The sequence below is a fragment of the Bacteroides sp. f07 genome, assembly GCF_042854785.1.
In the GTDB taxonomy this organism is placed as follows: domain Bacteria; phylum Bacteroidota; class Bacteroidia; order Bacteroidales; family Bacteroidaceae; genus Bacteroides.
Genome location: NZ_BAABXI010000003.1, coordinates 172531 through 287873, shown reverse-complemented (window position 1 = coordinate 287873; position 115343 = coordinate 172531). Strand labels below are relative to the sequence as shown.

Annotated in this window: 82 protein-coding genes, 3 tRNA genes, 3 rRNA genes, 2 pseudogenes and 1 riboswitch (1 of these 91 running past the window's edge); of the genes and pseudogenes, 59 read left to right on the top strand and 31 right to left on the bottom strand. The window is 43.7% G+C overall.

All coding sequences use genetic code 11. The annotated features are described in order from the left end of the window. The first annotated feature begins 42 nt into the window (after positions 1-42). From ACGHVY_RS21010 to ACGHVY_RS21000, 3 genes are read left to right on the top strand one after another with little or no spacing between them, the layout of a single operon-like run. Positions 43-720, top strand: coding sequence for a DUF4476 domain-containing protein (locus ACGHVY_RS21010; protein WP_390601348.1), 678 nt, complete (start codon positions 43-45; stop codon positions 718-720). A gap of 30 nt (positions 721-750) precedes the next feature. After that, positions 751-1437 carry a DUF4476 domain-containing protein gene (locus ACGHVY_RS21005; RefSeq protein ID WP_390601347.1) on the top strand — a complete coding sequence of 229 codons (687 nt, stop codon included), beginning with the start codon at positions 751-753 and terminating at the stop codon, positions 1435-1437. Positions 1438-1451: 14 nt separating this feature from the next. Then, positions 1452-2660, top strand: coding sequence for a hypothetical protein (locus tag ACGHVY_RS21000; RefSeq protein ID WP_390601345.1), 1209 nt, complete (start codon positions 1452-1454; stop codon positions 2658-2660). A 177-nt stretch (positions 2661-2837) separates the two neighbouring features. On the opposite strand, the gene msrB is transcribed toward ACGHVY_RS21000, so the two are convergent. The 7 genes from msrB to ACGHVY_RS20965 form a co-directional block, all read right to left on the bottom strand. Further along, complete coding sequence (msrB, locus tag ACGHVY_RS20995; RefSeq protein ID WP_390601342.1) at positions 2838-3809, bottom strand: peptide-methionine (R)-S-oxide reductase MsrB; 972 nt, start codon at positions 3807-3809, stop codon at positions 2838-2840. A 103-nt stretch (positions 3810-3912) separates the two neighbouring features. Further along, positions 3913-7050, bottom strand: a complete 3138-nt coding sequence (locus ACGHVY_RS20990; RefSeq protein ID WP_390601339.1) for an ATP-binding protein — start codon at positions 7048-7050, stop codon at positions 3913-3915. 226 nt (positions 7051-7276) lie between these two features. Further along, positions 7277-8617 carry a TolC family protein gene (locus tag ACGHVY_RS20985; protein ID WP_308745693.1) on the bottom strand — a complete coding sequence of 447 codons (1341 nt, stop codon included), beginning with the start codon at positions 8615-8617 and terminating at the stop codon, positions 7277-7279. Positions 8618-8626: 9 nt separating this feature from the next. Next, a complete protein-coding gene (locus ACGHVY_RS20980; protein WP_390601335.1) occupies positions 8627-9727 on the bottom strand; it encodes an efflux RND transporter periplasmic adaptor subunit in 1101 nt (366 codons plus the stop codon). Positions 9728-9784: 57 nt separating this feature from the next. Further along, on the bottom strand, positions 9785-11026 hold the full coding sequence (locus tag ACGHVY_RS20975) for an ABC transporter permease (RefSeq protein WP_390601332.1): 1242 nt from the start codon (positions 11024-11026) through the stop codon (positions 9785-9787). 4 nt (positions 11027-11030) lie between these two features. Beyond that, complete coding sequence (locus tag ACGHVY_RS20970) at positions 11031-12290, bottom strand: ABC transporter permease (protein WP_390601329.1); 1260 nt, start codon at positions 12288-12290, stop codon at positions 11031-11033. 34 nt (positions 12291-12324) lie between these two features. Beyond that, entirely contained in the window at positions 12325-13041 is a 717-nt protein-coding gene (locus ACGHVY_RS20965; RefSeq protein WP_308745689.1) for an ABC transporter ATP-binding protein, read from the bottom strand. A 179-nt stretch (positions 13042-13220) separates the two neighbouring features. Here ACGHVY_RS20965 and ACGHVY_RS20960 point away from each other — a divergent pair, with 179 nt between their 5' ends. Continuing rightward, a complete protein-coding gene (locus ACGHVY_RS20960; protein ID WP_308745688.1) occupies positions 13221-14201 on the top strand; it encodes an ROK family protein in 981 nt (326 codons plus the stop codon). A gap of 179 nt (positions 14202-14380) precedes the next feature. On the opposite strand, the gene rplS is transcribed toward ACGHVY_RS20960, so the two are convergent. Next, positions 14381-14734, bottom strand: coding sequence for a 50S ribosomal protein L19 (gene rplS, locus ACGHVY_RS20955; protein WP_167959626.1), 354 nt, complete (start codon positions 14732-14734; stop codon positions 14381-14383). A 181-nt stretch (positions 14735-14915) separates the two neighbouring features. Between rplS and ACGHVY_RS20950 the strand changes: the two genes are divergently transcribed. The 8 genes and pseudogenes from ACGHVY_RS20950 (at position 14916) to ACGHVY_RS20915 (ending at position 24567) form a co-directional block, all read left to right on the top strand. After that, positions 14916-15779 (top strand): PDDEXK nuclease domain-containing protein, encoded by an 864-nt coding sequence (locus tag ACGHVY_RS20950; protein WP_390601324.1) that lies wholly within the window; start codon positions 14916-14918, stop codon positions 15777-15779. A 195-nt stretch (positions 15780-15974) separates the two neighbouring features. Continuing rightward, a complete protein-coding gene (locus ACGHVY_RS20945) occupies positions 15975-17588 on the top strand; it encodes a tyrosine-type recombinase/integrase (RefSeq protein ID WP_390601321.1) in 1614 nt (537 codons plus the stop codon). After that, positions 17585-18532 (top strand): tyrosine-type recombinase/integrase, encoded by a 948-nt coding sequence (locus tag ACGHVY_RS20940; RefSeq protein ID WP_390599543.1) that lies wholly within the window; start codon positions 17585-17587, stop codon positions 18530-18532. Before ACGHVY_RS20945 ends, ACGHVY_RS20940 begins: the two co-directional genes overlap by 4 nt. After that, positions 18525-19538 (top strand): tyrosine-type recombinase/integrase, encoded by a 1014-nt coding sequence (locus ACGHVY_RS20935; protein WP_390599542.1) that lies wholly within the window; start codon positions 18525-18527, stop codon positions 19536-19538. Before ACGHVY_RS20940 ends, ACGHVY_RS20935 begins: the two co-directional genes overlap by 8 nt. A 38-nt stretch (positions 19539-19576) precedes the next feature. Then, a pseudogene (locus ACGHVY_RS20930) lies at positions 19577-19900 on the top strand (PDDEXK nuclease domain-containing protein); the annotation flags it as partial. Between the two features lie 14 nt (positions 19901-19914). Next, complete coding sequence (locus ACGHVY_RS20925; protein ID WP_390601318.1) at positions 19915-20700, top strand: 5'-nucleotidase C-terminal domain-containing protein; 786 nt, start codon at positions 19915-19917, stop codon at positions 20698-20700. 25 nt (positions 20701-20725) lie between these two features. After that, positions 20726-21556, top strand: coding sequence for a metallophosphatase (locus tag ACGHVY_RS20920; RefSeq protein WP_308745685.1), 831 nt, complete (start codon positions 20726-20728; stop codon positions 21554-21556). Beyond that, positions 21553-24567, top strand: a complete 3015-nt coding sequence (locus ACGHVY_RS20915) for a glycoside hydrolase family 3 N-terminal domain-containing protein (RefSeq protein ID WP_390601315.1) — start codon at positions 21553-21555, stop codon at positions 24565-24567. The genes ACGHVY_RS20920 and ACGHVY_RS20915 overlap by 4 nt, the downstream gene beginning before the upstream one ends. 100 nt (positions 24568-24667) lie before the next feature. Here the strand turns inward: ACGHVY_RS20915 and ACGHVY_RS20910 are convergent, their stop codons facing one another. The 4 genes from ACGHVY_RS20910 to ACGHVY_RS20895 form a co-directional block, all read right to left on the bottom strand. Then, positions 24668-25294: a porin family protein gene (locus ACGHVY_RS20910; RefSeq protein WP_308745683.1), complete on the bottom strand. Its 627-nt coding sequence runs from the start codon at positions 25292-25294 to the stop codon at positions 24668-24670. Between the two features lie 15 nt (positions 25295-25309). Next, entirely contained in the window at positions 25310-25945 is a 636-nt protein-coding gene (locus tag ACGHVY_RS20905; RefSeq protein WP_308745682.1) for a DUF4136 domain-containing protein, read from the bottom strand. A 224-nt stretch (positions 25946-26169) separates the two neighbouring features. Further along, positions 26170-26520, bottom strand: coding sequence for a winged helix DNA-binding protein (locus ACGHVY_RS20900; protein ID WP_390601312.1), 351 nt, complete (start codon positions 26518-26520; stop codon positions 26170-26172). A 33-nt stretch (positions 26521-26553) separates the two neighbouring features. Beyond that, positions 26554-29025 carry an FAD-dependent oxidoreductase gene (locus ACGHVY_RS20895; protein ID WP_390601309.1) on the bottom strand — a complete coding sequence of 824 codons (2472 nt, stop codon included), beginning with the start codon at positions 29023-29025 and terminating at the stop codon, positions 26554-26556. 131 nt (positions 29026-29156) lie between these two features. Here ACGHVY_RS20895 and ACGHVY_RS20890 point away from each other — a divergent pair, with 131 nt between their 5' ends. The 13 genes from ACGHVY_RS20890 (at position 29157) to ACGHVY_RS20830 (ending at position 46134) form a co-directional block, all read left to right on the top strand. Further along, a complete protein-coding gene (locus tag ACGHVY_RS20890; protein WP_390601306.1) occupies positions 29157-30497 on the top strand; it encodes a sigma-54-dependent transcriptional regulator in 1341 nt (446 codons plus the stop codon). A gap of 1843 nt (positions 30498-32340) precedes the next feature. Continuing rightward, positions 32341-32679 (top strand): hypothetical protein, encoded by a 339-nt coding sequence (locus ACGHVY_RS20885; protein ID WP_390601303.1) that lies wholly within the window; start codon positions 32341-32343, stop codon positions 32677-32679. Between the two features lie 913 nt (positions 32680-33592). After that, positions 33593-35122: ribosomal RNA gene (locus ACGHVY_RS20880) — 16S ribosomal RNA — on the top strand. Between the two features lie 163 nt (positions 35123-35285). Beyond that, positions 35286-35362, top strand: a tRNA-Ile gene (locus ACGHVY_RS20875). 54 nt (positions 35363-35416) lie between these two features. Continuing rightward, positions 35417-35490 (top strand) — tRNA-Ala (locus tag ACGHVY_RS20870). A 147-nt stretch (positions 35491-35637) separates the two neighbouring features. Continuing rightward, positions 35638-38517 (top strand): 23S ribosomal RNA (locus ACGHVY_RS20865). A gap of 72 nt (positions 38518-38589) precedes the next feature. Further along, positions 38590-38701 (top strand): 5S ribosomal RNA (gene rrf, locus ACGHVY_RS20860). Together the 16S, 23S and 5S rRNA genes with 2 tRNA genes alongside form the textbook arrangement of a ribosomal RNA operon. Before the next feature lie 373 nt (positions 38702-39074). Continuing rightward, positions 39075-39155, top strand: coding sequence for a potassium-transporting ATPase subunit F (locus tag ACGHVY_RS20855; protein WP_390602061.1), 81 nt, complete (start codon positions 39075-39077; stop codon positions 39153-39155). 25 nt (positions 39156-39180) lie between these two features. Then, on the top strand, positions 39181-40887 hold the full coding sequence (gene kdpA, locus ACGHVY_RS20850) for a potassium-transporting ATPase subunit KdpA (RefSeq protein ID WP_390601302.1): 1707 nt from the start codon (positions 39181-39183) through the stop codon (positions 40885-40887). Positions 40888-40905: 18 nt separating this feature from the next. Next, positions 40906-42939: a potassium-transporting ATPase subunit KdpB gene (gene kdpB / locus ACGHVY_RS20845; protein WP_390601300.1), complete on the top strand. Its 2034-nt coding sequence runs from the start codon at positions 40906-40908 to the stop codon at positions 42937-42939. Positions 42940-42955: 16 nt separating this feature from the next. Then, positions 42956-43528: a K(+)-transporting ATPase subunit C gene (locus ACGHVY_RS20840; RefSeq protein WP_390601298.1), complete on the top strand. Its 573-nt coding sequence runs from the start codon at positions 42956-42958 to the stop codon at positions 43526-43528. Between the two features lie 16 nt (positions 43529-43544). Then, positions 43545-44675, top strand: coding sequence for a sensor protein KdpD (locus ACGHVY_RS20835; protein ID WP_390601296.1), 1131 nt, complete (start codon positions 43545-43547; stop codon positions 44673-44675). A gap of 19 nt (positions 44676-44694) precedes the next feature. Next, on the top strand, positions 44695-46134 hold the full coding sequence (locus tag ACGHVY_RS20830; RefSeq protein WP_390601294.1) for a sensor histidine kinase: 1440 nt from the start codon (positions 44695-44697) through the stop codon (positions 46132-46134). Positions 46135-46157: 23 nt separating this feature from the next. Here ACGHVY_RS20830 and ACGHVY_RS20825 read toward each other — a convergent pair whose 3' ends face one another. Then, entirely contained in the window at positions 46158-46700 is a 543-nt protein-coding gene (locus tag ACGHVY_RS20825) for an RNA polymerase sigma factor (protein ID WP_390601292.1), read from the bottom strand. Positions 46701-46899: 199 nt separating this feature from the next. Here ACGHVY_RS20825 and ACGHVY_RS20820 point away from each other — a divergent pair, with 199 nt between their 5' ends. From ACGHVY_RS20820 to guaA, 9 genes are all read left to right on the top strand, one after another. After that, positions 46900-48081: a FecR family protein gene (locus ACGHVY_RS20820; protein ID WP_390601290.1), complete on the top strand. Its 1182-nt coding sequence runs from the start codon at positions 46900-46902 to the stop codon at positions 48079-48081. A gap of 201 nt (positions 48082-48282) precedes the next feature. Next, the gene (locus tag ACGHVY_RS20815; RefSeq protein ID WP_390601288.1) at positions 48283-51867 is read left to right on the top strand and encodes a SusC/RagA family TonB-linked outer membrane protein; all 3585 of its coding nucleotides are present in this window, start codon (positions 48283-48285) and stop codon (positions 51865-51867) included. A 12-nt stretch (positions 51868-51879) separates the two neighbouring features. Next, the gene (locus ACGHVY_RS20810; RefSeq protein ID WP_390601287.1) at positions 51880-53376 is read left to right on the top strand and encodes a RagB/SusD family nutrient uptake outer membrane protein; all 1497 of its coding nucleotides are present in this window, start codon (positions 51880-51882) and stop codon (positions 53374-53376) included. Positions 53377-53383: 7 nt separating this feature from the next. Beyond that, a complete protein-coding gene (locus ACGHVY_RS20805; protein WP_390601285.1) occupies positions 53384-54319 on the top strand; it encodes a substrate import-associated zinc metallohydrolase lipoprotein in 936 nt (311 codons plus the stop codon). A gap of 4 nt (positions 54320-54323) precedes the next feature. Then, complete coding sequence (locus ACGHVY_RS20800; protein WP_390601283.1) at positions 54324-55802, top strand: DUF4302 domain-containing protein; 1479 nt, start codon at positions 54324-54326, stop codon at positions 55800-55802. Between the two features lie 29 nt (positions 55803-55831). Continuing rightward, positions 55832-56713, top strand: a complete 882-nt coding sequence (locus tag ACGHVY_RS20795) for a Calx-beta domain-containing protein (protein ID WP_390601280.1) — start codon at positions 55832-55834, stop codon at positions 56711-56713. A gap of 13 nt (positions 56714-56726) precedes the next feature. Further along, positions 56727-58268 carry a BACON domain-containing protein gene (locus ACGHVY_RS20790; protein ID WP_390601278.1) on the top strand — a complete coding sequence of 514 codons (1542 nt, stop codon included), beginning with the start codon at positions 56727-56729 and terminating at the stop codon, positions 58266-58268. Positions 58269-58425: 157 nt separating this feature from the next. Continuing rightward, complete coding sequence (locus ACGHVY_RS20785; RefSeq protein ID WP_390601276.1) at positions 58426-59511, top strand: ankyrin repeat domain-containing protein; 1086 nt, start codon at positions 58426-58428, stop codon at positions 59509-59511. A gap of 108 nt (positions 59512-59619) precedes the next feature. Continuing rightward, positions 59620-60927, top strand: a complete 1308-nt coding sequence (gene guaA / locus ACGHVY_RS20780) for a glutamine-hydrolyzing GMP synthase (protein ID WP_308747217.1) — start codon at positions 59620-59622, stop codon at positions 60925-60927. A gap of 175 nt (positions 60928-61102) precedes the next feature. On the opposite strand, the gene ACGHVY_RS20775 is transcribed toward guaA, so the two are convergent. Beyond that, positions 61103-61176: transfer RNA gene (locus ACGHVY_RS20775), tRNA-Met, on the bottom strand. 224 nt (positions 61177-61400) lie between these two features. On the opposite strand from ACGHVY_RS20775, the gene ACGHVY_RS20770 reads away from it, so the two are divergent. The 4 genes from ACGHVY_RS20770 to ACGHVY_RS20755 all read left to right on the top strand — a co-directional run bounded on the left by ACGHVY_RS20770 (position 61401) and on the right by ACGHVY_RS20755 (position 66258). Next, positions 61401-61787: an START-like domain-containing protein gene (locus tag ACGHVY_RS20770; protein ID WP_308743942.1), complete on the top strand. Its 387-nt coding sequence runs from the start codon at positions 61401-61403 to the stop codon at positions 61785-61787. A 76-nt stretch (positions 61788-61863) separates the two neighbouring features. Further along, positions 61864-63762, top strand: a complete 1899-nt coding sequence (locus tag ACGHVY_RS20765; RefSeq protein WP_390602060.1) for an LptF/LptG family permease — start codon at positions 61864-61866, stop codon at positions 63760-63762. Between the two features lie 5 nt (positions 63763-63767). Further along, complete coding sequence (locus ACGHVY_RS20760) at positions 63768-64982, top strand: bifunctional 3,4-dihydroxy-2-butanone-4-phosphate synthase/GTP cyclohydrolase II (protein ID WP_308743943.1); 1215 nt, start codon at positions 63768-63770, stop codon at positions 64980-64982. A gap of 82 nt (positions 64983-65064) precedes the next feature. After that, positions 65065-66258, top strand: a complete 1194-nt coding sequence (locus ACGHVY_RS20755) for a pyridoxal phosphate-dependent aminotransferase (RefSeq protein WP_044653813.1) — start codon at positions 65065-65067, stop codon at positions 66256-66258. A gap of 137 nt (positions 66259-66395) precedes the next feature. On the opposite strand, the gene ACGHVY_RS20750 is transcribed toward ACGHVY_RS20755, so the two are convergent. Next, on the bottom strand, positions 66396-66566 hold the full coding sequence (locus tag ACGHVY_RS20750) for a DUF362 domain-containing protein (protein WP_002559159.1): 171 nt from the start codon (positions 66564-66566) through the stop codon (positions 66396-66398). Positions 66567-66746: 180 nt separating this feature from the next. Between ACGHVY_RS20750 and metA the strand changes: the two genes are divergently transcribed. Genes metA through ACGHVY_RS20730 form a run of 4 tightly spaced genes read left to right on the top strand, consistent with a single transcriptional unit; the run spans position 66747 to position 71097 of the window. Then, complete coding sequence (gene metA, locus ACGHVY_RS20745; protein WP_390601273.1) at positions 66747-67664, top strand: homoserine O-succinyltransferase; 918 nt, start codon at positions 66747-66749, stop codon at positions 67662-67664. Next, positions 67661-69490 (top strand): U32 family peptidase, encoded by a 1830-nt coding sequence (locus tag ACGHVY_RS20740; protein ID WP_390601271.1) that lies wholly within the window; start codon positions 67661-67663, stop codon positions 69488-69490. Before metA ends, ACGHVY_RS20740 begins: the two co-directional genes overlap by 4 nt. Then, on the top strand, positions 69487-70551 hold the full coding sequence (locus tag ACGHVY_RS20735) for a zinc ribbon domain-containing protein (protein ID WP_308743947.1): 1065 nt from the start codon (positions 69487-69489) through the stop codon (positions 70549-70551). The genes ACGHVY_RS20740 and ACGHVY_RS20735 overlap by 4 nt, the downstream gene beginning before the upstream one ends. A gap of 36 nt (positions 70552-70587) precedes the next feature. Beyond that, a complete protein-coding gene (locus ACGHVY_RS20730) occupies positions 70588-71097 on the top strand; it encodes a GNAT family N-acetyltransferase (RefSeq protein WP_308743948.1) in 510 nt (169 codons plus the stop codon). Between the two features lie 609 nt (positions 71098-71706). On the opposite strand, the gene ACGHVY_RS20725 is transcribed toward ACGHVY_RS20730, so the two are convergent. The 6 genes from ACGHVY_RS20725 to ACGHVY_RS20700 form a co-directional block, all read right to left on the bottom strand. Then, the gene (locus tag ACGHVY_RS20725; RefSeq protein WP_390601268.1) at positions 71707-74157 is read right to left on the bottom strand and encodes a TonB-dependent receptor; all 2451 of its coding nucleotides are present in this window, start codon (positions 74155-74157) and stop codon (positions 71707-71709) included. A gap of 90 nt (positions 74158-74247) precedes the next feature. Then, positions 74248-74850, bottom strand: a complete 603-nt coding sequence (locus ACGHVY_RS20720) for a LuxR C-terminal-related transcriptional regulator (RefSeq protein WP_308743950.1) — start codon at positions 74848-74850, stop codon at positions 74248-74250. Positions 74851-74868: 18 nt separating this feature from the next. Further along, positions 74869-76521, bottom strand: coding sequence for an NAD(P)/FAD-dependent oxidoreductase (locus ACGHVY_RS20715; RefSeq protein WP_390601266.1), 1653 nt, complete (start codon positions 76519-76521; stop codon positions 74869-74871). Between the two features lie 60 nt (positions 76522-76581). Beyond that, the gene (radA, locus tag ACGHVY_RS20710; protein ID WP_390601264.1) at positions 76582-77949 is read right to left on the bottom strand and encodes a DNA repair protein RadA; all 1368 of its coding nucleotides are present in this window, start codon (positions 77947-77949) and stop codon (positions 76582-76584) included. Positions 77950-77961: 12 nt separating this feature from the next. Then, a complete protein-coding gene (locus ACGHVY_RS20705; protein WP_308743953.1) occupies positions 77962-79161 on the bottom strand; it encodes an AAA family ATPase in 1200 nt (399 codons plus the stop codon). Between the two features lie 104 nt (positions 79162-79265). Continuing rightward, positions 79266-80303 carry an asparaginase gene (locus tag ACGHVY_RS20700; protein WP_308743954.1) on the bottom strand — a complete coding sequence of 346 codons (1038 nt, stop codon included), beginning with the start codon at positions 80301-80303 and terminating at the stop codon, positions 79266-79268. A gap of 396 nt (positions 80304-80699) precedes the next feature. Here ACGHVY_RS20700 and thrA point away from each other — a divergent pair, with 396 nt between their 5' ends. Genes thrA through thrC form a run of 3 tightly spaced genes read left to right on the top strand, consistent with a single transcriptional unit; the run spans position 80700 to position 85666 of the window. Beyond that, the gene (gene thrA, locus ACGHVY_RS20695; protein WP_390601262.1) at positions 80700-83135 is read left to right on the top strand and encodes a bifunctional aspartate kinase/homoserine dehydrogenase I; all 2436 of its coding nucleotides are present in this window, start codon (positions 80700-80702) and stop codon (positions 83133-83135) included. A gap of 6 nt (positions 83136-83141) precedes the next feature. After that, on the top strand, positions 83142-84353 hold the full coding sequence (locus tag ACGHVY_RS20690) for a cofactor-independent phosphoglycerate mutase (protein ID WP_390601261.1): 1212 nt from the start codon (positions 83142-83144) through the stop codon (positions 84351-84353). An 11-nt stretch (positions 84354-84364) separates the two neighbouring features. After that, complete coding sequence (gene thrC, locus ACGHVY_RS20685) at positions 84365-85666, top strand: threonine synthase (protein ID WP_390601258.1); 1302 nt, start codon at positions 84365-84367, stop codon at positions 85664-85666. A 151-nt stretch (positions 85667-85817) separates the two neighbouring features. Here the strand turns inward: thrC and ACGHVY_RS20680 are convergent, their stop codons facing one another. The 3 genes from ACGHVY_RS20680 to ACGHVY_RS20670 are packed head-to-tail and all read right to left on the bottom strand — an operon-like array spanning position 85818 to position 89351. Further along, on the bottom strand, positions 85818-86444 hold the full coding sequence (locus ACGHVY_RS20680; RefSeq protein WP_308743958.1) for a thiamine diphosphokinase: 627 nt from the start codon (positions 86442-86444) through the stop codon (positions 85818-85820). Next, positions 86441-87052 (bottom strand): nicotinamide riboside transporter PnuC, encoded by a 612-nt coding sequence (pnuC, locus tag ACGHVY_RS20675; protein ID WP_390602059.1) that lies wholly within the window; start codon positions 87050-87052, stop codon positions 86441-86443. The genes ACGHVY_RS20680 and pnuC overlap by 4 nt, the downstream gene beginning before the upstream one ends. Before the next feature lie 13 nt (positions 87053-87065). Continuing rightward, the gene (locus tag ACGHVY_RS20670) at positions 87066-89351 is read right to left on the bottom strand and encodes a TonB-dependent receptor (RefSeq protein WP_390601256.1); all 2286 of its coding nucleotides are present in this window, start codon (positions 89349-89351) and stop codon (positions 87066-87068) included. Next, positions 89352-89448: riboswitch (TPP riboswitch) on the bottom strand. It abuts the gene before it with no gap. Between the two features lie 128 nt (positions 89449-89576). Between ACGHVY_RS20670 and ACGHVY_RS20665 the strand changes: the two genes are divergently transcribed. After that, positions 89577-90488, top strand: a complete 912-nt coding sequence (locus ACGHVY_RS20665; RefSeq protein ID WP_390601253.1) for a mechanosensitive ion channel family protein — start codon at positions 89577-89579, stop codon at positions 90486-90488. 98 nt (positions 90489-90586) lie between these two features. Here ACGHVY_RS20665 and ACGHVY_RS20660 read toward each other — a convergent pair whose 3' ends face one another. Together ACGHVY_RS20660 and ACGHVY_RS20655 are read right to left on the bottom strand one after the other, a co-directional pair. Further along, positions 90587-90826: a hypothetical protein gene (locus ACGHVY_RS20660; protein ID WP_390601252.1), complete on the bottom strand. Its 240-nt coding sequence runs from the start codon at positions 90824-90826 to the stop codon at positions 90587-90589. Positions 90827-90901: 75 nt separating this feature from the next. Continuing rightward, a complete protein-coding gene (locus ACGHVY_RS20655; RefSeq protein WP_390601250.1) occupies positions 90902-92188 on the bottom strand; it encodes an O-acetylhomoserine aminocarboxypropyltransferase/cysteine synthase family protein in 1287 nt (428 codons plus the stop codon). Positions 92189-92365: 177 nt separating this feature from the next. On the opposite strand from ACGHVY_RS20655, the gene ACGHVY_RS20650 reads away from it, so the two are divergent. From ACGHVY_RS20650 to ACGHVY_RS20605, 10 genes and pseudogenes are all read left to right on the top strand, one after another. Further along, positions 92366-92836, top strand: coding sequence for an Lrp/AsnC family transcriptional regulator (locus ACGHVY_RS20650; protein WP_308743963.1), 471 nt, complete (start codon positions 92366-92368; stop codon positions 92834-92836). 108 nt (positions 92837-92944) lie between these two features. Beyond that, positions 92945-93766: an IclR family transcriptional regulator gene (locus ACGHVY_RS20645; protein ID WP_390601249.1), complete on the top strand. Its 822-nt coding sequence runs from the start codon at positions 92945-92947 to the stop codon at positions 93764-93766. A gap of 29 nt (positions 93767-93795) precedes the next feature. Then, positions 93796-95553, top strand: coding sequence for a YVTN family beta-propeller repeat-containing protein (locus ACGHVY_RS20640; protein WP_390601246.1), 1758 nt, complete (start codon positions 93796-93798; stop codon positions 95551-95553). Positions 95554-95564: 11 nt separating this feature from the next. Then, positions 95565-96659 carry an endoribonuclease L-PSP gene (locus ACGHVY_RS20635; RefSeq protein WP_390601244.1) on the top strand — a complete coding sequence of 365 codons (1095 nt, stop codon included), beginning with the start codon at positions 95565-95567 and terminating at the stop codon, positions 96657-96659. Between the two features lie 29 nt (positions 96660-96688). Beyond that, positions 96689-97264: pseudogene (locus ACGHVY_RS20630) on the top strand (hypothetical protein); the annotation flags it as partial. 45 nt (positions 97265-97309) lie between these two features. Continuing rightward, positions 97310-100792 (top strand): SUMF1/EgtB/PvdO family nonheme iron enzyme, encoded by a 3483-nt coding sequence (locus ACGHVY_RS20625; protein ID WP_390601241.1) that lies wholly within the window; start codon positions 97310-97312, stop codon positions 100790-100792. Between the two features lie 12 nt (positions 100793-100804). Then, positions 100805-103213, top strand: a complete 2409-nt coding sequence (ccsA, locus tag ACGHVY_RS20620) for a cytochrome c biogenesis protein CcsA (RefSeq protein ID WP_390601239.1) — start codon at positions 100805-100807, stop codon at positions 103211-103213. Between the two features lie 30 nt (positions 103214-103243). Next, positions 103244-104128: a hypothetical protein gene (locus ACGHVY_RS20615; RefSeq protein ID WP_390601237.1), complete on the top strand. Its 885-nt coding sequence runs from the start codon at positions 103244-103246 to the stop codon at positions 104126-104128. Between the two features lie 206 nt (positions 104129-104334). Further along, complete coding sequence (locus ACGHVY_RS20610; RefSeq protein ID WP_390601235.1) at positions 104335-104961, top strand: CatB-related O-acetyltransferase; 627 nt, start codon at positions 104335-104337, stop codon at positions 104959-104961. 82 nt (positions 104962-105043) lie between these two features. After that, a complete protein-coding gene (locus ACGHVY_RS20605; RefSeq protein WP_390601233.1) occupies positions 105044-106417 on the top strand; it encodes an MATE family efflux transporter in 1374 nt (457 codons plus the stop codon). A gap of 703 nt (positions 106418-107120) precedes the next feature. Here the strand turns inward: ACGHVY_RS20605 and ACGHVY_RS20600 are convergent. Then, on the bottom strand, positions 107121-107339 hold the full coding sequence (locus ACGHVY_RS20600) for a hypothetical protein (protein ID WP_390601231.1): 219 nt from the start codon (positions 107337-107339) through the stop codon (positions 107121-107123). A 177-nt stretch (positions 107340-107516) separates the two neighbouring features. Here ACGHVY_RS20600 and ACGHVY_RS20595 point away from each other — a divergent pair, with 177 nt between their 5' ends. The 3 genes from ACGHVY_RS20595 to ACGHVY_RS20585 are packed head-to-tail and all read left to right on the top strand — an operon-like array spanning position 107517 to position 111975. Next, positions 107517-109472, top strand: coding sequence for a DUF3857 domain-containing protein (locus ACGHVY_RS20595; protein WP_390601229.1), 1956 nt, complete (start codon positions 107517-107519; stop codon positions 109470-109472). Positions 109473-109478: 6 nt separating this feature from the next. Continuing rightward, the gene (locus ACGHVY_RS20590) at positions 109479-111044 is read left to right on the top strand and encodes a DUF3857 domain-containing protein (protein WP_390601228.1); all 1566 of its coding nucleotides are present in this window, start codon (positions 109479-109481) and stop codon (positions 111042-111044) included. A gap of 52 nt (positions 111045-111096) precedes the next feature. Then, positions 111097-111975 carry an MBL fold metallo-hydrolase gene (locus tag ACGHVY_RS20585; RefSeq protein WP_390601226.1) on the top strand — a complete coding sequence of 293 codons (879 nt, stop codon included), beginning with the start codon at positions 111097-111099 and terminating at the stop codon, positions 111973-111975. Positions 111976-112072: 97 nt separating this feature from the next. Here the strand turns inward: ACGHVY_RS20585 and ACGHVY_RS20580 are convergent, their stop codons facing one another. The 4 genes from ACGHVY_RS20580 to ACGHVY_RS20565 all read right to left on the bottom strand — a co-directional run. Beyond that, complete coding sequence (locus ACGHVY_RS20580) at positions 112073-112543, bottom strand: GyrI-like domain-containing protein (protein ID WP_279122534.1); 471 nt, start codon at positions 112541-112543, stop codon at positions 112073-112075. A gap of 32 nt (positions 112544-112575) precedes the next feature. After that, positions 112576-113709 carry a GyrI-like domain-containing protein gene (locus tag ACGHVY_RS20575; protein ID WP_308743976.1) on the bottom strand — a complete coding sequence of 378 codons (1134 nt, stop codon included), beginning with the start codon at positions 113707-113709 and terminating at the stop codon, positions 112576-112578. Continuing rightward, positions 113710-114126 (bottom strand): DUF3788 domain-containing protein, encoded by a 417-nt coding sequence (locus ACGHVY_RS20570; RefSeq protein WP_308743977.1) that lies wholly within the window; start codon positions 114124-114126, stop codon positions 113710-113712. 316 nt (positions 114127-114442) lie between these two features. Beyond that, positions 114443-115343: the 3' portion of an alpha-L-fucosidase gene (locus ACGHVY_RS20565; protein WP_390601222.1), read on the bottom strand. It continues 485 nt past the right edge of the window; 901 of the gene's 1386 nt are visible here — the last part of the coding sequence; its start codon lies beyond the right edge, outside the window; it ends in the stop codon at positions 114443-114445.

Below are 115343 nucleotides of genomic sequence, written 5' to 3'. Positions count from 1 at the left end.
GTATCAGATTAGAGATATTAATAATAAAAAACTAAATAAGCTATGCGTAGGATAATAATAACTTTCTGTATTCTGTTCGCTGCTCTTTCCTTAAAGGCACAATCCCTTAGCGGAATCCGCATTGACGGTGGAAATACCCCGATTCTTGTTTACTTTGGCGGTAATCAGATGTGTCTGCCGACCACTACTTGCTTCGTTGCCAACCTTAGATCAGGATATTATACCGTTGAAGTGTATGCTACCCGCTTTACCCGTCCGGGAGAACGAGTATGGAAAGGGGAGAGGTTGTATAATGAACGTATTTATTTTGATGGAAACGGTGTAAAAGAGATAATGGTGGATGACCGCAACGGGATTCGCCCGGACAACAGACCCGGACGTCCCGGACAGGGAGGACATCGCCCGGATTATGGTCATTATGACAGGGTGATGGACAACCGGCTTTTCCAGACGTTTCTCAATAATGTGAAGAAAGAGCCTTTCAAGGATGACCGCATAGCGTTGATAAATACAGCTTTGGCAAGTTCGGATTTCACTTCCGGACAATGTCTCCAACTGACGAAACTTTATACTTTTGATGATGACCGGATGGAGATAATGAAGATGATGTATCCCCGGATTGTTGATAAAGAGGCCTTCTTCACAGTAATTTCTACGCTGACATTCTCTTCGAATAAGGATAAGATGAATGAGTTTGTGCGGAACTACGGAAGACGCTGATATTTGCTAACTAGTTAAAACTATATCGTTATGAAAAAGATACACGCTGTTTTGTTTTTGTCGCTGATTCTTTTGTGCAGTGCTTGCTTCACGTCCAGTAATATGTCCGGTAAAATGTTGATGAGCATTCAGCAGGGAATGACACCGCTCGAGGTTCGTAATGTGTTTGGGGCAGAACCCGACTTTCGCCGTTTCGACGGAAATTCGGAAGAATGGGAGTATCGCCGTTATTCAACAAGTGCCAATGCCGGCTGGTCTATTGTGCTGATTCAGTTCACAGACGGACGGGTATCGGGAATGGATTCTTTTAAAGACAGAAGCATGGAGATGAATGCTACTACGGTAGTGACCCCTTCGCCAACGGCTGTTACTACTGTCGGAGCTTTTCCGAACCGTTATCCGGTGGAAGAGATTCGCGTAATGTCCGACTCGGAGTTTGAAAAGTTCCATGACAAGTTGAAGTTTACAATAATGGGTGATGAACAGAAAAAAATGATTGAGAGGATGTTGCAAAAGCATGATGTCACTTCTGCTCAATGTGTGGAAATGGTGAAGGAGATTTCTTATACTCCCGACCAGGTGGAGATGATGAAGAAGATGTATCCGTATGTAAGGGACAGACAGAATTTTAACAAGGTGATTAATATCTTATTCTCTGATACCTATAAAGATGAAGTGCGTAAGTTTATCAAGGAGTATCATCAGAATAATAAATGATAGGAGATTGAATTATGAAACGAATACTGTTTTTACTCTTTGCTGTCGGTCTGAGTGCCAGTATGACCGTGATGGCTGGAATGAGCACCGGCAAAGTGCGTAAGGAGACACGTTTCCTTACAGATAAGATGGCATATGAATTGAGTCTGAGTACTCAGCAATATAATGACGCGTATGAGATTAATTACGACTTTATTTATTCTGTCCGTAATATAATGGATTATGTGGCACGTGGCTATGAATGGGCGTTAGACGATTATTATGAAGCATTGGATATTCGTAATGATGACCTTCGCTGGGTATTGAGTGATGTGCAATACCGCCGGTTTATGGGAGCCGATTATTTCTATCGGCCGATATACGTAACCGGAGGAAGATGGAGTTTCCGCGTTTATGTCAATTATCCGAACCGTAACTTGTTCTACTTCGGTGTACCATCTCATTATCGTACATATTGTGGAGCGCATTACCGCCCGTATATTCATCATACGAGTTATTATAGGGGCAGGTATACTGATTTCCGCCATTATTCTACTCCGCATCGGGTGAGGGATCAAAGAGTATATCACTCTTATCGCCGTTCGGATTTTGGCTCGGTTCATTTCCGTCCGAATTCTTCTACCCGTCCGCATAATGCGCCGACTCGTCCGGGAGTGGCTGTACGTCCGGGAAATTCTACCAGACCGTCCAACCCGTCCGGAAATAGAAGACCGAACAAGGACGTTGTGCCTGATAGAAACAACAACAGAGGGGAAGGTAGTTCCAATCGTCGTCCGGAAACGAACTCCGGCTCATCAAATTCCGGTCGTAGACCGGCAAGTGGTAACTCGGCTACTTCCGGTTCTAATCGTGAAAGCGGACGTACAAACAGCAGTTCGACTGTCAGTTCAAGCAGGCGAAGTGAAAGTATCTCCTCTGGCAGAAATAACAGTTCCGAAAGAAACAACAGATCTTCCAGCCGGAGAAACAATAGCAGTTCAAGCCGTAGTAGCGGCAACTCCAGTTCAAACCGCAGCAGTTCCGGTTCTAGCCGGGACAGTAACGCAGGCTCTACCCGAAGCAGCAGTTCCAGCCGAAGCAACAGTTCTACTCGAAACAGCAGTTCCAGCTGGAGTAATGTTTCCAGCGGACAAACAGAAAGACGTTCTTCTTCAGGAAGTACGAGAAGTAATAGCAGTAGCTCTTCCCGTTCGTCCGAAAGAAGTAATGGTTCAAGAAGATAACCTATTCCTTTATTATTAATATCATTATCATTACTCCTCAGCGGTAGGAGAACTAGACTCCGGTTTCTCGCCGGCTAGACTATTCCGGGCGTTGCCCGTAACTTGGGTATCGGGGCGGATTGTATCCGCCCCGATTTCACGCTCTATTATTTATCCCGCTTTTATTTTAACGAGCTTTTATTTTACGAGTGATAAGTAGTCTCCATAACCCTCTTCTTTCATCTTCTCTTTCGGAATAAAACGAAGTGAGGCACTGTTGATGCAATAACGGAGTCCGCCCTTTTCTTTCGGCCCGTCAGTGAATACATGTCCCAAATGGGCATCACCGCTTTTGCTGCGAACTTCTGTACGAACCATTCCATACGTAGTATCTTTCTTCTCTGCAATCAGCTCTTTCTGAATAGGTTTGGAGAAACTAGGCCATCCACAGCCGGAATCGAATTTATCGGTAGAAACAAACAAGGGTTCTCCGGTAGTGACATCTACATAAATGCCGGGGCGATGTTCATCCCAATACTCATTCCGGAAAGCCGGCTCCGTTGCATTTTTCTGTGTCACTGCATACTGTTCTGCCGACAATTTTTTCCGTAGAGTCGCATCATCCGGTTTTTGATAACTTTTTGTTTGGGGAGCATTGGCTTTCCGTGCCATTTCAAATAAAGCAGGATTGATATGACAATACCCGTTCGGATTCTTATCCAGGTAATCCTGATGATAGTTTTCTGCCGGATAGAAATTGGCTAACGGCTTAACTTCTATTGCAATGGGAATTTTATATTGGTTTGCCAAAGTCTGAATAGCCTGATTGATAACAGGAACATCATCCTTATTTGTATAGTAAATCCCTGTCCTATATTGCGTACCACGATCATTCCCTTGTTGGTTAAGGCTGGTAGGATCTATCGTTTTAAAGTAGAGCTCAAGAAGTAAACTTAAATCTATAGTTTTAGGGTCATAGACCACTTTCACTGTTTCGGCTGCATTCGTTTCTCCCGAACATACCTGTTGGTATGTCGGATTAGTGATAATGCTATTGGCATATCCCACTTGAGTGCTTTCTACCCCTCTGATTTGTTTCAGGAAATGTTCTGTTCCCCAGAAGCATCCTCCTGCGAGATAAATTTCTGCTGCGATAATAAAATGTTTCATATCCGTTGGTTCTTTTTATAGTAACGGATGAACCGACGGATATGTTTTAAGAGTTGTGCAGGATTTAGAATGAATAGGTAGTAAACTTTCTATTTCTCTGTTCTTACATGAATAATAAGCGCTTTTTCAGCAGTTCAATGATTTGTGTCCGTAATTTCCCGGGTTGGATCGGTTTGGAAGTATATCCGTCAAAGCCACCATTCAGAATGCGTTGTTCATCTTCTGCGTAAGCGAAGGCGGTAATTGCTATAACAGGAGTTTCGGGAGACAACTCATGTATCTTTTTTGTTGCTTCGTATCCGTTCATTTTAGGCATATTGATATCCATCAGTACAATATGCGGATTATGCTCTTTAAACAGTTGTACGGCTTCCTCGCCATCCCATGCGTGGATTAATGTATATTCTTTTTTGAGTACGGATTCAAATAATTTATAATTACTGTCATTATCTTCTGCAATCAGTATACTGAGCTTTTCCTTACTGTCTACGTGACGATAAGCTTCGTGTTCCTTGATGTTTAGCGATACTTTTTCAGTAGGGATATAAGGCAATGTAAACCAGAAAGTCGTTCCTTCTCCCTCTTTGGAAGTTACTCCTATCTGTCCGCCCATGTTTTCAACGATAGTCTGGCAGATTGATAATCCTAGTCCTGTGCCTTGTACAAAATTGTTGAGTTTGACAAAACGTCCGAAAATATTTCCCAGTTGTTCTTCCGGAATTCCGCTACCTGTGTCTGTTACATAAAAATGCAGGAAATCATCGTTATCTTGCAGATGGTATCCGAATTGGATACTACCTTTCTCTGTGAACTTCATCGCATTGTTGATTAGGTTGCTGACTACTTGTGTCAGCCGGTTTTTGTCTGTACTGATACTGCATTCCGGCATTTCCCGGTTATATATAATCCGGACATTCTGATTTTTATTCCTCATTCCGGCCGAGTCTTCCAGATTGAAGAACAATTCGTTAACATCCACATTGCTATATACAAATTCCAATGTGCCGGCTTCAATCTTAGAAAGATCAAGAATGTCACTAATCAGTTGGAGAAGTAGATTATTGTTGTCCTCGATAATGTGTATATATTCCTGTTTCTCTTCTTCGTCTTCCTCTTCTGTCGAAGCCAGAATGCCTGAGAAACCGACTATGGCATTCAGCGGAGTACGAATCTCATGACTCATATTTGCCAGGAAGGCAGATTTCAGCTTATTGGATTCTTCCGCTTTCTCCTTGGCTCTAATCAAGGCTTCCTCCATCTCTTTTCTTTGAGTGATGACTAATGAAGAACCTACAAGCGTCTTAGGTTTGCCGTTCTCATCTCTGTCATCTACTGTAGCTTGTACTTCCACCCATTCATAATGCAATGAATTTCCTTTTTTAGGAACAATCCGGAATTCTTCCTTAAGTTTTGAAACCTCTCCATTGATGAGCCGCTGATAAGCTGCCATTATTCGTTCCTTGTCTTCTTTGCAGATATTGGAAAAATAGGAAGTGTCTGAAACTGACAAATGCTGTTCGCTGACTATTCCCTGTTCCTGGATGACTTCAACAGGGCGATTGACATCACATAAGATTGTGTTTTTTTCCAAGTCCCATTTCCATGGGGTGATATCGGCTACATCGAGTGCAGCGGATAATTTATGATTGGTGGAGTGGAGCATTTGCTGGGTTATTACCAACTCTGTGTTGTCCACGCAAAAGACGTCAATAAAGCCTTTCTGTTTGGAAGGGGTGATGATAACAGTTAGATAGGTTTGCTTTTCTTCAACATAATATTGGAAAGTAAGTTCTCTCTTGTTGTTAAGCGAATTGTACATATTGATAAGTTGTATACCATCGGACTTGCCGAGTTCGCTTTGCTTCTTCCCTATTATTTTGTTTTTAGATATGATGTACTTTTCGAAAATCGGATTTACTTCGCGATAGATGAAATCTATAATATGTCCTTCCGCATCATAAATAAGTTCTTCCTTGGCATATAAAATAGGCATGTTTTCTATTAAGCTGCTGTAATTCGTCATCGCATCCAGACGTTTACCGCGTTCGGCGGCGATTTTTCTTACCCACATCAGATATAAGATACCTGAAAGCATAATAAAACAAATAATGATAATATAGTGCCAGTTCTGCTCAAAGAACGTTGGCGGCTTCATGCTGAAAACTGTATCGGACGGACAGCGCCTTATCTGTAGTCCGGAATTTTGTAAATCGATATAATTGATGCATGGGCAGGGTGGTCTCATTTCTATAAATCGGGTTTTCCCGATTTGTGGCTTCGCCAGTACTTGTTGAACCGTTTTTATAATATAGTTTTTTATGACATCATTCGGCCAGAAACATCCTCCAATCAATCCGTTCGTTTCCAGAGCATTGTTGTGCAGTGTGAAGATGGGAGCTTTAGAGTAGTTACTTAATAGCCTGGATATATTGGAGGTAAGAATGGCATTACCTTGTTGCTGCTCTTTTTTAAACCAGGAAAGAAACAACACCCCGGTTTGGGAGTTAAACGTTTTTAAAGAATCAATCAAGGCATCATTCGTAATATCGCCTGCAATCAGGTGTTCAATCTTGACGGTGGGGTATTCGGTGTGTATAAGTTCATTGACTTCTTCCCGGTATTGCGCACTGATACAACGCCTGTCCGAAAGGAATACTAACTTCTTCATGTGTGGAATAAGCGTATCCATCAATTTCACCGTTTCTTTGATGTAGAAAGGGGTGTAAAGGACAGTCAGCGGTATGCTGCCCTGATAGTCTGCCAGTGATTTTCTATCCTCTTCGGGAATAACCCTCTTTTTTAAATATATGCTGTCGTCACCTATATATTTCCTTTCTGCACAAAGGATAACCGGTATATTTTTCCAATGCTTCTCGATGTCCTTGTTTAGTAATACCCATGACGAATTTCCTAATAAGACAATTAGTTTGGGAGGAGTATTGCCATATCTTTGAAATAGATTCTCCTTGTATTCTTGCAAGGCTTCTTCATCATTGATGATAAGCATATTCATATGTTCCGTATGGATATCTACATGGCTTTTCGCTGTGCTGTATTCTTTGTATATCGGATCTATGAAGTCGTTGCTCCATAATGACATCTCTGTATAAGAATTGATGATTAGAATACAATCGGATGATAAATTGTTCTGTTGGGTTTGGACGGCATAACAGAGGGAATGAAACATTCCCGTTATAAAAAGGAGTAATATTAATACTTTCTTGAAATATGATACCTTCATTTGTATGTTTGTTTTGATTGCTCTTTATTTTGTTCAAATTTGCCGAAAGATAAGGCTTATTCTTCAATAAACAGTAAATAAAAGAGAAATAATGTAGAGATTAAATATTATTTCCCAAAATGGATGTCTTGCTTTGCGTGGGGGATTAATAAAGAGACTGCACCATGTTGTGCCTGTTTTTTAAGACACGGATGGTACAGTCTCTCATTTATTGTGTAGAGATGATTTATTCTATAATCTGTCCTTTGTAAAAATCCAGGATTTTAGTGCAGAACAAATAATCATATTTAGCTTGTAGCCTGTCTGAAAGTGCTTTAGTCAGATTCAGTTTTGATTCATTGTATTCTACAAAAGTGGCCTTGCCGTTATTGAATTTTTCACTCATGAGACGGAAAGATTCTTCATTGGCTTTCACTGCAACTTCACTGGAATTATATTTGCTTTCTGCCGCTAAAGCATTGTACCAGGATTGTTGAATCTCCTTGTAGAGCGTTTTTTTAGCATTGTCCAATTGCAGTGTAAGATTGTTTTGCTGTAAACGGGCTGTCCGTACCTTATTACGTGTGGAAAAACGGTTGAAGAGTGGAACACTAAGATTGAATCCTACATATTTATTCAGGTTGTTTTTCATCTGACTGCCGAATCCCCCTTCTGATTTTCCGTTAACTGTATAGTAATTACTTCCCAACCCGGCGCTAAAAGATAACTGTGGGTAGAAGTTACTTTGCGCAAGACGGATGCTGTTGATACTACCTTGTAACTTGTATTCTGCCGATTTTATACTTGGCTTGTAGGCAAGTGCCTGCGTATAAATATCATCCGGCGGAGTTAGAGGAGTAAATTCCAGTTCTTCTTTGGGATTTTCAAGTACAAAACCTTCCGGTGTCGGTAATTCCAAGAGTTGACTGAGGTCAAGTAATGATAATTTGTATTTATTATCGGACTGTACAGCGGTCATTTCATCTTGTGCTACACGGGCTTGCGCTTCAGCCACTTCAGACGGAGATGCTTTGCCTACTCCGAAAAGTCCTTGAATACGCTTCAGTTGGTCTTTGCTCAAATTTACTTGATTATGGGCAACTTTGCTTAATTCAAAATTGAACAATACTTGCAAATAAGCAGAAGTGACATTTATGGCAATATCCTCTTTGGCTTTGTTGAGGTCTTCAATAGCCGCTTTCAGATCCAGTTTAGCAAGCGAGTATTGATTAGACAACTGCAAACCAGTAAATATAGGGACGTTTGTGCCTAAACTAAGGCTCGTATTAGCACTGTTAATATTGCTATATGAGTTATCTACCGGAGAAGCTGTACGTCCCCAGCTCCAGTTCTGACTGGCACTACCACTCAAATTAGGGAGACGTGCCCACTTGGTTGTATGCACATCTATCTTACTTATTTCAGTATTGTTGGCGGACTTGCGAATCTCTATATTATGCTCAATGGCATAGTCAATACATTGTCGCAGTGTCCATGCTTGCGACGAGTTGTTGTCCTGCGCCTGAATGGAAATTATTCCGATTCCTGAGAGCAGAAGTACTGATATGGTTTTACGGATTGTTTTCATTGAAGTCAATTATTTGTCTTTTTTCTCAGCACCACGTATTTTATCCTGTGCAGTTATCCCTTTTTTAATTTCTATCTTGATACCGTCGCTCATCCCTGCGGTCACTTGAGTACGTTGGAACTTCTGTTGAGGTACGGAATCCGTCATAAGATATACAAAAGTAGAATCCCCACTAAATTCGACAGTGCTTTCGGGCACTGCCAATACCTGATTGGCACGTTGCAACACGATTTCTGCATTGGCGGAGTATCCGGAACGGATTTGTACGGAATCGGGAACGGAAATGGCAGCCTTGATTTCGAACTGGTTGGCTCCGTTGGTTTCCACTCCTTTGGGAGATATATATTCCAGGATTGCGTTGAAAGTCAAATTCTGCAAAGCACCGATTGTCAGTTTCAACGACATGCCTTCATGGATGCGCCCCACTTCCGTTTCATCAATATTGCCACGGAAAATGAGATCGTTCATGTTGGCTACTGTGGCAATGGTTGTTCCATCGTTGAAGGTATTGCTCATGATAACGGAGTTACCGGCTTTTACCGGTACGTCCAAAATCAATCCGTCAATAGTGGAACGGATCATGGTGCTACTGAATGAAGCACTGTTTTTGGTAATGCCTTCTTTTACGATTTCGAGATTATCTTTTGCGGTCTGTCTCTCTTCACGCGCCTGTTTGACGGCAACTTCGCTTTTCTCATATTCTTCCCGGCTGATTAGCTGGTCTTCATATAACTTCTTGACGCGGGCAAAATCAGTTTCAGCCTGTGCCGCATTAATCTCTGCCAGGCGGACACGGCTTTCAGCCGAGTTCAGTTGCCCGAGTTCGGGGATAACCTTAACTTTGGCTATAACTTCACCTTTCTTTACGCTTTGTCCTGCTTCTTTGTACAATTCGTCTATGATACCGGAAATCTGCGGTTTGATTAAGATTTCATCTCTCGGTTCTACCTTTCCGGTAGCTACTGTAGTTTTTTGCAAGTCAGTTATTTCCGCCTTCACCGTTTCATAAACAATGACCTTGGGCTGGGATTTCTGATAAAGGAATACGAACGTTCCAATAAGGATTATGGCAATGATTACCAATAATGCGATTTTCAGATACTTTTTCATCTTGGATATATGTGTTTAATTTTTAATTCTTCGTTCTCAACTCTTCATTCTCAACTTCTACTCGTCGCGGATGGCTTCAATCGGTCTGATAGCCATAGCCCGGTAAGCGGGTGCCAGTCCTGCCAACATTCCTAATGCAATCAACAAGGCACAAGTACCGATTGCCAGTCCGAAGCTGACTTGGAAATGAGTATCTCCACCACCTGAATTTGCAGCCATTTCCACTAGTTGCAGTATCATGACGGCAAAGGAGATTCCGCACATCCCCGCAATGGTTGTCAATACCATACTTTCTGACAGGATTTGTTGCATGATGTCTTTCGGACGTGCCCCGATTGCCCGACGGATACCGATTTCGGTGGTGCGTTCTTTCACGGTTACCATCATGATATTAGACACACCGATGGCACCGGCCAGCAGAGTTCCCAAGCCGACCATCCAGACTAATATATTAATGCCGGTAAATAAATTATCAACCATTGAAAACATAGCTTCTGCATTCAGGTACATAAGCGCCTGTTTGTCATTGGGAGCAATATAATGTGCGGCTTTGATAATCTCTTCCATTTTCGGTTGCAGGTCAGACACTTTGACTCCATGCTTTGCGGTAAAACAGATAACATCAATTCTTCCGCCCAGGTTGTACGTTTGTTGCATGGTAGTGAAGGGCAGGGTGACAGCTTCCGAAGCCCGTCCCTGTATGTTCATGTCTCCTTCGGAAGAAGACATACCGATTATCTGATAATAAATACCGTCTACGCGTATGTATTTCCCGCACGGGTCTTCTCCTGCTTTGAAAAGACTTTCATAAACCCGTTTCCCGATAACACACACTTTGCGCCCTTCCTTTATATCTACATCATTGATAAATCTGCCATAAGCCATTTCCTGTGATTCGATGTGAAGATAGTCGGGATACAATCCTTTCACACTGCAATCATATTTCTTATCTTCGTACACAGCCTTCGACCCCCAGCGGGCGATGGAAGGAGTGATAACTTCCACGTCTTTGACTTGAGAACGGAGACGTTCGATGTCCGTAGCTTCCAAGTCCCACGATCTTCCTTTACGGAAACCTTTGTACGCTTCGCCCGTCCTTTGTGAAGCGAGAAAGCCGGAATTGGTGGCGAATCCTTCAAAGTTCTTTTTCATCATATCTTCCAGTCCCTGTCCGCCGCCGATAAGGGCGACGAGCATAAAGATTCCCCAAAACACACCGAAGGCAGTCAGCAGGCTTCTTGTTTTATTTCTTGTGATGGTTATGAGGATTTCCTCACAGGTATCCATGTCTATTCTCATATTCTTAATCTGCTCTAAGTGCTTCAATCGGTCGGATGCTGACCGCTTTGCGGGCAGGGAACAATCCGGCTAATGTTCCAGCTATTACTAATGTAAGTGTAGCCTGTATGGCAATTCTTATATCTACGGTAGGATTCAGGAAAACCGTTTCCGTCCACACTCCGGTATCCATTGTCTGATTCCCGAAGGCATTATTCATCCATTCGGTCACTCCGATGCCAGCCACCATGCCGATGTATCCGAATGTGGTGGTGATGATGATACTTTCTACAATAATAAGCCAAAGAATAGATCTCGGTTTAGCTCCTAACGCCTTGCGGATACCGAACTCGCGTGTACGTTCTTTAACGGTGATCAGCATGATATTGGACACCCCTACAATGCCGCTTAAAAGAGTGAAGATACCGATAACCCAGATTCCGGTGCGTAGAATGACCATGCCTTGCTGTTGTTGTAGATAGTTGGTGAATCGGTTCCATATCCAGATAGCGCTATGGTCGGTAGGGTCAAAACGATGGTTGGCACCTAGAGCTTTTCGGTATTCTTTCTCAAAATTCTCATTTGCTTCGATTGTTTCCAGATTCTTTGTAGCAATGGTCAGACAGTTCAGCTTGTCGCCTTTATTATAGATGGTTTGCAGAGTGGAAAAAGGGATGAAAGCGGGATTCTCCCCACTGTCTCCTTTGTCGTTGCAGAGTCCTACTACCCGATAGACAACATTTCCCATGTTGACAAATTGCCCGATAGGTTCGATATGTGTCTTATTAAAAAGTATTTCAGCCGTTTTCTTGTGAAGGACGATTACTTTCCGTCTTTCTTTTATATCCGTTTCATTAATGAAACGCCCTTTAAAAAGCTTTATGGTCTCCATTTCTATATGGTTAGGGAAGACTCCCGCCAGTCCGACACTGGCATACTCCGAACCGAAGCTGATGTTGACGGAACCTTGCCAGATCGATGCTCCTGTCGTAATGACATTATTGGAGAAATGGGTATCGGTGATCTGGAAATCCTTGTTGTCCAGTTGAATCTGTCGCCCCTCTTTTAGTCCGTCGTAAGACTTGGAAGTCCAGCCCGGATAGATTTTAATACTGTTCAGTGCACGTTCCGAAGCCGATTCTTCGAATGCGTGAATCAGCCCGTTGCCTGCACCCAGCAGGACGATAAGCATAAAGATACCCCATGCCACGGCAAATCCGGTGAGAAACGTCCTCAGTTTGTTGCGCTTGATGGTACTGTATATTTCTTGCCAAATATCAATCATGATAATGTTTGTATAGTAGGTGGTGGATTTGGATTTATTTCATGATGCCGTCCTTGCCGAAAGGAGAAGCGTCGTGGTCGATGTTATCCTCGATTCGTTCGATAATACCATCTTTGATATGTATAATCTTGTCTGTCTGGTTGGCAACGCCGCTTTCATGAGTGACGACTACAATCGTCATTCCCATTTTATGCAAATCTTTCAGAATCTGCATCACTTCTACGGAAGTCTTGCTGTCCAAGGCTCCGGTCGGTTCGTCCGCCAGGATAATTTGTGGCTGGGTGATGAGTGCACGTGCGATGGCTACACGTTGTTTCTGCCCGCCGCTCATTTCGTTGGGCATATGATGTGCCCAGTCTTTCAAACCCAGCCGGTCGAGATATTCCAGTGCAAGCGCATTTCTCTTTTTGCGACTTACCCCCTGATAGAATAAAGGAAGTGCTACATTTTCTACAGCATCTTTAAAGGAAATCAGGTTGAACGACTGGAAAATAAATCCTATCATACGGTTCCGGTATTCGGCGGCTTTGGTCTCGCTCAGGTTTTTGATAAGTACATTGTTCAGGTAGTACTCTCCGGTGTCGTAATTGTCCAGTATGCCTAATATGTTGAGTAAAGTAGATTTGCCGGATCCGGATGCTCCCATAATCGAAACAAATTCCCCTCGTTCGATATTGAGGTTGATACCTTTGAGTACATGGAGAGGCGCTCCGTTGTTGTAGGTCTTGTTGATGTCTGTTAGTTGTATCACAATTTTCTTTATTTAGTTTCTGTTTTCTAATAATTTTCTACTATTAGACGACTGCAAGATACAAAAAGTTGCAGAGAGAGTGAACTTTTTTTGAAAAACATTTTGTAGACTCAATCTTCTTTACGTAATTTGTGTGCAGTAAACTTAATGATTAACTAACCCTTTTAAATAAAAGTATCATGAATTCAAACATGGAGAAACCCTACGTAGTAGGTATTGACATCGGCGGAACGAACACCGTCTTTGGAATTGTAGACGCACGCGGAACTATTATTGCCAGCAGCTCAATCAAAACTGCCGGTTATCCTACTGCCGAAGAGTATGCTGACGAAGTTTGCAAGAACCTGCTTCCGTTGATTATCGCTAATGGCGGTGTTGACAAAATCAGAGGTATCGGTGTCGGTGCTCCGAATGGCAACTACTATACAGGAACGATTGAATTCGCACCGAACTTGCCTTGGAAAGGTATCCTTCCACTGGCTGCTATGTTTGAAGAAAGACTGGGTATTCCCACTGCTCTGACAAACGACGCTAATGCTGCCGCTATCGGTGAAATGACTTACGGTGCTGCCCGTGGTATGAAAGACTTTATCATGATTACGCTGGGTACCGGTGTAGGTAGTGGTATCGTTATCAACGGTCAGATGGTATATGGTCATGACGGTTTTGCAGGCGAATTGGGTCACGTGATTGCCCGTCGCGAAGGTCGTATTTGTGGTTGTGGCCGTAAAGGTTGTCTGGAGACTTACTGTTCGGCTACCGGTGTAGCACGTACAGCTCGTGAATTTCTTGCAGCTCGTACCGATTCCAGCTTGCTTCGCAACATTCCGGCAGAAAACATCACATCAAAAGATGTATATGATGCAGCCGTACAGGGCGATAAACTTGCACAGGAAATCTTCGAATTTACAGGTAATATTTTGGGTGAAGCATTGGCAGACGCTATTGCATTCTCTAGTCCTGAAGCTATTGTATTATTCGGTGGTTTGGCCAAATCGGGTGATTATATCATGAAACCGATTCAGAAATCAATCGACGAAAATGTCTTGAATATCTATAAAGGCAAGACAAAATTGCTCGTTTCCGAACTGAAAGACTCTGATGCTGCCGTATTGGGTGCCAGCGCTTTGGCTTGGGAACTGAAGGATATTAAAGAATAATATCAATTTTATAATAAAGGTAATGAAAGTCCCCGGGAACTATTGTTTCCGGGGATTTTCTTTTTTCATCTCTGTCGGAGAATGACCGGTGAGGAAAAAGCAGCGTTTGATGGTCAATAAAAAAGGGAACTTCATCTTGAATGAAGCTCCCTTTTTTATTTCGAATCTTAGAGTTAATCTTAGTTGTTAACTCTTTTTTCTTTGATTCTGGCTTTCTTACCGGTAAGAGCACGCAGGTAGTACAATTTAGCGCGACGAACTTTACCTACCTTGTTCACTTCGATGCTGTCGATAGCCGGTGATTCGATTGGGAAAATTCTTTCTACGCCTATAGTTCCTGACATTTTACGTACAGTAAAACGTTTTTTGTCTCCGTGACCGGCGATTTTGATAACAACACCACGGTACAACTGTACACGTTCTTTGTTACCTTCAATAATACGATATGCTACAGTTACAGTGTCTCCTGCTTTGAAGCTCGGGTGCTGTTTACCGGTAGCAAATGCTTCTTCTGCAATTTTAATTAAATCCATTGTTGTTATTATTAAATTGTTTCATCGTTACAACGCAACATACCAAGTATCTCGTCTCTTGACAGCGATTGCGCGAAAGCGGTGCAAAGTAACGAATTATTTGGCAGATAGCCAAATGTTTTTTGTATATTTGTAGCTGTGAACAAGAAAAGGCTTGTTGGGTTACCAATAATAAATAAAGATGGAAGTAAGCATACCAAATATACAATACCAAGCTCAATTTGACGAAATCAAATTAATAATTGATACACGTAAGAAGCGAGCTTATAAAGCTTTAAATAATGAGATAATTCTTAGTAATTGGGAGATTGGGCGGTATGTCTCCGATAAAATAAGGTCTGCCAAGTGGGGGAGCAAGGTCATAGATATGCTTGTTGTATATCTCAAAGAGAAAATCCCCGGTATCAAAGGGTATGAAAAACGTTCTATTGAAAGAATGGTCAGATTCTATAATGAATATTCTACTGTAGAATTTGCGTCAGCCATTCCGACGCAAATCAAAGAACAGGCAATTGCGTCAGACGTTCTGACGCAATTTGGTGACGATGCTGCTGTACTCTTTTTATTGGTACAAGTGGGCTGGTCTGCCCATCTTGAGATAATGTCCGGATGCACGTCTCCTGAAGAACGCATCTTCTACATATTATTAAGTAATAGAGAAAACCTTACTTATCAGGAACTTCGCAGGCAGATTGATGCTTGTGTTTATGAACGGAGTTTATTAGGGAATACGCATCAATCACTAGCATTGGAAAAAGCATATCCGGATGCCGGGCGGATTTTCAAAGACACATATATGGTTGATTTTCTTGGTTTGCCTGAAAATCATAGTGAGAGAAGTCTTCAGGCTGGCTTAGTGAAACAGATGAAGAATTTTATATTAGAATTGGGAAAAGATTTTTTGTTTGTGGATGAGGAGTATCGTGTGCAGGTCGGAATGAAAGACTTTCGGATTGATTTGCTTTTTTTTCATCGTGGACTGCGATGCTTGGTTGCGATGGAGATTTTATGTTGTGCACAACATAACAACTCATATGTTGCGTAGCCATTTATGTTGGCTTCTAACTCTAATCCTTTGTATATAAACAATCTCTTCATTTTCTACACAACATAAATTTAGCTGCAAAAGAAGCTAAAAGTCTCCATTTGACCAAACTTACTTGCTCTAAAAAGCATATAACTCGCCTTAATTCTTCATATTTAGGAAACAGCCTAAGTATTAACTTTAAAAAGAAGAATTATGCTTGAAACAATCATTCGACGCAAATGGTACTTGCAAAAGCACCTCGACGCTCCTTTATTGAAGGAACGTGAAAACTATCTTGCTTTCATGGCTGAAAAGCGCAACTACAGCCATAATTATCTGCTTTCTTTGGCAGATTATCTACTACTGATAGTCACAAGCCTCAAGCTTGAAGATGGCTTCTCTGAACAGGTCCCTATCAGTAGCATCAAGGACGCCGCCATCACATGGTCAAAGACAAAAAAGAACCATCCGATGAAGAGAAAGGACAACAGTCCCAGCAGTGTTCGAAAATATATGGATATTGCTTTTTCATGGCTTGCCTACATAGGCAAGTTAGATGGCATCTATACAAATAATGCTATTATTTTGAACCGCCTTTTTACCCGTAAACATCATAAGTTACGTTATCTCACCTATCCTTTGTTAAAAGAACGGGCTGAGTATCTTCAAATATGGGAAGACAAAGGTGCGGCTACACAAACACTACGGGATATAGCCGCATACCAACTTCATTTAATTGACTATCTGCATGTTGAGGACAGACGCATGGTCAGTATTGAGGATATCCGAGAATCCGCTGACAGTTGGATGACTGTACAGAAGCCCGGTGTAAGAGATGCATCCGGGATATACGCAAGAAGACGTTTTATATCATATACTACCAGTTGGTTATCTTATATGGGTCAGCTTATATGTGAAGATGATGCGTTTCCCTTTAAAGAACATGTGATGGAATATCTTGATTGGCTGAAACAAAACAAAGGCTATTCTTCAAGCACCACCGAAGGCAGATACAGTCAGCTCAAAACGATGATGCTGAACTTAAAAGTCGACGGATTGAAAGATATAACGTCTTCAGTTCTTGATGACTATATACGTAAGAGACATGATGAGGACGGTTGTAACAGAAGAACGATAGCCGATACCGTCACTGTCCTTCGTGGATTTTTCAGATACGCAGAAAAAAAAGGTCTGTGTAATCCCGGACTTGTGTATAGCTTAAAAGCCCCGAGAGTATATGCCCATGAAAACCTGCCTTCGTTTGTCCCTTGGGAGACAGTTCAAGATATCCTGCAATCCAAAAAGGATGCCGCCGGGACAGGTGTCAGGGATTATGCCATATTGCTTCTTTTGACTGTCTATGGCCTTCGTTGCAGTGAGGTGACAAACATGAAGTTGAAAGATATAGACTGGCGGAATGAAACGCTGTATTTAAGACGGGCCAAGAACTGCAGGCCACAAGTGCTACCTTTGCTTCCCATCGTTGGCGATGCCATTATCAGATACATCAAAGAGGCACGCTTTAATAAAAGCGGAAACGAATACCTCTTTTTATGCAGACGTGCCCCTCATGAACAGCTTTCCACTTCGACTATATACAAGCTGGTCAGGGACGAACTGAAAGGCAAAGGACTGGAGTTGCGCCATTACGGGCCGCACAGCCTGCGTCATACTTGTGCCACACGCCTTATCAACACCGGGCATTCCTTGAAAGAAATCGCAGATTTGCTGGGGCACATCGGGCTTGATACCACACGCATATATGCCAAAGTCGACATTAAGAACTTACGTAAGGTTGCTGACATGGATTGGGAGGGCTTGCTATGAAACTGAATGAAATGACAGAACTTTATATAAGTTACAGACGGGCTTTGGGAGAAAAGTTCAAGACAAACGCGCAAGCATTGCGTTCTTTTATGAAGCATATCGGTGGCGATACGAATCCGGCGGAACTGACAGTAGGACAGGTCGAACCCTATTTATATTATCCCACAGGAACGGTCACTGCCGGCTGGTTCATAAGGCACACAGCCTTAAAGGGCATGTTCCAATGGGCCATGTCACGGGGTATAATGAACAATGTACCCCTTCCCGCAGACTTGCCCAAGCGTTTGGAGCACATGACACCTTATATTTATAGCAAACCGGAACTGCAACGGTTGTTCCGCTCAGCCATGGAATATCAGAAAAACCGGAGTAAAATCCATCCTGAATGCATGAAGATGATACTGCAACTGACCTATTTTCTTGGATTGAGGCTCCACGAAACGATGTCTTTGAGAATAAGAGACCTGAACCAACCGGATTTGTATGTGCATATACGAGAATCGAAATTTTACAAGTCACGGATTGTCACATACAACCATAAGGTTGGAGAGTTGATTGATACTTTTTTGAAATGGAGAGAGAAACAAGGCATGTGCTGCGTACCCGAAAGCAAACTCTTTTTAGATAAGAAAGGCTTGGACATGCATATAGACACCGTGAGAGGTGCTTTTGAAAGAATCAGGGAACATGCCGGTATCTCCCGTTCGGATAAATCCCCCTTTCAGCCAAGATTACATGACCTGAGGCACACCTTCGCCGTCCATCGGCTTACTTCATGGTATAGGGAGAATCAGGACGTCCAACAGTTGCTCCCTGTGTTGAGCACATATCTTGGACATACACATTTATCCCATACGTCAGTCTACCTGACCATGACCGATGGACTGCTGGGAGAAGCAAACAACCGTTTTGAATCATACATAAAACAAGGAAAAGATGAATGAAGAAAATAAGTTTTATGCCGGATACTGGATACGAAGGTTTCTTTGTGAATATCTGACAAATATACGTAACCTGTCTGCCAATACGCTTAAATCGTACCGGGATGCGATCAGATTGCTGATGCCTTTTATTGCCAAGTGTGTGAAAAAAGAAGTGGACAAGATACTCCTTACTGATATTACAGATACCAGGGTTGCCAACTTCCTGGAAAGTCTTGAAAAAGACAGGTCATGTTCAATCAAGACCAGAAATATCAGACTGGCTGCTTTTTGTTCTCTTGCAAAGTATGTATCCGCCAACAGTCCGGAGCATATAGAATGGAGTCGAAATATAAGAAACATACCTGTCAAAAAGACCAGGAGGACTTTGATAACGTACCTTGAAAAAGAGGAAATGAATGCACTACTGGACGCACCAGATAAAAGTACAAGCCAAGGGTGGAGAGATTATGCCCTCTTACTTTTTTTGTATAATACGGGAGCGCGGGCAGAAGAAGCTGCTACTTTATTGATAAGGGATTTATCCCTACCCAAGAAAAAGGGCTTGGCTGTAGTGACTATAACGGGCAAGGGAAATAAAACAAGAAGATGTCCATTATGGCAACATACCCGTGAGGCACTATCTTCCATTATCAAAAACAGAACAGAGGATGACCATGTCTTTTTAAACCGAGTTGGACAACCAATAACCCGCTTTGGCATCTATGAGATGGTAACCCGTTATGCAGAAAAGATAGAAGATAAGATGCCTACAATTAAAAAGAAACGCGTCAGTCCGCATACAATCAGACATACAACCGCAACCCATCTACTCCAATCAGGTGTTGATATCAATACTATCAGAGCTTGGCTTGGGCATGTATCCATTAATACGACCAATATTTATGCTGAAGTTAATATGGAAATGAAGGCGAAAGCGTTGTCAAATTGTGAAATAGAGAAGAAGTATAAAGTGAAAAGCCATTGGAAGGACGATAAAAAACTAATGGATTTTTTGGATAGTCTGTGATATTATGCCAACTTTGCGTAGAAATTTATGTTGTGTAGAAAATGAAGAGATTGTTTATATACAAAGGATTAGAGTTGGAAGCCAACATAAATGGCTATGCAACATATGAGATTAAAACGAATGAGTTTAGACCGGAATATCTGGGGCAATTGGATTTTTATCTTGAAGCGTTAGACCGGGATGTAAAAAAAGAAAATGAGAATCCGAGTATAGGAATATTATTGTGTAAAAGTGCAGATAGTCAAGTTGTTGAATATGCATTAAGTCGTAGCTTAAGTCCCACAATGATTGCAGAGTACAAGCGGCAGTTAATCCCCAAGGAAATATTGCAAAAGCATTTAAAAGAGATTCTTGATAAATAATAAAAATAGCGAACATGAAACAGACTTATGTAAAGTATCTGATTGTAGCAGCATTGGCAGGTGGTATCCTGTTCACATCCTGCCGCACGACACGAGAGGCTACAGCTCACTATCAAGTGGCGAAAGTAGAAGGTAGTATGATTAAGATTGACTCTGCTTGGGACGCTAATCCGGACAAAAAAGCTGCCGAAGTATTAAAGCCCTATAAGGATAAGATTGACGGGATGATGTATGAAGTCATCGGTACCAGTGAAATGAAAATGGATAAAGGGGGACCTGAAAGCCTGCTTTCCAATCTCGTAGCAAGCGTCTTGCAGCAAGCTGCCGCTCCGATGTTGGGCAAACCTGCTGATATGGGACTGGTGAATATGGGCGGATTACGCAACATCCTGCCGAAAGGTGAAATCACAGTAAGTGAAATCTTTGAAATACTTCCTTTTGAGAATTCCCTTTGTATCCTGACAATGAAAGGCTCGGACATGAAACGCCTTTTTAAAGCGATTGCTTCCCTGCGCGGAGAAGGCGTAAGTGGTATTCGTCTGGAAATCACGAAGAATGGAGAATTATTAAATGCTACAATTGGCGGCAAACCCGTGGAAGACAACCAGCTCTATACGGTAGCTACCATCGACTATCTGGCAGACGGCAACGGACGGATGGACGCTTTCCTGCAAGCAGAGAAACGCGAATGTCCCGATGGCGCTACTTTACGCGGCCTATTTCTCGATTATGTCCGGAAGCAGACTGCCGAAGGCAAAATGATTACTTCCAAACTGGACGGACGCATTACCATAAAATAAGAAGGAGAATCTAAAAATATTGAATATGAAAAGAATTCAGATATCATTCCTGTTATGCCTTGCATTGAGCTTTGCTTTTTCCATATTTGCGCAGGATACCAAGGAACTTATACTTTTACAGACCAGCGACGTACATAGCCGTATTGAACCTATCAACCAGAAAGGCGACCGTAATTATGATGAAGGCGGCTTTGTCCGCCGGGCTACTTTTCTTGACCGGTTCCGCAAGGAACATAAGAATGTCCTGTTGTTCGATTGTGGAGACATTTCCCAAGGCACACCTTATTATAATATGTTTCAGGGAGAAGTGGAAGTCAAATTGATGAACGAAATGGGGTACGATGCCATGACTATCGGCAACCATGAGTTTGATTTCGGCCTGGATAATATGGCACGTCTTTTCAAAATGGCAAACTTTCCGGTAGTTTGCGCCAATTACAACCTCGATGCTACCCCCTTGAAAGGCATCGTAAAGCCTTATGTAATCCTCGAAAGATACGGCTTGAAGATTGGCGTATTCGGTTTGGGAGCTAAGCCCGAAGGTTTGATTCAGGCGAATAAATGTGAAGGAGTAGTTTATGAAAACCCTATCGAAGTATCGAATGAGATAGCAGCCTTGCTGAAAAAGAAAGGGTGTGACGTGATTGTATGCCTGTCCCATCTGGGCATTCAGATGGACGAACGCCTGGTTGCGAAAACACGCAATATCGACGTGATTTTGGGCGGACATTCGCATACCTTTATGAAAGGCCCGAAAACTTATTTGAATATGGACGGAAAAGAGGTGCCCCTCATGCACTCAGGAAAAAGTGGTGTGCGTGTAGGTCGTCTCAATTTGACTTTGAAACGTAAATGAAGATAATTCCCTCAATTTTAGCGATTTTAATTCTATTCTCGGTCGGACAAGCCACAAGCTCGGCTCAGAATGTTACCACCACTGCCGAACCACTGTTAGTTTATAAAGCTCTTCAGGATGAAGATTGCCGTCATTGGGTAGACTCGGTGATGAACAAACTCTCCTTTAAAGAGAAGGTGGGGCAGTTATTTATCTATACCATTGCACCGGTAGATACCAAACGGAATCTGGAGCTGCTGCACGAAGCTGTCGATACTTATAAGGTAGGCGGACTCCTTTTTTCCGGTGGGAAGATGCAAACCCAGGTCGACTTGACAAACCGGGCGCAAAAACAGGCGAAAGTACCTGTTATGATTACTTTCGACGGAGAATGGGGGCTGGCGATGCGTTTGCGCGGGACGCCTGTTTTTCCAAGAAATATGGTATTGGGATGCATCCGTGACAATCAACTGATTTATGAATACGGGAGAGAAGTAGCCCGTCAATGCCGGCAGATTGGAGTGCAGGTTAATTTTGCTCCGGTAGCGGATGTGAACATCAATCCCAAGAACCCGGTCATCAACACCCGTTCTTTCGGAGAAGACCCGGTACAGGTTGCAGATAAAGTAATCGCTTACGCTTATGGCCTGGAAGGTGGGGGAGTATTATCCGTCTGTAAACATTTTCCCGGTCATGGAGACACCGATGTCGATTCACATAAAGCGCTTCCGGTGCTTCCTTTCACTCGCGAGCGTTTGGACAGCGTTGAACTGTATCCCTTTAAAAAAGCGATTCGTGCCGGACTAGGCGGTATGATGGTGGGACATCTGCAAGTGCCTGCTATCGAGCCGATAGGCGGACTTCCCTCTTCTTTGTCCCGTAATGTCGTCTATGATTTGCTGACGGACGAGTTGGCCTTCAAAGGGTTAATATTCACCGATGCCCTTGCTATGAAAGGAGTGTCCGGCAACGGCAACGTCAGCTTGCAGGCACTGAAAGCCGGTAATGATATGGTACTTGCTCCGCGCAATCTGAAAGATGAAATTCCTGTCGTGCTCGAAGCCGTTGAAAAAGGGGAACTGAGCAAAGAGGATATTGAAAATAAATGCCGTAAAGTATTGACCTATAAGTATGTGTTAGGACTCAAGAAAAAGCCGTTTGTACAGTTGTCCGGTCTGGAACAACGAGTCAACAGCCCTCAGGCACGTGATTTGATTCGTCGGCTGAATCAGGCGGCAATTACCGTTCTGAATAATAAGAATCATATCCTGCCGCTCCACGCCGACAAGGCGCAGAGGATTGCATTGCTCGAAGTCGGGAAACCGGGAGAAACGGAAACATTGGCGAAACAAATGTCCCGCTATGCGTCACTGTCACGTTTTCGTCTCCGTCCTAATCAGACAGAAGAAGAAAACCGGCGACTGCGTGATTCGCTGGCTACTTATAAACGAATCGTAATAGCCGTAAGTGAACAACGCCTGGCTCCTTATCACCCGTTCTTTGCAAAGTTCGCTCCCGAAAGTCCGGCTATTTATCTCTTCTTCACTCCCGGGAAAATGATGTTGCAGATTCACCGGGCTGTATCTGACGCTTCGGCAGTGGTATTGGGGCATAGTCACAATAGCGACGTACAGCGTCAGACGGCTGACATATTATTTGCCAAAGCTACCGCGGACGGCCGATTATCAGCAAGTCTCGGCGGATTGTTTCCGACAGGTGCGGGAGTGACTATCACTCCGGAAAGCCCTTCGCACTTCATTCCGGAGGAATACGGACTTTCATCCGCCCTTCTTAAAAAGATTGACACCATTGCCTTGGACGGTATTCAGCAGGGCGCCTATCCCGGTTGCCAGGTGGTAGTCCTGAAAAACGGCCATATCATGTTTGATAAGGCATTCGGTACTTATGCGGGAAAAGGAAGTCCCCGTGTCGAATCTACGGACATCTATGACTTGGCTTCCCTTTCCAAGACAACGGGAACGCTGCTCGCCGTCATGAAACTCTACGATAAGGGGCGTTTTAATCTGACTGATAAGATTTCCGATTATTTGCCGTTTCTGCAACGTACTGATAAGAAGGATATAACGATTCGGGAAATCCTGTACCATCAGTCCGGACTGCCCCCCTGGCTTCCTTTCTATCAAGAAGCCATTGATAAGGACAGTTATGACGGGAGACTGTTCAGCGCACGCAAAGATGCACAGCATCCTGTGCGGATTGGGACAGCTACGTGGGCGAACCCGAAATTCAAGTTTAAGAGTGAATACATATCTCCTGTCAAGACCGGAGATTATACAGTTCAGATTTGCGACAGCCTGTGGTTGAACCGTTCTTTCCGGAAAGTGATAGAAGAGAAAATCGTGGAAACTCCGTTGAAGCAGAAACGTTACGTATATAGCGATATAGGATTCATTCTGTTGGGAATGTTGGTGGAACAGTTGGCGGGTATGCCTATGGAAGCCTACTTGCAGCGTGAGTTTTACGGGCCGATGGGGTTGGAGCGTACCGGCTATTTGCCTTTGCGCCGTTTCGCCAAATCAGAAATCGTTCCTTCCAATAAAGACCGTTTCTTGCGTAAAGAGACCTTGCAGGGATTCGTGCATGATGAGGCTTCCGCCTTCTTCGGCGGGCTGGCGGGGAATGCCGGGCTGTTCTCTACTGCCCGTGAAGTGGCGCATATCTATCAGATGTTGCTGAATGGGGGAGAGATAGACGGAAAACGTTATCTGAGCAAAGAAACCTGTCAGCTATTCACCACAGAAGTGTCAAAGATAAGCAGGCGAGGCTTAGGGTTTGATAAGCCGGATATGCAAGATTCAAAGAAGGGAAATTGTGCATCCGTTGCTCCTGCCGGAGTGTACGGCCATACCGGGTTTACCGGCACTTGTGCATGGGTGGATCCCGAGAACGAACTAGTGTATGTTTTCCTGAGTAACCGCATCTATCCCGATGTCACCAATCGTAAACTCAATCAACTGCATATTCGCGAACGGATACAGGAAGCGATTTATGGCGCGATGAAGAAAAAATAATCCTTCCGATAAAAAATAAAAAGAAATGCCCTTCCACCTGTAACGGTAGAAGGGCATCTTTTTATTATTAACGTAATATTCTGACAGTTGTAGTTCTTTTTTAGAACGATACACCCAGGCGGAAGCCGAAGTTGCTCAATCCGTCTACACTGTAATGCAGTACGTCAGCCTTGTTGGTACCATAGCTGTAGTACAATGCAAAGTGCAAGCCCGGACCGTATACCCAAGGGAATACGTTGACACCCACTTCAGGAGAAGCATAGAATCCCCAACTGTCTTCTCTTGCTTCAAGCATATTGAAGTTGGAGCGGATTTTCGCATATTCAGCACCTAATTTTGCGCTGACATAAGGTTGGAAAGAACCGCCGCGGTTCCATTGGTAGCGTGCAGCAGCACCGAAAGGCAACTGGAACATAGTATGTTGCTGGTCGGTAGTTACATCGCCGCCTGCCATTTTAAACGTTTCACGACCTACGTATTCGTGGTTACTGTGATAGTTAAGGAAAAGTCCCAAACCGATGTTGGGAGTTACAAAATAACCACCTTCGAAGTTCATACCCCAACCACTTGCTTTGTCAGCGAAATGATTACTTAGCGGGGCATTGAATTGCCAGTCGATGTTGGCATATCCATTGTCTGATAACTGTGCCTTGGCCGGCATGGCGAAGGCGATGGCAATAGCCGCCAAGGCTATCACCTTGAAGTATATATTTTTTCTTGTTTTCATAACAGTTGTAGTTGATTATTTGTTAGTAAGATAAGGTGACTGAGCGAATGACTGGTTGACAGCTTCCACTGCGAGAGTGCGGTTGATAGCTTTGGAACCAGTGTCAAATCCGGTCAGGTAGCTTGTCCATACAATAGGCAGTTTTTTGCTTTCACCTTGTTCGGCTTGCAAGTTCACCATTTCTGTCAGGAATGAGTTGGTACTATAGCTGTAAGTCACGGCATACGGGTAGTACCATCCGCCACCCCAGGTTCCGCCCCAGTAGTTCGGGCCCCAGTAACCGGGATATCCCCACCACCATTCCGGCTGTGCGTAGCTGGTGAAATAATAAGTACTTGCGATGTAGCTCACTTGAATACCGAGGTCAGCGCTTTCTTTGTCGGCAGCGGCCGTATATCCTCTGGCTTCCATGTTTTCCGTGTAAGCAGCCAAAATTTGTTCAGCGCCTTCTCCTTCGAGATATTCCGGTTCTTTACTGTCACTGATCACCAGGATCTGAGGTGCCAGAAAGAAAGTAGGAACTTTGAAGTCAGCTTTCTCGTCGTGGTTAGTGTATACCAGATAGTTGTCATCCAGCTTACCCATGTCCGGGTCTTTTTCGCAGGAAGCGAGTGCAAAGACCGCCAATAAAATAGGAATTAATTTCTTCATATCTTTATAATGTTTAGGTTATATAAAATCATGCCCTGGTACCTTGGGGCTTTTGTTACAAACAACAAGAAAAAAAAGAAAAGGTTCGCCTGAAAAATTATTTTGCCGGAAAATTAACATCTTTCTTTTTGTTCTTTTCTGTAAGAACAATGAGCAATCTGCCCATGTTCAGGCGGATTGCTCATTGTTTTACTGTTTGCGGGAATTTGTTTGAAAATCCGTTGTTAAAACAAAGGTCTTAGTAATTCCGGTATTTCAACTTTATCAAGTTCCAGTTCGTTCACCCGTTGTTTACCCGCTTGGGACAGATGGAAATACATTTGCCGGCGGTCTTCGTTTCCGAGTGTCCGGATGATTAGCTCTTTTTCCTCCAGTATCCGGAGCATTTTTGATGTATGCGACGGGCTCAAGTCTGTTTGTTTTGCCAGGTTGGTGGCTGTCATTCTCTCCGTTGAGCACTTGAGGCTGCACAATATCATAGCTTCGTTCAGTGATATCCGGTAGACTTTTTCAAATGCAGATTCAAAGTTTGTCATGGCTCTGAATACATCACGCATTGCACATATTGTTTTCATATCTTATTGAATATATTTTATTAATTCTTCCTGTTAAATAAACAGATTGACGTTGGCATTGTCCGCTCGTTCCATATACGTTGCTACGCCGCCGATGGTCACATCGTCCAGGAGTTCTTCTTTTTTCACTCCCATCACATCCATCGACATCTGGCAAGCGATGAATTCAACGCCGTTTTCCAGAGCTTGCCGACGCAGTGATTCGAGTGAGTCAATTCCTTTCTCCTTCATGATATACCGCATCATCTTTCCGCCTATTCCGCCCATGCTCATCTTTGAAAGTTTCAGCTTCTTGGAGCTTGAAGGCAGCATCATACCAAACATCTTTCCAAAAATATCTTTCTCCACTTTCGGCTTATGCAACTTTTTGATGACGTTCAATCCCCAAAAGGTAAAGAAGATTGTGACTTTCTGTCCCGTGGCTGCTGCGCCATTAGCGAGCACAAAGGTAGCTAAAGCTTTATCTAAATCATCACTAAACATGATAAAAGTTTTTCCTTTGCCATCACAAGTAGTAACAATATTACATGATTTTGGTTCTCCTTTTTCTATAATAACAACAGATTTTCCACCGGATGTTTCTTTCGAAATCAGTTGGTTGCCGGTCGAGCTGCACCATGCGGCGGCGTCACGTGGGAATCCCGGATCAGTTGCCGTAATCTCTACCCGTTCGCCCGAAGCCAGTCCGTCCATAGTCTTTTTCATTTTCAGAATCGGGCCGGGACATTGCAGTCCGCAAGCATCCACCCGTATTGTCTGGGCGGTTGCGGCGGGGGTGGCAGGTTGTCCGGTTTGTGCCGTTGTCTCTTGTTGTGCGGGCGTTTTCAGCGTTTCATTCTCATTTTCTTCGTGCAGGATGATAGGGGCAGTAGCGGCACGGTAAGTTTTCAGTCCGCCCGACAGATTACGCACCTTGTCAAATCCGTGTTGTGTCAAGATACGGTAGGCGAGATATCCCCGTAGCCCGACAGCGCAGAACATATAAATCATCCGGTCTTTCGGCAGTTCCGACAGCCGGTCGCGAAGTTCATCCAACGGGATATTCACGGCTCCCGGCAACGTTCCTAAAGCAAATTCATCCGAAGTGCGGACATCCAGCAGGAATTTGTTCTCCATTTCAATGTCTCTCAATTCTCTCCAATACACAGGATTCGTTCTGCCTGTAATAATATCTTCTGCCACATAGCCCGCAAGTGCTACCGGATCCTTGGCGGAAGAGAACGGGGGCGCATAAGCCTGTTCCACTTTCATCAGGTCGTAGATGGTTCCCTCATGCTTGATGACAAGCGCAAGTTCGTCAATCCGCTTGTCCACTCCGTCATAGCCCACAATCTGTCCTCCGTACAGCCGTCCTGTCTGCTTGTCGAAAGTGATTTTTATACTCATCGGCATTGCATCCGGGTAATATCCGGCGTGGGAAGACGGATGAATGGTAGACGACATATAATCAATTCCTTCCAGCCGCAATCGTTTTCCGGGCAATCCGGTAGAGGCCACCGTCATGTCGAAAACCTTGGCGATGGAAGTGCCGATGGAGCCTTCATACGGAATCTTCGCTCCCAGTATATTGTCTGCGACGATACGCCCCTGGCGGTTGGCGGGTCCGGCAAGATAATTGAGCCAGGGCTTTCCGGTAATCGGATGGCGATATTCAATCGCGTCGCCAATCGCATAGATGGATTCGTCGGACGTTTGCAGGTAATCATTCACGGCAATGCCGCCGGCAGCGCCGATAGTCAGTTCGGCAGCCCGTGCCAGATTCGTTTCCGGACGCACCCCGATAGATAAGATAACGATATCGGCTGCAATAGACCGGCCGTTCTTGAAGTTGACCTTCAATCCTTTGCCGTTCCGTTCAAAAGAAGCTACGGCTTGTTCCAAATATAAATTCACCCCCTTGTCCATCAGGTGTTGATGAACCAGCGAAGCCATCGAAAAGTCGATGGGCGCCATTACTTGGTTGCCCATTTCCACAATCGACACTTTCGCCCCTTGCGCATGCAGGTTTTCCGCCATTTCGAGTCCGATAAATCCGGCTCCTACCACTACGGCTTTCCGCGGAGCGTGGCTGTCGATATATGCTTTGATTTTATCCGTATCCGCAACGTTTCTCAGCGTGAAGATTCCGCTCAGGTCTATCCCCGGCAGGGGTGGACGTACGGGGGAGGCACCGGTTGATATTAACAACTTGTCGTAACTCTCTTCATACGTGTCCTCGCTGCTTTGCCGCACCGTGACCGTCTTTCTTTTCCGGTCGATAAAAATCACTTCATTTTCCGTGCGGACATCTACGCGGAATCGTGTAGAAAATGCTTCGGGAGTCTGGACGAACAGTTTTTCGCGTTCTTCGATAACTCCGCCTATATAATAAGGTAGCCCGCAATTGGCATACGATATATATTTCCCTTTTTCCAAAAGAATGATTTCTGCCGATTCGTCTACTCGTCTGATTCGGGCAGCAGTGGTAGCTCCGCCTGCAACGCCTCCGATAATGATTATTTTCATATATTTATTTTGTAAATAGTTTCCCATGGAAATAACGAACTACGTAAGCAAAATGTTCATGGATTCATTGAAAAAACTTATATTTGCACACCCTGTTTTTTCATTCTTCTATTTTAATACAGGCAAATTGTATGAGTAAGATTCTTATTATTGACGATGAAGTCCAGATTCGCAGCCTTCTGGCTCGTATGTTGGGGCTCGAAGGGTATGAAGTGTGTCAGGCAGGTGACTGTAAGGCTGCCGTCAAGCAATTGGAAGTCCAATCGCCCGATGTGGTTTTGTGCGATGTTTTTCTTCCGGACGGAAATGGTGTGGATTTGGTGTTGAACATCAAAAAGACGGCTCCCAACGTAGAAGTGATTCTTCTTACCGCCCATGGCAATATCCCCGACGGTGTGCAGGCTATCAAGAATGGTGCGTTTGATTATATAACGAAAGGAGACGATAACAATAAGATTATCCCTCTGGTCAGCCGTGCCGTAGAAAAGGCGAAGATGAATGTCCGCCTGGAGAAACTGGAAAAGAAAGTCGGGCAGATGTATTCGTTCGATTCTATTCTGGGGGAATCGAAAACATTGAAAGACGCTGTCCTGCTGGCGCAAAAGGTGTCCGTGACAGATGTTCCTGTATTGCTGACCGGAGAAACCGGAACGGGAAAGGAAGTGTTTGCACAGGCCATACATTATAACAGCAAACGCAGCAGGCAGAATTTTGTGGCGGTCAATTGTTCCTCTTTCAGTAAGGAATTGCTGGAAAGCGAAATGTTCGGGCATAGAGCCGGCTCGTTCACCGGTGCGGTAAAAGATAAGAAAGGGCTTTTTGAAGAAGCCAGCAACGGAACTATCTTTCTGGACGAAATCGGTGAGATGGCATTTGAACTGCAAGCTAAGTTATTGCGTATCCTCGAAACTGGTGAATATATAAAGATAGGCGACACCAAACCGACACGGGTCAATGTACGTGTCATTGCCGCCACTAACCGCAACTTGCAGGAAGAAATCAAGGCAGGGCGCTTCCGTGAAGACTTGTTCTACCGCCTTTCCGTATTTCAGGTACATCTTCCTGCGCTTCGCGAACGTGCAGGAGATATTAAGATTCTTGCTGCCGCCTTTGCCAAAAGATTTTCTGAAAAGCTCTCGTATGCAATCTGTGAAATGACTCCCGCCTTTCTTCATGCATTGGAGCAACAGCCCTGGAAAGGGAATATCCGCGAACTGAGAAACGTAATCGAACGCAGTCTGATAGTTTGTGAAGGCGGGCGATTGGATGTCTGCGACCTTCCTTTGGAGATTCAGAACAGTCACTATGAATGTTCGGACGATACAACGGGCAGTTTTGAACTGGCTGCAATGGAGCGCAGGCATATTGCACGTGTGTTGGAATATACAAAAGGGAATAAGACGGAGACAGCCCGCTTGTTGAAAATAGGGCTTACTACGCTATATCGGAAGATAGAAGAATATAAGATTTAGATAAATGAATGCCCCGCGCTTCACAGCGCAGGGCATTAGCATACAAACAAACAAAAATAAAACATAGTGTGGTATTAGGGATGACGGCTCCTGATAACTAAAGTGGGAATCCCTGAACGCTTTCTTGGGAATTAGCTATCGATATACCGTCCCACACTATGTAGTTTGCGCATATCCTTGATTTACATACAAGAAGTCTTTTCTCCTTTGAAGCCCAAAGAAACCAATGCCATTCGTTGTGGTTAGAACACTGCAAGTCGGAAATTGTTTCGGCATCCGGAATGGGATAATACCCGGCTATGATTGTTGATAAGAAAGTGGGAATGATTAATATCCTGGCTGGCATATACCGGTTTGCAATCTTCTCCAATAGATACCTCTCGAAACCCTGCAAAATGCCGGAGTGAAAACTTTGTCCAACTCCATTGTATCTTTCTGTTGGTAGGTTCTTCCCATAAAATTTTTGTTGAGTTTTGCCCTCATACCCTCATAAATATCTTGAATCCCCTTGTTCATCGTTGTTTCCTCTATGGTAGCAGGTCGTTTTATCCCCCCTGATAGTAACTTTTACCCTCATACTGATTTTTTACTTTTAATAAGTAATGTGCTTGTAATCAGTGTGATATGTATTTCCTTGTGCTAAGTCTATATACTCCATGCCGGCTGCTTTTTGTGCCTGATTTGCTTCATATTGCCTCTAATCTTATGCCTGTTTCGGTTTCAAGTACCCGTTTTTCTTCTTTTTCTCCTATATATCATACGTAAAGCCCTTATATATTATATGTCGGTTCCTTATATGTCATACGTAACTTCCTTATATATTATATGTCATTCTTTGTATGTTGTATGTCAATCCTTTGTTATTCTAATGTTTTCCCTTCATCATGTGTAGGGGCTCACAATTGTGGGCTTTTTTGTTCATATATGTGGTCGTATCTATCTACGGCTGTCAGCCTATTTGTTTACTGGAGTGAACCCTTTCACATGACTAAGGGAAGATGTACAGATGGCTAAGGAAAGATGTCCGGACAATAGTGGGATGACATCTTGATGTCTGCTTCGTGTGTTGTAAAGTACCGCTTGATGATATGAAATTAAGCGGTACATTCCTTCATGTTTACCTTGAAAGATGTTGCTGTTTAATGATTCTTCTGTTTCAGAAGTGTTGCTTTCCTTATGAGAAATGATTGATAAATGCATGAGAAATACACTGTTTTTAGGCTAACATGATGGGAAAAGCATGAGAAATCCCGTTTTTGATTTTATTTCTCATAGTGCTATCTTGTTGATTTATATGTGATTACGTTGTATGTTATGAGAATATGAGAAATGTTTTCTTTTTCTTTGCAGAGGGGCTGAGTAGCGTAACCCCATCGTCCGTTGGGTTTAACTCATGAATGCGTTGCCTTTAAGCCGAAAATGCTAATTGGAGGGGGATTTGAAAGTCGCCTACGTATAACCAAAATAATTTTATGTCTCATAGTCATTTCCTTGTCAATATTGTTTGCTTGCTAAATATAAATTGCTACTTTTGTCATAGTTTACTTTCTAGCGAAGAAAGTAAGTTTTTGATAGTTTTATTGAGAACGGTTATTTATTGCAATTCTTTATAGGAAAATCGGCTAATTTTATCCACGAATGGCAACAAGTGACAGGTCTCACGCATCTTTTGTATATATAATCTTGTTATATACTCAATTGGGCGTGGGACTATCACTTATGTTCGTGGAAGGGTCTTAGCCGATGCCTCTATAAAGGACGTAAGTAGATAGTTTCCACGCTCTCTTTTTTATATATAACCCTCGCACCACTGGGAACTGATGCGGCAAACAAGACAATAACGATGAGCAGCGATTTTAAAGAGAACATCATCCGTTTGATGCAGCACCCTATCATGCACAAGCCCATAAGTGAGCTAACGAGTTCTGAACAAAGCCAGGCTTATGAAATCCTGGATAATTTGGTTGAGGCTTCTATGGATGACTCCTGTACCCAGGTAGACTATGTCCAAATCTCGCGTCTTCGTTATGCCCTTGGCGAGCTGACCTATGTCATGTGTGATAATCCTGAGCGTATAATAAAATATTTCCTTTCCTCTCTGCATTCCTTGGAAAAAGGCGGCATTGACTTGAGCCTGAACAAATGGGCGGAACTGGTTAATTTGCGTCAATCTTCGGAGTGATGAAGTCCGTTTTCGTAATCCTTCCCCGGATTTATGACGGAGGTCGCGAACCGGCAGATAGCTTGTGAAAGTCGTCTTTCCGGTTTGTCTCCTAGAGAGGGTGTCCATTTTCCCCATACGGACATCCTCTTGCTTTTTTCTGAATATCCCTTTTATCTATAATAAATCTTACCGCCATCTTTTTTTCTTCTTCTGTAATTTCCATTCTTTTTTTTCTTCTCGGTTTTTAATCCCTTCGCGCGCATAACGCACGCACGTGAATATAATAAGGTGTCCCCTTGTTCCCTTTCCCGCCCCCGCCTTCTCGTATTCTAAAAAATATGTTCTACAACATCATTATCAATCAGCGAGTTATCATCACCATTCAAAAATAATTAGAAAAAAGAGTGTGATATATTTGGAGTATATACTAAAAGGGAGTACTTTTGCACCCGCTTTCCAAGAGAAGAAAGCCTTGCAATAATGACTTAGTGATAAAGCGAGCTCCGGCTTAAAAATAAGAACAAAAAACTTCCAGAAAAGTTTGGATAATAGAAATAAAAGTTCTTATCTTTGCAGTCCGAATTGCAAGGCAAACGGTTTTAGTCCTTCTTTTTTAATTATTCTTTCCCTTTCGCAAGAGAGCCTGAGAAATGAGTTTAAAAAGAAAAAAACAAAAAAAAACTTCCGAAAAAGTTTGGTAGTTAAAATAAAACCTCTTACCTTTGCACCCGCTTTTGAAACGAAAGCGACAAGTTCTTTGAAATATTGATAAACAATACAAGTAGTACAAGTTAAAAAAATAGAACCGTCAATGCTTGTTTTCAACTATAGAAATATAAGTGAGACACAGGTATTTGAAATAGAGTCAATAAATTGTACGGCATCCTGAACAGAGCAAAAAACAGCAGTAATGCTGATTAACAATACTTTTACAATGAAGAGTTTGATCCTGGCTCAGGATGAACGCTAGCTACAGGCTTAACACATGCAAGTCGAGGGGCAGCATTTCAGTTTGCTTGCAAACTGGAGATGGCGACCGGCGCACGGGTGAGTAACACGTATCCAACCTGCCGATAACTCGGGGATAGCCTTTCGAAAGAAAGATTAATATCCGATGGTATATTTCTCCCGCATGAGAGAGATATTAAAGAATTTCGGTTATCGATGGGGATGCGTTCCATTAGTTTGTTGGCGGGGTAACGGCCCACCAAGACTACGATGGATAGGGGTTCTGAGAGGAAGGTCCCCCACATTGGAACTGAGACACGGTCCAAACTCCTACGGGAGGCAGCAGTGAGGAATATTGGTCAATGGACGAGAGTCTGAACCAGCCAAGTAGCGTGAAGGATGACTGCCCTATGGGTTGTAAACTTCTTTTATATGGGAATAAAATGTTCCACGTGTGGGATTTTGTATGTACCATATGAATAAGGATCGGCTAACTCCGTGCCAGCAGCCGCGGTAATACGGAGGATCCGAGCGTTATCCGGATTTATTGGGTTTAAAGGGAGCGTAGGTGGATTGTTAAGTCAGTTGTGAAAGTTTGCGGCTCAACCGTAAAATTGCAGTTGAAACTGGCAGTCTTGAGTACAGTAGAGGTGGGCGGAATTCGTGGTGTAGCGGTGAAATGCTTAGATATCACGAAGAACTCCGATTGCGAAGGCAGCTCACTAGACTGGTCACTGACACTGAGGCTCGAAAGTGTGGGTATCAAACAGGATTAGATACCCTGGTAGTCCACACAGTAAACGATGAATACTCGCTGTTTGCGATATACAGCAAGCGGCCAAGCGAAAGCATTAAGTATTCCACCTGGGGAGTACGCCGGCAACGGTGAAACTCAAAGGAATTGACGGGGGCCCGCACAAGCGGAGGAACATGTGGTTTAATTCGATGATACGCGAGGAACCTTACCCGGGCTTAAATTGCATTTGAATATAGTGGAAACATTATAGCCGCAAGGCAAATGTGAAGGTGCTGCATGGTTGTCGTCAGCTCGTGCCGTGAGGTGTCGGCTTAAGTGCCATAACGAGCGCAACCCTTATCTTCAGTTACTAACAGGTCATGCTGAGGACTCTGGAGAGACTGCCGTCGTAAGATGTGAGGAAGGTGGGGATGACGTCAAATCAGCACGGCCCTTACGTCCGGGGCTACACACGTGTTACAATGGGGGGTACAGAAGGCCGCTACCTGGTGACAGGATGCCAATCCCAAAAACCTCTCTCAGTTCGGATCGAAGTCTGCAACCCGACTTCGTGAAGCTGGATTCGCTAGTAATCGCGCATCAGCCATGGCGCGGTGAATACGTTCCCGGGCCTTGTACACACCGCCCGTCAAGCCATGAAAGCCGGGGGTACCTGAAGTACGTAACCGCAAGGAGCGTCCTAGGGTAAAACTGGTAATTGGGGCTAAGTCGTAACAAGGTAGCCGTACCGGAAGGTGCGGCTGGAACACCTCCTTTCTGGAGCGATGTCGTAACAAATGACTTTATTGAGGTTCTGTTTTTTGTACTACTGGTACTTGTTTATTTATAGAATATAGATCAACCATCTATAGAATTATAGATAGAGATAAACAAGAGAAAAAAGAAGCCGAGTCTAACATCAGGTAGACAAGGTTGAACTAGTCCTATAGCTCAGTTGGTTAGAGCGCTACACTGATAATGTAGAGGTCGGCAGTTCAACTCTGCCTGGGACTACCAAGCTCAAGAAGGAGGAAAAGCGAAAGCCAAAAACCAGATTCTTGATAACCTCTTGGGGGATTAGCTCAGCTGGCTAGAGCATCTGCCTTGCACGCAGAGGGTCAACGGTTCGAATCCGTTATTCTCCACTCTCTCTGAAAAGAGAAAACGATCTTTGACATGATGATAACAAAAAGTAAAATTTTAGTAAAGAGCTAAAAGTATATATCGAACCGTACGTTCTTTCCTCATCAACATTGCCCAGGCAGTGCCAAGTTGGAAAGAAGTCAGTTTGAAAGAAAGTAAGCAAGGGCGCATGGCGGATGCCTTGGCTCTCGGAGGCGATGAAGGACGTGATAAGCTGCGATAAGCTTCGGGTAGGTGCAAATAACCTTTGATCCGGAGATTTCCGAATGGGATAACCCGTCATTCTGAAGGAATGACATCTTGCATAGCAAGAGGCTAACACAGGGAACTGAAACATCTTAGTACCTGTAGGAAAAGAAAATAATAATGATTCCCCTAGTAGTGGCGAGCGAACGGGGATTAGCCCAAACCATGTATGTTACGGCATATATGGGGTTGTAGGACCACGTTGTCGCAAGACATTTAGTGAGAAGAATTCTTTGGAAAATGAAACCATAGACGGTGATAGTCCGGTATTCGAAGCTAAACGAAGCGTAGTGGTATCCTGAGTAGCGCGGGACACGAGGAATCTTGCGTGAATCCGCCGGGACCATCCGGTAAGGCTAAATACTCCCGAGAGACCGATAGCGAACCAGTACTGTGAAGGAAAGGTGAAAAGAACTTCGAACAGAAGAGTGAAATAGTCCCTGAAACCATGCGCCTACAAGCGGTCGGAGCTTCGTAAGAAGTGACGGCGTGCCTTTTGCATAATGAACCTACGAGTTACTTTTTCCGGCAAGGTTAAGCATTTTAAAATGTGTAGCCGAAGCGAAAGCGAGTCTGAACAGGGCGATTAGTCGGAAGGAGTAGACGCGAAACCAAGTGATCTACCCTTGGTCAGGTTGAAGGTTAGGTAACACTAACTGGAGGACCGAACCGATAAGCGTTGAAAAGCTTCCGGATGAACTGAGGGTGGGGGTGAAAGGCTAATCAAACTTGGAGATAGCTCGTACTCCCCGAAATGCATTTAGGTGCAGCCTTGGGAATTACTACTGTGAGGTAGAGCGACTGATAAGATGCGAGGGCTTCACCGCCTATCAAGTCTTGATAAACTCCGAATGCGCAGTAGTTCGATCCCAGGAGTGAGGGCATGGGTGCTAAGGTCCATGTCCTAAAGGAGAAGAATCCAGACCATCAGCTAAGGTCCCGAAATAATTGCTAAGTTGAACTAACGAAGTCAGATTGCTAAGACAGCTAGGATGTTGGCTTGGAAGCAGCCATTCATTTAAAGAGTGCGTAACAGCTCACTAGTCGAGGAGTTTGGCGTGGATAATAATCGGGCATCAAGCAATTTACCGAAGCTATGGGATCAGTAATGATCGGTAGGGGAGCATTCCACTCTGCGTCGAAGGTGAAGCGTGAGCTTTGCTGGAGCGTGTGGAAAAGCAAATGTAGGTATAAGTAACGATAAAGGGGGTGAGAAACCCCCTCGCCGAAAGACTAAGGTTTCCTGATCAACGCTAATCGGATCAGGGTTAGTCGGGTCCTAAGGCTCAGCCGAACGGTGATGCCGATGGCAGAACAGGTTAATATTCCTGTACTACCTTAAGGAGTGACGTGGAGACGGAGCAGTGACAGCGCCGCGGACTGACGGAATAGTCCGTTGAAGGGTGTAGATGTTGATTGTGGCAGGCAAATCCACCGCAAGAGTCGAACCTGATAGTATGGAACGTTCTTCGGAACAATCCAATAGTGCGTGTAAACATACTTCCAAGAAAATCCGCTAAACTTAATCTTTAAGGTACCCGTACCGCAAACGGACACACGTAGTCGGGTTGAATATACTAAGGCGCTTGAGTGATTCACGGTTAAGGAACTAGGCAAATTGACCCTGTAACTTCGGGATAAAGGGTCCCAACGAGAGTTGGGCGCAGAGAATAGGTCCAGGCAACTGTTTAACAAAAACACAGGGCTGTGCAAAATTGAAAGATTACGTATACAGCCTGACACCTGCCCGGTGCTGGAAGGTTAAGAGGAGATGTCATCGCAAGAGAAGCATTGAATTGAAGCCCCAGTAAACGGCGGCCGTAACTATAACGGTCCTAAGGTAGCGAAATTCCTTGTCGGGTAAGTTCCGACCTGCACGAATGGTGTAATGATCTGGACACTGTCTCAACCGTGAGCTCAGTGAAATTGTAGTATCGGTGAAGATGCCGATTACCCGCGATGGGACGAAAAGACCCCGTGAACCTTTACTATAGCTTAACATTGAATTTGGGTAATTGATGTGTAGGATAGGCCGGAGACTTTGAAGCGCAGACGCCAGTTTGTGTGGAGTCGCTGTTGAAATACGGCCCTTTGATTATTTGAGTTCTAACTCCTAAAAAGGAGGACACTGTTTGGTGGGTAGTTTGACTGGGGTGGTCGCCTCCAAAAGTGTAACGGAGGCTTCTAAAGGTGCCCTCAGGACGATTGGTAACCGTCCGTAGAGTGTAATGGCATAAGGGCGCTTGACTGGGAGACATACAAGTCGATCAGGTAGGAAACTAGAGCATAGTGATCCGGTGTTTCCGCATGGAAGGGACATCGCTCAAAGGATAAAAGGTACTCCGGGGATAACAGGCTGATCCCTCCCAAGAGCTCATATCGACGGAGGGGTTTGGCACCTCGATGTCGGCTCGTCACATCCTGGGGCTGGAGAAGGTCCCAAGGGTTGGGCTGTTCGCCCATTAAAGTGGCACGCGAGCTGGGTTCAGAACGTCGTGAGACAGTTCGGTCTCTATCTATCGTGGGCGTATGAAATTTGCGTGGCTCTGACACTAGTACGAGAGGACCGTGTTGGACTGACCGCTGGTTTACCAGTTGTGCCGCCAGGTGCATCGCTGGGTATCTAAGTCGGGATTGGATAAGTGCTGAAAGCATCTAAGTACGAAGCCAGCCACAAGATTAGATTTCTTAGGGTCGTCAAAGACGATGACGTTGATAGGATGCAGGTGTAAAGGTGGTAACATCATAGCCGAGCATTACTAATTGCCCGTTCACTTTCTTTCGGACCTGTACGGGTCGCGATATATACGTTTAGCTGTTGCTAATTTTACTTTTTCATCATGTCATAACCTTATTCAGGTGGTTATAGCACGAGGGTTCCACCTCTTCCCCATTCCGAACAGAGAAGTTAAGCCTCGTCACGCCGATGGTACTGCGTAACAGTGGGAGAGTAGGTAGCCGCCGTTTTTTGAAGAGTCCCCTTGATTCATTAAGAGTCAAGGGGATTTCTGTTTTTATACACTTATACCGCTTCTCTATAACTTTCCAAAATAACATACCCCCTTTCAAAATGGTAGGGTATTTCCTTATTCTTTATTATCACACTATTTGTTTATTGTTCAGTAAATCAGTTCTTTATATCTGTATTCCCTTTTTTGGCACGCCTTTGGCATTATCTCTGGCAAATAATCAGAATTATTAATCCATTTAAAAACATGAAAGCATGGGGATAACATTATCATTTATTTTCTGCCTGTTGAGCGGGGGCGCTTGTTTCTGGCTATTCTGGAAATGTATAGACTGGTTTGAGAATATTTAAAAGAAAAAGGAGGATAGACTTATGTACACAACATTATTCGTATTAGGTATTGCGAGTTTCGGTTATTTGATGTATGTGCTCATCAAACCCGAAAAGTTTTAAGTAATATACAGATTAAGGTAAAAGTATGAATACAGAAATTTTAGGTGTGGTTGCGCAGGTTGCCTTGATGGTGATTCTCGCTTATCCATTGGGAAAATATATCGCCAAGGTCTACAAAGGAGAAAAGACCTGGTCGGATTTTATGGCTCCTCTCGAAAGGGGCATTTACAGAGTGTGCGGAATCAACCCCAAAGAGGAAATGAACTGGAAACAGTTCTTGAAAGCTCTGTTGATACTGAATGCTTTCTGGTTCTTTTGGGGAATGCTATTGTTGGTCGCACAAGGTTGGTTGCCTTTGAATCCGGATGGTAACGGTGCCCAGACACCGGATCAGGCTTTCAATACCTGTGTCAGTTTCATGGTGAACTGTAACTTGCAGCATTATAGCGGTGAAAGCGGATTGACTTATTTTACGCAGTTGTTTGTCATCATGCTCTTCCAGTTTATCACTGCTGCGACAGGTATGGCTGCTATGGCGGGTATCATGAAAAGTATTGCTGCCAAGACTACAAAGACAATCGGTAACTTTTGGCAATTTCTTGTAGTGAGCTGCACACGTATCCTGCTCCCGCTTTCTCTGATTGTAGGTTTTATCCTTATTCTTCAAGGTACTCCGATGGGATTTGACGGAAAGATGAAGGTGACGACACTCGAAGGTCAGGAACAGATGGTTTCTCAGGGACCTGCGGCCGCGATTGTTCCTATCAAGCAGTTGGGTACGAATGGCGGCGGTTACTTTGGTGCCAACTCTTCTCATCCGTTGGAGAATCCGACGTATCTTACTAATATGTTGGAATGTTGGTCTATTCTGATTATTCCGATGGCTATGGTACTTGCGCTGGGGTTCTATACACGCAGAAGAAAGTTAGGATATACTATTTTCGGGGTGATGCTTTTTGCCTATCTGGTAGGAGTCTGCATCAATGTCAATCAGGAGATGGGCGGCAATCCTCGTATTGATGCTATGGGAATCAGTCAGGATAACGGTGCGATGGAAGGAAAGGAAGTAAGGCTGGGAGCCGGGGCGACGGCTTTGTGGAGTGTGACTACCACTGTGACTTCCAATGGTTCGGTGAATGGTATGCATGATTCTACCATGCCGCTGTCCGGTATGGTGGAAATGTTGAATATGCAGATTAATACCTGGTTCGGCGGTGTCGGTGTGGGATGGATGAATTACTATACCTTTATAATTATTGCTGTCTTTATCAGCGGGTTGATGGTGGGGCGCACACCGGAATTTCTTGGGAAGAAAGTGGAAGCCCGCGAAATGAAAATCGCTACGGTTATCGCCTTGCTTCATCCGTTTGTGATACTGGTATTTACAGCGTTGTCAAGCTACATTTATGTGCATCATCCCGATTTCGTACAAAGTGAAGGCGGCTGGCTGAACAACTTGGGATTTCATGGATTGAGCGAGCAACTTTATGAATATACTTCCTGTGCGGCCAACAATGGTTCGGGGTTCGAAGGACTGGGCGATAATACTTACTTCTGGAATTATACGTGTGGCATAGTCCTTATCCTTAGCCGTTTCATTCCTATTATCGGCCAGGTTGCCATTGCCGGTCTGCTGGCTCAGAAGAGGTTTATACCGGAAAGTGCCGGAACGTTAAAGACGGATACGCTGACCTTCGGAGTAATGACGTTTGCCGTTATTTTTATCGTTGCCGCTTTGTCTTTCTTTCCGGTGCACGCGTTGAGTACGATTGCTGAACATTTAAGTTTGTAATACTGATTTAGAGAAGATATGAAAGATAATAAATCAGCTTCTTTGTTTCAGAAGGAGCAAGTCATGGAAAGTTTGAAACAGTCATTCGTGAAACTGAATCCGCGGATGATGATAAAGAATCCGATTATGTTTATGGTAGAAGTGGCTACGGTGGTTATGCTGTTCGTAACGCTCTACTCCATTGTAAATTCTTCGCAAGGGGCGTTCGGTTATAATATTACCGTGTTTGCCGTTCTGTTTATAACGCTGTTGTTTGCCAACTTTGCCGAAGCTATCGCCGAGGCACGTGGTAAGGCTCAGGCCGACAGTTTGCGTAAGACGCGTGAAGAGACACCGGCCAAAAAGGTGGATGGTAGTAAGATTGTTACCGTAAGTTCTTCACAGTTGAAGAAAGGAGATGTATTCGTTTGTGAAGCCGGAGACGTGATTCCGTCGGACGGTGAAATTATTGAAGGACTGGCTTCTATCGATGAGAGTGCCATCACCGGTGAGTCCGCTCCGGTCATCCGTGAGGCTGGTGGAGACAAAAGTTCCGTTACGGGGGGCACGAAAGTACTGTCCGACCATATAAAAGTAATGGTGACCACTCAGCCGGGAGAAAGTTTTCTCGACAAGATGATTGCGCTCGTAGAAGGCGCGTCACGCCAGAAGACTCCGAATGAGATAGCGCTGACTATTTTGCTGGCAGGTTTTACGATTGTTTTCGTCATTGTGTGTGTGACGTTGAAGCCGTTTGCTGATTATAGTAATACGGTCATCACGATTACTTCTCTTATTTCGTTGTTTGTGTGCCTGATTCCGACAACTATCGGCGGTCTTCTCTCTGCCATCGGTATTGCCGGAATGGACCGTGCGCTTCGTGCCAACGTGATTACCAAGTCCGGTAAGGCGGTAGAAACTGCCGGAGATATTGATACGTTGCTGCTGGACAAGACCGGTACAATTACTATCGGTAATCGTAAGGCAACTCATTTCCATACGGTTCCGGGCGTTGACTTGCACGATTTTGTAGAAAACTGCCTGTTGGCATCCTTGTCCGACGAAACTCCGGAAGGAAAGTCTATTGTAGAACTGGGGCGTGAATCGGGTATTCGTATGCGCAGCCTGAGTACGACGGGAGCACGTATGATTAAATTTACTGCTGAAACTAAATGTTCAGGAGTCGATTTGGCGAATGGTACCCAGATTCGTAAGGGGGCATTTGACGCTATCCGTAAGATTGTGGAAAGTGCCGGAAATAAATTCCCGAAAGAGGTGGAAGATGTTATTTCCAATATCTCAAGTAGTGGGGGTACTCCATTGGTGGTATGTGTCAACAAGGAGGTGGCGGGCGTTATTGAATTGCAGGATATTATCAAGCCGGGTATTCAGGAACGTTTCAAACGGTTGCGTAAGATGGGAGTGAAGACGGTTATGGTGACCGGTGACAACCCGCTGACTGCAAAATATATTGCCGAAAAAGCCGGAGTGGATGATTTTATTGCCGAAGCCAAACCGGAAGATAAAATGGAATATATCAAGAAGGAACAGCAGGCGGGTAAATTGGTGGCGATGATGGGAGACGGAACGAATGATGCTCCGGCACTGGCGCAGGCTAATGTAGGTGTTGCCATGAACAGTGGTACGCAGGCGGCGAAGGAAGCCGGTAATATGGTGGACCTTGATAATGACCCGACAAAGCTGATCGAGATTGTGGAAATCGGCAAGCAGTTGCTGATGACCCGTGGAACGTTGACTACTTTTTCCATTGCCAACGATGTGGCGAAATATTTTGCGATTGTCCCGGCACTATTTATGGTTGCCATTCCCGAACTGGCTGCGCTGAATATCATGCAGCTACATAGTCCGGAAAGCGCTATCCTTTCGGCCGTTATCTTCAACGCGATTATTATTCCGATGCTGATTCCGCTGGCTTTGCGCGGGGTGCAATACAAACCGATCGGTGCGAGTGCTTTGCTTCGCCGCAACCTGTTGATTTACGGTGTAGGCGGTGTGATTGTTCCTTTTGTCGGAATCAAGTTGATTGATTTATTAGTAGGTTTATTCTTTTAATTAAAAAACGGTAGCAATGAAAACTTTATTCAAATCACTTAAAATAACGCTTGTCTTCTGTGTCTTTTTCTCTGTGTTCTATGTGCTTGTTCTGTGGCTGTTTGCACAGGTGGCAGGGCCTAATAAGGGGAATGCCGAAGTGCTTACATTGAATGGAAAAGTAGTGGGAGCTGCCAATGTGGGGCAGATGTTCACAAAGGATATTTATTTTTGGGGACGGCCCTCTTGTGCGGGTGAGGGGTATGATGCCGATAGCTCTTCCGGTAGCAACAAGGGGCCTGCCAACCCTGAATATCTGGCGGAGGTAGAAGCGCGTATTGATACTTTCCTGGTGCATCATCCTTATCTGGGCCGCGGGGAAGTACCCGCTGAGATGGTAACGGCAAGTGCTTCCGGGCTCGACCCGGATATAACTCCCGAATGTGCGTATGTACAGGTGAAAAGGGTGGCTCAAGCTCGCGGACTGACTGAAGCTCAGGTGAAAACCATTGTAGACAAGCATGTGGAGAAACCGTTTTTAGGGCTTTTCGGAACGGAGAAGGTAAATGTGCTGAAACTGAATATAGCGCTTGAAGAGAACCGTAAATAGTTAAGTGGTGAAAAGGATGGATGATAGAGAACAAAGCGTACAGCATTTCCTGGATTTGATAAAGAAGTCGCACCGGGGGAAGTTTAAGGTTTACATCGGAATGATAGCCGGTGTAGGGAAGTCATATCGCATGCTTCAGGAAGCGCATGAATTGTTGGAGAATGGGGTGGACGTCCAAATCGGCTATGTCGAAACCCATGGACGAGCCGGGACGGAGGCGTTGCTGGAAGGTTTGCCTGTCATCCCACGACGCAAAATCTTCTACAAGGGAAAGGAACTGGAAGAAATGGATCTGGACACAATCATCCGCGTGCATCCTGAAATCGTGATTGTGGACGAGCTGGCACATACCAATGTGGAAGGAAGCCTGAACGAAAAACGGTGGCAGGACGTTATAGCATTGTTGGACGAGGGTATCAACGTGATTTCAGCAATCAATATCCAGCATATCGAAAGTGTGAACGAAGAAGTGCAGGAGATTACGGGTATTGAGGTGAAAGAACGGGTGCCGGACAGCGTGCTTCAGGAAGCGGACGAGGTTGTGAATATCGACTTGACAGCCGAAGAGCTGATTTCCCGTCTGAAAGCGGGAAAGATATATCGTCCGGAAAAGATTCGGATGGCATTGGATAACTTCTTCCGTACGGAGAATATTCTTCAATTGCGTGAACTGGCTTTGAAGGAAGTGGCGCTGCGTGTGGAAAAGAAGGTGGAAAACGAGGTGGTGATGGGCGTTGCCGTCGGTCTGCGCCATGAGAAGTTTATGGCTTGTATCAGCAGCCATGAGAGGACGCCCCGGCGGATTATCAGAAGGGCGGCGAAGTTGGCAACCCGGTATAATACTACTTTTATCGCTTTGTATGTCCAGACACCGAAAGAGAGCATGGACAGGATTGACCTGGCGCGCCAGCGTTATCTGCTGAACCATTTCAAACTGGTGGCGGAGCTTGGTGGAGAAGTGGTTCAGGTGCAGTCGAAGGATATTTTGGGGAGTATCGTCAAGGTTTGCAGGGAGAAGCAAATATCGACGGTCTGTATGGGAACTCCTGATTTACGGTTGCCGTATGCAATCTGTTCGGTATTGGGATACAGAAAGTTTTTAAATAATTTATCGCAAGCTAATGTAGATTTGATTATACTTGCATAATATTAATCGCATGAACATTATGAATATTAAAACGAAACTGATTCTTGGCATCGGGATGCTGGCGGGAATGATTATTTTGCTGGTGACCCTTTCGGTTATAAACCTGCAGATTCTGACGGCGACGGAACCGGATAGCCCTGCCGCCATGCCGGGGCTGGAACGTGCGTTGTTATGGATCTCCATTACCGGCGGTATTTGTATATTGACCGGTCTGGTGTTGCTCTATTGGCTGCCCCGTTCCATCAGCAAACCGATTAAGGAACTGAAAGAGGGAATCCTTGAAATTGCCGGTCATAATTATGGGAAGCGTTTGAATATGAGTGGTAATGAAGAGTTCCGTGAAGTAGCCGATAGTTTCAACCGGATGGCGGAACGTTTGGCTGAGTACCGTGCCAGCACCTTGTCGGACATTCTTTCCGCGAAGAAATTCATAGAAGCGATTGTGAACAGTATAGACGACCCCGTCATCGGATTGAACATGGAACGTGAGATTCTGTTTGTCAATGAGGAAGCCCTGAATGTGCTGAACCTGAAACGTGAGAATGTAATCCGCAAATCGGCGGAAGAGCTTGCCTTGAAAAACGATCTTCTCCGCCGTCTGATTCGCGAACTGGTGACACCAAGCGAACAGAAAGAGCCTTTGAAGATATACGCTGATAATAAGGAGAGTTATTTTAAGGCATCTTATGTCCCTATCATCAATACGGAAGCTGGGAACGACGAACCGCGTAAACTGGGCGATGTAATATTACTGAAAAATATAACGGAGTTCAAAGAACTGGATTCTGCCAAGACTACCTTTATCTCCACTATCTCCCATGAACTGAAAACTCCGATTTCCGCTATAATGATGAGCCTTCAACTGTTGGAGGACAAGCGTGTAGGCGAATTGAATGAGGAACAGGAGCAACTTTCAAAGAGCATCAAGGAGAGCAGCGAACGTTTACTTAGCATCACAGGCGAACTGCTGAACATGACTCAGGTGGAAGCCGGTAAACTGCAGATGATGCCGAAAATAACGAAACCGATTGAACTGATAGAGTATGCCATCAAAGCCAATCAGGTGCAAGCGGATAAGTTCAATATCCAAATAGAAGTGGAATATCCTGAAGAGAAAATAGGAAAACTCTTTGTAGACAGCGAAAAGATTGCCTGGGTATTGACTAACTTATTAAGCAATGCTATCCGTTACTCCAAGGAAAACGGTCATGTCGTCATCGGTGCCAGACAGGAAGATGCTATCATTGAATTATATGTTCAGGACTTCGGAAAAGGTATCGACCCGCGCTATCACAAAAGTATCTTCGACCGTTACTTCCGTGTCCCCGGAACAAAAGTGCAGGGAAGCGGGTTAGGACTGTCTATTTCGAGGGATTTTGTGGAAGCTCACGGCGGCACGTTGACGGTGGAAAGCGAACTGGGAAAGGGTAGCCGGTTTGTGATACGGTTGAAGGCGTAAGGTGAAACGCGTCGTTGTTGGCTTTATAAAAATAATAGGATAAAGGCTTTGTCTCCCAGTTCTTTTTTGAGAATCTGCTTGGCTCTCCGTTTATAGGCTTTTATCGCGTCTTCCGTTGTGTCCATTGATAAGGCAATCTTGGCAATGGACTCTCCTTTCATGCTTTTGAGCATTACTTCCTTGTAATGTTCGGGCAACAAATCTATCGTTTGGTATAACTGTGAGATAACCTCTTCGTCAAGAATATACTCCTCACCCGGCTCGACGGATTGTTCGACTTTATATTTCTCGAACTGCTGGTTGGTGCGTATTACGTTCAGGCACTTATTCTGGATACTGGTATATAGGTATGATTTTAAAGAGAGAATAGTATCAAAACCCTGTTTATTATTCCAAATAGTCAGAAAAGTGTCTTGCACAATATCCTCTGCGAATTCGGCTCCTATCATTTTTTCCGCAATACGCAATAAAGGCTTATAATAAGTGATGAAAAGCGCCCGGAATCCTTCTGGAAAGTCTGCCGCTATTTTTGAAATGATTACTTCATCAGGGTTAAGTCTTGCCATTTTTAAGTAAAAACTTCTGTTATGTCATACAGTGCTTATTCTCTTTTTGCAAAGGTATAAGTATTATCCAACTTTGAACTAAATACCTGAAGAATATTTTGATTCTATTCAAAAAAAAAGAAGTTTCTGTTTTTTTTTGAAATAATGCGCCACTTTTCTTTCTCTTGTGTGTCTTTATTTATAGAAAGGAGATAAAATAATGAACAATCGTCATCTTATTCATATCGCAGCATTAATCAGAAAAAGTATTTCGGGCGAAATTACTTTGGAAGAAAAGAAGTTGTTGGAAGACTGGTTGGATGAGTCTGCACGCCATCGTGAACTGTTTGATAAATATAATAATCCTGATTTCCTGTCATCAATAGACCTTGAAAAAGACATGGTGGAATCTCAGGAAGCATATTCAAACTTTATGCAGCGTCTGAAACCGGTGAAACCGGTGCGTCGTATCGTCTGGAATAAATATGTTGCGGCAGCCGTATTGATTGCTTTTGTATGTGCGTCTGCAATATTCGTATATATGTATGACGGTGGAAAGCCGCATTCTCCTTCGGAACTTGCAGTTGTAGATGTCCTGCAAACGGATACCGTTCCGGCAGATTCAACAGATATACTTCTTATAACTGCCAGTGGGGAGAAAATCCCGGTGCAAAGTTCCCAGAAGATGTTGTCCGTATTATACGGTTCTATAAAGATAGGTGAACAGTCGATAGGAGAAGAGGCACAGGCGAAAGCCGCCCCTACGGAAGTGGTATATAATACTTTAAAAATATTACGGGGAAAAAGATTCAAGATGCAACTGAGTGACGGGACGTTGGTCTGGCTCAATGCGGACTCGGAAATAACCTTTCCAAGCAGTTTTGACGGAAAAGAAAGGAAAGTCATGGCGAAAGGTGAACTCTTTTTCGATGTTGCCGAAAATAAGTCGCATCCCTTTATCGTAGAGACTCCTATTGGTAAGATTCGTGTTTTAGGAACCGCTTTCAATGTACATTGCTATAAAGATGAAATGCCTATGACTACCTTGGTTCGCGGAAAAATCGCTTATTCTTTAGGAAAAGACTCGGTGATTCTGGCTCCCGGACAGCAGTGTAGGGTAAAAGACAATAAACTGTCGGTGAGAGAGGTGGATACGTATGAATATGTTTCTTGGATAGACGAAGTCCTTGTCTTTAAAGATAAGGAACTCAATGAAATCCTGAGTACGTTGAGCCGTCTGTATGATGTCGATATTTATTACGAGAATCCGGATTTGAAACGATTGCCGTTCACCGGTTCTTTCAAGCAATATGAACATTTGGACAAAATAATCCGAATGATAGAAGAATGTGGGCTCATCCATATAAAACAGGACGGAAAGACACTGACAATCAGTAAATAACCATATAAACTTTTTTTTGACCATGCGATAAAACATCGCATGGCGGGGACTAATATTCACTAAAAACAATACATTATGAAAAATTACTATCGGAACACCAACAAATGCAGGGACAATACATGGGTTGAAATCTCTATGAAATTTACCAATTTCTTGTGCAATAAACACTATGAACTCACTATCATAAAACTGTAAATGAATATGAGCAATAAAATATCTTATAGTTTGAAGTATCTGATAATAACCTTATTATTGTTCTGCAATGCTCCTTGGGCAGCAGCGCAGCAACCAGCCCGGAAAGTGACTTTGAATCTGGAGAATGTATCTTTCGAGAATTGCCTGAAAGCAATTGAGAAGCAAACACATTATACTTTTCTATATAGAAAGGATTTGATAAATCTATCGAAACCGGTCAGCTTCTCATGCAAGGATGAACCTCTGACCGCTGTGCTGGACAGCTTGCTTCCTTCGCAGAATCTTGCTTACCGGATACAGGATCTTACTATCGTATTGACTCCCAAACAAGTAAAGAATAAGCGAACACCTACTCTTATCCAGGGAAATATCGTCGATGAGAATAAAGAGCCGGTCATAGGAGCTTCCATTAAAATAAAGGGGACTACTCAGGGAACCATTACCGACATTGACGGCAACTTCAGCTTTGAAGCCTTCTTGGACGATAAAGTGATTATCTCTTATGTAGGATTGGAAACAATCGAGCGGAAGATCGGCACAAAAGTCATGAATATAGTTATGAAGGATGATGCCGTCAGTCTTGGTGATGTGGTGGTGACGGGATATCAGAAGATAAACCGCAAGATGTTCACCGGCTCTGCTTCCAGAGTCAACGCAGACGAGACTATATTAAAGGGAAATCCCGATGTGACCAACTCACTGCAAGGAAAAGTGGCGGGTGTGCAAATCACTAATGTTTCGAGTACATTCGGCGCAAGTCCGGTGCTTACTATCCGTGGTAACTCTTCTATAAACGGAAGCAACAAGCCGCTGTGGGTAGTGGACGGTGTGATTCTGGAAGACTTGATGAGCGTGAGCGCGGAAGAACTGACTTCCGGTAATCTTTCCACTTTGTTAAGCTCGGGTGTGGCAGGCTTGAATCCCGAAGATATTGAAAGTTTCGAGATTCTGAAAGATGTGTCGGCTACTTCGCTATATGGTGCACAGGCTATGAACGGTGTCATTGTCATCACTACCAAACAAGGGAAGAAAGACCGCTTGTCTATTAACTATACGGGTAGCATTGCCCTCAAGGAGAAACCTGATTATCGTAATTTCAATATTATGAACTCCGATGACGAAATGTCAATATATAAGGAACTGGAACGTAAAGGCTGGATTGATATTACGACGGTGGCACGTAGCGAAAACTTCGGAGCCATGGGAAAAATGTTTGATGAAATAACGAAGAAGAATATTAATTGGGGACCGAACGGCTCCTTGAACGAAGATTTCCTGTCGGCTTATGCCGGTAGTAATACGGACTGGTTTGATACGTTGTTTCACAACTCGCTGGTCAATCAACATTCGTTGAGCATATCCGGCGGTGGTGATAAAACTACTTTCTATGCTTCTTTGAGTTATTATACAGACAATGGCATGGCAGTCTCTTCGGATAAGGTGAACCGTTATACAGCTTCTTTACGTGGTACTTTCGCCGTATCTCCCAAATTGAATATTGGTCTGAAATTGTCTGCCAATATCCGTGACCAGAGAGTGCCGGGTACGAAAGACCGCAGTTTCGATTCTTCTACCGGAGAATTTACCCGCGACTTTGACATCAACCCTTTCAACTATGCGCTCAACACCAGCCGCAGTATGCGTGCATATGACTCAAACGGGAATCTGGAGTTTTTCCGCCGGAGCTTTGCCGACTTTAATATCTTGCATGAACTCCGCCACAATTTCGTTGACCTCACAGTGAAGGATATATCCACACAGATGGATTTGGAATATAAGCCTCTGAAAGTGCTGACACTGAAAGGATCTTTCCAATACCGTTCGGCAAACACCTTGAGAGAGCATAAAATCCATGAGTTCTCCAACCAGGCGGAAGCTTACAGGGCGGACTATTCGCAGGCTATTATTGATAATAACCGTTTCCTGTTCCATAATCCGTCTTTGCCTACTGCCAATCCGTACAGCATCTTGCCGGAAGGCGGATTCTATAATACCAACGAGGCGGATTTGCGGCATACCTATTTCAGGACAACAGCCGACTATTCCCCAAAATTGACAATGGATCATGTAGTGAACTTCTTCGCCGGATTTGAAATCAACAAGGTGGAGAGGAAAATGAGAGTGAATGACGGTTGGGGATATCTTTGGAATAAGGGTGGTGTCGTAGTGACGCATCCTGACCTGACTTATTATCTGAAAGAACAAGGAGAAGTCTATTATGATTATTATGAAGGACGGGACAGAAGAATTTCCTCATTTATCAATTCCGCCTATTCTTTCAAAGGTAAATATATTGTAAATGCCGGATTCCGCTATGATGGGTCGAACCAGTTGGGCAGTTCGAGAGAAGCGCGTTATCTGCCTTCGTGGAATGTCAGCGCAGCATGGAATATGCACGATGAGGCATTTATGAAAGGTATTTCAGGAGTCGTAAATATGTTGAAGCCTAAAGTTTCTTATGGTTACAACGGTATCATGGGGCCTTCCACGAGTGCGGAACTGGCTATTTATGCCAAGCAAACACTGCGCCCGACTGATAATGAAGTGTACAACGTTATCGAAAGTCTTCAGAATAAAGACCTTACCTGGGAGAAAATGTATGAGTTGAACCTCGGTTTCGAAGCTGCGCTCTTCAATAATAGGATAATGATGGACTTTGCCCATTATCGCCGTAAATCCATCGACTTGATTGACTATGTCAATACAGCCGGAATCGGTGGCCAGTCCATCAAACTGGGAAATATCGGTAATATGAAGTCTTACGGTTTTGAGTTTGCCGTCAACTCTGTCAATATAAGTACAAAGAATTTTGACTGGAAAACAAGTTTGAATATCAACTTCCACAAAAGCAAGATTACTAAATTAAACAATTTCTCCAGAATCTCGTCTGCGGTGTCGAATACCGGTACTGCCATGTTGGGCTATCCTCAAAGGGGATTATTCTCCATTCGCTTTGCAGGGCTCGATGGTGAAGGCATACCTACTTTCTATGGTGCCAACAATGAAGTTGTTTATGATATGAATCTTCAGTCGCGCAATGATGTCGATAAACTGTTGAAGTATGAAGGCCCGTTGGAACCCAAAGGGTATGGCGGATTGACCAATTCATTCCGTTATAAGGACTGGACATTGTCATTCGGATTCGTTTATAAGTACGGTAACGTCATTCGTCTGGATGATGAGTTCCATCCGTTTTATGATGACTTTTCCTCTTTCCCGAAAGAACTGAAGAACCGCTGGATCATGCCGGGGGACGAGAACCGGACTTCCATTCCTGCCATTCTGGATAAACGGACTTATGACCGCATCGAGGGAAAATATACTTATCAAATGTATAACAAGAGTACCGAAAGGGTGGCGAAAGGGGATTTTATCCGATTGAAAGATTTGAGCATCGGTTACAGATTTCCGAAAGAGTGGCTCACCGGCACTTGCATACATAGTGCGAACGTGTCGTTGCAGGCTACAAATCTATGGCTTTTATATTCCGACAGCAAGTTGAACGGCATCGACCCGGAATTTTATCTTTCGGGCGGAGTCTCTTCACCGGTATCGAGAATGTATACTTTTACAGTAAACTTAACCTTTTAAACAATCAATTCCATGAGATATTTATATATAAATATAGCGGTCGTACTATCGGCAATGGTGGCTCTTTCTTCGTGCAGTTCCTTTCTGGACGAGACTCCCGATAATCGGCTGCGCCTGGACAGTTATGAGAAAATTGCGGAACTGGTTACCAATGCTTATCCCGAAGGAAGCGGTGTTTTTATGGAATGGATGAGCGACAATGTGGGAGCCGACCCTAAAAATATACAACGCTCTGAAATGACTCAGGCATACAACTGGCAGGATGTGGAACAGGAAGGACAAGATACGCCTGCGTTCTACTGGAGTGGCAATTATAAGGCGATAGCACATGCCAACGAGGCCTTGAAAGCTTTGGAAGAAGTGAAAGAGAACAATCCGGGGTATAGGGATGCCATCCGTGGAGAGGCTTTGGCCTGCCGTGCATTTGCGCACTTTATGTTGGTCAGTACCTTTGCAAAGAGTTATGACCCGTCAACAGCCGCCACTGCCAAGGGAATTGTCATTATGACGAAGCCGGAAGAAACGTTGCTCGCCACCTATGAGCGAAGTACCGTGCAGGAAGTTTACGATTTTGTAGAGAAAGACTTGCTGGAGGCCATCGGACTGGTGTCCGACCAATACTATAAGAACTCAGGGAAATACCACTTTAACCGTGCGGCGTTAATGGCTTTCGCATCGCGCTTCTTCCTCTTCAAGAAAGATTATGAAAATGCCGATAAATACGCGACCGAACTGTTGGGTGATGGCTATAATCCGCAGATGATTCGCGATTATAGTCAGGTTTATACAGGCACCACATCTGAAATTATGGCACGTAAATTTACTGAAACGACTTTGCCGTCCAATTTATTGCTGATTCGTAAAGATGTACTTTATGGTTATAAAGGATATGCGGGCTATCGCTTTAACCAGGAGGTGTATAATAGTCTTGTGCTGACACAGAGAGATTTGCGTTTCTCCGTATCTTACAGCTATGGCGGAACCTCTTCATTTCTTCCCAAATTCCAGAGAGACTTGATACGCAAGACTTCTTTGACGTCTTCTTCGGGGTATCCTTATACTATCGAGGTGGCTTTTAGAGGAGAAGAAGTCTTTTTCAACCGGCTTGAAGCCTGGGCGATGATGGGAACGGCCAAACAGTCGCAGTTTGAAAGCCAGTTCAGCAGATACTTGAAGGGTGTTTATGCCGGAACGGTGGATTATCCTGTTCTATATCAGAATTATAAACGGTTCTATCCGGAATTGTCGGAGAGTGAGTTGCGACTTAAAATGGTTCTCGATGAAAAACGCCGGGAGTTTGTAGAAGAAGGGCTCCGTTGGTTTGATATTTGTCGTCACAAGTTGAGTGTCAGCCATACCGATATACAAGGTGTCATCCATATTCTGCAACCTGACGATTCAAGAAAGGTCATCCAGATTCCTGAGACGGCTATTGTCTATGGTAACTTGCAGCCTAATGAAAGAAAAAACATTTCCGAACCGGAAGCCCATTTAGTAATCCGTAATTAACATGCATATGAAAAGAAGTATATTATATATCTGTTGTTTGTCGTTCTGCCTGGTGAGTTGTTCCGACGACGAAAAGACGAACTATATTCCCGAATCGAAGGAGTTGTCAACGGACGAGATTGATGTTTATTTTCAGGAAAACTTTCAGGAGAAATACGGCTCTACCGTCCGTTGGCAGTGGATTGATAAATATGTTGATATCAATTATATCGTTGCGCCGGCGATGCGCAAAGTGCTTATCCCGACAGGGGAGATGATTCGCCATTTCTGGATAGAACCTTTTATCCTTGAGTCGAAGGAGAGCGGTGAGTTTATACGCAAGCATTTTCCGCCGGAGATTGTATGTGTAGGCTCGGAACTGAGAAATGCTGATGGTACACGTACATTGGGGTATGCCGATGCCGGGGTGCGTATCACTCTCACGGAGCTTAACTACTTTGATTTGGCAAACCGTGAATGGGTGATTCAGCAATTGCATACCATGCACCACGAGTTTTCACATATTATCCATCAGACTTATAAAATGCCTAACGGGTTTAATAAGATTACAGAGAACAATTATACTGGGCAGGCGTGGAAGGACATAAGCACAAATGCTCAAGCTGAATTGATCGCAAACGGGATTGGCTCTCCTACAGTACATGAGATAGATTCGGTTGCTCAGAATATGGCTATTCAGAGGGGAATGCTGACTCCTTACGGAACGTCTTCCGAGTTTGAAGATTTTGCAGAGGTCGTATCGCTTTATCTGCTGACGGAATCTGCCGTATTCGATGAGACGTATATTTTGTCGGATCCTAAAAGGACATTCCTCGATGAAGGGAAAGCCAATATCGAAAAGAAGCTGGCTTTAGTGAAAGAATATTATATGAGTAACTTTTCTATAGACCTTACTCATCTGAGAGAAATCATCTTACAGAGGTTGAACGAAATAAGCAAATAGTAAAATGAAGAATAAAATAAGAAACATAATAGGTATTTTGTTATTTGTCGCAGGCTGTTATTCTTGCTCTAACAACGAGGTGGATAACGTGTTCGACAAAACTCCTGAGGAAAGAATTGCGGCGGTGAAGGCGGAATACAAAAATATATTGGTTGAGGTGCCTCACGGCTGGAAGACGTATTTCGGAACCAGTGACAAACTGGGACGATGGCTGATTCTTATGGATTTTGATGCTAAAGGTAGGGTTACGATGAAATGTGATCCCGTTGATTATTATTATATAAAAGGAGTCAGTTTTGAGGATCCTGTAACGTATCGGGTCGATTATTCGCAGTTTCCCGAACTTGTATTCGAGTCTTTCTCGCAGTTCTCGGCCTGGAATGAATTTTATGTAGATAGCGACGGTGATGGGAATTTTGATAAGTATGCCGGTCCCGAAACTCAATTTATTTTTGATGCGTACCGGGACGGGAAGCTCTATATGAAAGGGAAGACCAATATGGGGGTAGGAAAGAAACCGGAAGAGATTATGACCTTTGTTTTTGAGCCTGCTTCGGAAGCGGACTGGACTCTCGGCGGCATAGCCGATGTGAAAAAGGCGATAAACTATGACGCTAACAAAGGAAAATACCAACGTTTGGAGTATAAGGGTGAATTGCTGGAAAGCTTGTTTTTCATTGACGCGGAATCGAGAGTGGTGCTGTATATGTCGACGGAGCTTCCGGGCAACCAGATACAGACGCTTCCTTTTTATATCACTCCGACTGGCTTTACTTTAGTGTCTCCGCTGAAAGTAAAAGGTATTGGCAATATACAGCAATTCGACGTGAGCCAAGATGGGACTTCCATCACTGAGGCTGCTCACCCGCAACTGCATGTGGTATATACAGAGAAGGTTCCGGCTGTGCAACGGACGCCTTTTAGCATATTTGACAAGCTTTATCTGGGTATTGAAGTCTATCACGCTACCGGTGATCCTATCGGACGTAACCTCAAAAAGTACTTTGATGATTTGCGACCGCCGTATGCACCGGTGGAACAGCATCTCAATGTGATTTATTTCGCTAAGAATATCGATAAGGATATGGGTAAGGTTCCATTCAAGTATGCGGAAGAACTGACGATTATTTATGCCGATTCCGATCCCAGCTATTCGAGCAAAGACTTGTATGGTAACAATCCTACATTCGTGCGCATTCCTGTTGCGTTTGAGACATCTCCTGACAGAATGTGGATTATTTCATTGAAAGGCTCTGTCGAACAAGCGTTCCTGGACGCTTATCCTGATGATGCCGAGTATGCCAGAGAGAAAGCGAAAGCGGCTCTGCCAATGCTGTACAGATTACTGAACGAGCGGGGATGGGGATTGTATGCGCAAGGTCTGGATACTAACAATCCAACCGTGAAAGTCGTTGACGAGGAAGATGTAGTGGGAAGTTTCTTCACTCTTTATCCTTATACACAGGCAGATGTAGATAGATAAATGTGTCATATCAGTAGAAAACTTTAAATATGAAGTACGTAATATATAATTTATGGATATTGATGTTTCTGTTTGCTTGTGGCGAATCGGAACAGGTGGAGTATTCGAAACTCAGTGTCGATTTTCAGAAGAGCAAGATGGATGTGGGGGAGAATACCGGAATACTTGAAATTCCTGTAGTCCTGTCGGGATGCAGCGTGGATATGCCGTTGCAGGTATCGGTTCAGGTGTCGGCTACCGACGGCGAAGCTGTGGCAGGAGTTGACTATGAATTGATTGATAGCCAGTTGGCGTTTGATGTCTGTGGAAAGACTGCATTGAAAGTTAAAATCATAGATAACGAAGAGATAACAGATGCTGTCAAGACATTTACTGTCAGTATCAAAGCTGAAAACCCGGAAGTAAATTCCGGTATTTCCAGCGTAAAGGTTTATATCATTAGCGATGATGTGGAAAAGGTTACTATGGCAGGCTTTTATACGCTGACAGCCCAGGACTTTATAGAGGACACCCAATTGTCTTCTGTGCCGGGTGGAGTGGAAATAGTGCAGGACTTGGATGATAGCAATAAGTATTATCTGCGGAATATGGTCTTGGTTAATGGGGATAAGGTGTTACCTCTAACGATGGCGGATGATTTGTATTTTACGGTTGATAATAGCGGTGCAATGTCAATGCCCACTCAGCAGAAAATCGGCGATTATGGGGCGGGAGAGGGATTTACTATTGGTTTGACAAGTGAAGGATATACCATAGCCGACCCTATAAAAATAGAGAAGTCCGGCAATCGGCTGCTCTTTAAGGTGGATGGATTTGCAGGTTTGTTCATTGATGAAAATGCCGGTCCGACTGATTACCCGACTATTTATTATGCTTTGAAAAATATAATTCTTGAGAAAGTAAACCACTAACGAATTCAGAAATATGAGATATAAAGTTCTAAAATTAGCATCGGTGGCTTTAGCTGTTCTATTAGTGGCTTGCCATGAACAAAGTGAATATCTTTTTGGAGCGAAAGAGCCTTTGGTGGAGATAAGTGCCGCCGCAGAAAATGAGGGAAATTTTACTCCGGAAGCTCAGACCGGATATGGACTGCTTCGCTCCAATGCACGTTGGAAAGCAAAGAGCCTGTCCGAATGGCTGACGTGTAACACTGTCGAAGGGGAATATAATGATACGATTTATTTTACCATGCCTGAGAATAAGGCGGATGTGCGCATTGGCAAGATTGTAGTCTATAATACGGTCGGTGAAGAGAAATCCGATACATTGACCATCAGGCAACAGTGTGCTGTTAGTTTTATTCCCGAAGGATATAAAATAAAGATTGAATCGGACGAACTGAAAGCTCCTTTATCCGGTGAGTCTTTTACCGAGGTGAAGTTTGAAGTGAGTTGTCCTACTGCCTGGCGTGCTTTTACCAAGGTAACAGATGGTTGGAGTACGGTAATGACGAAAAAGGGGGAAGCATCGGGAAGCGGTTCCCTGATTGTGACTGAGAATGAAACAATCGTTTCCCGTTCAATGTATATCTATGTTCAGTCGGTTGAGTTCCCGACACTGAAAGATAGTATCTTGTTGACCCAATCCGGACGTCCGCTGATGTTGGAAATTGTATCGCCTACGAATAAGAAAATCATGCTCGACGGTGCGGAATCACAATTTATATTCTCCGTCAAGGGAGACGGAAAGTGGAAGATTGAAGATGCTCCGGGATGGATTGAATTGGAGAAGACCGAGTATGAGGGCGATGCGAATGTATTTGTGAAGGTGTCCGCCACCAGCACAGAACGCACAGCGAGGTTGACTGTCAGGTCATTGGTACAAACGGATAAAACGGATGTATTGACCATAGAGCAAAAGGATATTCCTGACGGACGGCTGAAAGACAGTCTGGCATTGGTTGCTATTTATCAAGCTACCAAAGGGGAGAACTGGAAATACATCTGGAAACCAGAGTTGCCATTGTCTGATTCAAATTGGCCGGGAGTCTTTTTTGACACGGTTGACGGTGAACTTCGGGTGGTGGATTTGAGCTTGTTGGATTATAATATGGAAGGAAATCTGCCTAATGAAATTGGCTGGCTGACAGAAATCATCAAAATCAAACTGCAACGGAATAAACTTTCAGGACCGCTTCCTGCCAGCATAAACCGTCTGACTAACTTAACGCATCTTTATATCACTTCTAACCAGTTTAGTGGAGAATTTCCGGATATACCGGATTTGAAAAAGTTGACTTGGATAGAAATGGAATTTAACCGTTTCACGGGAGAATTTCCACCTGTATTCTCTTTATTGCCCAAATTATCGACTTTGAAGATGAAGTACAACAATTTCGACAGGAATACTTGTGTGCCTTCCGAACGTTTCGGTGGATGGAAGTTATCATTGTATATCAATCCGCAACGTGCTGTATATGGTGATGCAAAGACTGACTATAATCTGGTCGATTGTCCTAAGTAAAAAATAGCATTGCCTTATATCGGAATAGGCTTACACCGTTTTTCTTTAAGAAATGGTGTAAGCCTATTCTTACATAAGATATCTTTATTTATGTAAATAGTATTGAGCTGTATGTGCAGGAAAAGTAGTAACTTTGGCAACTTATAAATAAAACAAAATGAAAACAGAAACACTCCTGCCCACAATGGTTATCCTGTTGTTCTTCCACTGTTCGCTTTTTATCGCTTGTAAAAACAACTCTGGCGAAGTTACCACCGGGCAAACGGATATCTATGAATTGATGAGGAAAGCTATCCACGACAACGACACAAAAACATTTGATAGTTTGATGGGATATATTCCTGTCATTGATTCGTTGATACCGATGGAAGATGAAGATTTGACTTATACACTCCTTGGGTATGCTATCAAGAACAATAATTATGAGTTTACCGGGAAGCTGATTGATGCAAAAGCTGATCTTGGTAAAGCATATGAAACGCTTTATTTTCTTAGAGGTGCGCTTTATCTTGCCATTGAATGTAAATCCGATTCTATCGTCGATTTGTTGTTAGAGAAAGGTGCTGACCCGAATGAAAGGTATGATGAGAACGGAACAACGGCTCTTCTATTGAGCTGTAGTGACAGCAGATGTAATAATATATCTAAACTATTGATTACTCATGGGGCATATATTAATGGGTTGGCGGAAAAGGATAGTAGCTGGGTGAATATCCCCAATGTCTATCCGCTCTTTGTTGCTATTAAAAGCTGTAATCTCGAAATAGCGGAATATCTGATAGGAAAAGGGTGTCGTCTCTCTTTGGGAGAAGTATCTGCTTTGGAGCTTGCTGAAAACGAATGTCATGGTGAGCTTATTGATTTTATCAATCAATATATGCTGGATAACTATCATTTGAAAGTTGATGAGAGCTGGTATGGAGAATATGGATATACAAGCGATGCCGAGGGAGAGGACTGGCGGAATCAGCATATTTTTGCGATAACCATTCGTCCCGATACTTGCATTTTTCAAGGAGAAGGCTATCAACTCTATTTTAAGGATTTATGCACTGTGGAGAATGCGAGGAAGGATACAATCGAACTCTACTATTATTATACGTTGGATGGTACGAGCACAAACAACCGTGAACCATATCTAGGAATATTGTTTCGCAAGGATGGCAAGTATTATCTCAATAGTTCCGCATTACGTGACGAAGCGATTAACAATACGGATGTGGAAATAGAAAAGGAAAAATGAAACTTTGTGGAAACCAAACATTGTAACGTCTTTTAAAATATTTATATTTGCGGATAAGTTGATACGAAAGAAACTATTGACAATAACATAATTAAAAAACAGAATCAGATGAAACAGGACATGATTGTTATCCTTGACTTGGGTAGTCATGAGAATACGGTATTGGCTCGCGCCATCCGTGCGTTAGGAGTGTATAGTGAGATTTATCCTCACGACATCACAGTGGAAGAACTGAAAGCATTGCCCAATGTAAAGGGGATTATTATCAATGGCGGACCGAATAATGTGATTGACGGTGTGTCTATTGACGTAAATCCGGCTATCTATACGATGGGGATTCCCGTTATGGCTGCCGGTCACGATAAAGCGACTTGTGAGGTGAAACTGGCGGAATTTACGGACGACATTGAAGCTATTAAAAATGCTGTAAAATCTTTCGTTTTCGATACTTGCAAGGCCGAAGCTAACTGGAATATGACGAATTTTGTCAATGACCAGATAGAGTTGATCAGACGTCAGGTAGGCGACAAAAAAGTGTTGTTGGCTTTGTCGGGTGGAGTTGACAGTTCTGTGGTAGCTGCTCTGCTTCTGAAAGCAATCGGGGATAACTTGGTATGTGTGCACGTGAATCATGGTTTGATGCGTAAGGGTGAATCTGAAGACGTGGTTGAAGTATTCAGTAATCAGTTGAAGGCGAATCTTGTTTATGTGGATGTTACAGACCGTTTTCTTGATAAACTGGCTGGTGTGGAAGACCCCGAGCAGAAACGTAAAATTATCGGTGGCGAGTTTATCCGTGTGTTTGAAGAAGAAGCACGTAAATTGGACGGCATCGACTTTTTAGGTCAGGGTACCATTTATCCGGATATTGTGGAAAGCGGCACGAAGACTGCTAAAATGGTGAAATCTCATCATAATGTAGGCGGTCTGCCCGAAGACCTTAAATTCCAGCTTGTAGAACCTTTGCGCCAACTGTTTAAGGATGAAGTGCGTGCCTGTGGGCTGGAACTGGGCTTGCCTTATGAAATGGTTTATCGTCAGCCTTTCCCCGGTCCGGGTTTAGGTGTACGTTGCCTGGGTGCCATCACACGCGACCGTCTGGAAGCTGTACGTGAATCAGACGCTATCTTGCGTGAGGAATTCCAAATTGCAGGATTGGATAAGAAGGTATGGCAATACTTTACAGTAGTACCTGATTTCAAATCTGTCGGTGTACGTGATAATGCCCGCTCTTTCGACTGGCCGGTTATCATTCGTGCTGTCAATACGGTAGATGCCATGACAGCCACTATCGAACCGGTTGAGTGGCCTGTCCTGATGAAAATCACAGACCGTATTCTGAAAGAAGTGAAGAATGTAAATCGTGTCTGCTATGATATGTCGCCGAAACCCAATGCGACCATAGAATGGGAATAAAAGGATAAAATAAAAAAGCCCTCGAAAGCGTCGGATAGATAACTTTCGGGGGCTTTTTTGTTACATTGAATTTGACGCTGGCGCAAACCATAGCGCAAACCGAAGGTATATAAAAAGAAAAACGCCCAGAGGTGGAAGCCCTCCAAACGTCTTATCTGTAAGTCTTTCGACTTAGTAGCGGGACCCGGGATTGAACCGGGGACCTCATGATTATGAATCATGCGCTCTAACCAGCTGAGCTATCCCGCCATCATTTCTCGATTGCGGGTGCAAAGATAGATGTTTTTTTATAATCTCCAAAACAATTCTGTATTTTTTTTGTTGTTTTCTTTAGAAAAGGCTTCGGATTTCCTTATAAACAGGGAGTTTAAGGGCCATTAGTGAGAGAATAATTAAATAAAGTGTCTGATTTATGCCGTGTATTCAGAAAAAAGTATTTATCTTGGCACACGTAAAAACAATTCGAAATTGCTATGAAAAAGGAAAAGATTCATTTGGAGTATTTGTTGAACGCAACTTCTAAAAATATTCTTTGGGGAGCTATCAGTACACCTACCGGGTTGGAGGACTGGTTTGCTGACAAAGTAATATCCGATGATAAAATAGTAGAGTTCCATTGGGGAAAGACAGAACAGAGAAAAGCTGAAATTACAGCTATTCGGGCTTTCTCTTTCATCCGTTTCCGTTGGCTGGATGATGAAAACGAACGTGATTATTTCGAAATCAAAATGACGTATAATGAACTGACAAGTGACTATGTATTAGAAATTACCGATTTCGCAGATCCGGACGAGGTAAGCGATATGAAAGAATTATGGGAGTCACAAGTCGCTAAATTAAGAAGAACTTGTGGTTTTTAGTTAACTTTCAACTAAAAATTTTCGATGCTCCTTTTTTTGTGCTAATTTTGCGTCTTAAATGCACGAACCTATTAAGATGCTACGCATAAAGAAATTAGATATATTCATTGTAAAGAGCTTTTTTATGCTCTTTATAGGTACATTCTTCATCTGTCTGTTCATTTTTATGATGCAGTTCCTGTGGAGATATGTAGACGAATTGGTCGGAAAGGGATTGGAGATGAGCGTGATGGCTCAGTTCTTCTTTTATTCCGCATTGACATTAGTGCCAGTATCGTTGCCGTTGGCAGTGTTACTGGCTTCTTTGATTACTTTCGGTAACTTCGGCGAACGGTATGAATTGCTCGCAATGAAGGCCGCGGGTATCTCCCTGCTCAAAATCATGCGTCCGCTTGTTTTCTTTGTCTGCGGGCTGGTCGGTGTCTCATTCTATTTCCAAAACGTAGTCGGCCCTATTGCCCAGGCTAAACTGGGAACCCTGATTCTTTCGATGAAACAAAAATCCCCGGAACTGGATATTCCCGAAGGCGTATTTTATTCCGAGATAAAGGATTATAACCTGAAAGTCGCAAGGAAAGACCGGAAAACCGGTATGCTCTACGATGTCTTGATTTATAATATGAAAGACGGATTCGAGAATGCGCATATCATCTATGCGGATTCCGGACGTCTGGAAATGACTGCTGACAAACAGCATCTCTGGCTGCATCTGTATAGCGGCGATTTGTTCGAGAATCTGAAAGCACAAAGCATGAAATCCCAGAATGTGCCTTATCGGCGCGAGTCGTTCAGGGAGAAACATACACTGATTGAGTTTGACTCCGATTTCAATATGGCGGATGAAAGTATCATGAGCAACCAGTCCAGTGCCAAAAACATGACCATGCTACAAGCTTCCATCGATTCGATGAAAGTGTTGGGAGACAGTATCGGAAGACAATATTACCGGGAAGTGGCCGAAGGGAATTTCCGTCCTTCCTACGGGCTGAGTAAAGAAGATACGGTCAAAATCGAGACTGCGAATATTCAGGAGTATAATGTGGACAGCCTTTATGCTGCCGCATCCCTGACGCAGAAGCAGAAAGTGATATCTTCTGCCACCAGCCGTGCCGAAAATGTGTCCAGTGACCTTAGCTTCAAGAAATACACGATGGAAAATAATGACTATGCCATCCGGAAGCATAAGACGGAGTGGCATAAGAAGATTACGATTTCCCTTTCTTGCCTGCTGTTCTTCTTTATCGGGGCACCGTTGGGCGGTATTATCCGTAAAGGTGGTTTGGGTATGCCGGTGATTGTGTCGGTGCTGGTGTTCATCATTTATTATATCATTGATAACACAGGCTATAAGATGGCGCGCGACGGTAAATGGATTGTATGGATGGGGATGTGGACAAGTAGTGCGGTTCTTGCCCCGTTGGGTATCTTCCTTACTTACAAATCGAACAAAGACTCTGTGGTGCTGAATGCCGATGCGTATATCAACTGGTTTAAGAAGATTGCCGGAATCCGCAGCGTGCGTCATTTATTCAAGAAAGAAGTTATTATCAATGACCCTGATTACGCGCGTATACCCGGAGAGTTGGAACAGCTCACGGCGGAATGCAAAGCTTATATTACCCGGAATCAGTTGACGAAAGCACCGGATTATTTCAAGTTGTGGATGTCGGGCGGAAAGGACGATGAAGTGATGGCTATCAACGATAAACTGGAGGCATTGGTGGAAGAGATGTCCAATACCAAGTCGGCTACTTTGATAGGCGCATTAAACAATTATCCGGTGATTCCCGTTTCTGCTCATGTGCGCCCGTTCCATATATATTGGCTGAATTTGGCTGCCGGGGTGATTTTCCCTATCGGGCTATTTTTCTATTTCCGCATTTGGGTGTTCCGTATTCGCCTGGCTAAGGACATGGAGCGAATTATAAAGAATAACGAACAAGTTCAATTCATCATACAGAAAATTAATAAATAATTGTTATGGAAGAGATTAAAATGGATAGAATAGAAGACGCGATTGCCGACTTCAAAGAAGGCAAGTTTGTCATAGTAGTAGATGATGAAGACCGCGAAAATGAAGGTGACCTGATTATTGCCGCAGAAAAGATAACTCCTGAGAACGTAAACTTCATGTTGAAACATGCGCGCGGTGTGCTTTGCGCACCTATCACAGTGTCCCGTTGCAAGGAACTGGATTTGCCGCACCAGGTGAGTGACAATACGTCCGTGCTGGGGACCCCTTTTACGGTTACTATTGATAAACTGGAAGGTTGTTCCACCGGAGTATCTGCCGCCGACCGTGCCGCTACCATTCGGGCATTGGCGGATCCAACTTCTACACCGGCTACTTTCGGACGTCCCGGACACGTCAATCCGTTGTATGCGCAGGAAAAAGGAGTGCTTCGTCGTGCAGGACATACAGAAGCCACTGTTGACATGGCCCGTCTGGCAGGACTTTATCCGGCCGGTGCTTTAATGGAAATCATGAGTGATGACGGCACGATGGCCCGTCTGCCCGAACTTCGTAAAATGGCGGACGAATATGGCTTGAAACTGATTTCTATCCATGACCTGATTGCTTACCGCTTGAAGCAGGAGTCAATCGTAGAAAAAGGGGTGGAAGTAAATATGCCTACCGAACACGGAATGTTTCACCTGATTCCTTTCCGTCAGAAGTCGAACGGATTGGAGCACATGGCTATATTTAAAGGTACGTGGAGTGCGGATGAACCGATTCTGGTACGCGTTCATTCCTCTTGTGCCACCGGAGACATTCTCGGTTCACAGCGTTGTGACTGCGGCGAACAGTTGCATAAATCCATGGAAATGATTGAGAAAGAAGGAAAAGGTGTAGTTGTCTATCTGAATCAGGAAGGTCGCGGCATCGGTCTGATGGAAAAGATGAAAGCCTATAAACTTCAGGAAGACGGTATGGATACTGTTGATGCGAATATTTGCCTGGGACACCTTGCCGACGAACGGGACTATGGCGTAGGCGCACAGATTCTTCGCGAGCTGGGAGTGCACAAGATGAGACTTTTGACAAATAATCCGGTGAAACGTGTGGGCCTTGAAGCCTATGGATTGGAAATTGTGGAAAATGTGCCTGTTGAAACTGTTCCCAATCCGTACAATGAACGTTATCTGAGAACAAAGAAAGAAAGAATGGGGCATACTTTACATTTAAATAAGTAATTTGCCAGATTGTTTCCGTATATCAAATATTATCGCTTATTTTGCAACGATTTTCACTCAACAACAATAAAATAGATACAAGATGAATCAATTATCAGATCGTTTGAACAGCTTGTCGCCATCGGCGACGCTTGCCATGTCGCAGAAGAGCAACGAGCTTAAAGCACAAGGCGTTGATGTTATTAACTTAAGTGTAGGAGAACCGGATTTCAATACTCCTGACCACATCAAGGAAGCTGCGAAAAAAGCCATAGATGATAACTTCTCCCGTTACTCTCCGGTTCCGGGTTATCCGGCTTTGCGCAATGCTATTGTTGAGAAACTGAAAAAAGAAAACGGTCTGGAATACACAGCCGCTCAGATTTCTTGTGCAAACGGTGCAAAACAATCTGTTTGTAATACGATTCTCGTATTGGTAAATCCGGGTGACGAGGTAATCGTTCCGGCTCCTTACTGGGTAAGCTACCCGGAAATGGTGAAAATGGCTGAAGGTACTCCTGTGATTGTTTCGGCCGGTATCGAACAGGATTTCAAGATTACTCCCGAACAGCTGGAAGCTGCCATTACTCCGAAGACTAAAGCATTGATTCTTTGTTCTCCGTCCAACCCGACGGGTTCTGTATATACGAAGGAAGAACTGGCAGGCTTGTCTGCCGTACTGGCTAAGTATCCGCAGGTAATCGTTATCGCTGACGAAATCTACGAACATATCAATTATATCGGCGCACATCAGAGCATCGCCCAGTTCCCGGAAATGAAGGAACGTACGGTAATTGTAAACGGTGTGTCAAAGGCTTACGCCATGACAGGATGGAGAATCGGTTTCATTGCCGGACCGGAATGGATTGTAAAGGCTTGCAACAAATTGCAGGGTCAGTACACTTCAGGTCCTTGCTCCGTATCTCAGAAGGCTGCTGAGGCTGCATATGTAGGCACTCAGGAACCGGTGAAGGAAATGCAGAAAGCATTCGAACGCCGCCGTGACTTGATTGTGAAGTTGGCTAAGGAAGTTCCGGGATTCGAAGTAAACGTTCCGCAAGGTGCTTTCTATCTGTTCCCGAAATGCGACGCTTTCTTCGGAAAGAGCAACGGTGACCGTAAGATTGCAGATTCGGACGACTTGGCAATGTACCTGCTCGAAGAAGCTCATGTAGCTTGTGTGGGCGGTGCTTCATTCGGTGCTCCCGAATGTATCCGTATGAGTTATGCTACAAGCGATGAGAATATCGTGGAAGCTATCCGTCGTATCAAGGAAGCATTGGCTAAATTGAAATAAACGGTTCTTGGATAAGATAAAATAAAACAGTGGGCGGTTTTCCGAGGAAGCCGCCCACTACTTTTTTCTCCGGAAGGAGAAAATAAAAAAAAGGCTGCCTTCCGTAGAAAGCAGCCTATACTTTTTTGTAGATTGTATTATTCAGCCGGGTGAATAGCTTCAGACGGACAAACGTCTGCGCAAGTTCCACAGTCAGTACATACATCCGGGTTGATAGAATAGATATCACCTTCAGAGATAGCTTCTACCGGACACTCGTCGATACAAGTTCCGCAAGCAATACAATCGTCACTAATTACGTAAGCCATTTTTCTAAGATTTAAATTATTAGTACTAATTTCTTCCGCAAAAATAAGGCTTTTATTGATTGGTTGTTATGCTTCTATGATTAAATTGACTTAATTTGTACGTCTTCTAAATAAGCAACGTCCCTATTATGTGCTATATTTTTCGTATTTTTGTGCTCAAATTACTAATATATAGCGATTATGCCTTTAAATTTACCCGATAAACTACCTGCGATAGAACTATTGAAGGAAGAGAATATTTTCGTTATCGACACTTCCCGCGCTACGCAGCAGGATATTCGTCCGCTACGGATTGTGATTCTGAACCTGATGCCGTTGAAGATTACAACGGAAACGGACTTGGTGCGCTTACTTTCGAACACTCCGCTCCAGGTGGAGATTTCTTTTATGAAAATCAAGAGCCACACGTCCAAGAATACACCGATTGAACATATGAAAACGTTCTATACGGATTTCGACCAGATGCGTCACGAGAAGTATGACGGTATGATTATCACCGGAGCCCCTGTGGAACAGATGGATTTCGAGGAGGTGACTTATTGGGATGAGATTACGGAAATTTTCGACTGGGCACGTACGCACGTGACTTCCACCTTATATATATGCTGGGCTGCACAAGCCGGATTGTATCATCACTACGGGATTCCCAAGTATCCGTTGGAAAAGAAGATGTTCGGCATCTTCGAGCATCGTGTGTTGGAACCTTATCATTCTATTTTCCGTGGTTTTGATGATTGTTTCTATGTGCCCCACAGCCGTCATACGGAAGTGCGCCGGGAAGATATACTGAAAGTTCCGGAGCTGACGTTGCTTTCCGAGTCGAAAGAGGCGGGTGTATATATGGCGATGGCGCGCGGCGGACGCGAGTTTTTCGTGACCGGACATTCGGAATATTCTCCGTTGACGCTGGATACGGAGTATCGTCGTGACCTGGATAAAGGGCTGCCGATAGAGATTCCCCGTAATTATTACGTGGACGATGACCCTGATAAAGCTCCGTTGGTACGTTGGCGTGCCCATGCCAACCTGTTGTTCTCCAACTGGCTGAACTACTTTGTTTATCAGGAAACACCTTACAATATTAATGACATTAAATGATAAAGCAGCGTAAAATAGAACTTCTCGCTCCGGCGAAAAATCTGGAATGTGGTATTGAAGCTATCAATCATGGTGCGGATGCCGTATATATCGGTGCTCCGAAGTTCGGTGCACGTGCGGCGGCTGTAAATTCATTGGAAGATATAGAAGCATTGGTGCAACATGCTCATTTGTATAATGCACGTATCTATGTCACCGTCAATACGATTTTGAAAGAAGAGGAGCTGAAAGAGACGGAAGAGATGATTCACGCCTTGTACCGGATTGGGGTGGATGCATTGATTGTGCAGGATATGGGGATTACAAAGCTGAACCTTCCGCCGATACCGCTTCATGCCAGTACACAGATGGACAACCGCACTCCTGAGAAAGTGAGATTCCTTTGGGAGGCAGGCTTTCGCCAGGTGGTGCTGGCGCGTGAGTTGTCGTTGCGTGAGATAAGGAAGATACATGACACCTGCCCTGAAGTGCCTTTGGAAGTGTTTGTGCATGGGGCGCTTTGCGTGAGTTATAGCGGGCAGTGCTATGTCAGCCAGGCTTGTTTCGGACGTAGCGCAAACCGGGGGGAATGTGCGCAGTTCTGCCGGTTGCCTTTCAGCTTGGTCGATTCGGACGGGAAAGTGATTGTAAAGGACAAGCATCTGCTTTCGCTGAAAGATATGAATCAGAGTGACGAGTTGGAGCAGTTGCTGGATGCGGGAGCTTCTTCGTTCAAGATAGAGGGGCGGTTGAAAGATGTGTCTTATGTAAAGAACGTTACGGCGGCTTATCGTCAGAAGCTGGACGCTATCTTTGCCCGTCGTCAGGAATATGTACGGGCATCTTCGGGAACTTGTCGTTATGAGTTCAAGCCACAGTTGGACAAGAGCTTCAGCCGTGGATTTACGCATTATTTTCTACATGGGCGTGACAAGGAAATTTTTTCTTTTGATACTCCCAAGTCATTGGGTGAGGAAATGGGAACGATGAAGGAAGCTCGCGGCAATTATCTGACAGTTGCCGGACTGAAATCCTTTAATAATGGCGATGGTGTCTGCTATATCGACGAGCAGGGACGTTTGCAGGGATTCCGTATCAACCGGGTGGATAGTAATAAATTATATCCGCAGGAGATGCCCCGTATCAAACCCCGTACAACGCTATACCGCAATTTCGATCAGGAATTTGAGCGTGTACTGTCACGTAAATCGGCTGAAAGGAAGATAGCTGTAACTATATTGCTTGCCGATAATGAGTTCGGCTTTTCACTGACATTGACCGATGAGGATGATAACAGCGTCACGCTGAGTCTTCCCCGTGAAAAGGAATTGGCACGTACGCCACAGACAGAGAACCTGAAAACGCAACTTGCCAAATTAGGGAATACACCTTTTGAAGCGAAAGAGATAAAAGTTTCATTTGCGGAAAACTGGTTTCTGCCTGCATCGGTATTGGCTGAGTTCCGCCGGCAGGCGACGGATAAGCTGATAGCATCCCGCCGGATAAACTACCGCCAGGAGTTGGCAGTGTGGAAACAGACCACGCATGCTTTTCCTCAAACGACATTAACCTATCTGGGAAATGTGATGAACAGCCGTGCGGCTTCTTTCTATGAAGAGCATGGCGTGCAGCGTGTTGCCCTGGCTTACGAGAAAGAAGCGGTAGAAGATGCGGTATTGATGTTCTGCAAACATTGCTTGCGTTATAGCATGGGATGGTGTCCGATTCACCAGCGGGTGCGCTCACCTTATAAAGAACCTTATTATCTGGTATCGAATGACGGAAAGAGATTCAGCCTTGAGTTCGATTGCAAGAATTGTCAAATGAAAGTAAAAGCGGCGCAATGAGAATAATTCACCACAGAGGATGCGGAGAACGCAGCGTTTCAGCTCTTTCTCGCGGAACCGGCTTTTGGGAGTGGGATGGCTGGTGGAAGAAGCTCTCTTCCCCTGCGTCTTTCGTCTCCTCTGTGGTGATTCTGCTATTCTTCTTTTCGTCTTGTCATTATACTCGTCCCGATCTTTCTTCCGAAGAGATGCCGCAGAAAACAAAGGACTCTCTGAGTTACCTTTATGAGCGGCATTATACCTGGAATACGAATTTGGAATTAATGGCGGATTCCATCTCGTTGGAGTGTCTGCCTATCAAGGATACGTACATAAACCTTTACCGGGGCGACCGCGTGGTGGTGGCCGAATTTGCTGTGCATCCTGCCGATAGTGTGGATAGTATTTGGGTGAAGCTGGCACATACACAGGATGAACAGGGATGGATGCGTGAGGTGGAGTTGAAGCAATCGTTTGTCCCTACAGATAGTATTTCGCAGGCTATTCATTTGTTCAGTGATACGCATGCTTCTTATTTTGTGGTTATCTTTGCGCTGTTTGTCGGTGTCTACCTGCTTCGGGCTTTCCGGCGGAAACAGTTGCAGATGGTGTACTTTAATGATATTGACAGCGTGTATCCGTTATTCCTCTGCCTGCTGATGGCTTTCAGTGCGACGGTATATGAATCCATGCAGGTCTTTACACCGGAAACATGGGAGCATTTTTATTTCAATCCTACTTTGTCGCCTTTTAAGGTTCCTTTTATCCTCTCAGTCTTTTTGCTGAGTATCTGGTTGTTTTTAGTAGTCGCCTTGGCGGTGCTTGATGATTTGTTCCGGCAGTTGACTCCGGCGGCGGCAATCTTCTATTTGCTGGGGCTGATGTCCTGTTGTATCTTCTGTTATTTCTTCTTTATTTTGATGGTTCATATCTATGTAGGTTATCTATTCCTTGCCTTTTTTGTTTTCGTTTTCGCGAAGAAAGTGCAGCGGAATAGTGGCTATAAATATCGTTGCGGACATTGTGGGGAGAAGTTGAAAGAGAAAGGTGTGTGCCCGCATTGCGGAGCAATCAATGAATAACTCTATAATCTATTTCATTTCCGAATAACTTTTTATATGATGGAAATCAGACTTACCGAATTAAAAGATCTTCCTTTAGTAATGGAGATTTATGACTATGCCCGTGCTTTTATGCGCTCGACAGGGAATACAACTCAATGGATTGACGGTTATCCGTCCGAAGCATTTATCCGTCAGGAAATAGAAGACGGTCATAGTTTCGTATGCACGGATGAACTGGGGGAAATACTGGGAACTTTTTGTTTTATACTGGGTGATGACCCTACTTATCAGCATATTTATGAAGGAGCTTGGCTCAATGATGAACCTTACGGAGTAGTTCACCGGCTGGCAACGAACGGTACAAGAAAAGGGGTGGCGGAAGCCTGCCTGAACTGGTGTTTTCAACGGATGTCGAATGTCCGGGTAGATACGCATCGGGATAATAAGGTCATGCAGCATATCCTGGAGAAGCATGGCTTTCAGCGTTGCGGTATCATTTATGTAAAGAATGGGACAGAGCGCATTGCTTATCAGAAGATACAAACTATGGTTGTACAGGAATGAATGAAAATTTGTTTTCTCCTACTGATTTGCATAAGTACCATCAACTTTTGATTCGTAAATTTCACCGGTTTCACCTTGTAATTGAAATGCTTGTGAGTAAGAAGATTACGGGTGAAAGTGTGGGGTGGAATAGGGTGAAATCCCTTGTTATTGCTTTCATTTATTGAAGTTATTTATATCGGTTGTCGGGTATATAGATCCAATGTGTCCGGTATATAGCTCCAACGTATTGGCCATATATGCCCAACGTGTTGGATCTATATATGCTGTAACTCAACTATTAATATCTTTGACATCAGATAGTTAACACTTGACGGACAGGCTGTTAATATCTGACAATTCATCTATTAATACCTGACGGCGGGTTTGTTATTAGCATATTTCGATTAGCTATAAGCATATCCGGATTAGCTATAATGATATTTGTTTTAGCTCAAGGGATATTTTGAAAAATAAGGTGAAACCGATATTGAACGATTTCACCTTTGTTTATTCCTTGCTTTCACCCGCTATCGCCTTATTCATCGATGTTTCAAGAATCAGGTGAAACCGATGAGCCGCAATAACCCTATAGTTACATCTATGATGTCCGCAGAGTGTTGCGGGCTTTTAGAACCGGCAGCGAAGATCTACTCCGAACTGTACCGGACGTCCTTTCTGCATGAATCCTTTATTCATTGTTTCAAAGTAGAATGCTGCGTAATCCTTATTCAAGAAATTGCGTGCCCAAAAGCTAATCATGGCATCTCCGATTTCGAGGTTTGTTCTCCAGTTCAATGTGCCGTAGAAAGATTGGCTTACGTCATTTTGTTCTGTCCAGTAGATACGTCCGGCAGCATTATAGTTTGCTTGGAATACTACGCGGTCGAAGATGGAACGTGGACTACAGGTGATGGCATATTCTCCACCGATATTCAGGGTATGTTTGGGAACGAAAGGGACGTATTTACCATTATAGTCATCTTTTACAGTGAGGTTTCCCTCTTTATCCTTTTCATATTCAACGTAGTCTGTAAAGGTGGCATAAGTATATCCGTAGCTTGCATTCAGGCTTAGTTCATTAGTCAAACTGGCACGGAGAGAGGCTTCTGCACCGTAGCTGCGGCTTTTTCCTGCATTGAGAGTCGTACGTCCTAATCCACTTGCTGCGAACTGGGAAATCTGTTGGTCATGCATATCCATGTAGAAAGCGGAAAGGTCTGCCCAAAGTTTGCCTTCCCAAAGAGTGAGGTGGCTTCCTACTTCATAGTTCCATGAATATTCAGGTTTATAGCGAGTAGCTTCTTTTACTTCGGGAACTTCATCTTTCTTTGCGTATTGTTCTATCATAGCAGCAAATTTAGAGAACTCTTCGCTTTCCTTTATGGCATCTATCATTGAGTTTTTTAAATCTCCACTGATCAGGTCAGAGAACATTTGTACGTTATAACCACCGGAACGATATCCTTTAGATACGGTTGCATATACATTATTACCTTTCTTCCATTCGTATTGCAGAGCGAACTTGGGTAGTAGCTGAACGTAATCATCTGATATTTTTCCATCATAACCGGCATTGGCAATCAGATTTTTAGCTTCTATTGACATAGGTGGCATCGGTGATGTTGGTGGTGTCTTCAGGCTGAAGTTAAAATCAGTAGGGTCGCTAATAGAATTATACGTTAAGCTCATTTTTTCGTAATCCAAACGTAAACCGATAGTTAGTGATAATCCTTTGACAAAAAGGTCATTCAATGTGGATTGATGAAAAATAGCTGTATTCCAAATGGGAGTATCAAAACTACCACCTACCAATATGGTGGGATTGTTGACTGTCAAGTGTAAAGTTGGTGCTACTGGAGACGATATACCATCAAAAATACTATTTACATTTCCTTCAATAACATTTTTAACTCCATCTTCCCAAAATGTCACAGGACCTTTGGTATTCAATGTTTGGTATAAACCGAAAACTCCTGTTGCCCATTGCCATCTTTTATTCGCTTTTGATTTGAATACAATTTCTTCAGAAATAGTATTAGACTTCTGTTTTTGTTCCAGTGTATAGATTGCCTTTTCTGTAAAATCCTGATCCAGAAACATGCGGTCATGCAGGTTTTGATAACCAGTGACAGCACTAAGAATGAAGTTCCGTGCCTGGTATTCCAAATTGACTCCAGCATTCGTTAATCCGCGGCGATAACTGCTACGTTCGTTATATGAAATCTTTCCGATGTAGTCGGCACGGTCTTCAGTAAGTTCTTTCTCTTTTCTTTTAGCTTCTGCGATACCGTTTTGAGTAATCCCGGTATAATAATAAGGATAACCGCCCTGGTCGCTATACTCGTAGCTAAGCGCCATATCGATTTTCAGATTCGATGTCGGCAGATAGATGCCACGGAAACGTCCGCCGCCTGCATTGCTTTTATCAACTTTTTCATTGTTTCGGGCTGAGTTTTCAAAGAAGCCGCCCGTATGTTCGTAGAAACCACCGGTTGAGAAAGCGAAGCGGTCGGATATACGGTGATAATGCGACAGTGAAACATTGTAGTTGTTATAGGTCGCTGCTCCCATTCGTATATCGGTTCCCTGATAAGTGAAGGGAGATTTGGTATGCACCTTGATGAGGCCGCCCATCGTGTTGCGGCCGTACAATGTTCCTTGCGGACCGCGAAGTACGTCGATACGTTCGATATCACAATAATTGAAATCGAATGCAGATTTATCAATGTAAGGGATATTGTCTACATAAAGTCCTACGGACGGGGTGTTGATACGTGAACCGATTCCACGGATATAGATGGAAGTTGTCAGTTTGGAGCCATAGTCCGGGATAAATAAGTTGGGGACAATGCCCGTCAGGTTTTTTACGGAATTGACCTGGTTGGCACGCATATTCTCTTGCGATAATACGGTGGCGGCTATGGGCAGGTCACGCAGTTTACGGTTCTCTTTCGGAGTGGCGATTACTACCACTTCTTCTATGTCCACTACTTTTAGCGAGTCTTTCGGGAAATCTTCCGCCCATACAGTTCCTGTCGTCAGGAGAGCGAGGGCAAGCATCATATTCTTTGTCTTCATTCGCAGTTATTTTGTCTGGTGCAAAGTAACGGCAAATATATGAGTCGGGCAATCCTCATTTATTAGGATTATGCCTTATTTTTTAAGAGGTCAGATGCGGTCGGCTTCGATATATCCGTTCATAACAGCATAAATAGTCAATCCGGATACCGATTTGATACCTAATTTCTCGGTGATATTCTTCCGGTGGGTGATGACGGTAGTCAGGCTGATATTCAATTTATCTGCTATTTCCTTGTTGATTAATCCTTTGGTAATCAGTACGAGCACTTCAATCTCGCGGGCGGATAAAATCTCCTGATGCGATGTTACCGGGGGCATGGGCGGCATATCTTTCATCGGATAACCGTTGTGATGGGCGTGTTGATGGAGCTTTAATATGCTTTTCACCAGTTCTTCTTCAGATTCGTGAATATTGAGTACGGGGACGCCGGAAAGTTGGAATTGCGGGCTGTCGCTTGCTAGTACAATGGTTTTCCGCTTCCGGGGAAGGAAGAAAGCATTGTGCTCCACATAGATTTGGGCGGAAATAAAATAATGGGCATACATATCCGGGGTATCGTCCATTAGTTCACTGAAACTATGGAAGGTACGTATGGTTGCCATGGGAATCATTTCCTCTAAAATACCTTTCAGACCAAGACAAGTGAGGGTGTTTGATTCTACAATTGCTATTTCGGGTTGGGGGGTCATCGGTTTGTGTGATTTTAATTAATGATTTAGATAGTTAGCTACCGCTTCTGCACATCGTTCGCCGTCTACTCCGGCAGAAACAATGCCACCGGCATAGCCTGCACCTTCCCCGCAGGGGAACAGTCCGCGTACAGTCACGTGCTGCAATGTCTCTTTGTCGCGTACGATGCGGACAGGAGAAGAAGTGCGTGTCTCTACTCCAATCATCACCGCCTCGTTAGTGAGGAAGCCATGACTGCTACGTCCGAATTGTTGGAAACCGAGGGATAATCTTTTGCTGATAAACTCCGGCATCCAGAAGTGAAGCGGAGAAGAAACCAATCCCGGGGCATAAGAAGATTCGGGCAAGTCATAGCTTAATTTCTTACGGGTGAAATCCAGCATACGTTGTGCCGGAGCCGTCTGCCGTCTGCCGCCTTGCAGCCAGCACTGCCGTTCCAAATCTTCCTGAAAATGAAGGACGGGAAGAAGTTGGGAGTTGAGAGTTGAAAGTTGCGAGTTGCTTAGGGATGGGTTAAGGGCAAGTAGTTGTTCTTTCTGCCGCGCAGCCAACTCTTCATTTTCAATTTTCTGCTTTTCACTTATCAGATCTTCCGGTTGTATCTCTACCACCATTCCCGAGTTGCTCCAACGTGAACCACGGTTGGAAGGAGACATTCCGTTAACTACTACTTGTTCCGGTCCGCTGGCGGCAGGGACGATAAATCCGCCGGGGCACATACAGAAACTGTACACTCCTCTGCCTTCTGCTTGGGTCACGAAACTATATTCGGCAGCGGGCAGGTATTTTCCTCTTCCGTTCTTATTATGATATTGTATCTGGTCAATCAGCATTGCCGGATGTTCCAGACGGACACCGACAGCAATTCCTTTGGCTTCGATTGTGACATCGTTTGCTGCCAGCCAACGGTAAACATCTCTTGCCGAATGTCCTGTAGCCAGGATGACAGGGCCGAGAAATGTTTTTCCCGTATTCGTCTCGATGCCTTTTATTTCGTTGTTCTCGATAATTAGTGCATCCATCCGAGTCTCGAAATGGACTTCACCGCCACATTCGATGATTGTATTCCGCATACTCTCAATGACACGCGGCAGCTTATCTGTTCCGATATGCGGATGTGCATCTGCCAATATCGCTGTGGACGCTCCATGTTGGCAAAATACATTCAGTATCTTATCTACATTTCCTCTTTTCTTGCTGCGGGTGTATAGTTTTCCGTCCGAATAAGCTCCTGCGCCCCCTTCACCAAAGCTGTAATTCGATTCCGGATTTACTGTATGCTCCCTGCTGATTTGTGCTAAATCCTTTTTCCGTTCGCGTACATCTTTTCCCCGTTCTACGATAATCGGGCGCAAACCTAGTTCGATAAGGCGCAAAGCTGCAAATAATCCGCCGGGTCCTGCGCCTACTACAATGACCTGCGGCTTTCCTTCCACATTATTATATATGGTATGTTCGTATTCGTCATCTTTGGGCATCTCATTGATGTAAACCTGTACCTTCAGATTGACAAATACAGTCCGTTGGCGCGCATCGATGCTCCGCTTCAGAATTCGGGTGGCATTGATAGTATGTGGGTTTATGCCTTTTTCTTCAGAAAGGTATTTTTTCAACCGTTGTTCGTTTGCTGCGATTTCGGGAAGGACGCGGAGTTGGTATTCTTGTATCATCTGATTCTTGTTGTTTTTGATTATAAAATGGATAAAACTGATGTATAAAAAATCAATCTCTTATCCGAATAAGGCTCTGAACGCCTCTTCTACCTTTCTCACAGGTACTAATTCTATCTTTAACTTTTGCGTATCGATGCCCTGCAAATTATATTTCGGTAACAGGAAACGCTTGAAGCCTAATTTCTCAGCTTCTCCGATACGTTGTTCTATCCTGTTCACGGGGCGGATTTCGCCCGAAAGCCCGATTTCTCCCGCCATACAGACTTCCGGTTCGATAGCCGCGTCCATATTTGAAGAAAGAATGGCGCTGATAACCGACAGGTCGATAGCAGGGTCGTTCACTTTCAGTCCGCCGGCGATATTCAGGAATACGTCTTTTTGTGCAAGTTTGAAGCCTACACGCTTTTCGAGAACGGCGAGAAGCATATTCATTCTTCTCAAATCGAAACCGGTTGCCGAACGTTGGGGATTCCCATAAACGGCGGAACTAACCAAGGCTTGTGTCTCAATCAGGAACGGGCGTATCCCTTCAATGGCAGAAGCGATGGCTACTCCGCTCATTCCCTCGTGGTCTTGACTTAGTAATAACTCCGAAGGATTGCTTACTTGGCGCAACCCGTCCTGTCGCATTTCATAAATACCCAATTCTGCCGTACTGCCGAAACGGTTCTTGATGCTGCGCAGAATACGGTACATATAATGCTGGTCGCCTTCAAACTGGAGAACAGTATCAACGATATGTTCCAGTACTTTGGGACCTGCGATGCTTCCTTCCTTATTGATATGTCCGATAAGCAATACGGGGGTATGCGTCTCTTTGGCAAAACGGAGAATGGAAGCGGAGCATTCTCTTACTTGTGCGATACTTCCCGGAGATGATTCAATACTCTCAGTAGAAATAGTTTGTATAGAGTCGATGATGACCAAATCGGGATTTGTGTTCTTGATATGCACATAAATCTGTTCGAGTGAAGTTTCACAGACGATAAGGCAATCGCTGGAAACACCGGAAAGGCGGTCGGCACGAAGTTTCAGTTGCCGTGCGCTTTCTTCGCCGGATACATAGAGAATCTTCTTTTCCGGCATATGCAGTACGGTCTGCATGACAAGTGTCGATTTCCCGATTCCCGGCTCACCGCCTATCAGGACCAGGGACCCCTGTACAAGACCGCCCCCCAACACACGGTTCAGTTCATCATCGTGCATATCGATACGTGGTTCATCGTCCGATTCTATTTCGCTGAGGATAACAGGTTTGGGTTTCTGCGTCTCAATGCCCGACACCGGTCGGCGGTTGGCCGGTTCTTTCCGTACGATTTCTTCTACATACGTATTCCATTCTCCACACGACGGACATTTACCTACCCATTTCGGTGAGTCTTGTCCGCAGTTACTGCATACATATACGGTTTTTTCTTTTGCCATTTTCTTTCTCCATTAATATAAAAATCCGAATGCCCAGAGTGGAATCTTGTTTCCGGCTGAATATTCAATATCATCTGCGGCAATAAATGCCTGTTTGCTATTGGCTATCTGTTTTCCATCTTTACTCTTACCGCCAACTTCTATTGTGTATCTGCTGTCTATCGTATAGTCCGCACTGCGGGTACAGTATTCTACCCGATGTTGATAAGAGAGCTGGTTTACCATAAATACCTCTCTCAATGTACCTTTGTTTACATCTTTAAAGGTCAATGCATAAAGTAAGTTGGTATTTTCCATATAAATCTTATCCGGTTTTTGCAGTTTCTTGATAGAATCATTATCCGAATAAAGCAGGTGAATCAGTTTAGCCCTGTCCAGGTATTGCAAATAGGCAAGGATGGTAGTCCGTGAAAGTTCTGCCATGGCGGAAAGTTTGGTAATATCTACCATAAAAGGCACTTCGGAAGAGAGAATTCCCAGCAGGCTTTTTAATTTTCGTACGTTGCTGATATCCACACCACATTGTTGGGGAAGTTCGATTTCAAGTATCAGGTTCGTTATATTTTCGATACGTGTATAATACTCTGCATTCCCTTCCAGGTAAAAAGGATAATATCCATGTTTCAGATAATCTTCAAAATAAGCAAGAGGCCGGCATCGGGAATTTACTTCATTGCAGATTCCGTCGCTGTTATCCAGTATTTCTTCCAGTGTGTATGGGCGGATATGGATTTGATGGTACAATATCAGATATTCACGATAAGAGAGTCCCTGCATATTGTACGATATACATCGGCGGGACAAATCGGCTTCCGCATTCAGAAGTTGAAGTAAGGAAGAACCGGTGAATACTATTTTCAGCTCAGGAAATTCATCATATATGTTTTTGATTTCCTTACTCCAGGACGGATATTTGTGGACTTCATCCAAAAACAGGCATTTTCCGCCTTTCAGGTAAAACTGTTCGGCAAGTTCGCTAAGAGTATGTTGGGTGAAATACAAACTGTCCAAACTCGTATATAAGGCACTTTGGCTGTCATCGGCATAATGAAGTTTCAAGTATTGAAGCATTAAAGTTGTTTTCCCGACTCCACGGGCTCCACGGATAGCAATCAGGCGGTTGTCCCAGTTGATTGTATCCATCAAGCTTCTGATATAAGTGGTAGAGGTAGCTCCCAGTAGCCTTTTATATCTTCTAATTAGTGTATCCATACCTTTATCTGTTTTCTATGGAATACAAAAATAGGCATAATTTGTTCAACGCGCAAAACAAATTCATAGAAAATCTGTTCAATACATAAAACAAATAGGGGGATTTACAGAGTAATCTCGCCCGCCATCGACCGGTTCATCCGGTCGCGCACCTCATCCGGCGTATATCCGTGTCCCAACAAGAACATTAATTTGGTGACAGCCGACTCAGTTGTACTGTCATAACCGGAGACAACGCCTGCCTGCAATAACTGGTATCCCGTTTCGTAACGCTCCATCTCTACCATTCCTGCGTTGCATTGCGTCACATTGACAATTACAATGCCGCGTGCACTGGCCTGGCAAAGCCGTCGGATAAACCATTCTTTCCGGGGAGCGTTGCCCGAACCATAGGTTTCGAGTATAACGGCTTTCAGTCCTTCTATATCTAAAGTGGCGGCTACCACATTCTCTTGAATTCCGGGGAATAGCTTCAATACCACCACGTTCGTGTCCAATAAATAATGCGGCTTCAGTTCCCGTTCTTCCCCGTTCACATGAATCTGTACATTATTATATTTAATATGAATCCCCGCTTCCGCCAGCACCGGATAATTGAAGGACCGGAATGCGTTGAAGTTCTCGGCATTCATCTTTGTCGTGCGGTTTCCCCGCATCAGATGATTCTCAAAGAAGATGCAGACTTCCGGTACAAGTGCTTTTCCCTCTTTATTCTGGGCGGTGGCAATCTCTATGCTCGTCATCAGATTTTCTTTTCCGTCTGTGCGAAGTACCCCGATAGGAAGTTGGGAACCTGTCAGGATAACAGGCTTGTCCAATCCTTCCAGCATAAAACTGAGTGCGGAAGCAGTGTATGCCATCGTGTCCGTGCCATGCAGGATGACAAAGCCCTGATAGCGGTCGTAGTTCTCATGGATAATATGAACCAGCTTCCGCCACATATCCGGTTCCATGTCCGAAGAGTCCATAGGCGGGTCGAACTGATACGTATCAATCGGGAAATTGAATTTCTGCAGTTCGGGGACATGCTTTTGGAGTTGTTCGAAATTGAAATTCTCCAATGCGCCTGTCACGGTGTTCTCAATCATTCCAATTGTTCCACCGGTGTATATTAACAATACGGAAGTTTTTTGCGGGTTCATAAGCTGATTTCTGCGTTTGTTTTCGCAAATATAATAATATAAATGATATATTAATAGCAAAATGTCATAAAAGTGAAGAGGAATTACAAGGCGAAAAGAACGCGCAATATTCTTTTTATCAGAAAAAAACGGGAAAAAGTGATAGATTGAACGTTTTTATTATTACTTTTGCGACACTTATCAAAAACAAGAGTAGAAACAGGACTATGATGAAGTACTATCCACATACAGTCACATCGATGTGTACCATGACCCTTAGGGGTTGATGGATAGTTTTGTGTATCTACGTGATTCACGCCTGTATAGGCAGGCAAAATTCAAATTCAATTTTATTCGTAAACAACCAATCGTTCTGTAAAACCATACACAGGACATTGCATTTAAATAAGTATCTTCATGAAAGTAATGAAATTCGGCGGAACGTCCGTAGGTTCCGTGAACAGCATTTTAAGCGTAAAGAGAATCGTAGAGTCGGCTAAAGAGCCGGTAATTGTAGTTGTTTCCGCATTGGGGGGCATCACTGACAAATTGATAAACACATCGAAGATGGCGGCAGCGGGAGATTCGGCCTATGAAGGCGAGTTCCGCGAAATCGTTTACCGCCATGTGGAAATGATTAAAGAAGTGATTCCCGCCGGAGAAAAGCAAACGTCGTTGCAACGTCAGATTGGCGAACTGCTGAACGAGCTGAAAGACATTTTCCAAGGAATCTACCTGATTAAAGACCTTTCCCCGAAGACATCGGATACAATCGTCAGCTATGGAGAACGCCTTTCTTCCATTATCGTTGCCGAACTGATTGAGGGGGCGGAATGGTTCGATTCGCGCACTTTTATCAAGACAGAAAAGAAACATAATAAACATACGCTGGATGCGGAACTGACGAATAAGTTGGTGAAGGAGGCTTTCGGTTCACTTCCGAAAGTGGCGTTGGTGCCCGGATTCATCTCCTCCGACAAGACATCGGGAGATGTGACGAACCTCGGTCGTGGCGGTTCCGACTATACGGCTGCCATTATTGCTGCAGCACTCGACGCTAATAGCCTGGAGATATGGACGGATGTAGACGGCTTTATGACTGCCGACCCGCGTGTCATCTCGACGGCTTACACGATTGCCGAACTGACTTACGTGGAAGCGACCGAACTTTGCAACTTCGGTGCGAAAGTGGTTTATCCGCCGACCATCTATCCGGTATGCCACAAGAATATACCTATTATAATAAAGAACACATTCAATCCCGACGGAGTGGGAACCATCATCAAACAGGAAGTTTCCAATCCGCATTGCAAAGCCATTAAAGGTATTTCTTCCATCAATGATACGAGCCTGATTACCGTTCAGGGACTCGGTATGGTAGGTGTAATCGGTGTCAACTACCGTATCTTTAAAGCATTGGCAAAGAACGGAATCAGTGTGTTCCTCGTATCTCAGGCTTCATCGGAAAACAGTACTTCCATCGGTGTGCGCAATGCCGATGCCGACCTGGCTTGCGAAGTGCTGAACGAAGAATTTGCCAAAGAAATCGAAATGGGCGAAATCTCTCCGATTCTTGCGGAAAGAAACCTGGCTACGGTTGCTATCGTAGGTGAGAACATGAAACATACACCGGGTATCGCAGGTAAGCTCTTCGGTACGCTGGGACGTAACGGTATCAATGTAATCGCTTGTGCACAGGGAGCTTCGGAAACGAATATCTCTTTTGTAGTCGATTTCAAATCCTTGCGCAAATCGCTGAACGTCATTCATGACTCTTTCTTCCTGTCCGAATATCAGGTATTGAACCTTTTTATCTGTGGTATCGGTACGGTAGGCGGCAGCCTGGTGGAACAGATTCGTTGCCAGCAACAAAAGCTGATGATGGAGAACGGACTGAAACTTCATGTGGTAGGTATCATTGATGCAGCCAAAGCGATGTTCAGCCGTGAAGGGTTCGACCTGGCCAATTTCCGCGAAGAACTGAAAGAGAAAGGAAAAGACAGCAATTTGCAGACTATCCGTGACGAGATAGTCAGCATGAACATCTTCAACTCCGTATTTGTAGACTGTACGGCAAGTCCCGACATTGCATCGCTTTACAAGGATTTGCTGGAACACAATATCTCCGTGGTAGCCGCCAACAAGATTGCCGCTTCTTCGGCTTACGAGAACTACCGCGACCTGAAAACGATTGCCCGCCAACGTGGCGTGAAGTATCTGTTCGAAACAAACGTAGGTGCGGGACTTCCGATTATCAATACAATTAACGACTTGATTCATAGTGGCGACAAGATTCTGAAGATTGAAGCCGTACTTTCGGGTACATTGAACTACATCTTTAATAAGATCAGTGCCGATATCCCTTTCAGCCGTACCATCAAGATGGCGCAGGAAGAACGTTATTCCGAACCCGACCCACGTATCGACCTCAGCGGTAAAGATGTCATCCGCAAACTGGTGATTCTCGCACGCGAAGCCGGATACCGCATCGAGCAGGAAGATGTAGAGAAGAATCTCTTTGTTCCGAACGATTTCTTCGAGGGTTCTTTGGATGATTTCTGGAAACGTGTACCGAGCCTGGATGCTGACTTTGAAGCCCGCCGCCAAGTACTCGAAAAAGAGAATAAACACTGGCGTTTCGTTGCCAAACTGGAGAATGGAAAAGCCTCTGTCGGCTTGCAGGAAGTAGGAGCCAACCATCCGTTCTACGGCTTGGAAGGCAGCAATAATATCATCCTGCTGACTACAGAACGTTATAAAGAATATCCGATGATGATTCAGGGATACGGTGCCGGTGCGGGCGTGACTGCTGCCGGAGTATTTGCCGATATTATGAGCATCGCAAACGTTTAATGCCTTATGAAACATATTATCATATTGGGAGACGGTATGGCCGACTGGCCGGTGAAGTCATTAGGGGACAAGACGCTCCTGCAATATGCAAAGACGCCTTACATGGATAAATTGGCCCGTATGGGACGTGTCGGACGGTTGAATACCGTAGCCGAAGGGTTTCATCCGGGCAGTGAGGTGGCCAATATGTCCGTATTGGGATATGATCTTCCGAAAGTGTACGAGGGTCGCGGACCGCTGGAAGCGGCGAGTATCGGGGTAGACCTGCAACCGGGAGAGATGGCGATGCGTTGCAACCTGATTTGTGTGGAAGGGGAGATTCTGAAGAATCACTCTTCGGGACATATCTCTACGGAAGAGGCGGATGTATTAATCCAATACCTGCAAGAGAAACTGAGCAATGACTGCGTACGTTTCCATACGGGAGTTCAATATCGCCATTTGTTGGTTATCAAAGGGGGGAACAAGGAACTGGACTGCACCCCGCCGCACGATGTGCCTTTGAAACCTTTCCGCCCGCTGATGGTGAAACCATTAGTGCCGGAAGCGCAGGAGACGGCAGATTTGATTAATGACTTGATTCTGAAATCACAGGAATTGTTGAAAGACCATCCGTTGAATCTGAAACGTATAGCAGAAGGCAAAGACCCTGCAAACAGTATTTGGCCTTGGAGTCCCGGTTATCGTCCGCAAATGCCTGCCTTCTCCGAAACATTCCCGCAAGTGAAGAGAGGAGCGGTTATCTCGGCAGTCGATTTGATAAATGGAATCGGTTACTATGCAGGCTTACGCCGTATCGTAGTAGAGGGAGCCACCGGACTTTACAATACAAATTATGAGAACAAAGTAGCTGCCGCCTTGGAAGCCCTGAAAACGGATGACTTTGTCTATCTGCATATCGAAGCCAGCGATGAGGCGGGACACGAAGGAGACGTCGACCTGAAACTCCTGACTATCGAGAATCTCGATAAACGTGCCGTAGGCCCTATCTACGAAGCAGTGAAAGACTGGGACGAGCCGGTAGCGATAGCCGTATTGCCCGACCATCCTACGCCCTGCGAACTTCGTACGCATACTGCCGACCCTATTCCGTTCCTTATCTGGTATCCGGGCATTGAACCGGACGAGGTGCAGACGTATGACGAAGTAGCGGCTTGTAGCGGTAGCTACGGTCTGCTGAAAGAAGACGAGTTTATAAAAGAGTTCATGAAGAAATAACGCATCCGATTATGATTTATTATAGTACAAATAAGCAAGCACCTAATGCTTCACTGCAAGAAGCAGTGGTGAAAGGTCTTGCTGCCGACAAAGGGCTGTTTATGCCTATGTCCATCAAACCGCTTCCACAAGATTTTTACGATTCGATTGAAAGTTTATCCTTCCAAGAGATTGCTTATCGTGTAGCCGATGCTTTCTTCGGTGAGGATGTTCCTGCCGATACGTTGAAACAGATTGTGTATGACACTTTAAGTTTCGATGTACCTTTGGTGAAAGTATCAGAGAATATCTATTCACTCGAACTTTTCCATGGCCCTACATTGGCTTTCAAAGACGTAGGCGGTCGTTTTATGGCACGCCTGCTCGGTTACTTCATAAGAAAAGAAGGGCAGAAAAACGTCAATGTGCTGGTAGCTACTTCCGGTGATACGGGAAGTGCGGTGGCTAATGGCTTCTTGGGAGTAGAAGGTATCCATGTATATGTATTGTATCCGAAAGGAAAAGTCAGTGAAATACAGGAAAAACAATTCACCACATTAGGACAGAATATTACCGCCCTCGAAGTGGACGGAACATTCGATGATTGCCAGGCATTGGTGAAATCGGCTTTCATGGACAAGGAATTGAACGAACATCTTTCCCTGACTTCCGCCAATTCTATCAACGTCGCCCGTTTCCTGCCGCAAGCATTTTATTATTTCTATGCTTACGCCCAGTTGAAGCGTGCCGGAAAAGCTGACAATGCAGTAATCTGCGTTCCTAGCGGAAACTTCGGAAACATCACTGCCGGTCTGTTCGGCAAAAAAATGGGACTACCCGTGAAGCGTTTCATTGCGGCTAACAACCGTAACGATATATTCTACCAATATCTGCAAACAGGCGAATACAACCCGCGTCCATCTATCGCAACCATCGCTAATGCCATGGACGTAGGCGACCCGAGCAACTTTGCCCGTGTACTCGATTTGTATAAAGGTTCTCATGCCGCTATCTCCGCCGAGATTTCGGGAACTACCTATACCGACGAACAAATCCGGGAAACCGTGAAAGAGACCTGGAAAGAACATCATTATCTGCTCGACCCTCACGGTGCATGTGGCTATCGTGCATTGGCAGAAGGTTTACAACCGGGCGAAACAGGTGTATTCCTCGAAACAGCCCATCCTGCCAAGTTCCTCGAAACAGTAGAAAGTATCATTGGTGAAACGGTGGAAATACCTGCCAAATTGCAGGAATTTATGAAAGGTGAGAAGAAGAGCCTTCAGATGACAAAAGACTTTGCAGACTTCAAGAGGTATCTGCTTTCGCTATAGCCCATCTTAACAGACTGTTGCACAGAGTAATGTGAAGTGTTGTCAGTCTATTGCAATGAAAGAATGATTCTCACCGCAATGAGAAAAAAATCTCATCGCAGTGAGAATTTTTTCTCATAGTGATGAGAATAGCTTGAGAATAAATATCGGTTTATATAGAAGTTAGAAATACTAAATACTCTCCCGTGCACTGAATGGTAAAACGATCGTTTGTAGCCTCATTAAGAGTTCCTTGCCACCAATTCGTAAAGTCGCTAAGTGGATAAACCAATCCTTCTCCTTTCAATCCTTTAGCTCCGAAATTGATAATGGATACTTGCTGCCCCGCGTGAGAAACGAAAGTCTGTGTGCCACTTGCCGGAATAAATACTCCGTAATCTGTAATAGTCCGTACTTCCATGCCGCTTTTCATATATTCCAGCAGCAAACTGATATTTCCTAATGTATGGTCTTCCCGTTTTCCGGTAGCACCGATGATGGCAATTTTCCGGTAGCCTTTTTCTCGCAGGAAGTGAACAGCCTTGGTTTGATCGTTCGTTTCCTGGTCGGCTATTTGGTGAATAATGTTTGAAAAGCGTGTTTTGTTTTCAGGTGAAAGGGAGTCTCCGTCACCGATAATTACGTCCGGAGTATATCCACGGGAAATATATTCATTGGCTGCGCCATCACAACAAGCTACGAATTTGGCTTCTTCCAACATTCGCAAAGGAAGGGGGTGAGTAGGATATTCACCGTTAGCCAATATCACGGCTTCGGGCGTATAGTGTTCGTTTATCATTGTATGCTCATTAATTTTTTCCATTTAAAGTAGCCAAAGATAGCTATAATGGAGTAAAGTCCGTATAAAGCAGAGGTAAAATAAAGGTCTTTATAAATATAAAGTCCGCAACAAACAATGTCTACAAGTATCCAGGCGAACCATTGCTCGATATATTTACGTGCCAGCATCCACATGCCGACAATGCTCAATGCTGTGGTGAAGCTATCCAGCCAGGGCACATTGCTGTCCGTATATTCAATCAATATCCAGGCAATGCCGATAAAGGCTACGATGAATACCAGCAGAAGCGGAAGATAGTATTTCCACGGCGTATGCACGATAGGGAGCGCTTTCGATTTATCATTGCCTGTTTTATCATTGGCAGATTGATTCCGCTTTCCTTTCCGTTGTCCCCACATCCAAAAGAACCAGCCGTAGACGGCGGTAATCAGATAATAGATATTGATGCCGAAATCGGCATACAATCCTGCTTTATAATATACAAAAATATAGATAGCAGGCATGATAATCCCCGCTATCCAAAGATAGATACTTGCCCGATATTCCAACCAAAGGTAGACTAATCCGACAATCGTACCGAATATTTCAAGGAAATTCATTTCCATCATTCAAAGCTGCTTAGAAACGGAAAGTAATATGTGCCAGTATATTTGTGCCTGCCATCGGATAGAAGCGCGGGTCGTGTTTTATCACATACGCCTTTGTCTTATCTCCGTTTTCGTAAAGGGCAACGCTCTGCGAGTATCCGTTCGTTTCATATTTCGTATCGAACAGGTTGTAAACGGTAGCTCCTATGGTAATTCCTTTTGTGTGACGGGTCTTAAAAGAATACGACGCACTGAGATGGTTGACAAAATAGGCATCGAGCGAGTTTTCCTTTGTGCCGAAGTTGTCGAGATACTGGCGGCTGACATATTGAGACTGGAGAGAAATTTCCAGTCCGTTGCTGCCGAGAGTAATCAGGCTGTTTCCAATAAAAGAAGGAGAGAAAGCGATAGGAGAGTTTCCCCCTTTAATTGCTGTCTGCGTCCATAAGTCATCAACGATTTCTCCATTCACCAGACTTTCATCATATACGTAACCCGTATAATCCTTAATGCGGTTTTTGCTCCATGTTCCATTGATGTCCCAACGTAACCAGTCGTTGAATTTAGCGCCCAACGCCAACTCGATTCCCATTCGGTAACTGTCTTTCACGTTTTCCGCCATGGCTTCGCCTATATCATTGGTTTTCCCGTTCAATACTAATTGGTCAGTGTAATCCATATAATACAAGTTGACACCTGCCGTAAACCATTCGTTGCGATAAGTGTATCCTAACTCATAATCCAGCAACTTTTCCGCTGTGGGATATTTGTCGAACATTCCGTCCGTATAGTTATTACGGGTAGGCTCTTTCTGTGCCACAGAAAAAGATGCATAGGCACTGTGGTTAGGATTGATTTGCCAAAAAAGTCCTGCTTTGGGATTAAAGAAACTGAAATTCTCTCTGATATCTAACCGTTGCAGGCGTTCAGGAGTTGCGGTATAGTCCCATTTATCATTATCTCCATCAATCGTATAATGGATATAACGATATTGCAGGTCAGCATATGCACTTAATCCACCGGTTAGCTGATAATTGGCTTTCAGATAAATGTTACCGTCCGTCTTTCCACCATTATTACGATAATATTCATGTTCAGGGTCGAGTTGTTCAGTGTAGTTTTTCACCCATATCACTTTTCCATAGTGGTCGTTACTGTATCGGTTCAGACCACCACCGAAAGAAGCGTTTAGTTTATCGTTCTGATAATTCAATGAGAAGATACCACCGCCGAAGTCGCTATCCACTAACTTTTGGCGGACAAGATTCGTTTTCTTCTGCGGCTCACTATTGCCTGGGAGATAGAAAGGCTTCAATCCGTATTCTTCCAGACTGCGTCCGTTTTTGTATTCCTGATAATAGCCGAAACCATTGGTATAATGGAAAGCAATATTCAGGTTCCATGCCGGAGAGAAAATGTGATTAAGCAAAAGTTGATAGTGCGTTTGGCGGTAATTATCCATTTGGTCGTCATAGAAACCGATGGGATTTCCTTTTCCTATATTGTCATCGAGGATGATTCCGTTCGGGTTGTATGTCCGGTCGTTCTCCAACTGCTCTTTGCTGATACCGTCCCAGGCATGATAAGTCTTTTCCTTTCCACCGAAAGTAATAAACTTAATCGTTGTATTTTCACCGAAATAACCGCCTTGTACGAAATACGATTTCAAGTCCGATGAGGCACGGTCACGGTAGCCGTCACTCTGAATATTCGAGAGACGTGCGTCGAATGCCCAGTATTTATTAATCAGCCCGGTTCCTACTTTTACCGTTTCCTTATGTGTATTGAACGAGCCGTAAGAGCCGGAAACTTCCGCGTAAGGATTGGAAGAAATGCTCTGTGTACGCATATTGATGCTGGCACCGAATGCTCCCGAACCGTTGGTAGACGTTCCGGCACCCCGTTGAATCTGCATATCTTCCAGGGAAGAAGCGAAGTCGGGAGTATTTACCCAGAAGATGGCGTGGCTTTCGGAATCGTTCATCGGGATACCGTTGGCGGTGACATTGATGCGGGTAGCATCTGTTCCGCGTACGCGGATGGTGGTATATCCTACGCCTGCTCCCGCGTCCGAAGTGGTCAATACGGAAGGAGTGGTAGACAAAAGGAAAGGAATATCCTGTCCGAAGTTCTGTTTACTGATTTGCTCTCTTTTTACGTTGGTAAATGCCACCGGAGTTTTTGCCGTGGCACGGGTAGATACTACCTGCACTTCTTGCAGGTTTACAACTTTCATACTATCCTTTGCACTCGTCTGTGCATGAACAGTGATGCCTGCGCCCAATAAGGCGATGGCCATCAATCCAATTTTTTTCATCTTGCTTATTAATTAGTTCTCTACGCCGGCATTACCCGGTTCAGATTCTATGGGTATATTCTCAGCCCGTCATGTTAAGGCACCCCTACCAGTGAATCGGTGACAAAATTACGGTTTTTGCGGGAGTAAAGCAAAAAAAACTTTTAGATTTACTAAAAACAATATAACTTTGTAATTTGTTGAAATTGCAAGACAATAGATTATTCATTTTAATAACATCTCTTTATGCTACTCTTATTTCAAGCAACAGCGACGCAGGTTGCGGATTCTACGCAAGTGGTCGCAGATAAATTAGTGGAACAAGCGATAGCCAATGCGGACGGATTGGATAAGCTCTCGCTTATAACCCAGCAACTGATAGATTTCGGTATTCGTGCCGGCGAACGTATTCTGATTGCGGTGCTTGTTTTCATTGTGGGACGCTTCCTAATTTCGATGCTCAACAAGTTTATCAGGCGTCTGATGGACAGACGGAAAGTGGATATCAGTATCAAGACTTTCGTCAAGAGTCTGGTAAACATTCTGTTGACTATCTTATTGATAATCTCGGTAGTGGGAGCTTTGGGAGTGGAGACAACTTCGTTTGCTGCTTTGCTGGCTTCTGCCGGTGTGGCTGTAGGTATGGCATTGTCCGGCAATCTGCAGAACTTTGCAGGCGGGCTGATTGTGCTACTGTTCAAACCTTATAAGGTAGGCGACTGGATTGAGAGTCAGGGAGTTTCCGGAACGGTGAAAGAAATCCAGATATTCCACACGATTCTGACTACAGGAGACAATAAGACAATCTATATACCGAATGGTGCTATGAGTAGCGGAGTGGTGACAAACTACAATACGCAGGTAACCCGCCGTATAGAATGGATTGTCGGCATTGACTACGGCGAAGATTATAATAAGGTACAGCAAATTGTCCGTGACATATTGGTTGCCGATTCGCGTATTCTGAACGAGCCTGCTCCGTTTATAGCTCTTCATGCGCTGGATGCCAGCAGCGTGAATGTAGTGATTCGCGTGTGGGTGAACAGTGGAGATTATTGGGGAGTATATTTCGATATTAATAAGGCAATTTATGAAACCTTTAATGAGAAAGGCATCAATTTCCCATTCCCGCAACTTACGGTACATCAGGGTAACTGATGATTGCATATAACAAAAAGGAGGGAGCTTCACTGAAAGTGGGGCTCTCTCCTTTTTGTTATAAAAAACTTGTCTGGTGTGATTAAATAAAATTTCTTTTATCTGATGCCGAAGGCTTCGGCCAGTTCATATCTATCTTCTTTGATTCCCAATACGTGGTTGATCTTCCTTCTTTTCTCAAGGTTTTTAAAGTAGTCTCCCACAACTTGATAGAGGTCAAAGTTGGTAGTGGAACCGGCGGCTAAATCGAGTGACTCCACCATCTTCTCCACGGCCTGATGGATTTTCTCTGCGTCTATCAGATGCAGTTCGTTGCTGTGTATTAAATATTTTTCCATGGCTGCAATGTTTTAATGTTATATCGTTATAACGTTTCACAGTGACGGAAAGTTCAATGCACAAATTACTGCATTTTAGATTCTGGCAAGAGCCTGTTCCAGATCGGCAATCAAATCATCAATATGTTCCGTTCCGATAGACAAGCGGACAGTGCCCGGATAAATTTCCTGTTCGACAAGTTCCTGTGTATTTAGTTGTGAGTGAGTGGTGCTTGCAGGATGAATCACGAGCGACTTCACATCGGCAACATTGGCAAGCAGTGAGAATATCTCCAGACTGTCAATGAAACGGTGCGCCTCTTCCTGTCCGCCCTTTACTTCGAAAGTAAAGATAGAACTTGCACCGTTCGGGAAGTAACGCTGATATAATGCATGGTCGGGATGATTGGGCAATGACGGGTGATTCACTTTCTTTACTTTCGGATGATTGTTTAAGAAATTCACGACTTTCAGCGCGTTTTCCACATGACGTTCTACACGCAATGAGAGGGTTTCCAGCCCTTGCAACAGGATAAAAGCGTTGAACGGGCTGATAGTTGCTCCCGTGTCACGCAGCAGAATGGCACGTATGCGGACAGCGTAAGCGGCCGGGCCGGCAGCATCTACAAAGCGTACTCCGTGATAGCAAGGATCCGGTTCGGTGAGTTGTGGGAACTTGCCGGAAGCTACCCAGTCAAATTTGCCGGAATCGACGATCACTCCGCCTAGTGACGACCCGTGTCCGCCAATGAATTTTGTTGCTGAATGTACCACAATATCTGCTCCATGTTCGATGGGACGGATTAAATAAGGAGTGCCGAATGTATTGTCTATAATCAAAGGAATCTTGTGGCGGTGAGCTATTTCGGATACGGCTTCTATATCAATGATATTGGAATTCGGGTTACCTAATGTCTCAATAAATACCGCTTTGGTATTCTCCTGGATAGCTTTTTCAAAGTTGGATAAATCGCTCGGATCAACAAAAGTCGTTGTGATGCCATAGCTGGGTAGGGTATGTGCCAGTAGATTGTAACTTCCGCCATAGATAGTCTTGGCTGCTACAATATGGTCACCGGAGCGGGTAATATTCTCGAATGCATAAGTGATTGCGGCAGCACCGGAAGCAACTGCCAGACCGGCTACACCTCCTTCAAGGGCGGCTACGCGTTGTTCAAAAACTCCTTGGGTGGAGTTAGTCAGACGACCGTAGATATTCCCCGGATCTTGCAGGCCGAAACGGGCGGCTGCGTGAGCCGAATTGTGAAATACATAAGAAGTAGTCTGGTAAATAGGTACTGCACGGGCATCAGTTGCCGGGTCTGCCTGTTCCTGTCCTACATGTACCTGTAAAGTCTCGAAGTGTAAATTCCTTGTTGCCATAATCGTATGTTTTTTGAAGTTAAATAATCGTTTCTATTTTCTTGCAAAGTTATGTCGGGTGGAGTAATCGAACAAGATGTGATAAAAATATAGAAAATAATACTATTTTTGTGCTGTTGTACAGAATGAATGATTTGATTCATTCCTGAATTTTACCTTTTAGAAGAATATTATTCTATGAGTGCATTGGAGAAACTGGATAAAGTGGATTTGCAAATACTTCGTACTTTGCAAGAGAATGCCCGTCTGACTACCAAAGAGCTGGCTGCCCGGGTGAGTTTGTCATCAACCCCTGTATTCGAACGTCTCAAACGGCTCGAAAGTGGCGGTTATATAAAGAAGTATATTGCCGTACTCGATGCGGAAAAGTTGAATCAGGGATTTGTGGTATTTTGCAGCGTGAAGCTCAGACGGCTGAACAGGGATATTGCGGCTGAGTTTACACGAATCATACAGGATATTCCCGAAGTGACCGAGTGTTATAATATATCGGGCAGCTATGATTATCTGTTGAAGATTCATGCGCCCAATATGAAATATTATCAGGAGTTTATTCTGAATGTATTGGGGACGATTGATAGTCTTGGCTCATTGGAAAGTACTTTTGTTATGGCTGAGGTAAAACACCGGTATGGAATACATATTTAGTGTTCTAAATATGTTATGTAACACACTTAACTTCTTTTTACATATCTGTAATCCCAGTTAGGAACAACATCTTTATTTTTATCCAAAAGCTGGAATGATATTTCAAATATGGAAAACATGTTGCCAAATATGGAAAATATAGAGCAAAGTCCGGAAAAACCGGACGATAATTATAAAGTGCCTAATTTAGAAAAAGGTATTGCAGTGATAGAGTATCTTTCTTCACGGGCAGAAGGAGAAACGCTGCAGGGAATCAAATTGGCGCTTGATATATCGCAGACTACTGCTTATCGTATTTTGAATACATTAGTACGATTGGATTATCTTTCTTTTAGTGAAGACACCAGGCGATATAAGTTGACCCGTAAATTGCTGACTTTGGGTTTCCGTGCATTGAATGAGCATAATCTGTTGGAAACAGTCCTGCCGCATTTGCGTGATTTGAGAGACAGGGTGAAAGAGACTGCCTGCTTTGGTGTATTGGGGGATGAAAAAGGCATTTTTATTGAACAGGCACGGGGACATCATGCGTTTTGTTTTGTCCTGTCGCCAGGCAAACCTTTTGAACTGCATTGTTCCGCACCGGGAAAGGCAATTATGGCTTATCTGCCTGTTACTGTCCGGAACCGTTATCTTTCTTATATGACTTTCACTCGTTATAATTCACGTACTATTACTTCACGGGAGGCGTATCTGGAAGAACTGGAAAAAGTTTATCAGCAGGGATATGCTTTGGATAATGAAGAGGAACTGAGCGGAGTGATTTGTGTCGGTGCGCCTGTGCTGAATTATACGGGATATCCTTGTGGCTCTATTTGGATTTCGGGACCCAAAGACCGGCTGACGGAAGAACAGTTACGTACTACTATCTTGATTGTCAAAGAGATTGCCGGACAAATATCTGTCGGACTGGGGTACAGAAGAATTTAAGTAATAACGCTATAAAAACACCGAATACTATGATAAGGAACTTTTTGTTGATTTGTCTTCTTGGTTGTGGCATATCCATGGTTATGGCCGGAAATCCGCCTTTCTTTACTACAGGTACTGCCGTCAATGGAAAAGGCGAATTGTTGATGACTCAAAAAGGAACAAAGCGGCTGGATGTTTTTGCTGCTGACGGGAAAAAACTGCTGCGCTCGTATCCGTTCAAAGAAACTCCCACAGGGCTGCTGCTTGATGGAGATAAGGCGTATGTGACTACTTTCGGGAAGACCGGGCAACTGGAGGTGCTGTCGTTGAAGTCGGGACAAGTGGAAACTGTGATTCCTGTCGGTTCGGGAGCTTGTTACCCTCTATTTGCTGCGGACAAGAAGCATATATATGTGTGTAACCAGTTTGCCAATACGGTAAGCGAGATAGACCCCGTAGCATGTAAGGTGGTAAGAAATGTGAAGGTCTTGCGTGAACCAAGGTCTGCCATATTCAGTAAAGACGGACGGTATATGTTTGTAGCAAACTTCTTGCCGGCGCAACGGGCTGACCTGAATATAGTGGCTGCTTGTGTATCGGTAATTGATATGAGAAGTTTCACTAAGGTGAAAGACATCCAACTGGCGAATGGCAGTAATGCTTTGCGGGATATGTGCATTACTCCCGATGGTAAATATATTTATGTATCGCATAATTTAGGACGTTTTATGGTACCTACTTCGCAATTGCAGCAAGGGTGGATGAATACAAGTGCTTTTAGCATCATCGATGTGGAAAAGCAGGAGTTTGAAGGTGCCGTATTGGTGGACGAACCCGACCGGGGGGCCGCCGGTGTATGGGGCATTGCCTGTGATGAGAGGTATGTCTACATAACTCATAGCGGAACGCACGAGGTAAGTGTTATCGACCATCCCCGGATGCTGGATAAATTCCGGCGTTGTGAGGACAAAAGCCGTTTGGACTACGATCTGACTTTTCTTTATGGTCTTCGTAAGAGGATACCTTTACAGGGCAACGGTCCGCGTAATTTTCTTGTCTCAAATAATAAATTGATTATTCCTACATATTTTGCCGATATATTAAATATAGTGGATGTGAATACGTTGTCGGTAACTGCCGTCACTATGAATGTAGGGCGTACCGAGACAAAAGAACAAAAAGGAGAGAAATATTTCAATGACGCGGGGCATTGTTATCAAGGTTGGCAAAGTTGTAACGGATGTCACCCCGGAGATGGCCGCACGGACGGTATGAACTGGGACTTGATGAATGACGGGGTGGGTAATCCTAAAAACTGCAAGAGCTTGCTTTATAGTCATGTGACACCTCCTAACATGATTTCGGGGATTCGTGCGAAAGCCGAAGTCGCCGTACGTGCAGGATTCCGGTATATTCAGTTTTATGAACCCGAAGAAGATATGGCCGAGTGTGTGGATGCGTATATGAGATCTTTGCGTCCGGTTTCCAGCCCGTACTTGATAAACGGAGAGTTGTCGGAAAAAGCTAAAGCGGGAAGAAAAGTCTTTGAAAAACTGAAATGCGGTGAATGTCATAGCGGACCTTTGTACACCGATATGAAAATGCATCGGATTGGTGAAGATATAGAGTTTGAGAAAGGCTGGGATACACCTACGCTGGTGGAATGTTGGCGTACAGCTCCTTATTTGTTTGACGGGCGTGCTGAAACAATGCAGGAAGTATTCGAAGTTCACAAGCATGGAATTGACAGGAAGGTTTCAAAAAAAGAAATTGAAGAATTGACCGAATATGTAAATTCCCTTTAAGTAGCAGGTTTATGAACTATTGTGATAAAATACATTATTCTCATTTGACTGCCTCTGCGGCGGATTTCCCGGCTATGATAGACGATTTATTGTCCCGGATGCCCAAAAAAGGAACAGTGTTACGTTTGGTTTTATTCGGCGTGCCTGTTTCAGGAGAGGAATATGTTGCTCAACGGCGGATGCTCAGGACAAAGGTACGTGCGTTTTTCGGAGATTGTGAACCGGCGTTTAGCTATGTTTTACAACCGGTGCTGAACGCATCGCTGGTAATGGAAGTACATAGTTATCTCCCCGATGCCGATGAACGGGTCTTTTATCGTCAGTATGAGAACCTTCCTTATGTATTGGTCGAAAATGAATCGGGACGTTTCCTTTTTGCCGGCGGATTTCAAGGCGATGAGGCATATAAGGATATGGAGCAACGGTCAGTGGAAGCTTTCCGGCAGTTGAAAGGAGTCTTGGATAAAGAATCTTTTTTGTTCGGCAACATTGTTCGGCAATGGAATTATATAGAACAAATAACCGGATATGACGAAACCGGACAACATTACCAGTCGTTTAATAATGTACGTACGGCGTTTTATGCGGGAAATGACTGGTCGAAGGGATACCCTGCCGCTACAGGTATTGGCATGAGTCGGGGAGGGGTTTTGATTGACGTGGATGCAGCAATGCTTCATACTCCTGATGCTTTTGTTACTCCTATTGACAATAAGTTGCAGGTTGCCGCTCATGCCTATTCCGAACAGGTACTTGAAGAAGCCCGGCAGAAGAAGACTACCCCGAAATTTGAACGTGCCAAGAGCATGACTTTTCATGGCCGGCGTCTGGTATATATTTCCGGAACGGCCGCAATCAGGGGAGAAGAAAGTCTGAAGGGAGTAGGTTTGGAGCGTCAGTTGCAGATAACAATGGAGAATATCGCTCAATTAATAGACGACGCCCGTTTAATGATGCTGCGTGTTTACCTGAAGAATGAGTCGGACTATGACGAAGCAAAGAGAGGGATTGAGAGTTATGGACTGAATATTCCTGTTTCCTTTTTGCAGGCCGGAGTATGCAGGGAAGAGCTGTTGATTGAGATAGAGGGGATAGCGATGGAATAGATACGGAGATTATATTAATACTAACAGATAAAACGATGACTGATATGAAAAAGTACACTAATGCCGATTTTTATAAAAACGGCGTATTTCAACAAGAGACTGCTATAAAGGCAATGAAGGAAATGTTTGTTTTCTATAATATCCCTTTTACCAGGTTTATGGCTGAAAATATGTGGGTGACGGACTTTGGCCTGGGGGATTTTGAAAATGTAGGTATGGGAGGTATTTTCTGGATAAATGATCCGGATTACGGTTATTTTGCTCATGCCATTTATTTACTTCCGGGGCAGATGATTCCTGAACATGCTCATGTCAAAACGGATTTTCCGGCAAAGCATGAGTCATGGATGGTAGAGAAAGGATGGGTTTACAATTTTTCGGAAGTAGGAGAGGAAACTCCGGATGCTCCTCCGGTTCCGGCAAAGCATGGTCCCGTCAGAAGCAAGAATTGTGTAATACAGAAAGTAGGAGATATCCTGCGTTTGAAGGAGATGGAAACTTTTCATTTCATGATGGCGGGGCCGGAGGGTGCTGTTGTTTGTGAATGGGCAAACTACCATGATAATGCCGGGTTGCGTTTCACTCATCCGACGGCTGCATTATAAATTGAATATTTCGAATTAGTGTAGATTCGACTTAAATAATCCACCATGATAAACAAGTATCGCATATTAATTTCGTTTTTAGTATCTTCTTTGCTGGTTTCTACAGTCACGGCTCAGCAAAGAAGTACAAAAATGAATGCTTCTGTAAAACAAAAAACTGTTTCGATGAATAGAACTTCGTCGGAGAAACCTGTTGATGCTTCTACCGGGCGCGAGCTCGTCTTGAAATCGGCTGCTTATCTGAAAGACGCTTCTTACGTGAAGAATACAGTTCAACAAATTGAGGCAGAAAGGAAAGTAGAAAACCAAGTGGCCGGATATCAGGAACTTTATAAGAAGATACAACGTATGCTCTTCTTACAGAACGAACTGAAATGGCTGAATATGGAGGCTGTTCGTCTGGCTTATGATGATATGAAGCGGTTACAGGGTTTTGATGCCGTAAGGTATCTGTCTGTATTGACTGAACTGGAGCAGCAGGTGAAACAAGGATTCGGTAATGTGTATAGCGGCGATGAGGCTGTTCTGGCAAATGCAGAAAAGGCAATTGCCAATAAGCGTGCTATTTTGTTGGCTAATCCTTTATTGGATGGAGATAAGGTATTGACCGTCCGTTATAAGTTGGGCAACAGAGACCGCAAGGCAATGGCTCCTGAGCTTGGTACGCAGTCGAACAACTGGAGTAATCAGGAATCGGCCCGCCGGAAAGGTTTTGATGCAGAGCTTGTTGAGTTAACCAATCTGCGTGGTGATGTGCAGGTACGTTCCGTTTATAAACCTGCCAATACTTCTTCTATTGCTGATTTGAGGTTGCATTGGGATGGAGAACGTGCGATGTTTACCCAAACTATGCCTGATAATCGTTGGAATGTATTTGAGGTAAAACTGAATGGTGGCAGTTGTAAGAAACTGATTGATAATCCGGAACCGGACCTGGAATTTTATGACGGAACTTATCTGCCGGACGGCCGTATTATCGCCAATTCGAACATAGGTTATCAGGGCGTTCCATGTGTCAATGGGAGTGACCCGGTCGGGAATATGGTGCTTTATACACCGGAGAATAAAAAACTGCGTCGCTTGACTTTCGATCAGGATGCCAACTGGAATCCGGTGATAATGAATAATGGTCGTGTGATGTACACTCGTTGGGAATACACAGATCTGACACACTATTACACCCGTATAGTGATGAGCATGAATCCCGACGGTACAGAGCAGAAAGCGTTGTACGGCAGTGGATCGATGTTTCCCAACAGTACATTTGACATACAGCCTTTGCCCGGTTATAGTTCCGCTTTTGTCGGTATAATTTCGGGACATCACGGGGTAGCGCGTTCAGGCCGTCTTATCCTGTTCGACCCGGCTAAAGCGCGTAAAGGAGCTGCCGGTATGTTGCAGGAAATACCTTTCCGCAACCGTCCTATCGTTGAGGAAGTAAAAGATAGATTGGTAGACGATGTATGGCCGCAGTTTATTAAACCCTCTCCGCTCAACGATACTTATTTTCTGGTTGCGGCAAAGTTGGACAAGAATGATTTGTGGGGTATATATCTGGTGGATAAATTTGATAATGTAACTTGTCTGCATAAGATGGAAGGAGAAGGATATATCAGTCCGATAGCCGTTCGTAAAACGATAGCTCCTCCTGCCATTCCTGACCGGGTGAAACTGGAGGAAAAGCAGGCGACCGTCTTTATACAAGATATTTATGAAGGCGAAGGGTTGAAGGGTATTCCGCGCGGAACAGTGAAGTCACTTCGTTTGCACGCTTATGAATATGCTTATGTACAGACACAATCCGATCATAACTGGCATGGTATCCAGTCGGGGTGGGATATAAAACGTATGCTGGGAACCGTTCCGGTGGAGGAAGACGGATCGGTTATCTTTAAGATACCTGCCAATACTCCGGTTTCTATCCAGCCGTTGGATAAGGACGGAGTGGCTGTGCAGTGGATGCGTAGTTGGCTGACCGGACAACCGGGAGAGATTGTCTCTTGTGTAGGATGCCATGAAGACCAGAATCAAGTTGTCATACCGAAACGTGTGATTGCTTCGCAAAAAGCACCGCATGCTTTGACTCCCCCTGAAGGCGGTCCCCGTTCGTTTACCTTTGATTTGGAAATACAGCCGATTTTGGACCGTGCCTGCATCGCCTGTCATAACGGTGAAGGAAAAGCGTTCGACCTGCGTGGAGGCAAGAAGGATAAGAAAGGGTATGGAACATCTTACCTCAATCTTCATCCGTATGTGCATCGTCAGGGAGGTGAAGGTGATATGGTGGTACTTAACCCTTATGAATATCACCCGAATACCAGCGAACTGGTTCGTCTTTTGAAGAAAGGACATTATAATGTGCGGCTGACGGATGCGGAATGGAGGAAAATATATAACTGGATTGACTATAATGCTCCCGACAAGGGGTATTTCAATGCCAATGTTCTGACATCGTTTCCTTATCAGGGATATGACCAGATAGAACGTCGTAAGCAACTGACCGATAAATATGCTTGTGGGGCCGGAGTGGACTGGAAGAAGGAAATAGCCGATTATGCCGGTCAACTGAAAAATAAAGGTGAAATAGAACCGGTGATACCGGAGAAGATGAAACCGGTGAAAGAAAAAAGCCCGCGGGCAAAAGGATGGCCGTTTACTCCGGATAAAGTAAAGGAGATGTTGGCCGGTGAGAAAGTGACCAGTAAGGTGATAGAAATCGCTCCGGGAGTTCGGATGACGTTTGTACGTATTCCGGCGGGTGAGTTTGTTATGGGGAGTTATCAAGGTGAACCGGATGCTTGTCCTGCTACTAAAGTGAAGATAGATAAAGCATTCTGGATGGGTGAATTGGAAGTGACTAACCAGCAGTATAACGCTATATTCCCGCAACATGACAGCCGTTATGTGGACCAGCAGTGGAAAGATCATGTGGTGCCGGGCTATCCTGCCAATAAACCCGAACAACCCGTCATTCGGGTAAGCTATAATGATGCGATGGAATATTGCAGGATATTGAGCCGGAAGACCGGGCTGACGATTACGCTTCCAACCGAAGCGCAATGGGAATGGGCTTGTCGTGGAGGTAGCGACCAGGCTTTCTGGTTTGGTGATTTAAATGCAGATTTTGGCAGGAAAGATAATCTGGCTGATGTGACAACGAACAAGTTTGCGGTGAGTGGGGTCGATCCGCAACCGATGTCGCCCAATTCGTCTTGGTATAAGTATTATACGTTTCTTCCCAAGGCTGCCGGTGTGGATGATGGCAGCTTGGTGCAGGTAGGAGGAAAGAAATACGAAGCTAATCCGTTCGGTTTATACTGTATGCATGGCAATGTTGCCGAATGGACGCGTTCGGATTATGTTCCTTATCCATATAAAGAAAATACGAAGAAGGTCTCCGAATATAAAGTGGTTCGTGGTGGTTCGTACATTGAACGGCCCCAATATTCCACTGCATACTCACGTAAAGGATTCTATCCTTACCAATGTGTATTCAATGTCGGTTTCCGTGTCATTATCGAAGATTAATTGAATGTGCTAATGAAGGCTGCTCTGAAAAGACTGGTTTCCTCACCAACAACCACTATTGTGTTGTTACTTGTATATGGTGCAGGTTTGGCTGCTGCTACTTTTATTGAGAAGTATCAGGGGAGTGAGATTGCCAGGTCGGTGGTGTATTGTTCTCCTTTGTTTTTCTTTCTTCAGTTTTTGTTGGTGGTCAACTGGCTGGCTGTCGCTGTCAGACAACATTCATTGAAAAGGCGTAAGTGGGGAATGTTGGTTACTCATGGTGCTTTCAATCTAATCCTTTTGGGAGCGTTAGTCTCTCATCTTTATGGTGAAGAGGGGCTTCTTCACTTGCGGGAGGGGGAGACTAGCAACCGTTTTGCTGTCCGTCATGCCGATGGGGTGATTTACCGTACACTACCTTTCAGTGTGGAATTGATGAACTTTACTCTGACCCGTTATCCCGGTTCGTCCAGTCCGTCGGCTTATGAAAGTGAGTTGCTGGTACATCTGGACGGGGAAGTCATTTCGGAACGGGTGTATATGAATAATGTCCTGGATGTGAAAGGTTACCGTTTTTTTCAGGCTTCTTATGACCAGGATGAACAGGGTACGGTACTTTCTGTCAACCGTGATGTGGCAGGGCGAACTGTCACTTATACCGGATATGCTGTTTTGTTACTCGGTCTGTTGCTGTGTTTTGTAGATAAGCGTTCACGTTTTATGCAACTCAGCCGCCGGTTAAAGGAATTACGTTGTTCGTCTCTTCTTCTTGTGTTGTTGGCATTTTCCTTTTTGCCGGTTCATGCCGCTGATACTTCGGCACAAATGACAGAAACGGTTTTAAAGCGTGTCATTAACAGCGGGCATGCTGCCCGTTTCGGGGCATTGCCTCTTCAGTCCGGAAGGGGGCGTGTGCTTCCTGTCAATACTTTTTCGTCTGAAGTCTTGCGGAAGTTACATAAGTCCGATACCTTTTATTCTTTAAACTCGGACCAGTTTTTGCTTAGTGTCTTGACAATGCCGGAACTCTGGAGGTATATACCTTTTATTGCTGTTCCCGGTAAGGAGTTGGGAGATTATTATAATCTGCCGTCCGGACAATGTGCCTATATGGATGTATTTGATGCCGGCGGAAATTATAAGTTGCAGGAGAAACTGGATCAAGCATATGGCAGGATGTCTGCCATGCGGACTCGTTTTGATAAGGAACTGATAAAGTTCGATGAACAAATAAATATCTTTCATCAGTTGTTAAACTGGCAGTTAATCAACCTTTTCCCGAAAGAAGATGATCCGGAACATACATGGTATGCTCCGGGTGATGACTTGTCGGCGTTTTCAGGGAAAGATTCCATGTTTGTTTCCCGTATTCTGACTTGGTATGTGGAGGAAGTGCAGACTTCTCTGCAGAGTGGAGACTGGACAAAACCTGATGAAATAGTAGAAATGATTTCCACTTATCAACAGGCAAAGAATACGATAGCAGGTGTTACTGTCGGAAAAATGGAAGCGGAGATACAATATAATCGTCTGGATGTGTTTAGACAGTGTAAGAAAGGCTATTTGATTCTTGGAGGTTTGTTGCTGGTATCCGCTTTTGTATCTTTATTCAAGCGTGTCAGATGGATGCGTTTTGTGGTTTGTTGTCTATCTACTGCTATTCTGGTTGTTTTTCTTTTCCATATATATGGAATGGGTATGCGTTGGTATATCGCGGGATACGCTCCATGGAGCAATTCGTATGAAACGATGGTGTACGTGTCTTGGGCTACGGTTTTTGCCGGATTACTGTTTGCCCGTCGCAGTCTGCTGACCTTTGCCCTGGCTACACTGTTCGGTGGAACTATCCTATTTGTTTCGGGACTGAACTGGATGGACCCGCAAATCAATCCGCTCGTTCCTGTTCTGAAATCACCGTGGCTTATGTTTCATGTAGCCGTTATTGTGGGTGCATATGGATTCTTCGGTATCAGTTGCCTGCTTGGATTAGTCAACCTGGTGATGATAAGTCTTAGAAAGTCGGTATTGATACAGCGAATAAAAGAATTGAGCATCATAAACGAAATGTCTCTCCTGATTGGACTTGCCTTGATGACGATAGGAACATTCCTTGGAGCTATTTGGGCAAATGAATCATGGGGACGCTATTGGGGATGGGACCCGAAAGAGACTTGGGCGCTGATTACAATGGTCGTTTACGCTATTGTCACCCATCTTCATTTGATGCCGTTCAAAAACAAACTGTGGCTGTTCAATCTCTCTTCAGTGATTGCTTTCTATAGCGTGCTGATGACATTCTTCGGAGTGAATTATTTCTTGAGCGGTATGCATTCTTATGGTCAAAACGACCATGTAGGCGGTATATTCATCTATCTTTTAGCATCGGTATTCCTGGTGGCATTGCTTGGAATTCTATCTTTCATGGGAAAACAAAAATAGAATAATTAATCGAACGTAATGATGTATGCTATGAAGAATCTCATATTATTATTTACTCTATTGTGTCTGGCACCGATCGTTCAGAGTAAGTCACCCCAACATTTGTTATTGGGCGGCTCCGGTTGGAACAAAATTGCCATTATAAATAAAGAAACAAAAGAAATAGTATGGGAGTATCCTTTGGAAAAAGGATGGGAATGTAACTCGGTAGCAGCTACAAAAACAGGAGAAATCCTCTTTTCCTACTCCAAAGGAGCAAAAATGATAACCCGTGACGGACAGGAACTTTGGAACATTGCCGCTCCTGCTGGTTGTGAAATGCAGACTGCACGCATATTGCCCGACGGTAATGCTTTAATAGCTTGGTGCGGTCATCCGTCTACCATTTTAGAAGTAAATCCAAAAGGGGAAATTCTTTCGAAAACCGAATTTGAAACAGGTATCGAACGTCCCCATGCACAGTTCCGTCAAATAAATAAGAATAAAAAGGGAAATTATCTCGTTCCTTTATTTGCTACTTCTGAAGTACGCGAAATTGCATCTGACGGTAAACTGCTGAATACTGTAAAACTCTCCGGTACTCCTTTCTCCACTGCTTTCCTGAAGAATGGCGACTATTTGGTAGCTTGCGGGGATGCTCATTGTTTCGTTCAACTGGATGCTACCTCGAACAAGATTATCCGTCAGGTAAATGCCAATGATATAGACGGGGTACAACTATTTTTTGTAGCTCAACTCTTTCCCTTGAAAAAAGGCGGACTTTATATTTGCAACTGGCAAGGGCATGACCGTGAAGCCGGTAAGGGTAAACATCCCCAATTGGTAGAGATTGATTCAAACGGTAAAGTGGTATGGCAACTGAATGATAGAGTTAAATTCGGTATGATTTCTTCTGTTTGTCCTATCAGAAAATAGTATCTGACAATTTATTTTGTACATTTGTCAGGTGATATAAATCCTATTCTTCTGACGCAATGAAATGGCAACTCTGTAAATAGCTTCGCCCATATGGATTGTGAACAATGGAAAAGTCTGTTGTCCCAACTTTTTGTGACTTCACATAAGTCACAAGTTATTTCATTATTCTATTTTGGAAACCCTATTAAAGAAGCTATCACACAATGAATACGAAAATATATCCCCGTACCAATGATTTTCAGACTATCTATCTGAATACAGTAATAAAGAATCCTGCTATTATTGTAGGTGATTATACGATATACAATGATTTTGTGAATGACCCGGTTCTTTTTGAGAAGAACAATGTTTTATATCATTATCCCATCAACAAAGACCGGTTGATAATAGGAAAATTCTGTTCCATTGCTTGTGGAGCTAAATTCCTTTTCAACAGTGCAAACCATACGTTGAACTCTTTATCCAACTATACATTTCCTGTCTTCTTTGAAGAATGGAATTTAGATAAAAAAGAGGTTGCTTCAGCTTGGGACAATAAGGGTGATATAGTGATTGGCAATGACGTTTGGATAGGCTATGAAGCTGTTATCATGGCAGGAGTACATATTGGAAATGGAGCAGTTATCGCATCACGGGCAGTAGTAACGAAAGATGTTCTCCCTTATACGATAGTAGGCGGAACACCCGCCAAAGAGATTCGGAAGCGTTTCGATACGGATACGATTGCCAAATTACAGGAACTGCAATGGTGGGATTGGAGTTTTGAAAAGATATCCGAATGTTTACCTTATATAATGGGTGGGAAGATTGAAGAATTAATGCAAAAATAGCCAACTTTTATTTATCTGTATTCAACCGGAAAGCCTGTTTTTCTTGTAACTTTGCACCCGATTTTAGAAAAAGAAGTTTGGAATGATAAATAAATACGAGGAACGGCTGGGAACAGAACGTATGTTGCCACTTGTTTTTAAGATGGCACTTCCGGCAGTAGCTGCGCAGTTCGTCAATTTGCTATATAGTATTGTCGACCGTGTATATATCGGACATATTCCGGGTATCGGAACCGATGCATTGGCGGGTGTAGGAGTAACTACTTCCCTCATTATCCTGATTTCTTCTTTTTCAGCAATTGTAGGCGGTGGCGGTGCGCCATTGGCTGCCATTGCACTCGGACAAGGGGACCGTTTGCGTGCCGGCAAAATATTGGGAAATGGTTTTGTCCTTTTGATAGCATTCACTCTGCTTACTTCTTTTATAGCATATACATTTATGGAACCCATTCTCCTTCTTACGGGAGCTTCGGAAAACACATTGGAATATGCTGTGGATTATCTTTCCATTTATCTGTTGGGTACCATATTTGTAGAAATATCAACAGGATTGAACAGCTTTATTAATGCACAGGGGCGTCCTGCCATTGCTATGTTTTCGGTTCTCATCGGTGCTTTATTGAATATAATTCTTGACCCTATCTTCATCTTCTGGTTTGATATGGGGGTGAAAGGAGCAGCTTTGGCTACGGTGCTTTCGCAGGCTTGCAGTGCTGTGTGGGTACTGACTTTCCTTTTTTCCAAACGTGCCTCTTTGCCTTTGGAAAAGCGTTATATGAAATTGGACAGGAAAATAATACTTGCTATATTGGCTTTAGGAGTATCTCCATTCATTATGGCTAGTACGGAGAGCTTAGTTGGTTTTGTACTCAATAGTAGTTTGAAAGAGTTCGGCGACATCTACATTAGTGCATTGACAATTCTGCAAAGTGCGATGCAGTTTGCCAGTGTACCATTGACGGGATTCGCGCAAGGATTTGTCCCGATAATAAGCTATAACTATGGACATGGTGACAAGCAGCGAGTCAAAGACTGTTTCCGTATTGTATTGATAACTATGTTCTCTTTCAACCTGATATTAATGCTTTTCATGATTTTGTTCCCTTCAACGGTAGCTTCCGCTTTTACAAGTGATGAAAGGTTGATTGAGACTGTTCGTTGGACGATGCCTGTGTTCTTGGGCGGCATGACTATTTTCGGATTACAGCGTGCCTGCCAGAATATGTTTGTAGCATTGGGACAAGCTCGGATTTCTATTTTTATTGCTTTGTTGCGTAAGGCAATTCTATTGATTCCACTAGCATTGATATTGCCGCATTTCATGGGAGTGACAGGTGTATATGCGGCTGAGGCCATATCCGACGCGACAGCAGCAATATGTTGTACTCTGTTATTCTTTTGGCAGTTCCCCAAGATTCTGGGAAAAATCCGAGGGAATACTCTACATACGAGTTAATACCGGATAAGATTCGAGAGAACTGTCATTTACTGAAAAAACGACCTTTCTTAAAAATGGAATATTTAAACTGCCAGAAAATCAATATAACCAATGACTGATGGAAAAGAATAGAAAAACTCCGGCATTTACTAATTCCTTTTTCTCTTTTGGTGGGGATTTAAACTATATGATGATGAAGTTGTAATGATATACCTGCTTTACTTGTCATATTGAGCGCTTTTATAATGAATAACTAATCATTCGGTTATATTATATCTTCTTCGGTTCTACGATGAAATAGAGAAAAAAGGTAGTTTCGAACACTCGAAATCCCCTTTCTGTATCTTCCTCACCGAGGAAGGATAGGTTCCTCGGTGAGGAACTTATCGATGCACACCGAGGAACGCCTCGTTGGTTTAGGGGGAATGAAGATTAAGTAGCTGAAGAAATTGCATATTATATGCGGAATTATGCGATATTAGTCTGTATTTATGCATAATATTGCACTTATTTATGCAACTTTTACCCTAACTTGCTTCTTTTAGAGCAATTGTTTCTCCTCGTAATCTTAAAAATAGCACATTTATGCTGAATACTTTCGGTATTTTGACTGGACGAAATATTCCCAATCCATTTGCAGGCATTATTATTTATTTGTAGCTATCCTTTTATAGATATGTCAAGTATAGTGATTTCTTCAATCGTAGAATTGCTTTTTGCTTCACTCCAACTCCTGTGCATAAATGTTGATTGCGCGTAATGCTTTTGATATTTCAGTCGGGGTAATTCCCTGACATTCTATTCTTAGTATTTTCTCCCAGTTCTCAAGGTCTACATTCCATTTGTAGATTTGCGGACACAGGGTGAAAAGCGCTGAGATATGTTTTATATCCCGCACATTTTTTACTGAAGTGCGGAAAATTAGTATTTGCTCTTCCATAGTTACTATTTTATTTTTGTTCTGACCGCAAAGGTAAGTCTAAATAATCTCTGGTATAGAATTATTCGACGAACGCCCTGATTACTCATGACAAAACAAGTAATATAGGAGATAAACTTCGCATACTCAAAGATTTTACTTACATTTGTTCTTATAAATAAAATGTAAGTAAAAAACATGAGAAAACAACTATCAGTTACATTAGCTTGTTTCCTTCTTACTTCGGCTACGGCATTCGCTCAAAGCTGGAAACCTTATGAAAATACTGCGAAGGGAAAGACTTATGAAACATCCGATTGCGTGACATTACTGGATAGCACGCTGGTATCTGTCCAACCTACCGGACAAGGCTCGTTTGCTGTGTGCAAAGTGATTAAAGTGCAAACTCCGAAAGGGGCAGTAGCTAACCGGGTAATTAAATACGATTATGACCCTCTGACCGCTTATGCCGAATTCAAACGTGTAACCGTTTACCGTGCCAATGGGCAGGTTGATGAACTTGATGTAAAGAAAACCTGTGATTATGCCGCTCCTGCCCGGGCTATTTATTGGGGAGCAAGACAGATTATGCTCGAAATCGGTGCTTTACACCCCGGTGATATCGTGGATTATGAGATAGCCAAGAAGGGCTTTACTTATGCGTTGCTTGAAGCCGGTGATGAAGACGATTCACGTTTTATCCCGCCTATGCGCGGACAATTCTATGATATTGTTCCTTTTTGGAGTAGTGTCCCCACTGTGCGTAAAGTTTATAAAGTGGCTGTCCCCATGGAAAAAGAATTGCAATTCCAGTTCTATCAGGGCGAATGTGCTTCATCCATGCGTTATGAAGACAATAGCAAGGTGTACACTTTTACAATGGATAACGTGATGCCTTTCGTCAGAGAACCGAATATGGTAGACCTTTTCGATGCGGCTCCCAAACTGATGATGTCTTCTACTCCCCAATGGAAAGACAAGTCCTTGTGGTTCAATAAAGTGAATGAAGATTATGATAGTTTTGCCCCACTGCCCGAAGCACAGAAAAAAGTGGACGAACTGATAAAAGGCAAGAAAACCGAAATGGAAAAGATTGCCGTACTGACCCATTGGGTAGCAGATAATATCCGTTATTCCGGCATATCCATGGGAAAAGGAGAGGGGTTTACACTTCACAATACTAAAATGAATTATACCGACCGTTGCGGGGTTTGTAAAGACATAGCAGGCACACTGATTTCCTTCTTGCGTATGGCAGGTTTCGAAGCCTATCCGGCTATGACAATGGCGGGCAGCCGTGTGGAGAGTATTCCTGCCGACCATTTTAATCACTGTGTGGCAGTAGTGAAACTAAGTAACGGAACGTATATGCCACTCGACCCTACCTGGGTTCCTTTCTGTCGCGAACTATGGAGCAGTGCCGAACAGCAGCAGAACTATCTGCCGGGTGTGCCCGAAGGGTCTGATTTGTGCATCACTCCGGTTTCAGCTCCCGAAAATCATTATGTGCGTATCAAAGCCGATAACCGCCTGGATGCAGACGGTACCCTGCGCGGCACTTTCACTCTTACCGCTGAGGGGCAGAGTGACAGCAATATCCGCCGCATCTTTACTACCGGATTTCAGAGCGAATGGAGAAATACAATGGAAAGCCAGCTTCTGGCTATATCTCCAAAAGCCAAATTGTTGAGTGTAGACTATGGCAAGAATCCCAAAGACTATCAGGCAGCACCTATTAAAATCACCTTCCGTTATGAAATACCTGACTATGCATTAAAAGGAGAGAAGGAGATGTTCTTCCGTCCGTTGGTGATGAATAACCTTTATAATCAGGTGCGTTCTTACTTGCGTATCGATACTTCACTGAAAGAGCGTAAGTATGGTTTTAAAGATGGATGCTCGCGTCTGGTCGAACTGGATGAAACGATTCAGCTTCCGGCAGGATACAAACTGGCGAATGCCAACAAGAATGAAACCATGCAAGGCACAGGAGCTGATTTTGAAGGTTCATTGGCGCAGCAAGGAAACAAAGTGTTGCTTCACAACAAACTAGCTTTGAAGAAACGTGTCTATGAGGCTTCCGACTGGGATAGTTTCCGTAATGCAGTGAATGCCCACAAGGCATATGGTGAATATTTAGTGATTAAAAAGTAGAGCAGAATGAAAAATATACATTATTATATAACTACACTGGTAGTACTGCTGCTTATAGTAGCTCCGGTGAAAGCGGCATCCGAAGCCGAATTCGGGAAATTGCACAAAACTTACACCTTGCATACTGATGGTAGCCAGGAGATGCGTGTACAAAAGGAACTGACACTATTTACCCATGCAGCAATGAATCGCCTGTATGGCGAAAGTTTTATTGTTTATAATCCGGAGTTTCAGGAATTGAAGATTCACGAATCCTACACCCGTCAGAAAGACGGCAATATTGTAAAGACACCCGAAAATGCGTTTGTGGAAGTACTTCCTTCTGCGGCAGCCGATGCTCCGGCATATAATGGTTTGAAAGAAATGGTCGTAGTCCATACCGGATTGGAGTTGGGAGCTACTATTTATCTGGATTACTCTGTTATTACCCGTCCGGGCTATTTGCCCGAACTGGACGTGTGTGAGCAGGTGGAAGAACTTTCTCCAATCAAAGAATATGTGTTTTCATTGTCAGTGCCCGAAAGCAAGCCTTTGCATTATGAATTATTGAATGGAAAGGCTGTTCCGGTAGTGAAAACTATAGGTGGTATAAAAACAGTGACCTGGACATTGAAGAATGTACAGCCGCGTCCTAATATGATTCAAGTTTCTTTGCCGGCAGGTAATGTACAGGCTATTGTGGCTTCTACTTATATTTCAAAAGTGGATGCTTTGAAAGTGGTAAAACAACAATTCGAGAATAATGATAAAGAAGTCTCCAAACTGGCAAAGAAACTGACTGCTAATGCACAGACTCCGGAACAAAAAACAAAATTGCTTACTACTTACGTGCAAGGACTAGGAAGTTGCCGTCTGTCATTGTCGCAAACCGGATACCGTTTGCGTCCGGCTGCCGAAGTGGTTCGTTCGGCTTATGGGACGGAAGCGGAGAAAGTTGCTTTGCTGGTTGCTTTGCAACAGGCAAGCGGTATTCAGGCTGAAATAAAGGCGGTTTTTCCTAAGACAGAAGATAAAGATGCGGCAGGGCTTGCTGCTGTCAGCAAACTGTTTGTTACTGATAATGCAATTGCTGATATACAGGATTTTGTTTCTGTTGTCAATATGGATGCACAGCCGGTTACCTTGGAAACTGTTTCTCATGCAATTTCGCAATACGATACATTGAGAGTGACCGCAAAAACCGGAAAAGCTTTGGAGGCAGGTTACCGGAGATTCGAACTGCCGCAGGTGCGGAGTGGCTGGGCTGGTTATGAAGGACGTTCAACAGCAATGAATACAACTCGTCCGGTTAATCTGTTATTGCGGTATTTGCCTGATGAAACTTATACTTGTATTGTGAAAGTAGCTGACGGGATGAAGCCGGTAGTGTTACCGACTGATAAAAAGATTGAGAATTCTGTCGGTAGTATAGGAGTTACAGTGAATAAAACGACAGATGAAATAGAGATTGTCCGTACCTTGAAACTGAAAAAGCAATTAATAACTCCGGCAGAATATCCGGCATATTATCGTTTGATGTCGGAATGGATGGATACTAATAAAGGTACTTTACTCATTCAAGTTGTAAAGTAGTATTATGGAGTGAAATAAAAAATGTAGGTTAAACATTTATACCTGTTTATTTATGTACGAACTGGAGCAAATCGGAAAGCAGAGCTATTATATAAATTGTCCTGCGAAAATAGGAGTATATAAGCAAAATGATAAAGATGTATACTTGATAGATAGCGGCAATGATAAAGAAGCAGGTAAGAAAGTTTTGAAGCTTGCAACTCAAAATAACTGGGAAATCAAAGCTATCATTAACACGCACTCTAATGCTGACCATATTGGCGGCAATCACTATCTGCAACAACAGACGGGTTGTCCGATTTTTACGAACGGCATTGAAACTACATTTACTAATTATCCTGTTTTGGAGCCTTCTTTCCTATATGGCGGTTATCCATGTAAAGAGTTAAGAAGTAAGTTCTTGCTTGCTAAAGAAAGTAGGGCGGTGGAACTAACGGATTATGAATTTCCTGAAGAACTGGAAGTTATGCCTCTTCCGGGACATTTTTTTGATATGATAGGGGTACGTACTCCCGACAATACGGTTTTTCTAGCTGATTGCATTAGTAGCCAAGCTACATTGGAGAAGTATCAGGTTTCGTTTATTTATGATGTTGCCCGATATCTCGAAACATTGGATAAGGTGGAGAATATGCAAGCGGATGTGTTTGTTCCGGCGCATGCGGAAGTTACTTCAGATATTAGGGGACTTGTTGCCCTCAACCGGGCTAAAGTGTACGAGATAGCTGACGGATTGCTGGAAATTTGTAAAAAGCCGTTGGACGGTGATAGTATTCTTCAAAAGGTTTTTGAGAAATATAATCTGACGATGACTATCGAGCAATATGTATTAGTGGGAAGTACAGTCCGTTCCTATCTTTCCTGGCTGAAAGATGGTGGTAAATTGACGTTCTACTGCCGGGAGAATAAACTTCTTTGGGAAAGTATCTGAATAGATATGCAATAGAGAAAATGTTGAAGGAAATGAAAGCGGAGATTATGAAGAAATAGTCTCCACTTCATTGTTGAAGGAAGGATTAAGGGAACATTTACAATAGTGGCATTTCTACTCTTGTCACTTGTTCCTCTTCGGGTACATCAGGACCGGTATAATAATACTCTATAGATGTCCCCGAAGCCTTGTATCCATTGGACTTTATCCATTCCATCATTTCATTGTACAGGGTAGCCAGTTCAGCGTAAGTTCCTCTATGCAGACAGGAAACTATTTTTCTTTCCGGTATTATTATAGATTGTATATCCTCTTTACCTTGTAATTCTTTGGGTGATTTAAGACCGATAATCATTCTGATATTCTGTTCAGTCAAACTTTCAAAGTCAGGATATTCAACGTAAGGGATATCTGTTGTAACTTCTCCTTGTTTTTTGAATAAAGAGTCTATATTTACAAAGTTCTCTCCGATAGCTTTCGACATTCCGCTCATATCAGTTTGTACTTCAACAGCCAAGGCAGGTTGCTGTGGTTGTTTCAACAGCATAATTTCTGAAATCTTTCCCATAATACATTGTTTCTTAAAGTGTTGGTAATCTATTATTTCTTTACTACCGGAATATAAATATCGGTAACCAGTTCCGTTTCAGGAGTGGAAGCAGGATGATTCATATACATCTCAAAACTAAAGGTACTTTGAGGACGATACTTACTTTTCGGAAACCATTCTTCATAAATTCTCCGGTAGAATCTGTGTAATAAAGAATAATCTCCTGTATGCCTGAATATCGCATAGCGACCACCGGGAATTTCCATCACTCCCGGTTGAGAGTTATCTACTTTCTTATTATCTATCGTTACTCCGAGATAGAAGCGGCATTTTTCCTCAGGTGTGATGGACGGGTCGTCCATACTGACGCTTACGAATTTGTAATCGGACTTACCTTCATTATACCGCTTGGCATAATTTATAAGCCTGTTCCATATAAGTTTATATCGCAGCTCGTCCTTATACTTCTCACCGACTTCAATATAGAATATCTCCATTGGCTGAATTGACCAAATTTCAGGAGTGAGAGACGTGTGCTGTTCGTCATACATCGGCTTATATTTTTCTCTATATTGAGATGCCGGTATTCCGAAATGCTTCTTGAAGGCTTTTGCTAGACTAAACTTGGTCTGATAACTTGTCTGCTCCAATATCTGATTGAGTGTAAAATCGGTAGATACCAACAGATGTGCTATATGTTCAAGGCGCAACCGCTGTATATAGATTCCTATATTCTCTCCGGTAACAGCCTGAAATACCCTTCTGAAGTGATATTTGGAAAGTCCGCTCATGTCACTAAGCCTGTCCGTATCCAAAGAATCGAATAAATGATTATTGATATGAACAATAATATTCTGAATCTTTTGATGATGAATGTTGCTGGTTTCCAATTTCTGTTTCCATCGCTTCAGTTTGGGTAATCGTCCGTTAAGTATAGTTCTCAATTCTTCCGGTGAGTACATGGTGTCTGCATACTCATTGTACTTGTCAGTGTATTTTATCCAAATATTAATCATTTCCGACATCGGAATATCGACAATATACTTTCCGTCTTTCAGGCAATAATAGCAGTATTCATCACTTTGCGAACCATCGGAGTTGGTACCCAGGTATTTCTCTACATCAAATCGTAAAGGCATCCCGCAACTTTGACAATACTTCTTGTTTATTTCTGATTCAATCATTTATCGGTTTGGTTTTCGTTTGATAGACAGAAGCTGTTCCATATCACTGAATAAACTGGTATCTTTTAGTTCGAACATAAGCCACTTCCCATCATGAAAAGTAGTCGTCTCATCATATACCTTCAGTGTCTCGTTGGAGAAAACTTCTCGTTGTGATTCAAACCTGGCACGTTCGTCTTTGCCTAAAATGACCATGAAACCGAAAGTCTGCTCTCTGGCATATAGGGCGCAAAGCGTTTTCCCACCTCTGCGATATTTATATTCGTACTTCCAGGCTTTTCCGCCATGATTCTGCAATTGTTCCATATTGTACTTCTGTTCAATGAGTTGGCAAAGCGAAGTCCATACATTATAAAGTTCTTTACCTATCAGGTTTTCCAGCATTTCGGGAGTGGGAATCTGCAAAGTCTCTTTCATGGCATCTATATTTACTTTTAATTATCAATATCACAAAGATAGACTGATTTTTCGATAGATGGTTGTCCAATATAGCTGTCTTTCGTGTGATTTCATTTATCAGGTTATTGCATAATGCTGAATGGATAAACCGCCATCATACTCTTTATACTTTGCGTCCTTGTATATCTTGACTAGCTTGTTGCCATAATCAATAATCATGTATTTGATAAATGGCGCATGCCGAATTCGTCTATAAATAGATGCATCATTAAAAATAAAAAAGTATGCATATGTTTGCTTGATGCAGTAATAATTAATTTTCCAGTGCTATTGATTACTCCAATATAAGTTCTATAACCGGTAACTCGACATTTGGGCGTTCTACAGGTAAAGTGATGATAACATCGTCAGCTCCTGTGTTTTCGGTCATATGGCTTCCTTTTTTGGTTTCAGTCCGAAATTTTAGTTCTGAATTGTCATTCAATAATTGAGCATATTTGATTTTTCCTTTATATTGTTTTAGATATAAGGATTTGAATGGCCATTCTAACACGTGTATATACAGTCGGTTAGTATTGGGGTTATATGTGAGAATACAATTGTTGGGACAAGCATATTCAGTTGGTGCGGCGGTACATCCATAAATGGCGCTACTATGAAAACGCATCCAATGTGCCAGGCCGTTTAAACGTTCTATAGCACGTTCGTCAAAAACACCTCTTGCTGTTGGACCAACGTTTAGTAATAGATTTCCACCTTTACTGACAGTTTCGGCTAACATAACAATTAGTTGATGTACACTTTTCCAACTGTATTCATCACGATGGTAACCCCATGAACCGGAGAATGTTTGACAGGTTTCCCAAGGAACTCGTTGGCTGTTTACTGTGGGCCACTGTTGTGGCATGAATTGTTCTGGAGTGATGTAATCCCAGCCTTGGTTATTCTCTGTTAGTCCAAGGCGGTTGTTTATAATAATCTGTGGTTGCAATTTTCGTGCTAATTTAACAATACCTTCTGCATCCCAGTCTTTACTATTCTTTCCATTTTCTCCTTCAGCATACGTATAATCCATGAAAAGTTCATCAATTTGTCCAAATTCAGTGAGCAATTCGGTTAATTGGTTTTTCATATATTCCCTGTATTTTGCCATATTACGGTTCTTGTTTAATTCTTTCAAGAGTTCGGGGTTTTGTGGCATTTTGGGGTGGTTACGGTCAATGGTGAAATCGGGA

Bases quoted from the DNA above. Each gene is read 5' to 3' on its own strand.
- ACGHVY_RS21010 (WP_390601348.1), top strand. From the start codon at position 43: ATGCGTAGGATAATAATAACTTTCTGTATTCTGTTCGCTGCTCTTTCC.
- ACGHVY_RS21005 (WP_390601347.1), top strand. From the start codon at position 751: ATGAAAAAGATACACGCTGTTTTGTTTTTGTCGCTGATTCTTTTGTGC.
- ACGHVY_RS21000 (WP_390601345.1), top strand. From the start codon at position 1,452: ATGAAACGAATACTGTTTTTACTCTTTGCTGTCGGTCTGAGTGCCAGT.
- msrB (WP_390601342.1), bottom strand. From the start codon at position 3,809: ATGAAACATTTTATTATCGCAGCAGAAATTTATCTCGCAGGAGGATGC.
- ACGHVY_RS20990 (WP_390601339.1), bottom strand. From the start codon at position 7,050: ATGAAGGTATCATATTTCAAGAAAGTATTAATATTACTCCTTTTTATA.
- ACGHVY_RS20985 (WP_308745693.1), bottom strand. From the start codon at position 8,617: ATGAAAACAATCCGTAAAACCATATCAGTACTTCTGCTCTCAGGAATC.
- ACGHVY_RS20980 (WP_390601335.1), bottom strand. From the start codon at position 9,727: ATGAAAAAGTATCTGAAAATCGCATTATTGGTAATCATTGCCATAATC.
- ACGHVY_RS20975 (WP_390601332.1), bottom strand. From the start codon at position 11,026: ATGAGAATAGACATGGATACCTGTGAGGAAATCCTCATAACCATCACA.
- ACGHVY_RS20970 (WP_390601329.1), bottom strand. From the start codon at position 12,290: ATGATTGATATTTGGCAAGAAATATACAGTACCATCAAGCGCAACAAA.
- ACGHVY_RS20960 (WP_308745688.1), top strand. From the start codon at position 13,221: ATGAATTCAAACATGGAGAAACCCTACGTAGTAGGTATTGACATCGGC.
- rplS (WP_167959626.1), bottom strand. From the start codon at position 14,734: ATGGATTTAATTAAAATTGCAGAAGAAGCATTTGCTACCGGTAAACAG.
- ACGHVY_RS20950 (WP_390601324.1), top strand. From the start codon at position 14,916: ATGGAAGTAAGCATACCAAATATACAATACCAAGCTCAATTTGACGAA.
- ACGHVY_RS20945 (WP_390601321.1), top strand. From the start codon at position 15,975: ATGCTTGAAACAATCATTCGACGCAAATGGTACTTGCAAAAGCACCTC.
- ACGHVY_RS20940 (WP_390599543.1), top strand. From the start codon at position 17,585: ATGAAACTGAATGAAATGACAGAACTTTATATAAGTTACAGACGGGCT.
- ACGHVY_RS20935 (WP_390599542.1), top strand. From the start codon at position 18,525: ATGAATGAAGAAAATAAGTTTTATGCCGGATACTGGATACGAAGGTTT.
- ACGHVY_RS20925 (WP_390601318.1), top strand. From the start codon at position 19,915: ATGAAACAGACTTATGTAAAGTATCTGATTGTAGCAGCATTGGCAGGT.
- ACGHVY_RS20920 (WP_308745685.1), top strand. From the start codon at position 20,726: ATGAAAAGAATTCAGATATCATTCCTGTTATGCCTTGCATTGAGCTTT.
- ACGHVY_RS20915 (WP_390601315.1), top strand. From the start codon at position 21,553: ATGAAGATAATTCCCTCAATTTTAGCGATTTTAATTCTATTCTCGGTC.
- ACGHVY_RS20910 (WP_308745683.1), bottom strand. From the start codon at position 25,294: ATGAAAACAAGAAAAAATATATACTTCAAGGTGATAGCCTTGGCGGCT.
- ACGHVY_RS20905 (WP_308745682.1), bottom strand. From the start codon at position 25,945: ATGAAGAAATTAATTCCTATTTTATTGGCGGTCTTTGCACTCGCTTCC.
- ACGHVY_RS20900 (WP_390601312.1), bottom strand. From the start codon at position 26,520: ATGAAAACAATATGTGCAATGCGTGATGTATTCAGAGCCATGACAAAC.
- ACGHVY_RS20895 (WP_390601309.1), bottom strand. From the start codon at position 29,025: ATGAAAATAATCATTATCGGAGGCGTTGCAGGCGGAGCTACCACTGCT.
- ACGHVY_RS20890 (WP_390601306.1), top strand. From the start codon at position 29,157: ATGAGTAAGATTCTTATTATTGACGATGAAGTCCAGATTCGCAGCCTT.
- ACGHVY_RS20885 (WP_390601303.1), top strand. From the start codon at position 32,341: ATGAGCAGCGATTTTAAAGAGAACATCATCCGTTTGATGCAGCACCCT.
- ACGHVY_RS20855 (WP_390602061.1), top strand. From the start codon at position 39,075: ATGTACACAACATTATTCGTATTAGGTATTGCGAGTTTCGGTTATTTG.
- kdpA (WP_390601302.1), top strand. From the start codon at position 39,181: ATGAATACAGAAATTTTAGGTGTGGTTGCGCAGGTTGCCTTGATGGTG.
- kdpB (WP_390601300.1), top strand. From the start codon at position 40,906: ATGAAAGATAATAAATCAGCTTCTTTGTTTCAGAAGGAGCAAGTCATG.
- ACGHVY_RS20840 (WP_390601298.1), top strand. From the start codon at position 42,956: ATGAAAACTTTATTCAAATCACTTAAAATAACGCTTGTCTTCTGTGTC.
- ACGHVY_RS20835 (WP_390601296.1), top strand. From the start codon at position 43,545: ATGGATGATAGAGAACAAAGCGTACAGCATTTCCTGGATTTGATAAAG.
- ACGHVY_RS20830 (WP_390601294.1), top strand. From the start codon at position 44,695: ATGAATATTAAAACGAAACTGATTCTTGGCATCGGGATGCTGGCGGGA.
- ACGHVY_RS20825 (WP_390601292.1), bottom strand. From the start codon at position 46,700: ATGGCAAGACTTAACCCTGATGAAGTAATCATTTCAAAAATAGCGGCA.
- ACGHVY_RS20820 (WP_390601290.1), top strand. From the start codon at position 46,900: ATGAACAATCGTCATCTTATTCATATCGCAGCATTAATCAGAAAAAGT.
- ACGHVY_RS20815 (WP_390601288.1), top strand. From the start codon at position 48,283: ATGAGCAATAAAATATCTTATAGTTTGAAGTATCTGATAATAACCTTA.
- ACGHVY_RS20810 (WP_390601287.1), top strand. From the start codon at position 51,880: ATGAGATATTTATATATAAATATAGCGGTCGTACTATCGGCAATGGTG.
- ACGHVY_RS20805 (WP_390601285.1), top strand. From the start codon at position 53,384: ATGAAAAGAAGTATATTATATATCTGTTGTTTGTCGTTCTGCCTGGTG.
- ACGHVY_RS20800 (WP_390601283.1), top strand. From the start codon at position 54,324: ATGAAGAATAAAATAAGAAACATAATAGGTATTTTGTTATTTGTCGCA.
- ACGHVY_RS20795 (WP_390601280.1), top strand. From the start codon at position 55,832: ATGAAGTACGTAATATATAATTTATGGATATTGATGTTTCTGTTTGCT.
- ACGHVY_RS20790 (WP_390601278.1), top strand. From the start codon at position 56,727: ATGAGATATAAAGTTCTAAAATTAGCATCGGTGGCTTTAGCTGTTCTA.
- ACGHVY_RS20785 (WP_390601276.1), top strand. From the start codon at position 58,426: ATGAAAACAGAAACACTCCTGCCCACAATGGTTATCCTGTTGTTCTTC.
- guaA (WP_308747217.1), top strand. From the start codon at position 59,620: ATGAAACAGGACATGATTGTTATCCTTGACTTGGGTAGTCATGAGAAT.
- ACGHVY_RS20770 (WP_308743942.1), top strand. From the start codon at position 61,401: ATGAAAAAGGAAAAGATTCATTTGGAGTATTTGTTGAACGCAACTTCT.
- ACGHVY_RS20765 (WP_390602060.1), top strand. From the start codon at position 61,864: ATGCTACGCATAAAGAAATTAGATATATTCATTGTAAAGAGCTTTTTT.
- ACGHVY_RS20760 (WP_308743943.1), top strand. From the start codon at position 63,768: ATGGAAGAGATTAAAATGGATAGAATAGAAGACGCGATTGCCGACTTC.
- ACGHVY_RS20755 (WP_044653813.1), top strand. From the start codon at position 65,065: ATGAATCAATTATCAGATCGTTTGAACAGCTTGTCGCCATCGGCGACG.
- ACGHVY_RS20750 (WP_002559159.1), bottom strand. From the start codon at position 66,566: ATGGCTTACGTAATTAGTGACGATTGTATTGCTTGCGGAACTTGTATC.
- metA (WP_390601273.1), top strand. From the start codon at position 66,747: ATGCCTTTAAATTTACCCGATAAACTACCTGCGATAGAACTATTGAAG.
- ACGHVY_RS20740 (WP_390601271.1), top strand. From the start codon at position 67,661: ATGATAAAGCAGCGTAAAATAGAACTTCTCGCTCCGGCGAAAAATCTG.
- ACGHVY_RS20735 (WP_308743947.1), top strand. From the start codon at position 69,487: ATGAGAATAATTCACCACAGAGGATGCGGAGAACGCAGCGTTTCAGCT.
- ACGHVY_RS20730 (WP_308743948.1), top strand. From the start codon at position 70,588: ATGATGGAAATCAGACTTACCGAATTAAAAGATCTTCCTTTAGTAATG.
- ACGHVY_RS20725 (WP_390601268.1), bottom strand. From the start codon at position 74,157: ATGAAGACAAAGAATATGATGCTTGCCCTCGCTCTCCTGACGACAGGA.
- ACGHVY_RS20720 (WP_308743950.1), bottom strand. From the start codon at position 74,850: ATGACCCCCCAACCCGAAATAGCAATTGTAGAATCAAACACCCTCACT.
- ACGHVY_RS20715 (WP_390601266.1), bottom strand. From the start codon at position 76,521: ATGATACAAGAATACCAACTCCGCGTCCTTCCCGAAATCGCAGCAAAC.
- radA (WP_390601264.1), bottom strand. From the start codon at position 77,949: ATGGCAAAAGAAAAAACCGTATATGTATGCAGTAACTGCGGACAAGAC.
- ACGHVY_RS20705 (WP_308743953.1), bottom strand. From the start codon at position 79,161: ATGGATACACTAATTAGAAGATATAAAAGGCTACTGGGAGCTACCTCT.
- ACGHVY_RS20700 (WP_308743954.1), bottom strand. From the start codon at position 80,303: ATGAACCCGCAAAAAACTTCCGTATTGTTAATATACACCGGTGGAACA.
- thrA (WP_390601262.1), top strand. From the start codon at position 80,700: ATGAAAGTAATGAAATTCGGCGGAACGTCCGTAGGTTCCGTGAACAGC.
- ACGHVY_RS20690 (WP_390601261.1), top strand. From the start codon at position 83,142: ATGAAACATATTATCATATTGGGAGACGGTATGGCCGACTGGCCGGTG.
- thrC (WP_390601258.1), top strand. From the start codon at position 84,365: ATGATTTATTATAGTACAAATAAGCAAGCACCTAATGCTTCACTGCAA.
- ACGHVY_RS20680 (WP_308743958.1), bottom strand. From the start codon at position 86,444: ATGATAAACGAACACTATACGCCCGAAGCCGTGATATTGGCTAACGGT.
- pnuC (WP_390602059.1), bottom strand. From the start codon at position 87,052: ATGGAAATGAATTTCCTTGAAATATTCGGTACGATTGTCGGATTAGTC.
- ACGHVY_RS20670 (WP_390601256.1), bottom strand. From the start codon at position 89,351: ATGAAAAAAATTGGATTGATGGCCATCGCCTTATTGGGCGCAGGCATC.
- ACGHVY_RS20665 (WP_390601253.1), top strand. From the start codon at position 89,577: ATGCTACTCTTATTTCAAGCAACAGCGACGCAGGTTGCGGATTCTACG.
- ACGHVY_RS20660 (WP_390601252.1), bottom strand. From the start codon at position 90,826: ATGGAAAAATATTTAATACACAGCAACGAACTGCATCTGATAGACGCA.
- ACGHVY_RS20655 (WP_390601250.1), bottom strand. From the start codon at position 92,188: ATGGCAACAAGGAATTTACACTTCGAGACTTTACAGGTACATGTAGGA.
- ACGHVY_RS20650 (WP_308743963.1), top strand. From the start codon at position 92,366: ATGAGTGCATTGGAGAAACTGGATAAAGTGGATTTGCAAATACTTCGT.
- ACGHVY_RS20645 (WP_390601249.1), top strand. From the start codon at position 92,945: ATGGAAAACATGTTGCCAAATATGGAAAATATAGAGCAAAGTCCGGAA.
- ACGHVY_RS20640 (WP_390601246.1), top strand. From the start codon at position 93,796: ATGATAAGGAACTTTTTGTTGATTTGTCTTCTTGGTTGTGGCATATCC.
- ACGHVY_RS20635 (WP_390601244.1), top strand. From the start codon at position 95,565: ATGAACTATTGTGATAAAATACATTATTCTCATTTGACTGCCTCTGCG.
- ACGHVY_RS20625 (WP_390601241.1), top strand. From the start codon at position 97,310: ATGATAAACAAGTATCGCATATTAATTTCGTTTTTAGTATCTTCTTTG.
- ccsA (WP_390601239.1), top strand. From the start codon at position 100,805: ATGAAGGCTGCTCTGAAAAGACTGGTTTCCTCACCAACAACCACTATT.
- ACGHVY_RS20615 (WP_390601237.1), top strand. From the start codon at position 103,244: ATGAAGAATCTCATATTATTATTTACTCTATTGTGTCTGGCACCGATC.
- ACGHVY_RS20610 (WP_390601235.1), top strand. From the start codon at position 104,335: ATGAATACGAAAATATATCCCCGTACCAATGATTTTCAGACTATCTAT.
- ACGHVY_RS20605 (WP_390601233.1), top strand. From the start codon at position 105,044: ATGATAAATAAATACGAGGAACGGCTGGGAACAGAACGTATGTTGCCA.
- ACGHVY_RS20600 (WP_390601231.1), bottom strand. From the start codon at position 107,339: ATGGAAGAGCAAATACTAATTTTCCGCACTTCAGTAAAAAATGTGCGG.
- ACGHVY_RS20595 (WP_390601229.1), top strand. From the start codon at position 107,517: ATGAGAAAACAACTATCAGTTACATTAGCTTGTTTCCTTCTTACTTCG.
- ACGHVY_RS20590 (WP_390601228.1), top strand. From the start codon at position 109,479: ATGAAAAATATACATTATTATATAACTACACTGGTAGTACTGCTGCTT.
- ACGHVY_RS20585 (WP_390601226.1), top strand. From the start codon at position 111,097: ATGTACGAACTGGAGCAAATCGGAAAGCAGAGCTATTATATAAATTGT.
- ACGHVY_RS20580 (WP_279122534.1), bottom strand. From the start codon at position 112,543: ATGGGAAAGATTTCAGAAATTATGCTGTTGAAACAACCACAGCAACCT.
- ACGHVY_RS20575 (WP_308743976.1), bottom strand. From the start codon at position 113,709: ATGATTGAATCAGAAATAAACAAGAAGTATTGTCAAAGTTGCGGGATG.
- ACGHVY_RS20570 (WP_308743977.1), bottom strand. From the start codon at position 114,126: ATGAAAGAGACTTTGCAGATTCCCACTCCCGAAATGCTGGAAAACCTG.